Raw genomic sequence first — 115,343 nt, 5'->3', positions numbered from 1 at the left:
GCTTGAGAATACTCTTTAAAAGCCTTTACAATCGGCTCAAGATGAGAGTACTCTTTTAATAAGTCTCTAAACTTATTTTGATCAGAGGTAATCTCTACATCACTTAATAAGGCATTAACTTCCTCATGCCTTTCTATCAATCTTTGCAATTTTGCTTTAATAGAATCTTTCATTTATTTTTCCATATTTAAACCAAACATACGTTTCATACATACAAGACAGTCATTTCTACCCTGCTTAGAAGCTTCTTTCATTCCTACAACAGGGTAGTGTAAAACTTTCTTTTTAATTTCATAGGCAAATCTTTTAATTATCTCTTCGGCATCTTTACCATTTTTCATTTTAGCTAAGCTTTTCTCTAGTGATAGGTCAACCAAGCCATCAGCCTTTTGAAAAAGTTCTTTAATCGCGCTATTTGAGATAATAGCTTTTTCTTTTTCAAGATATTCCTCAAGAGATTTTACAATAATTTTTTGAGCTTTAGAGCTCTCATGTTTTCTTTTATCTTTGTTATCTTCAATAACTGCATTAATATCATCAACACAATAATAGACATTTTGCTCTAACTCACCTAATTTAGGATCTAAAGCTTGTGGTATTGATATATCAATAAAAACTCTAGGTTTATCACCAACATCTTTGCGTGTAACAATATATTCCGAAACATTCACTGCAGCAATTATAATGTCAGCTTTTTTGATCAATTGCGGTAGTTCTGATAAGTAATGAGCACTAGCATTTCTAAAAGCAGAAGTAATCTTGTGTGCTTTCTCGATAGTACGGTTTGCTAACATTATCTGCTTAGGAGCAAGCGCTGTAACATGACGAAACAAAAGTTCTCCTGTTTGACCAGCACCAATGATAAGGACATTTTTGCTAGAAATATTATCTAGTTGTCTTTTAGCCAAAGTGATTGCTGAGAATGCAACTGAAACGGGACAATGACCAATTCTAGTTTCACTGCGTACTCTTTTAGCAGTTGCAAAAACTTTCTGAAAAACCCTATCTAGTTCTTTACCGATAGCATGATTTTTTTTACTAAGAGTGTAAGAGTCTTTAACTTGTCCTAATATTTGTGGTTCACCTAAAACCATTGATTCTAAACCACAAGCTAATTTCATAAGGTGCATGATTACTTCTGTACCTTGTCTTAGCTTAAAATAATCTTTTATTTTGTAATTAGGATTTTTAACATAGCCTTGCCACCATACCAAAACATCATCGACAACTCTTAGATCAGATATTTCAAGGTACACTTCGGTGCGATTACAAGTAGATAAGATTACAGCATGTACAGCACCATCTATAGCAAGTATTGACCTATACAACATAGATACATCTAAACCAGAGAGTGCAAACTCACTACGAACTTCTATCGGAGACTTTTTATAATCAATTGCTAAAGATATTAATGCCATATTCAAATATTATTAAATGTAATAAAATAAACTAACCTAGAAAAACAAAAGCATATTTTAACACAAAAGACTAAGACATTACATTCTAATCTGATTAATAAAATTACAACGTTGGTAACTTTTATGTTAAGATGTTATATGTTTACTAGAAACTCAATAAATTTGTAGACGTCACTAATATGAAAAACTTATCCAAGAAACAAAATCAAGTTCTGTATACGATAGCTGGAATAATCATATTTGTAATAATTTGCGCGATAATTTTGCAGTTTTACAACTCTAGCAATGATAAAAAAATGCTCGAGGCAGCAACAATGTATCAAAAGGCGCTAATAGCTAATGAAAATCCAAAATCACATCTTGAGACAAAAATCTCCAAATTTGAGCAAGTAATTAACGACTATCCAAATACTAGCTTTGGTATATTCGCAAGTTGGCAACTAGCTAACCTATATACTACAACAACGAAACTAGATACAAAAAACTTCAATATAAATGTTACTAATCTACCAAAAACTATTGCAGTACTACAACAAAGTATAGAAAATAACCATAAAGATAGCCTTAGCGATATTAGCAAAGTAAAGCTTGCTCGACTATACATCTTAGCAAATCAACCTGATCAAGCTATTAAAACGCTTCAAAATATCAAATCTTTTAAAGAAAATGCCTATCCTTTGATGTTATTAGGACAAGCATATAGAGAGAAAAAAGATAAAACAAAATCCATTGAAACTTGGCAAAAAGCTTTACAAGATCTTAATAGTTCTGGTCAATTTAAACAGATTATTAGTCAACTTATAAACAATACTAACTAGTTATGAAAAAACTATTATTTATTACGGCTCCTTTGCTGTTGTCTGTATTAGCAACTAGTTGTTCTAAGAGTAATGTCCCACCTCCTACGCCATTAGTTGAGAAACCTCCTAAAGAAACTTATGTAAAAGTTATATGGAAGAGAAAAACAGGAAATGGTAATGGTGGATTAGCAAATTACAATGTTGCTCCTGCTTATGCAAATAATACTATATTTGTCCCTAACCAAAATGGTATGGCATACGGTTTAGCAATTACTAATGGCAAAATAATCTGGAAAAATGATACTGGTACAAGTCTATCAGCACAACCAAATACTATAGCAAACGCTGTTATTTTTGGCTCTATAAAAGGAACATTGACTGCTATAGATGGTAAAGATGGCCAAACTCTATGGCGTACAGATGCTCCAAGCAGTATTTTTTCCCAGCCAACAATTTACGATAATTCAATTTATTTACAAACTCATGATGGCTCAGTTTCAGCATTTGATGCAAGAAATGGTTCTAAAGAATGGAGTGTTTCAAATAACATTCCTGAGATTACATTACCTAGTAACTCATCACCTATAGTTCTTAATGATACCGTAATGGTTGGTAATGCTTTTGGTGCAGTTTTAGGCTTTACTATAAAAAGTGGTGATAGAACCATCAATATACTGATAGCGATTTCTCACGGCTCATCACCTGCTGATAAAATGGTAGACATCATCACCGCTAACCCAATGTTGTATGATCACTATCTTATTTTTACCGCTTACCAAGGAGCTATAGTTGCTTTAGATAAAGATAATGGTAAAATGCTTTGGGCTAAAAAAGCCTCTATTATCAATAATATGGCAATTAACAATGGGGTTATTTTTACTACTCAAGATAATAGTGAGCTAAAAGCTTATGATATACAAACTGGTGATACTGTCTGGACTCAAGATATTCTAAAATGGCGTAAAATAACTGCGCCAGTTTATTATAAAGGCTTAATAGTTGTTGCTGACTACCAAGGTTATCTACACTTTTTTAACTCATTAAATGGTGAGTATCTTGGCATATACAAGTTAACTCCTAAAAGTGATATTTTTGATTATGGTATTTCCGGACAGTTAGTCCCAACCGAGAAAGGAATTGTTATTGAAGCTGATAATGGAACTACATACTTAGTTGATGCTTATAGTGATAAAGTTATCTATGATAGTATACTAAGTAATTATCAGGTTGACAAAGGTAATAGTGTTGCGCAAATTTATCCACTTAAGCAAGACAAACATGCTAAAGCAACAAGTGCTGTAGCAGCTAAAACTACACAAACAACAGAAACTAAACCAAAAGGTATCAATGCTACTATAATAATTGGTGATTTTAGTAAAGGTAAACCTAGCTAATGTATAAAGGCATCAGACCATCAATATTTATCTTAATCCTCATGGTATCTCTAGGACCATTTGGCGATACTATTTATGCTCCAGCCTTACCTGAGCTAAAAACAATTTTAGGTACCGACTATCCCCATGTACAACTTACTATCACTTCATATTTACTTGGCTACTCGATTAGTCAGCTATTATATGGACCATTTTCTGATAGGTTTGGTCGCAAACCTGTAATGTTAGTAGGATCGTGCTTTTTCATAATTAGTTCAATAATATGTATATTAAGTAATCATATCAATACTTTGATATATGCTAGAATGATACAAGGCTTTGGCGCTGCAGCTGGTGGTGTTATTGCTACAGTTGCCGTCAAAGATGCTTTCAAAGTTAAAGAGCAAGGTGCAGTATTTGCTATTATGAATATAGCTTTTGCTCTAGCCCCAGCATTTGGTGCAGTACTTGGAGTATTTATTAGTTCTAAAGCGATTTTTTGGATATTGCTAGTTGCAGCTAGTCTATTATTCATAAAAGTAGCAATATTTTTTCCAGAAACAATCAGAGAAAAAAACTTTGAGGCTTTAATTTTTAAGTCCTTTTTAAAAAACTACTTTTTACTTTTCAAAGATCATCAATTTTTCTTTGCTACTTTTGTTTTAGGAATAAATATCAGTGTGATATACGCATGTTTAGTCACAGCTCCAGATGTATTTGTCAATATTCTCAAACTTGATAAATCTAACTTTTTATACTTACTAACAATAATGGTTACAGCTGTTGTACTAGGATCTCTTGTTTGCTCAAAACTAAGCCATCTAATTGCATACAAACATCTTGTAAATTTCGGTATGTTTTGTACTTTAATTTCAGGAACACTATGTATCTACGCATTCAAAAAACTAACAGGCTTAGAATTATCGATAGCATTAACTGCAATATTATCACTGACATTTATAAGTATCTCATTTAGTGTGCCTTCACTAACACCTATTGCACTAGAAAACTTCACTACCACAGCAGGTGCTGCCTCATCTGTAATGGGCTTTATGCAAATGGGTATAGCCTCAATAACAACAGCAATTATGAGTCAGATCAGCTTAGGTAGTGAGTTTATGCTATCTTTTGCATTTGTGATATTACCACTTATTGGTCTAACGATATTTTTACCTTATAGTTGCTACTTCCTCAAGAAATAAAGCTTTAACGCTCAGCTAAGCTTAGGATTAAAATGATTATATGATAAAATCTAGATTAAATAATATAATTTCACCTATCTAAAAATTGTCAATGCAAAACTATAATGCCAAATCTATTGAAGTTCTTACTGGTTTAGACCCTGTCAAGAAAAGACCAGGAATGTATACTAATATAGAAAATCCAAATCATCTAATCCAAGAAATTATTGATAATAGTGTTGATGAAGTCCTTGCTGGATTTGCTAGCAAAATAAATATCACTTTATATGATGACAACAGTATCGAAGTAGCAGATGATGGTCGTGGTATGCCTGTAGATATTCATCCTGAGCATAAAATGTCTGGTATTGAACTTATTATGACTAAGCTCCATTCTGGCGGTAAATTTAGTAACACAAACTATACTCATTCTGGTGGTCTTCATGGGGTTGGAGTATCGGTTGTTAATGCTTTATCAACTAGACTTGAAGCAGAGATTAAAAGAGATGGTAATGTTTATCATATAGTCTTTGAAGATGGTTTTAAAACCAAAGATTTAGAAATTATTGATAGTGTTGGTAAGAAAAATACTGGTACAAAAATTAGATTTTGGCCAAACAAAAAATATTTTAATGATATCAAAGTCAATTTTAAAGCCCTTAAGAACCTGTTTGAAGCAAAAGCGATACTTTGCAAAGCTCTTACAATAAAATATTCAAATGAAGTAAAAAAAGAGAAGTTTATATGGCATTTTGAGGCTGGACTTAAAGGCTATCTTGATCATAAATTAGCTGGTGAAACACTCCCAGCTGAACCATTTATGATTGATAACTTTTCAAAAGGTGACTCTTATTTAGATGCGGTATTTTGCTGGTATAAAGATCCTACTGAAAGTAGCAAAAATAGCTATGTAAACCTAATTCCAACACCTCAAGATGGTACACATGTTATTGGTCTTAAAAATGGTGTTTACGATGCGATTAAGGCATATATTGAGAAAAACTCGCTTAGCGTAAAAAATATCAAAATTACTGCTAATGACTCTTTTGCTCAGCTAAACTATGTAATATCTGTAAAAATTACAAATCCTCAATTTGCTGGTCAAACCAAAGAGAAACTTTCTAATAAAGATGTTACTACTTTTGTCGCTACTGCTGTTAGAGATTTACTGACTATATGGCTAAACCAGAATCCTGATGAAGCGCGTCAAATTGTTGAAAATGTTAGCAAAGTTGCACAAAAGAGAATTAACGCAGACAAAAAAACTACGCGTAAACGCATAATGAATACTTCTATTCGTTTACCAGGTAAGCTTACCGACTGTATTAGCTCTGATATTAATTCAACTGAACTTTTTATTGTTGAGGGAGATTCAGCTGGAGGCTCAGCAAAACAAGCTCGTGATAAAAACTTTCAGGCTGTATTACCTCTTAAAGGTAAGATTCTTAATAGTTGGGAACTAGATGCTGATACTATAATGAACTCTCAAGAAATTCATAACATCGCTACAGCAATTGGTGTTGATCCTGATAGTGATAACATTTCCGGTCTGAGATACAATAAAATATGCATTCTCGCAGATGCCGACTCTGATGGATTACATATAGCGACACTACTGTGTGCAATGTTCTTAAAACATTTTAGAAAACTTATTGAGTATGGCCATATTTATATAGCTCAACCTCCTTTGTTTAGAATTGATATTGGTAAAAGCACTTTCTATGCTCTTGATGAAAATGAAAAAGAAACTATCTTAGCTCAAAATTCCAAACTAACAGGCAAGATAAATATCATGCGTTTTAAAGGTCTTGGTGAGATGAACCCTACGCAACTGCGTGAATCAGCAATGGATGTATCATCAAGAAGACTTTTACAACTTACTATATCTGATGTATACGATGATGCTGAAATGTTAGATATGCTTTTGGCTAAAAAAAGAGCGAAAGATCGCCGTGATTGGCTTGAGAACTATGGTGATAGAGCCGAAATCGAATAATAAGCTCTTTTACTTACGTTTAAATCAAAATAATATTATTATTTTTATTATCAATTTATACTAAATTCTTACCACATAATCTTAGTCCACTCAAAACACTTACCTGGATCAGTTTTTCTCTGTGGCGCAATATTTTGATGACCGGTAATATTTACTAATCTTGGATATGCCTTTCTAAGATCTTTTAGCAGTCCATTCAAACTAAGATATTGTTGCTCAGTATAAACTGTTTTATCAGTACCCTGTAGCTCAATCCCTACGGAAAAGTCATTACATCCTTGTCTACCTTGAAATTCGCTTATCCCTGCATGCCATGCTATATTATTAACTGAAACGAACTGCACAATTTCACCATCGCGTTTTATATAGAAATGAGCAGAAACCTCAACACCTTTAAGGCTTGCAAAACTTGGGTGCAAACTACAATCTAATTGATTGGTAAATAATTTCTCAACATTGCCATTATCGTATTGTCTTTCAGGTAGACTTATACAATGTATCACAACTAGGCTAATATCATTTTTATTAGCTCGTTGATTAAAGTTCTGACTCTTAATACATTTAGCTTTTTTATACCAGCCTTGATTAAACATTTTAGTTTTTGGAATTTAGTTATGATAATATTACATTTTATCAATTAATCTGGTGATTTTGAACAAATTTAAATATAAATTGCTTTGACTGTAAACTCACAAAAAAGACTGCTATATATAGATTTTTAACGCTGATAATTGTAATCCTAAGCTATAATTTGTTGGATATAAAAGTTACAACACTAGTAACATGCCAGTGATTTCTTTGGCACTGAAATTAGTACAGTAGCAGCTTTGACTTCTAAGATTTTTTCTCCTAAAATCTAGACTGTTATTACAGCTATAGTCACAGTAATTTGTACCTACAAATATATAACAAAAAAACCGTCACAAAAGTTATATGTAATGTCGTTATCATTGATAATGACTATTATAATTACAACTATCCTTAAAGTTATACTTGTCAGATATAGACTGGAAGTGCTGTTGTTTGATAAAATCACTATGGCTTTCACTTTTTTCCTTTTAAAAGGCTTATAACTCTATGACATATGGTCATACCGCATTAACCTTTGCTGGATTATTAGGAATAGCTAACTTTTTTGAGAAAAGATACATAACTTTAATAGCTATACATAATTAGCTGTTTAGTTGCAGTGGATAGGATTATTATTTTATTTCCAATGTTATCATTGTTGCATATGTAGGAATATTTACATATTTATGGTCTAAGGCATTTGTTGAGAGTAGATAAAGTTTACCACTCTCTACTCTAGGTAATCTTTAAAATAAGTCAAAGCTTTACGATAAACTTCCTGTTTGAAATACACAACATGATTGATTGGATACCAATAACTTACCCAACGCCAATTATCAAATTCAGGTGAATCATTAACATCTAAATCAATGTTACTTTCAGGGCTTTTTAACCTTAATAGAAACCATTTTTGTTTTTGACCAATACATACAGGTTCTCTAGTTCTAACTAATGAGTCTGGAATATTATATTTATACCAATCTCGTGTTGAGGCAATTACTTCAACATCTTGAGGACGCAATCCAATCTCTTCATGTAGCTCACGATACATTGCCTGTAAAGGTGTTTCTCCACCAGCTACACCACCTTGAGGAAACTGCCAGGATGTTCGGTTTCTTCTCTGCCCCCAAAACACTCTATTTTGCTTATTAAGCAAAACTATCGCTATATTTGCTCGATACCCACTTTTATCTATCATTATTCAAAAAAAATTTCTTCTACCTAGTTATTTATTCTAAACTAATTCCTCTTGGTTTTATATTGCATTTATAAAAGATAATAAAAAAATACCTAAAAGTTGTATTTTGCGAAGAGGATCGGCTATTATGAGCTTAAATAATTAGTTAGCAAAAATTAGCGATAATGAAAGAATTAATAAGAGATTTACGAAATTTACTAAATCAACGTACCTATAGCATCGTTGTGCTATCTTCTCTGTTTATTGTTATTTATGCCTACTTCATTTTATCTTGGAGTATTGGTATGGATACGGAACTTGCGACCTATGGATTAGGTAATAGTGAATTATTTATATCCATTACATATCTAGTACTTTCTTTTAGGCAGGCCTATCTTAGCAATCATAACTTATGTTTTAGAGCAAGTTGCTATTCCATATTTTACTTTACAATAATAAGTATGTCATTACTATTTGTATCTGGAATTGCTTGGATTGTTATTCTCACTAAGAAAAAATTCTCTATAGTCGAAACCTTGACTTCTTGTTGTTTTTACCTTATCTCACCTATTATATATATTTTAGTTTAATTTTGTTAATTAAGCATTGGTATTGGTATTATATATTACTTCTCACTTATACTTAAATCATAACTATGAAAAACTTAAAAACTACCTAGTATCTATAACTTATTTATTTCTATCTATTGGAATATATCAGTCATTTATAATACTTTTTGCTGAGGGAGTTATTTTTTTACTGATTCTAGACCAACTTAACAATATAAGACCTAACTTAAAAGACATTACAGATATTTTAATAAAAATTTTATTTGTCCCTTTAGCTGCACTTATCGGCTATTTTTTAATATCCAAATTAACCTCTATATATTTATTGGTTAATCTCATTATTTAGCTAATGTTTACGGAAGCTGCCATAGTGATAGCTTTTCCCAAATTATAAAACAACTAGCACTTTACTTTGCTAATATTTCCTTCTTAATTTCACATATGTATTAGCATGGCTATTACCTATATACTTTCTTAAGAAGTTTTCTTTCATTGTAGTACTAGCCTTATTAGGGTTGTTTAGCATTACCATTTGCTTTTGTGGTATTTTTGAGTGCGCCAATACCAATAAGAATACTATTTCCAATACCTCTAAGTATTGCGATAGCTATGTTATTAATCTTTAGAGTATCCTTCTAAAAAGAAGATATTTATTGGTCTTAGTTTTGCAATTTTAGCTGCTATATTTTGGTGGCTTGAAAGTGTTATTATAAAATACTGCTCAATGTTAAGTAGCAATAAATACTTTATTTTTTTATGTAAGATCTCAATAATAATAATTTTCCTACCTTTTACTTGGGCGATAATTCATAGTGTTAATATGTTCATTTTACTTCTAACTTTAATTATAGGTATCATTGGCTATATAGCTGATTTATCATAGATGAAAGCCTTTAAGCATTCAAATGTCACGCTAATAATGTCTCTAAATATTATATATACTATTTGGGGACCATTGTTTTCATTGTTACTACTTGATCAAAATATTAATATAACGATTATGATAATTTGCGCTATTTTAATATTTTTAGGTATTTTTTAATTTTTAAATCAAAATCAGTATACTAAAATCGTGAATTTTCACCATATAAATAGTTTGGTAATTGTAGAGTATTTAGTGTATAACCACCTACTAGATCTGATGACTGATCACCTATAGAAACAAGTATTTTATATCCTAGTGACTCTATATACGCTCTTCTCTCAGCCTTAAAATTCTTAAAATCTTTAGAATTGTATTCCTCAATATCCTCTGGAAATACAAACACATCTTCAAAATCTACATAGCCAGCATTTCGCAAAGCCTGTTTTGTATATTCCAAATATTCAGCAAAACGAGCACTTATAAAAAATACTTTAAGACTCCTATCAAGATAATAATGATAGAAATCTAGTGTTGATTTTATCGGCATCACTTTTGTACTTGAAGTTAATTGATGCCAGATACTATGATTCTCATCTTGTGGAAAACCAGCTTGTTTAAATGGATAATAATTATTTAGAGCTGTCTCATCTATATCAAGAATTATAGCACAATCTTTTAATTGAACACGCGCCTCTATTATTTGCTTAGCTTTTTCAAGAATACTTCTTACTTCATCTTCATGAACTTGACTCTCATAATAAGAAATAACTTGCTCTTTAGTCATATAGTTTATTTTAGACCTAGTTCCTTTAGTCTTTCATTAAGAAAGATCTCTGCTCTTGGATATTTATCAGAGAGATAAACATCTGATTTAGGATGTATAAAGCATGGTGTTGAAATTCTATCAAGATTTTCCTTTTCATCTTCAGGCTTAACAACTCTATGCTTAGTAGCTATGTATTCTCCATTTGTCATTTCTTGAAGCATATCACCAATATTAATAATTATAGACTCACTATCACAAGGTACATCATACCATTGGTTGTTAAATGGAGATAATACTTGTAAACCTGGTGAAGATGCTATTGGCAACAGTGTGATAAGATTAATATCCTCATGTGCAGCTGCTCTAACTGCACCTGGTTCTTCATCTCCTTGTATAGCTGGATAGTGTAATATCCTAAGTAAAGTATTTTCATAAGATGCTGTATCTCTCAGTCTTTGTCGTAACTTGTTTGCTACTGCAGGATCCATGTGATCATCAATCCACTGTAACAGCGTTTCACCAAGCTTCATCATTTTCTCAAACATCTCTCTAGCAGCACTACTGACTTCTGTTGGATATCTACTATTTGGAAAATATAAATGATAAAAATGTTTAATGTCTTTTACAGTTGCGCCCTTAGCAACTTCTGAGACATCTTTAGGAAAATAGCCATCTTGATTCTCAACATTAAAGATATACTTATCAACAACGCCTGATTTGAAGAACTCTTGCCACTCTTTATAAACTGTTTGAATTAGGTTCCAATCAATAGGATGAGTTCTAAGAACTGCAAAACCAGTTTCTTTTAAAGATCTAGTAAACAATTCAGCTGCATCATCTGCATAATAATCAACACTAAGGATATTCATTACCACTCCATTATTTTTAATAAAAAAATTTGCGCCAATTATAGCAACTATTTCGTATTGTTGCATTAGCTAGATTTATTAATCACTGCTAGTTTATATAGGCATTAAGCTTAAAAAAGTAAAATACTTGTAGCAAAGTCAGCCTCTTGGGTGATGCTTTTGATAAATCTCTTGTAGACGATTTTGAGATATATGTGTATAAATAGTTGTTGTTGAAACATTACTATGACCAAGTAATAACTGTACCGATCTCAAATCAGCACCATGATTTAGCAAATGGGTAGCAAATGCGTGTCTTAGGGTATGAGGTGAAATATCAGTACTTATATCTGCAATAAACGCATAATTTTTGATACGGTGCCAAAATGACTGTCGCGTTATCCTTTTTGCATGTTTACTGATAAAAACCGCTTTCTCTTTGAAATTTTTAGATAAACTTAAGCGAGCTTCATTTAAATATTTTTGCAAATACTCCAGTGCATACTCACCTATTGGTACTATGCGCTCTTTTGATCCCTTACCCATTACTTGAATTACACCAATATTAATATCTATATCATCTATATTCAACCACACTAATTCGCTTACACGCAAACCGGTAGTGTACATCAGCTCAAGCATTGCTTTATCGCGAATACCAACATCCTTTGTCATATCAGGGACTTGAAGCAATCTCTCAACATCAGTTTCTGTCATATCTTTAGGCAATTTCTTAGATAATTTTGGTAATGTCAACTTAGCTGTAGGGTTGTTACCAGTTTGACCAGTTGAGACAAGCCAAGCATAGAATTTACGTAATGTCGATATCATTCGAGCATTAGAACGACTACTATAACTATTTTTTGAACGATATGAAATAAAAGCATATAGCTGCTCAAAATCTAAACTAATCAAATCAATTTTTGCAAAATAATTTTGTAAAAATTTAAGATCAGTACGATAAGATGAGATAGTATTTTGGCTTAAGCCATGCTCAAGCCAAAGATTATCAAGAAAAGCATCAACAGCTGAAGCCACTTTTTAACAATCCTAGAATTATACTTTTTCTTTAATTCTAGCAGCTTTACCAGTAAGGCCTCTCATGTAGTAAAGCTTAGCTCTACGCACATCTGCTCTCTTCTCTACGATGATACTATCTATTAATGGTGAATGTGTTTGAAAAGTTCTTTCAACACCCATGCCTGAAGATATCTTTCTTACTGTGAAAGCAGAGTGAAGACCTCTATTTCTTTTTTTAAGAACGAAACCTTTGAAAGCCTGAATTCTTTGCTTATCACCTTCTTTAATCCATAAATTAACAGTGATAGAATCACCTGGATTAAATTCTGGAAGATCAGTTCTTAATTGTGACTTTTCTACTAACTCAACAAATTTATTTTTCATTATTTTTCTCCTTTTGTGCTTACCTTATCTATTTTATAATCATTTATAATTTGCTTATCTTCTGCAGATAGGCATAGGCACTCTATTAAATCTTTACGACGCTCATAAGTTCTTATTAACTTTTGCTTACGCCTCCATTTAGCTATTTCTTTATGATTACCAGATAACAAAACATCAGGTACCGTTTTACCATTTGGCAAAACAGCTGGCTTTGTATAGTGTGGATAGTCCAAAAGACCATCATAAAAGGAATCTCCTATAACAGATTCTTTATTGCCCAACATTTCTGGTAATAGCCTAATTAGGCCATCCATAACTAGCATAGCAGGTAGCTCACCACCACTTAATACAAAATCGCCTACAGAAATTTCTTCATCAACATAATCTTGTATTAGGCGCTCATCAACTCCTTCATACCTTCCACAAAGCAGTATTAATGAATCATATTTCAAAAGCTCAAGGGCCTTTTTATGATTAAATACACCACCCTGAGGTGATAAGTATACTACTTTTGCACTACAACCTAAAGTATTTTTTGCATCTTCGATCGCGGCTGACAAAGGCTCATACTTCATTACCATCCCAGCACCACCACCAAAACTAGTATCATCTACTGTTGCATACCTATCTGTAGTATAGTTACGCGGATTAAAGCAGCTAATCGATACTTTAGAGTCTCTTAAAGCTCTAGCTGTAATCCCAAAATCATTTATTGCCCTAAACATTTCTGGAAATATTGATATTATTCCGAATTTCATTTTAATTACATTAAACTCAACAAAATTAACTCAACTAATTGTAGTTTTTAGAAAGCATAAATACAAATGTTTGTTTCTAATAAAGGCTCGACCACTACATTACTCCCTTTTGTTAAGATTTTTTTAAATGAATTTTTCTTATATGAAAGCAGATAATTGATCTATCAGAATATAATATTTTATAGCCTAATGCAGCATAACATACTTGTCACTACGCAAATATTTTTGGCAATTTTGAAACTAGTAATCATATTCCCAATCAACTACTATCTTCTTTAAATTAAGATTTTCACTAACAATATATTGCTTAACATAAGGAATCAGATATTCACTACCATCTTCCTTACACACCAAAACTTCATTAGCGCCAGTTTCGATAATATCTACTACAACACCAAATGAATCATTGTTAGTATTTTTGACACTACAACCAATTAGATCTTTAAAATATGCTTCATCTTCAGCTAGTTTTGGTAACGCTTGCTGTGGCACACCAATCAGTGAGTTTACACACCTCTTAGCAGTCTCAGCATCATTGATGTTGGCAAGTTTAATATAAATTTTATCAGCCCTTTTTAGCACACTTTCGCCTTTGAGATGTTGCCAAACACTAGTTGCAGGTAATTGAATATACCAATCGCCATAGTTTAGAAGTGTTTCTATTGAATTTGCCAAAGGATATAAATTAAGCTCACCATCAAGCTTATAAGTAGCACCAATTTTGGCTATTTCCACAAAATTCTGTGACATAGGAGATAAAATTTTATTAAGGAGTAATATTGTATTAAGCAGTTTTTTTAACTTCTTTGATTAGGCTAGCTACTCTATCAGAAGGTTTCGCGCCTTTTGCTAGCCAAGCTTCAGCTTTAGCAACATCAAGTTTTAACCTCTCTTCACCACCTTTAGCTAAAGGATTAAAGAAACCTAATTTCTCGATAAATCTACCATCTCTTGGACTTCTTTTATCAGCAACTACGATTCTATAGAAAGGACGCTTTTTAGCTCCACCACGAGCCATACGAATTACTACCATTTATTATTCTCCGATTTTGTATTTTAATTTTTTAATTACTAATATCTCACTAGCTAAGCTTAGCAGCCATCAACTTAGTAAAAAATTCTGCAAAAATTTACTAGCAATACTTTAAAGTCTCTTAGCTAAAATGTCAATAGTTGACTTGATATAAACATAAACTATATAATAGAGCAAGTCGCTGTATTTAACAAACAACTTGCTTGCGACATTAAATAAATAAGCTAAAGCGTTTTTACCAAATTTTTGCCTAAAAAATTTTCTAGAAGCCTTTCAGCTAAACTAAAAGGAGCACAAAATGTCAAAAAATTATTTATTTACTTCTGAGTCTGTATCAGAAGGACATCCAGATAAACTAGCTGATCAAATATCAGATGCAATTTTAGATGAGATTCTAAAACAAGATAAAAATGCTCGTGTAGCATGTGAAACTTTAGTAAAAACTGGTATGGTGTTAGTTGCTGGCGAAATTACAACATCTGCTTGGGTAGATATTGAAGAACTAGTAAGAAATGTTATTACAGAAATAGGATATAATAATGCCAGCAAAGGTATCGATGGTAGAACTTGCTCTGTAATTAATGCTATTGGTAAGCAGTCTAGAGATATTGCTCAAGGCGTAGATCGTGGTTCCCTAGAAGATCTTGGTGCTGGTGACCAAGGTTTGATGTTTGGCTTTGCTACAAATGAAACACCAACATTAATGCCATCAGCCATTTACTATTCTCACTTATTGATGAGAAAACAAGCGGAACTTAGAAAAACTGCTAAATTAGCATGGTTACGCCCTGATGCAAAAGCTCAAGTAACTCTAGCATATGAGGATGATAAACCTAAATTTATTGATACGATAGTATTATCAACTCAACATGATGAGTCAATCTCTCAAAAAGAACTACATGATGCTGTGATTGAGGAAATCATTAAGGAAGTTATCCCAGCTGAGCTAATTACTAAAGATACTAAATATCATGTCAATCCAACTGGTGTATTTCTAATTGGTGGGCCACAGGGTGATTGCGGTCTTACAGGGAGAAAAATTATTGTCGATACTTATGGTGGTGCTGCTCATCATGGTGGTGGTGCTTTCTCTGGTAAAGATCCTTCGAAAGTTGATCGTTCAGGCGCTTATATGGGTAGATATATGGCTAAAAACATCGTAGCAGCTGGTCTAGCTGACAAGTGTGAAGTACAAGTAGCATATGCGATTGGTATAGCAAAACCAGTTTCTCTAATGGTTAATACTTTTGGTACTGGTAAAATTACTGATACTCAAATAGAAAATCTCGTGGCTAAGGTTTTTGATCTTAGAGTCGGTAAAATTATCGAAAATCTCGATTTATCAAGACCAATTTATCGCAAGACTTCTAACTATGGTCACTTTGGGCGCGAATTACCAGAGTTTAGTTGGGAAAAAATCGATAAGGCTGACATTCTTAAATTAGCAGCTAAAATATAAGCGTATTGTGCTCTAAGTCTTTAACACTATTAACTATTTTAGCCACTTTTAGATAATTCATCATTTTATTTGTTCTTACTAACAACTACACATTTACTGCAAAACTTATTAATTTAGGAGTATTCGAATGGTTGAACTATGTAAAGTACTCCATCTACTTTTTTGATTGAATTAATTAAACAAACATAATTAAACCATACCCTTACAAGATTATTTATTTAATATTGCAAGAGCATTGAGTAATCCAATAAGCTTAGCAACTACCTTTATAACTTATTAGCTTAGAATCTCTAAGAATAAAAAGTAATTTTTTATAGTGATTAATTTGATACGTTTGAAAAACGTATGAGAATGATATTTATGCAATAGTACTAGATTTATTGTATTTTTTCTTAGCCTGGATAAACTCAATTTTTAAATCTTTATATTTTGATTTAATCTCTTTAATATCAGCTTTAGACAATACATTATCTTTCTTAGCTTTCAAATATTCTTGCTTAGTGTTGTACATATTTTTAACATTTGTAACAAGCTTAGTATACTTCTCTTCAATACCAAAATGAAAAGTCTTATTTTTCTTAGTTAATGCTTCTTCTAACTTAACTTTTGCTTTAGCAATTTCAATTAAATGCTTAGGTGTTGTCTTAAGATCATAACACCAGCCTATCTTAGCCAAACCAGCAATAAACCACTTAGATGGATCTAAATCAAACCATCTAATACCATTTCTATAATCACCAGCAAAGGCATGATGGTAATTATGGTAACCTTCACCACCTGTTACGATAGCTGTAATCCAACTATCTCTAGCTGTATTTTTTGTAGAGTAAGGTCTTTTACCGATAGTATGTGCTAGAGAATTGATACAAAAAGTCGCATGATGGACTAATATAACTCTAAGAAAACCACCTAGAAGCAAGAAACCTAGGGCACTGTGCCAAGCAGCTGTAAGCGTATGACCACTTAAAAAACTAAATATAAATCCTACTAGTGCAGGTAAACCAAAACACAATAAAATCGCTAAAACAGTATAATAATTATGCTGGAATACTAGTGCTTTATCTTTTAGAAGATCATTTACACCTCTGATTTCTTGAACATCAGGGCTACTATGTCTTAGTAGCCAACCAAAATGAGAAAACCAGAAGCCACGTGTAGCAGCATATGGATCTTTGTCAAGATCATCAACATCTTTATGATGTTTTCTGTGATCTGAAGCCCACTGAATTACACTATTTTGTAGTGATGCAGTACCAAAAACTAAAAGTATATAGCTGACAATCTTATTAGCCTTATAAGTCTTATGTGACCATAATCTATGATATCCCATTGTGATACCAATACCTGTCAGTGCATAAAAAACGACTAAGCAAACATAGTCAGAAGTCGTAAAACCATAAGTCATAACATACCAAGGTACTGCTATCAAAGTAAATAGCGGAAGGATTAATAGCCCGAAAACACTTTTCCAGACTATACTACCTTTTTTTTCTATGGTTTGGTGTATTATTTGATTATTATTCATTTGGAACCTTTGTAACCCTTTTTGAATTGATCCACTCTGGTGTGGATGTGGAAAATTTACTACAACTTTAATGATAGCACAACGAGGATTTTTTTGATAGTACTTTAATACAAAGGCTGGATTGACGACCTTGCTTTGACATTAATCTCTAAATTAGTGTCCTTAAAACCATTTACATATCTATATGCTCCTACCAGAGCGATCATTGCACCATTATCTGTGCAATATTTCATTGGCGGAAAAAATATTTGATAGCCTTTATTTCTAGCTAATAGATCTAGTCGTTGCCGCAATAGTTTATTTGCACTGACTCCACCTGAAATAACCAATCTTGTATTTTTGGTTTTTTGTAGCGCTTTAGCACATTTAAAGACTAATACATCTATAGCAGCATCTTGGAAAGCATAGCATAGGTTAGCCTTATTCTCTAATGACTGATCTTGCTCATCATACCATGTATTTAGAACTGCAGTCTTTAAACCACTAAAACTAAAATCTAGATTAGGCTTATTTTTCATTGGCCTTGGTAATCTATACTTACCCTTATCAATAGCTTGGTCAGCTAAATTTGCCACCTCAACTCCACCAGGGTAACCTATACCTAAAAGCTTAGCTGTTTTATCAAATGCTTCACCTGCAGCATCATCAATTGATTCACCTAATAAACTATATTTACCAAAATCTTTTACTTCAACTAGCTGTGTATGACTTCCAGAAACTATTAAAGCTACAAAAGGATATTCTATATCACTATTTTGATCTAATAATGGTGATAGTAGATGACCCTCTAGATGATGTACCGCAATTGTATCAATACCTTGGATTAAACCTAATGTTTTAGCAAATGTAGCACCTACCATCAAAGCTCCAACTAAACCAGGCATCGCAGTATATGCTATACAACTAATATCTTCAAAGCTAAAATTTGTTTCTTTGAACATCTTTTTAGCTAAAGCATTAAGCTTAGCAATATGCTCACGTGAGGCAAGCTCAGGAACAACACCACCGTAGTTCTTATGTAACTTGACTTGACTATATAAAGCATCCACTATCAACTTTTTTGTCGAATAATCATATATCGCTAAACCTGTTTCATCACAGGAGCTTTCAATACCAAGTACTAGCATTATTTCTTAGCAGTCCCCACACCACCATTAGTTTTAGTAATCTGAATAAACTTAGTTATGAAAGAGCCAACAACCAAGCCAATAATAAATGAGATTGATAACAAGAGCATTAATGGTAAAGTGGTATTACCAAAAATATAATCAAAGCTAACAGTATCCGTATTTAATATAGATAATAATACAATTAATATGATTGCTATACCAAATAATAACTGCCAAAATAATTTTTTAATCGCACTAAACATTAGCTACATTCTTATAATATATCATATAGGCACTATTATAATTGAAAATATTTGAATAATAAAATTTTATTTGAATTGAAAAATTGAAAAATAATCAAAGATTAGAAGTCTAAAGACTCAAGAGCATTTCTTAATGACTCTTCAATATCTTCATTAATATCCTTATCTTCTTTTCCAGATTGAGTACTCTCAAAAGAAATTTCTTCAGGATTAAAAGATAATAAATCAGTAAACATCATATTATCCTCAACTCCTAACTCTTCACGCATTTTTTCAATTTTAGCTGACTCTTTTCTTACTGCTAGACCAGTACCTGTTGGTATTAATCTACCGATAAGAACGTTTTCTTTAAGTCCTCTTAAATTATCAACCTGCGAATTTATCGAAGCCTCAGTAAGTACTCTTGTTGTTTCTTGGAAAGAAGCAGCTGACAAGAATGACTCAGTAGATAAAGAAGAGCGTGTAATACCCATTAGTACAAGCTCATACTCGACTACTTTTTTACCTTGCTTACGCAGTTTATCATTCTCTTCAAGAATTCTTACTAGTTCAACATTCTCTTCTTTGACAAATTTACTATCATCCTCATTAAGAATTACAGCTTTTCTCAACATTTGTCTTACAATTGTCTCAATATGTTTATCATTGATCACAACACCCTGCATACGATATACAGACTGTGCTTCAATAAGGATATAATCAGCAAATTCCTCAAGCCCTCTGTACTTAAGAAGATTATGTGGGTCAGTAGGTCCATCAGCTAAAACATCACCCATAGAAACTTGTTCACCATCAAAGACTACTAAGTGACGAGATTTAGGCAGTAATATTTCTTCAACAATATGGCCATTCTTATCTATAATCTCAATTCTCTGTTTCTCTTTAGTGTCTCTATTTCCAAGCCTAACCACACCATCACATGGAGAAAGTATAGCAGCATCCTTAGGGCGTCTAGCCTCGAAAAGCTCAGCAACACGTGGAAGGCCCCCAGTAATATCTTTATTCTTAGAACCTTCTAGAGGGATCTTAGCCACGACATCACCAACTGCGAGATTAGAGTCATCAGCAACGTTTAACACCACACCAACTGCTAAAGGTATTGATTTAAGCTCATTACCTTTTTCATCAACAACTTTAACTACTGGCTTTAAGTTCTTAGATGTTGTTCTTTGTGATATAGAAGTTATTTCAATAGTTTGCTGGCCAGTTAGATCATCATAAGTATGCTTAGATGTTATACCATCTATGACATCTTCAAGAACAACTTTACCAGCCACATCAGTGATTAATGGCTGAGCATGCGGATCCCATGTAGCAATCACATCACCAATTTCAACAGCTTTACCACTCGCTAAAGGAACAGTTGCGCCCATAGGGATCTTATGCTGTTCCCTTACTCTACCCATAGTATCAGAAACGATAATCTCACCTGCACGTGATATAACAATTTCTTGACCTTCTTTATTGGTTACAGTTCTAATATTCTTAAACTTAATCTTACCAGCAGTCTTAACTTTAATGTCAGAAACTGTAATACCTAAAGAAGCAGCACCACCTGTATGGAATGTTCTCATTGTTAACTGTGTTCCTGGTTCACCAATTGATTGTGCTGCAATCACACCAACAGATTCACCAACATTAACTTGTCTCTCACGAGCTAGATCACGACCATAACACTTAGCACATAATCCTCTACGCGTTTTACAAGTTATTGGAGATCTGATCTTGATCATATCAATGCCATTATCATCAAGCAACTTAACAAGATTTTCATCTAATAGAGTACCTGCTTCGAGTAACACAACACTTTTTTCAGTAACAACATCTGCCGCTAAAGTTCTTCCTAAAGTTCGCTCTGCTAGAGGAACTTTAACTTCACCATCCTCAACAATAGCTGAGAACATTAGACCATCATCAGTACAACAATCTTCTTCAATAACAACTAAATCTTGAGCAACATCAACTAATCTACGAGTTAGATAACCTGCGTTAGCTGTCTTAAGAGCTGTATCAGCTAGACCTTTACGCGCACCGTGCGTAGATGTAAAGTACTGCAATACTGACAGACCTTCTCTAAAGTTTGCCGTAATTGCAGTCTCAATCATCGTACCATCTGGTTTTGCCATTAGACCACGCATACCCGCAAGCTGTCTCATCTGATTATAAGAACCTCTTGCACCTGATTTAGTCATCATATATACAGAGTTAAATGACTCAATTTCTTTTTTCTCGCCATTCACTATAAGAGTGGCTTTAGATATCGCATCCATCATCGAAGCTCCAACCTCATCAGAAGTTTTACTCCAAATATTGATAATATTGTTATATCTCTCATTTTCAGTAATTAATGAAGATTGATACTGTTCAGTAATGTGTTTAATCTCTTTTTCTGCTTCTTCAATTTTAGCTTCTTTGTTATTAGGGATAGTCATATCATCAACACCAACAGATACACCTGATAATGTTGAATATTTAAAACCTGCATACATCAATTTATCAGCTAAAACTACCGTGGCCTTCCCACCTAAGACTCTAAATGCTTGGTTGATAATTTTAGAAATTTCTTTCTTAATTAACACTTTATTTAGTAAAGAGAAAGATAGACCTTCAGGTAGTATTTTTAGTAAAAGTGCTCTACCAACAGTAGTAGTAACTACACCTCTTTCATTATATGTATTACCTTTAGTATCAAATACTTGTCTATATATTCTTAGCTTTATCTTAGCATGGATATCTATAGTGCCTGAGTTATAGGCTCTACTTACATCCTCATAACTAGAGAATAATTTACCTTCACCACGCGCACCTTCTTTCTCTCTAGTGATATAGTATAGACCTAATACAATATCCTGAGTAGGAGTAATAATCGGTTGACCAGATGCAGGCGATAATATGTTATTTGTTGACATCATTAATACTCTAGCTTCTAGTTGTGACTCAACCGTTAACGGTACGTGTACAGCCATTTGGTCACCATCAAAGTCAGCATTAAATGCCGCACAAACTAATGGGTGTAACTGTATAGCCTTACCTTCAATAAGCTTGGGTTCAAACGCTTGAATACCTAGTCTATGTAATGTAGGAGCACGGTTTAATAACACTGGGTGCTCATTAATTACAGTCTCGAGAATATCCCATACTACTGCCCCTTCTAGCTCAACCATTCTCTTAGCTTGCTTGATAGTAGTTGCATGACCACCTAATCTTAGCTTAGAGTATACAAATGGCTTAAATAACTCCAGTGCCATCTTCTTAGGTAAACCACACTCATGTAGCCTAAGCGATGGACCTACTGTAATCACCGAACGACCAGAGTAGTCAACACGCTTACCTAATAAGTTTTGACGGAAACGCCCTTGCTTACCTTTAATCATGTCAGCTAATGATTTAAGTGGTCTCTTGTTAGAACCTGTTACTGCTCTACCACGTCTACCATTATCTAATAAAACATCAACTGCTTCTTGTAACATTCTCTTTTCATTTCTAACAATGATATCAGGAGCATTTAGGTCCAATAGCTTTTTAAGCCTATTATTTCTATTGATTACTCGACGATATAAATCATTAAGATCAGAAGTTGCAAACCTACCACCTTCAATCGGCACCAATGGTCTTAAATCTGGTGGTAGTACAGGTAATACAGTCATAACCATCCACTCAGGTTTATTACCAGAAGCTTGGAAAGTCTCAAGAAGTCTTAATCTCTTGATAGCCTTTTCTTTCTTAGCTGTAGATTTACTCTCTTCATACTCAGCTTGAAGTAATTCAATCTCTGACTCAATATCAGTATTCGCTAATAAATCTCTTATAGCTTCGGCGCCCATCGATGCTTCAAACTCATAGCCATAGTTTTCTAATGCTTCAGTATACTCTTCATCTGTAAGAAGTTGTTTTTTTTCTAATGGAGTTAAACCAGAGTCAGTCACTATATACGACTCAAAGTATAAAACCTTTTCAACGTTCTTTAATGGCATATCTAAGAATAAACCTATTCTAGAAGGTAAAGACTTTAGATACCAAATATGCACAACAGGACATACTAAATCAATATGTCCCATTCTTTCCCTTCTTACTTTAGCTTGCTCCACTTCAACACCACAGCGCTCACATACTACGCCACGGTGCTTAAGTCTCTTGTATTTACCACATAAGCACTCATAGTCTTTTATCGGTCCAAATATCTTAGCACAGAATAATCCATCTCTCTCAGGCTTAAATGTTCTATAGTTTATAGTTTCTGGTTTTTTAACTTCACCATGAGACCACGAACGAATAACCTCAGGAGATGCTAGAGATATTTTAATAATATCAAACTTTTTACTATTGTAATTTTGATGTAGGATACCGTTACTCACAGGTAATTCTCCTATACTTTTATTTTAATAACAAAAAAATAAGTAGCTTTAATTAAGATGCTTATTCTTCCTCAGATGAATAGTCAAAATCCATATCTATACCCAATGCTCTAACTTCATTCCTTAAAACATTGAATGATTCTGGAACATCAACATTCATAGTTAATTTACCATCAACTATATTCTTATACATTTTAGATCTACCTGCTATGTCATCTGACTTAACTGTTAACATCTCTCTTAATGTATAAGCAGCACCATACGCTTGTAATGCCCAAACTTCCATCTCACCAAATCTTTGTCCACCAAACTGTGCCTTACCACCTAATGGTTGCTGTGTAACTAAACTATATGAACCAGTCGACCTAGCATGCATCTTATCATCTACTAAGTGATCTAGTTTTAGCATATACATATAACCAACTGTTACATGTCTATCAAAAAGCTTACCAGTACGACCATCAAAAAGCTTCATCTGGCCATTAGTTGCAAAACCACCTATTTTCAGTAGAGATTTGATGTCTTCTTCTTTAGCCCCATCAAATACTGGCGTAGCAATAGGTACACCACTTTTTAGGTTTTCACAAAGAGTTAGTATCTCTTCATAATTTAAAGCCTCAAGATTAACTTTCTTATCACCAACACTATTATATACTTCTTCTAAAGTCTTTCTTAGCTCAGCTGCTTTTCTAGTTTTATCAAGAGCTTTTTCGATCTTTTTACCCAATCCGTAAGAAGCTAAACCTAAGTGTGCCTCTAAAATCTGTCCAATATTCATACGCGATGGAATACCTAAAGGATTTAGACAAACATCGACAGGAGTACCATCTTCCATATACGGCATATCTTCAACAGGTAGTACACGCGAAACCACGCCTTTGTTACCGTGACGACCAGCCATCTTATCACCAGGTTGGATACGCTTTTTAATCGCAACAAAAACTTTAACAGTCTTAAGCACACCTGGAGATAATTCATTACTTTGAGTAATAGATTTTTTCTTAGCTTCAAATCTAGCATCTATAGCAATTCTAGCTTCTTCATAATATTCTCTAGCATTTTGAACTTTCTCTTCAAGCTTCTCATCTTCAAAAGAGATTTCTAACCACTTAGCAAATGGTAACTTCTCTAAGAACTCTTTAGTAAGAATAGCACCTTTTTTAAGACCTTTTGCTTTTTGGATTCTTGCACCAACAACATCTTGCTCAATTGATGATTTAACTACAGATTCAATTACTATAAACTCCTCATCAAAGTCCTTACGAGCTTTATCGATTAGTTCTTTTTCAATCTTAAGAGCTCGCTTACTCTTGCCACCTTTGTCATTCTCAAATACTTGAACATTAATCACCGTACCAGAAGTACCACTTGGCATTCTTAATGAACTATCAGTAACATTTGATGCTTTTTCATTAAAGATTGCTCTAAGTAGTCTCTCTTCAGGAGTTAATTGCTGTTCTGCTTTTGGTGTAATTTTTGCCACTAAAATATCACCAGCTTCGACATTAGCTCCAATATAGACAATACCTGATTCGTCAAGTTTTGCCAAACTAGATTCGCTAACATTTGGAATATCTGCAGTTATCTCTTCAGGACCAAGCTTAGTATCACGAGCCACACATGTGAACTCTTCAATATGGATACTAGTATACTTATCATCTTTTACTATTCTTTCAGATAGTAAGATTGAATCCTCAAAGTTATAACCATTCCATGGCATGAAAGCAACCATCAAGTTATGTCCTAAAGACAACTCACCAAAATCAGTTGCAAAGCCATCAGCTAAAATATCACCAGCTTCTACTTTATCACCAACATTTACTATTGGACGCTGGTTAATACAAGTATTTTTATTTGAGCGTTTAAATTTAGTTAGACTATAAATGTCGACTAAACTACTAGTTTGTGATTTTTCAGTATCTACCTTAATAACGATTCTATTAGAATCAACCTCAGCCACTTCACCAGCATTTCTTGCGATAATACAGTTACCAGAGTCTCTAGCAACAATTTTCTCCATACCAGTACCTATTAAAGGCTTCTCAGATTTAAGAGTTGGTACTGCTTGACGTTGCATGTTTGCACCCATCAATACCCTGTTAGCATCATCATGCTCAAGGAAAGGAATAAGCGCTACAGCCGCTGAAACCATCTGCTTTGCAGAAACATCCATATACTGAACTCTACTTGACTCAGTAAATATCGCCTCACCACCAGAACGACATTGAATAAGGTCTTCAACGAAGTGGTTATTTTCATCAAGCTTGGTAGATGCTTGTGCAATTACATAATTATCTTCATCTATAGCAGATAAGTACTCAATTTCATTTGTAACTCTACCGTTAATAACTTTCCGATATGGCGCTTCTAAGAAACCATAATCATTAACACGAGCATAACTTGCTAACGAGTTAATTAAACCAATATTTGGGCCTTCTGGAGTCTCAATTGGACATAACCTACCATAATGTGTTGCGTGAACGTCACGTACCTCAAAACCTGCTCTATCACGTGATAAACCACCTGGACCTAATGCAGATATTCTTCTTTTATGTGTTACTTCTGATAATGGGTTATCTTGATCCATGAATTGCGATAAAGCACCAGAAGTAAAGAATTCTTTAATTGCTGCTGTAATTGGCTTAGAGTTAACGATATCTTTTGGCATAAGCTTATCTTTATGCACTAAAGACATACTTTCACGAATACCCTTTTCAACACGATAAAGTCCTATTCTAAACTGGTTCTCAACCATCTCACCAACAGAACGTACACGTCTATTGCCTAAGTGATCGATATCATCAACTTTACCTTTACCATCACGGATATTTATAAGCTCTTCAATTACGCCAATAATATCACTATTTTCTAAAGTATAGATATCCTTAGATACTTTATCTGAACCTAATCTGGCATTTAATTTCATTCTACCAATATCAGAAAGGCTATATCTACTTTCGATAAAGAATAAACCTTTAAATAAAGCTTTAACTGAAGCTGCTGCAGGAGGATCACCTGGTCGTAAGACTTTATATATTTCAACAAGAGCCTCATCAGTATTTCTTGTAAGATCATATTTTAGAGTATCAGATATATATCTGCCTCTTTCTGTGGTTATAAAATCAATAACCTCAAGTTCAATCATACCAATCTCTACGCATGTTTCTAATAAACTTTCTGTGACATCATCATTTGCATAAGCTATAACTTCACTAGTAGCTTCATTAATGATATCTTTTGCCACTCTAAGTGTGCTTACTAGATCAAAATCAATTGCAACAGAGTCAACACCAGTATCTTTGATTTTCTTAACATCTCTTGAAGTTAATTTCTTATTCTTTTTAACAATAACATTGTCTTGAGCATCAACGATGTCAAATTTAAGTAGCTCACCCTTCATATTTAAAAGGTTATCAAGTTTAAGAGCAAAACCTTTATTGTTAAAGGTAATTGTCTTACTATCGGAGAAGTTCTCTAATATTTGCTCTTGAGTATAACCAAGAGCTTTTAAAATAACAGTAGCGCAGAATTTTCTTTTTCTGTCAATCCTAGCACATATAATACCTTTTGAGTCAAATTCAAAATCAAGCCACGAACCTCTATATGGAATAATACGTGCTGAAAATGCTCCTTCCTCAGAGTCATCCTTACTAAAGAACATTCCTGGTGATCTATGCAACTGAGAAACTACCACCCTTTCTGTTCCATTAATGATAAAAGTACCATTAGTTGTCATCAGCGGAATATCGCCCATGTATACATACTCTTCTCTAATATCTTCGACAATTTTCTCATTTGGAAGAGCATCCTTATTATATACAACCAATCTTAACTTCACATTTAATTGTGCATCATAGGTAGCACCACGAACCTGACATTCAATTTCATCGAAAGTAGGCTCACCAATTTGATAATCAACATAGTGAAGTTCATATTGACCATTTTTACTCTCAACAGGGAAAGACTGTTTTAAAACTAGTTCAAGTCCAGAGTGAATTCTTCCCTTTGCTACGTCTGCAGTCAAGAATTTTTTGTATGACTCTGTTTGAATAAAAAGTAAATATGGTACATCTAAGATATGAGGAAGAACCCCAAACTCTTTACGAATTCTTTTTTTCTCAGCGTATGAGTAAGACATCAAAAACATCCCTAAGATTTTGTTTACACAAAATAAAAAGCAAATATGACTATATTTGCACCAATATCTATGTATCTTTCAATACTAGAAAGACTAGGGGCCAAAACTGACCACTAGTCATAAATTTCTAAAAGCTATAGTTTAGAATTTTATTATTTAAGCTCAACTTTAGCGCCAGCTTCTTCAAGTTGCTTTTTAAGAGCTTCCGCTTCTTCTTTAGAAGCAGCTTCTTTAACTGTGAAAGGAGTACCTTCTACAGCATCTTTAGCTTCTTTAAGGCCTAGACCTGTTACGCTTCTTACTGCTTTAATAGCAGCAATTTTGTTTGAACCACCGTCAACTAAAACAACGTCAAATTCAGTTTTTTCTTCAGCAACTTCAGCTGGATCAGCAACTGGACCATCAGCAACAGCAACAGCAGCTGCAGCAGAAACACCAAACTTATCTTCTATCATTTTAACTAATTCACATACATCCATAACGCTCATTTCAGCAACAGCATTTAAGATATCTTCTTTTGTTATAGCCATTTTATAACTCCTATTTATTTAACAATTAATTCTTTCAGCTTTCTAATAAGCCAGTGTAATTATTTACTATCTCCAACAGCAGCAAATACTCGTACCGCCTGAGATGGAATCTCATTAAGAGTACGAACAAACTTAGTAACTGGTGCTTGCATAACATTAAGTAATGTAGCAAGTGCCTCTTCCCTAGTAGGAAGCTTAGCAAAGTCATCTAACTTTTCAGGACCAAACAGTTCACCAGACATGACTAAATTCTTAACTTCAAAAGCATTATGATCTTTTTGGAAGTTTTTAAATAGCTTAGCTGCTGCACCTGGCTCATACATAGAAAGAGCAAGAACAAGAGGACCTTTAAGAGCATCAGCAAGACACTCCAATTCAGTTCCTTTAATTGCTAAACGTGCTAAGTTGTTACGCACAACTCTTAAATAAACTCCAGACTCACGAGCTTGCTTTCTTAATGAAGTCATTTCATTAACAGTCAAACCACGGTAGTCTGCTACTGCTGCAGACAATGCTGAGGACACTTGTTCAGCAACTTCAGCAACAATTGCTTTTTTATCCTCTATTCTAAGTGCCATATCGACTCCTTATTTATATTGTCCACACTTTATTTAATTAACACGATATTTAGACCAAAAAAGGTTGCCAACATCGTCTGCGTAGGATAATTATTAAGCCAAGCAAGCTTAGCTCCTACGGTCTTTGATCGTTGCATTTACATACAACCCAAAGAAATTGTAAAGCAGCATTTTATATGTTCAAATCTAAAAAGTCAACATTTATTCCCGGACCCATTGTACTAGATACAGAAACTTTTTTCAGATAAACACCTTTAGATACTGCTGGCTTAGCTTTTTTTAGATCAGTTAATAACTGCTCTAAGTTTTGCTTAAGTGCATCACTAGTAAAGTTAACTTTTCCGATTGTAGTATGAATTATACCAGCCTTATCAACTCTATATCTAACCTGGCCTGCTTTAGCATCAGTTACAGCCTTAGCAACATCCATAGTTACAGTACCAACCTTAGGATTTGGCATAAGGCCTTTAGGACCAAGAATTTGGCCTAGTTGTCCAACCACTCTCATAGAATCTGGAGAAGCAATTACAACATCAAAATTCATATTACCCTTTTTAATTTCATCAGCTAAATCTTCCATACCAACAACATCAGCACCCGCCACTTTTGCTGCATCAGCTGCAGGACCTTTTGCAAAAACTGCTACTCTAACAGTTTTACCAGTTCCATTAGGAAGAACTGAAGCTCCTCTTACAACCTGATCAGATTTACGTGGATCTACACCAAGAGCTACAGATACATCTATAGACTCAACAAACTTAACAGAAGAAACTTCTCTTAAAAGATAAAAAGCTTCTGATACTGGATACTTTTTCTCAGCATTAATTTTTGCTGAGATTTCTTTCATTCTTTTTGAAACTTTAGCCATCATTAAACCCCTTCTACTTTTACGCCCATACTACGAGCAGAACCAGCAATAATTCTTACAGCAGCATCTAAATCAGCAGCTGTTAGATCAGGATCTTTAACTTTTGCAATCTCTTCTAATTGCGCACGAGTTATAGTACCAACCAACTCTTTAGAAGGTTTTGATGAACCTGATTTTACATTAATTGCTTTCTTAATTAAGTAAGAAGCAGGTGATGTCTTCATTTCAAATATAAAACTACGATCACTATATACAGATATTTCTACCGGTATCGGCATACCTGGCTCCATACCTTGTGTCTTAGCATTAAACTCCTTACAGAATCCCATAATATTCACACCGTGCTGACCCAACGTTGGTCCAATTGGTGGACTTGGGTTAGCCTTTCCTGCTGCAACTTGCAACTTAATAATAGTTTCTATTTTCTTCTTAGCCATTTTTTCTCCAAATTTAGGTTAATAGCACTTATAAACCAATATAAGCTCCCCAATATCTTAACTTAATACTAAAACTCTTTTTCAACTTGTGAAAATTCAAGCTCAACAGGTGTAGATCTACCAAAAATAGACACTGCAATCCTTAATCTTGACTTCTCATAGTTAACTTCTTCAATAACACCAGTAAAGTCGTTAAATGGTCCTTCTAGAACTCGCACGACCTCACCAACATGATAAGTTTTTCTTAATCTTGGTTCTATAGTAGATTTACTTCCTTCGACAAATTCAAGTATTCTTTCTACCTCTAGTTTACTCAAAGGTATTGGCTTACCCTTAGAACCAATCACTGTTAAAACACGTGGAACTGATTTAACAAGGTTCCAAGCATCAGTAGTTAGATCTACCTCAATCAAAATATAACCTGGGAAATATTTTCTTTCACTCTTACGCTTTTGACCACCTTTCATCTCAACCACATTTTCAGTAGGAACAAGAATCCTACCAAAGTTATTTTTCAATCCAGCTATTTCTATATTTTCTTCAAGCTGAGTTTTCACTCTCTTTTCGTAACCTGAGTGCACCTGCACAACGTACCAAAGCATATTTTATATCCCTTTATTAACTCAGAAAATACTGAATAAAATTTTCAAATATAACACCAAATAAAGATATTATCAGTGCAAAAATCATTACCACAACTATCACCATCACAGAGATAGTCATTGTCTCCTTACGTGTAGGCCACACAACTTTTGCCAACTCAAGTCTTGAAGCTTGGAAAAATGCCCAGAAACTACGTCCCTGGTTTGTAAACCTAGCCACAACAACAGCAAGTAGTACAACAATCACTGCTAAAGATGTATTATAAGTACTATAACTATCACCTAAAACATCCGAATACATTGTAGCAGCAACACCTAAAACAATGATTGTCACCACAGCCAACCATAACATTAAATTGTTAGATTTAGAGATTTTCTTAACTTCAGTGGTCTTTATAGCTCCACTTATCCATACTTTGTTATTATTAAAACCTTGATTCTTTTTCACAAAACAATCCTTCAAAAAAGTAACTTTATACACAGGGAAATTATAAATGTAGCCTATAAAATAACATACAGAGAATATAATATCAAGAAAATAAAAAAGGCAGTGCTGCAAAAATTACAACACTGCCTTAATTATGTGGCAGGCCAGGAGGGACTCGAACCCCCAACTTGCGGTTTTGGAGACCGCTGCTCTACCAGTTGAACTACTGACCTAAATACTAGTAACTATCAATTACTCAATAATTCTAGTAACAACACCAGCACCTACTGTTCTACCACCCTCACGGATTGCGAACCGTAAACCTTCGTCCATCGCGATTGGATTGATTAGAGTAATAGTCATCTTAACGTTATCACCAGGCATAACCATTTCTACACCCTCTGGAAGCTCAACTGCTCCAGTAATGTCTGTAGTACGGAAGTAGAACTGAGGTCTATACCCTTTGAAGAAAGGAGTATGTCTACCACCTTCTTCTTTAGATAATACATAAACTTCAGCTTCAAACTTAGTATGTGGTTTAATTGAACCTGGCTTACATAATACTTGTCCTCGCTCAACGTCATCTCTCTTAAGACCACGAACTAGGATACCAACGTTATCACCAGCTTCCCCTCTATCTAGAAGTTTACGGAACATTTCAACACCAGTTACAGTAGTTTTTTGAGTTGGGCGGATACCAACAACTTCAACTTCATCACCAACGTTTATAACACCACGCTCAATACGACCTGTTACAACAGTACCACGACCAGATATTGAGAATACATCTTCAATTGGAAGAATGAATGGCTTCTCAGTATCACGCTCTGGAGCTGGTATATAGTCATCCATAGCTTGAACTAGCTCAACAATCTTCTCAACATATTGCTCTTCACCTTCAATAGCTTTAAGTGCAGAACCCATAACTACTGGAGTATCGTCACCAAGGAACTCGTACTGATCAAGAAGCTCACGAACTTCCATCTCAACTAATTCTAATAACTCTTCGTCATCTACCATGTCACACTTGTTTAAGAAAACAACGATCTTAGGTACACCAACTTGACGAGAAAGTAGTATGTGCTCACGAGTTTGAGGCATAGGACCATCAGCAGCAGAACATACAAGAATAGCTCCATCCATCTGAGCAGCTCCAGTAATCATATTCTTGACATAGTCAGCGTGACCTGGACAGTCAACATGAGCATAGTGTCTATTAGAAGACTCATACTCAACATGAGAAGTATTGATAGTAATACCACGCGCTTTTTCTTCTGGTGCACTATCGATCTCATCAAAGTTACGTGCTGAACCACCGTTTTTCTCAGCCATAACTTTTGTAATAGCTGCAGTAAGAGTAGTCTTACCATGGTCAACGTGACCGATTGTACCTACGTTTACGTGCGGCTTCGAACGCTCAAATTTTTCTTTAGTCATTTTTTACTCCATTTTTTTCAACAAAAAACAAAAAACTTTAAATATGGTGCTCACAACCAGACTTGAACTGGTGACCTCTCCCTTACCAAGGGAGTGCTCTACCACCTGAGCCATGCGAGCTTATATATTTTATAAAATAGTTTAAGGTGGAGCGGGTGATGGGAATCGAACCCACGCTATCGGCTTGGAAGGCCGGAGTTCTACCATTGAACTACACCCGCATGGTGGAGGGAGCAGGATTCGAACCTGCGAAGGCTGAGCCGTCAGATTTACAGTCTGATCCCTTTGGCCGCTCGGGAATCCCTCCCCTAAAACTTTTAGGTAACTATAAAGTTTATTTGACTAAAAATCAAGCTTTTTTACACTTATTGTTTACCTTTCGCATATATACAATAGTGTTTTATAAAAAAACTATTCTTATCCTACTATGCCTAAATATAAATAAAACTATTGATAATTTTTTGCTCTAGTCATTACAACATAAAGGATCTGATTTCTTTCACTGATATTTGTATTTAACTGAATATCCTTTAAAGTAGTACAAATACCTTATTATCGTTGAACCTTGTGCCTTATGCGCTGTAACAGCAAAACCATAATCAAGATCCTTTTTAATAAATTGTTCTTAGATCTAGGTCTACCATTACGGTAGCTATTAAATATCAATCAACAATAGGTTATTTTTACGAAATTCGTAATATGTATTCAATAATTTATCAGATCTTGCAATTGCCAATAAGTTATCATGTATTTCTGCATAGCCATGCAAATTAGTTTCATCTTGAGAATCTATCACAAAAATATATTTCTCATTGAAAACTTTAAATATTTTTGCTTTTTCTAAAATACTCACTGTATAACCATATAATCCATTTGTGTTCTTTTGCCTTTCAGATACATCCACCACTTTATAATCTATACAGTTATTTATCAGAAAAACTTCTTTTGAATTAGCTTTTATCGCTCGATAATCTGTTAATATATTATCTTTTTCAATAAGTCTTACATCCTCACCAAACACCAAATCTCTGATGATCCGATTTGATTGCATCATAGTTTTTTACGCCAAGCTATCAATTTAGCATAATTCGGATCAGTTTTTGCGTAACTAGAACCAAATGCTTCGGTTAATTTCTCACGGAACTCTTGGTTTGAATTTACAAAAAGTATTCCCCTGCTGCTTTACTTAAGAGTTTGCTTTTAAATTAAAAATTCTGGTAATTCATTATTGATTTGGTGAAGTTGTTAGCTTAATGGTGCTAATGGATTATCACTTTTGCCTGACGCATCAACTTTGTTAGATCATAGCTATTTTTAAGCTCAAAGAGCGCTGCATTTACCATACTTGCTTCATCTATGACAACAAGATTATAGTTTCAGATAGTCGCTTTTTTTGATCTGTCCAAACACTGGATCATTTGGATTAAAATCTTCTAAATTTATCTGGTTGCAAACCTAACAACGAGTGAATAGTATAGCCTTGTGTAGCTATTACTTGGGATATAATAGCATTGGCTTTACGTGTAGGGGCAGATACTATAGCTTTTAGGATATTCATTGAGAATTTTTTTTAACACAGTAGTTTTGCTAGTACCAGTAAAACCTGATAACAAAAAATAACAATCTTCACTTTTGAGAAATTCATTTATTTGAGTTACCGCTTCTAATTGTTGCTGGTTGAGAACTATCTTTTGACCATTAGGTAAATAGAGTTTCTCTGAAGAAAGAAGCTTTTTTGCGTTTATTTATCTGCTTGAGTAAACCTAGTAATTACTTTAGACATAACAATACTATTTGAAATTACAATTTCATTACCATCGTTATCATCAAGCTTAGTATATAAAAAACCTATTGATTTAACAGTACCTTCGACACCACCCAAATCGACTTTTTCACCAACTTCAAAAGGCTTACTAAATATCAACATGATACCAGAGGCAATAGCATTATAAGACGTCTTTAGTGACATTGAGATACCAAAAACTATACCCGTTAGAACGCCTGTAACAGGGGATATCGGCACACCCAACTTCGCCAAAACAATCACAACCACAAGCACTAAAAATATTGTATAAACTAGACTAGCTAAAAATTGTGATACTGTTTTGTCATATTCTTTCAACAAGTTATACACAAAAGACTTTATATGTTTAGATATCCAGAGACCGACAACCAAAATAACAACAACAACCAAAAGGTTAACAAAAAAATGAACTACCATTAATTACCTTATCAAACATCTTTATTTTCCTTATATATCCTTTTTGCTCTAGTGAGCATATACACCGATATGATACTTAAGACTATAGATATAATCGCAAACAATAACTCTTCAAATATTATATCATATTGATCATGAGCTACTATTGCATGAAATATAAGTAAAATATTTTCTATTATAAATAAAGCCATACTTACAGCAAACGCAGATAAACATATGGCAAATCTATATAAAAAAGCTGAGATAGCAAACAAAAATAACAAAGGATAAATAACTATCTGTAATGCATCTATAAAAAACTGATGAAGCTCTTCAACACAACCTAAATTATATCTTATCGTTAAAATATAAATGGAAGCAAAAACAAGAAAAGTTGCAAATAAAATAGCTGTATTTTTACTTACAAAGGTATTAGCAAAATCAACATACCTTCTTCTTGAAAATAACAGTCCACAAACTGTTATAAAAGCAGCTCCAGAAATAAAACCATCATATGAAAAAGTATTTTCCAGATAGATACGATTAATAACATAACCATAACTATAACTATAACTATAACCACCTAAGATAAATAAAAATATTGAAAAACAAATCCAAAAAGCAATATCCCAAGGCTTTTTCCTAGCAAAAATATAACTTAGAATCACGCAACATAAGAATAAAATAAAAGAAATAAACAACCTCAGAACATCATCTGCAAGTAGCGGTATAAAAGTTATTTCACACATTACTCTAAAAAACCCCTCTGCCTTTAGTAATAGATAAAAAGCTGTAGCAATTACACTTCCACACATAGGGCCAACTACTGGTATCCAAGCATAACTCCATTGTGAAGAACCTTTTCCTTTTATTGGCATAATAGCATAAAATAGTCTTGCACCAAAATTTCTAGCTGGATTGATTGCATAGCCTGTAGTTCCACCTAAAGACATACCAATTACAACAACCACAAATGCCACGGGAATACCTCCTAAAGCTCCCATATAAATTGGATAGGCTGTAATTATATTATGATTACCAACCTGAACAACAACCCCATGCATAGTCAAAATAGCTAAAACTAGAACAAATGTTCCTATTACTTCACTGGCAAAATTTGCTGGAAAATGCTTAATTGCCGGTGATGTACAGCAAGTTGCTAGTTTTAGCTCAGGATTATCAGTAGCTGAATAATGTGGGTAATACATAATCCAAACTAATAGTTGACCAAGCATAGCTCCTATAATATGGCTTATGATAAATGGTAACACCTAAGCCCATGAAAACTTACCCGCAAGAGCTAGAGCTAATGTCACAGCAGGATTAATATGCGCACCACTAATAGGTCTAGCAACTAACACACCGATAAAAACAGCAAGACCCCCAAGCAAATGTAATAACTATCCAGCCACCATTATGTGCTTTTGTCTTATTCAAAACTACACCAGCAACAACACCGTTACCCAAAAGGATAAGTAACATTGTGCCTATTACTTCTGCAATACATGCTGTTAACATAAACTTCCTCTACTTATACAACTCTTCAACATTAAAGTTTTTAGAAAACTCTATGAAACTTTCAATTTCCTGGTTTTGCCAAGCTTGATCTTTACCAAGCTCTTTTGCCATAAGCCTAGCTACTATTGGCGCGGCATCAATACTTGTTTTGATATCAAAAAATGCTGCTCTAGTTCGACGCGCAAGGACATCTTCAACAGTTTTAGCTTTTTCATGTCTAACGTGATATATAACTTCTGCTTGATAGTATGGCAAACCTCTAGCTAAAAGTTCAAAATTATTAAGCTCATTTTGAATATTTTTGATATCTTTAGCATTTTTGCCATAAACTTTTAGTGGATAACTTTCTTTAGGTTCAATAGCGTCGATAAGTAATTGATCTGATGTTTTTGAGGTTTTTAGTGCAATTTTCTTAGTTTCAATATAATCAAGAGTATCTTGACCCATTCTTCTAAAAATAGTCCACTTACCTCCAACAACCGTAATTAAGCCATCTTTTGACTCAACAATTTCATGCTTACGCGATATTTTCGCAGAATTTTTAGCTTTTCTTGGAGTTACTAAAGGACGCTGACCACAGTAAACTGATTTAATATCTGCAATAGTTGCTTTGTCTTTAGCATATTGGTTGAAAGTCTCTAATATAAAGTCTATCTCCGATTTATCAGCTTTCGGCTCAAGACTTGGTGTTTCTTTTTTAATATCAGTAGTACCAACTATTAGGTGATTATGCCATGGCAAGATAAACAATACGCGACCATCCTCAGTCTCAGGTATCAAAATCGCATGTTCAGTTGGAAACTTATCCCTAGCAAAAACAATATGGGTTCCCTGTGCGACAGAAACATAGTTATGTGCATCTTGCTGATTTGCCAGACTTATAGTTTTATCACTAAATGTACCTGTAGCATTGATTATATGTTTAGCTGTGAATTCTTTGTACTCACCGTTTAAAACATCAATAACCTTAACAGTATCTAATTTTGAATTAGTTGAGCTATATATTTTTTCAACTTGATGATAATTAAGCGCTGTACTACCATTTGCCTCAAAAGTTTTCATCAAAGAGATCAAAAGGCGAGTATCATCAAACTGCCCATCGTAGTAAACTAAGCTTTTTTTTAGTTTTGCGGCATCTATATTAGGGAGCTCTTTAAGCGTTTGTTGTTTATTTAGATTATAACTTTTGCCAATCTTATATTTACCTGATAAAAACTCATAAAGCTTAACACCAATAGTATATTTAATAGTCTCAAAATAGCTACGTGTTGGAATAAGATAAGATTGTTTATGTGTCAGATGTGGCGCATTATGTAAAAAAGAGAATCTCTCTTCAAGACCTTCTTTAACTAAAGCAAAGTCAAAATTCTCTAAATATCTTAAACCACCATGAATCAGTTTTGTTGACTTCGAAGAGGTTCCTTTACCAAAATCACTCGCTTCTAAAATCAGAGTTTGGTAACCTCGAGAAACTGCCTCAATAGCACAACCAAAGCCAGTTGCGCCACCACCAATTATTATAATATCGTAATTATTGTGCATTTTTTATTCTACCCATGCTTTACTTCTTTCTACTGCCTTCTTCCAACCTTTATAGTCATGAGCAACAGTTTGAGAGTCTTTCTGCGGCTCAAAAACTTTTTCAGTTGTAAGAATAGATTTCAACTCCTGTTTGTCTTTCCAAAAACCTATTGCTAAACCAGCTAGGAAAACAGCTCCTAAACCAGTGATTTCATTTATTTTTGGTTTTGAGATTTCAGACTGCAAAATATCAGATTGAAACTGCATTAGGAAGTTATTTTGTACCGCACCACCATCAACACGCAAACCAGCAAGGTTAAGTCCTGTATCCTTTTTCATACATTCTAAAACATCTTTTGCCTGATATGCTATAGCCTCTAATGCTGCACGTATAATATGCTCACGCCTTGTATCACGAGTAATACCCACTATAGTGGCACGAGCATACATATCCCAATATGGTGTACCCAAGCCAACAAATGCAGGCACTAAATATACACCATTTGTGGAATTAATCTTAGTAGCGTAGTACTCACTATCCTCAGCAGAACGTATCAGCCCTAAACCATCACGAATCCACTGAATAACAGCTCCAGCTATAAAGACACTACCCTCTAAAGCATAAGTTGGCTTACCATTTTCTGCCCATGCAATAGTTGTCAAAAGCCCAGCATCAGAAAATACTGGCTTATCACCAACATTCATTAGCGCAAAACAACCAGTACCATAAGTATTTTTTGCCATACCTTTTTCAAAACAGCAATGACCAAATAATGCCGCATGCTGATCTCCCGCAACACCTGCAATAGGAATCTCAGCACCACCTAAAGTATGACTATCTGTAACCCCAAAAACCTCACTTGAGTTTTTAACCTGCGGCAACATTGATTTAGGAATATCTAAGTAATCAAGAATTTTTTTATCCCATTTTAAGGTGTTAATATTAAATAGCATTGTGCGCGAGGCATTACTATAGTCTGTTGCATGCACTTTGCCGCGAGTTAAATTCCAAATCAACCAAGTATCTATAGTGCCCATTAGCAATTTCCCAGCATTTGCTTTTTCTCTAGCACCCTCAACATTATCTAAAATCCATTTTACTTTAGTGCCCGAAAAATATGCATCAACAACTAGGCCGGTATTTTCTTTGATATATTTGACAAATTCAGGATCTTGCTTGATTTCATCACAAATACTCGAAGTACGACGACATTGCCATACTATGGCATTATAGATAGGGTCGCCTGTTTCTTTTTCCCAAACCACAACTGTTTCACGCTGATTTGTGATACCTATCGCCGCAATTTGATCTGGCTTGATACGACCAAATTCCAGTGCTTCACGCATTACACCACTTTGAGTTCCCCATATTTCCATAGCATCATGTTCTACCCAACCACTTTTAGGATATATTTGTGTAAATTCTTTTTGAGCAATCTTTTTTATATTACCTTTTTTATCAAAAATAATTGCTCGTGAACTTGTTGTACCTTGATCTACAGCTAAGATGAAATCTTTTGACATAATAGATGTTCCTTTTTTAAAAATTAATACAAATTGTATATCGTTAAAGAATATTTTAGTTTTTTTTCTCTTTAATAAAAAGAGATAAAATTATTGATAGTAACATTAATACTGGCAAAATGAATAAAGCATACTTAAATGCTATAAGCTGCTCAAAGCCGTAACTCTCTAGTAGAGATACAATAAAACCAACAAACGGCTGTAACACAGCACCACTAAGCGGGATAAAAAAATTTACAGCTGCGATACCTGTTGCGATATATAATGGGCTTATATGCATACGCAAAATCGTGAAGTTAAGCACATGCACAGCTTGCATACCGCCCCATAATATACATAGTATGCACATTATTATTGGATTAACATGCATATATATAATCACAATAACTATACACAACCCTAAGATTGAAGCTAAAGTAAGTAAAGATTTTTGCTTATTTAAAAGTGTCGCGATAACTCCCCAAAGTGGACTAAATATAGCAATACCAATAAATATCATTGATGAAGCAAGACCTGCATAATGTACCGAATATCCATCTAAATTTAAAAATCTATAACTCCATAAATCAGCAAAAATAGCCGTTGTCCCATAAATAGTAAAACAGAAGAAACCATTTAACAGAATCTGTTTGATTTTAAATACAATCGGAATATCTTCTATCTTTGTATGTGTATCTGCTAACTCATCAGTATCTTTTTGATTATGTGGTTCAACTGCTGGTATAAAGAATATCACATTTAAAAATAGCAAGATTGAAACGACTAATATCGCTGACATAATCACTTGGATACTAAAATGATTTGCCAAAATAACTAATGGTAAACCTGTTAAGGTACCCGCAACATACATTAGCATTTGCGTAGCACTGGTAAATAATGGAAATGTTCTTTTTGGTAACCATATTGCAATAGATTTCAATGCCGATAAAAATGCAAAACCACCACCAACACCGGCTAAAACTCTATATACAATTAGATACTCTTGCGATGTCGCTCTTGTAGCAATAAAAACACCAATAGAAAATAGCAAAGTACTTACTAGCATAATCTTTTTTACACCAAATTTGTCAATCAAAATTCCTGCTGGAAGTTGAGACGCTACATAAGCCCAATAAAATACTGAACTTAGTACACTGATTTGCTCGGGACTAAGGTTATATGGTGCAATCGAGAAATCGTTATATAAAGAGTTTCCTGATGCTCTAATGATAAATTCTAGAGCATAAAAGAATGCACATATAAACCATATAATAAAACCAGCTTTAGTAACTTTTTGCATAGAGTAACTGAAAATGTGTTTTAATATTTCAAAATTATGCTCCAAAAGCCCTTATATGTAAATATAAATAATTTCTTAGCTACCAACTAATCAATTAGTTATAAATAACCTTAATCATCAATCAATTATACAATCCTAAAAGTTTATTTATCTATACTAGAAATTCCACTCAAATCCAGTCTTTACTAATGTCGAATTACGATATTGTGCACCATTAAAGCCAGTAAACATATCAGTATTGTCAGCCATTTCACCTGTGAGATTATACTGTCCTTCAACCAATAAACCAAAGTTACTTGAAACATTATATTTAGCACCTGTACGTCCACTTGCAAAAGCAGCTATTCTAGAACCAGGATCATAAGCCGAATTTATATTATTCAACTGATATGGATTTGCTCCTAAAACTGTTCCACCATAAAGCTCAAGTTTATCATTCCATAACTTTTTAACTAATTTTATTTCTTGGGTATAAAACTTTGTATCTTTGAGATCGCCCATTGATCCTTGCGCTATCAGACTAGTTGAGCTTGTATATGCATCAAAAACAAGCGAATCATTGATATTAATAGCACTACCTGATATTCTATCTGAGAATTCTGAGGTATTTTCCCTATCAATAACTTCATTACCTCTTTCGTTACTTGGACGATAAAAGAAATTATTAGCAGTGATATAATATATACCAGTTCGAGGGTTAAAGTTGTTATCTGCATAAACACTCGAGAAACCAACTAAAAAAATACAACCCCAAACAAATTTCATACACACCTCTCTGAAATTACTATTTAAGTATATCATAATAAATATCAAGTATGGCTTTGAAGAAAGCCTTAGTTATATAAAAAACTATGCTTTTAGTGCATGAATTCAATTCACTATATGTCTTAATAAATATTATTAACTAATTTTTTAAAAGAGCCTTCGGATATAGTAAATATCCATATTTAAAGTTTTCTTAACAAAGTTACTATTCTCCTCATAATGTAACGCCTGATCAATTGTTGATAAAACATTGCTCTCTTCACCAGTACATATGTTAGGCCATTTTTCTCCAGGGAAAGTATAACCTCGCTGATATTTTCCTCCAATTTCCGAACATGTTTTCTCTGAAATAGTTATATACTATAACTTTATCAACTGCTTTTTCTTTTTTAATTGTTAAATATTTTCATAAGCATTAAGTATCCTAGTATTTATAGGATTTTTTCCATATTATCTATATCTGATAAGTTGTATTCCTTTAAATTCATCTTTTTTCACATACTCAACATTAACATATATCATGCCTAGCTGTCTAATAGCATCTGCATTTCCTTTAACTTGCAGATTTTTGAAAATACTCAAACACTTCTTTTTTAGATTTTTGAACGCCTTGACCATTAATTTATATAGAAGTGCTATAAGAAACTCTCCAACAGAACCCCCCTGCTGCGCTAAAGATGAACATTTCTGAAAAGCTTCTTGAAAGTTTTGCTGTCTAATCTCCTTTTGGCACTCTGCTTGTTCATATGTATCTTTAACAGTAACAAAATTAGAATATTATATAATGGTAACAAAAAGCATAAGATTAAAGGTGCTTTTTCATAATAAATAATTTTTTATAGTCATAAAAATATTATACTCAATTCATAAGTATTTATACTATTAAAAAAGTTAATTAGACAATCTTTTTCTAAAACGATAAATTAAGTTATAGAAATTATTCACTTATACTTAATATGCAAAAATTTAAACTTTTGTTGATTCTAGTTGTTGGTATTAGCTTTTACTGCTACGAATTCTTTCTAAGGACCCTAACAGGTGTATATCAAGAACATATAGTTTAGCATTTTCATCTATCAACACATATATAGGATTTTCTTTCTTAGTATCAAGCTATAACATTACTTATCATTTTAATGCAAATCTCCGCTGGAGTACTACTTGATAAATTTGGTAGTAAAAAGTACTTATTAGTGCTACTTTATTGTGTGGTATTATTGGTAATGTAATTTTTGTCTCAGGTGTCTATGAGTTAGATCTATTTGGTAGACTCTTAGTAGGATTAGGTTCATTATTTGCTTTTATTGGTGTACTAAAACTAACTTTAGAAAACTTTGAGTTAAAGTATTTTCCGATTATCACAAGTTTAGTAATATCTTTGGGCACCCAGCAGCATTCTCACAAAACATTAGCGTTATAATTTCTCATTATGATACTTCTTAGATAAATATTTTTATCTACTCTGGAGTTATAGTCTATACCTTTAGCGATACTATTTCAGATTATCATCCCACAGGAAAATACTCTGCAACATTAATGCTAAAATTTAGTGAAATTCTCAGTAAAGACAAACAACTAATCAAAAATAGTTGAATCTGGAAAATGCGATTTGGGCTGGATTACTCTATACGCCAACAGCTATATTAACATCACAATACGGTGTACTATATTTTAAACATATATTATGGTTTTGATAGTATCTACTCAACAACCATAATAACTGATATTTTTGTTGGGTAAATTATTTTTTCGCCAATTATGACTTATCTTTGTAATAAATTCAACGATAAAAAAATTATTGCTATTTCAAAAATTGGTATTTTGTTAGTATCAATATTGAATAAATGCACAAATGTTAAAAAAATTATGCAATAATCATAGCTTTTTTATTTGGCACATTTTCTGTCTCACAAGTTTTAGTTTGGTATTACTTTAATAAAATATGTCTACCAAGCTTTGCTGCTGTAGGTATTGCTATTACAAATATACTAATAACTTTAGTTATAGAGATTAGTCAACTTGGTGCTGGTTTAGCTATTAATAGTGGCGATCATTTTAATGTCCAAGCAAATACAAGTATAACTTCAGTATTTGTTGTTGTTTTAACTTTAGCGTTTATCGTTATGAAAAATATGGTCAAAAATATTAAATCTTAACTAAGTTTGCGATATCTGCTAACAGTATTTTCTGACCAACATCTACGCCAAAATCTACAGTATAAAACTCTTTTGTCCCTTGTGCTTGCGCTTTTATAAATACTCCTTTGCCAAAAACTTTATGAAATACTTTATCACCTGGTTTAAAGCTATTAGTAGTGTTATTTGATTTAAGAAAATCAAAAGGCGACATTCCAAAATTTGCTTTTTGTTTAGTTTTAGGCTTAGCTGCTGTAAATTCTAGTTTACCTTGATTAAGATGCTGAGAGTCTATCTCTGCAACAAAGCGTGACTTAACCTGCAAACTACTACGACCAAATATATTGCGTACTTGTGCATGACTTATAGTTAAGGCTTTCATAGCTCTTGTTATTGCCACATAAAAAAGACGGCGCTCTTCAGCGAGTTTATCCTGTATTTTTTTAGAGTTTGTATTATCAAATACTTCTTCAGAGTTAACAATTGAACTTGGTGGAAAGACACCTTCTTCTGCAGCAACTAAAAACACATAACGAAACTCTAAACCTTTTGACGCATGAATAGTCATTAACTGAACACTATCTGTAGTCTCATCCGCTTGCATTTCACCGGCTTCTAAAACAGTAAATGATAAAAAATCTTGTAGTATATCAGTATTATCATCAAGTAATTCTATTTGAGGCTCAAAATCTTTAGCAGCACTTATTAATTCTTTTAAGTTATCAATCTTTTGGCGATCCTTTTCACTATTTTTCTCTTGATAAGATACTAAAAGCCCACTTTGATTTATTACTAATTCTAAGAGTTTATCTAAGCTGTATTGACTTATTTGTGCAGAAATATCATTAATTAATTCAATAAACTTTAAAAGCAAACTTGCTGTTTTTTTGGTTACAAGCTCTTTTTGGATAATATCTAAAGTAGCTTGCCAATATGGCAATAAATTAATTTGCGCATAATTTCTAATTGTCTCTAATGTCTTATTACCAATTCCACGCGTTGGTGTATTAATAATTCTCTCAAATGCCAAATTATCACTATTAGTAATAGCTAACCTTAGGTATGCTAAAGCATCCTTAATCTCAGCTCTATCAAAAAATCTAAAACCTCCATAAATCCTATATGGAATACTTGAGTAAATACAACTCTCCTCTAGGACACGAGATAAATAATTTGAACGATATAAAATAGCTATATCGCTATAATCAACACCCTCATTATGCAGCTGGCGAATTTTATCTATAATATATTTTGCTTCATCACGCTCATTAACAGCACAATAAAGCTCTACCTTTTCGCCATCTTCAGCTACTGACCACAGCTTCTTTGACATTCTATTATCATTATTTTTGATTACTGAATTAGCTACTTTTAGGATATTTTTCGTTGAACGATAGTTTTGCTCTAGTTTTATAATCTCAACATTTTTGAGATCTTTTACATAGTTATAGATATTATCCACGACAGCACCACGCCAACCATATATTGACTGATCATCGTCTCCAACTGCCATCATATAGTTATTATCAGTTACAAGTAGCTTTAGCCACATGTATTGAACATGGTTAGTGTCCTGAAACTCATCGATCAAAATATATTTAAATTTGTTTTGATAATATTCTCTAAGCTTTTGATTAAGAGAAAAAAGCTCGTAAAGATGTAAAAGCAAGTCTGCAAAGTCCAAAGCATTATCTAGCTGAAGTCTCTCTTCATAAGCAGTATAAATATGACTAAAATTAGCATCATATTGCTTAGCAAGCTTATTACTGCGGATAGCTTTATCTTTTTGTTTGTTGATAAAATTCTGCAATAATTTAGGCGGATATTTTTTATCATCAAGCTCTAGGCTATTAATTACTTTTTTGATCAACTGTGCTTGCTCATCTTGATCAAGTATCCTAAAGTTTTTATCCAAGCCAAGTTCATGGGCATGTTTACGCAACAATCTATGTGCGATACCATGAAAAGTACCTATCCACATACCAAATGTAGAAATCCCCAGCATCTTTTCAACGCGCTGTTGGATCTCCTTTGCTGCTTTATTGGTAAATGTTACAGCAAGAATATTCTCAATAGATACGCCTTTATCACGACAAAGATATGCTATGCGTGATGTCAAAACCTTTGTTTTACCACTACCAGCACCAGCGAGAATCAAAGCATTACAATCATCTAGTAGTGTTGCTTTTTGCTGCTCTAGATTTAATCCCAAGACAAAGTCATAATTAGACATTAGAAATTTATATTTTATATAACTTAGATAAACAATATTTTAACAAAAAATATTCAGATAGTGCTAAGTTTTAGAAATTAGTTTGTAGTGTTAATCATTAGAATTAAACAACGCACTAGTGAAATCCCTAGCATTAAAGACTTGTAGGTCATCAATTTTTTCACCTACGCCTATAAATCTAAGTGGTAAACCAAGTTTTTTAGCGATTGAAAATACAGCACCGCCTTTTGCTGTGCCATCAAGCTTAGTAATTGTTATACCAGTCAGGTTGACAATTTGATTAAATGCCTCTGCTTGGCTTAACGTATTGCCCCCAGTTGTTGCATCAACAACAAGCATAATTTCATGTGGTGCTGTCTCATCAGTTTTTTTGATAACTTTGACGATTTTTTTAAGCTCCTGCATAAGATTATCTTTATTGTGTAATCTACCTGCTGTATCAGCAATCACAACATCTATTCCTTTTGATTTAGCTGAGCTTATAGCATCATAGATAACCGAAGCACTATCTGCTCCTTCATATTGATAAACAACTCGAGTACTATTTCTATTACCCCACTCGCGAAGCTGCTCGACTGCAGCAGCTCTAAAAGTATCACCAGCAGCTAAAATTACTGATTTGCCCTGTGATTGTAGTTTCTTTGTGAGTTTACCTATTGTTGTTGTTTTACCAACACCATTAACCCCTACAACTAATATCACAAAAGGTGTTTTTTGTGTATCAACTTGTAGTAGTTTCTCACAAGGTAAAATTATTTCTGTGAGTTTTTCTTGGATTATTTCATTAAGCTTATCAGCTGTTTGTAACTCATTTCTAGCAACCTTATCGCGCAAATACGCAACTATCCCATTGGTTGCTTCAACACCCACATCTGCTGTCAATAGTTGCATCTCAATATCTTCTAAAAGCTCTTCATCGACAATTTTTTGGCCCATGAGTATATTACTTAAGCCCCTACCAAACTTATTTGCTGTTTTTGATAGACCAGCTTGAAGTCGGGAAAATAATCCTTTTTTATTCTCTTGTTCTTGTACTCTTTCTATAGATGAGTCAATTTTTGTATTCTTTTTTTTCTTGAAAAACATCTTTATCTCTAAAAAATTTAATTAAGCAAATAATCACTCAAAATATTTATCTCTAAGTTTAGCAATTTTTTGATGTAATGGATCAAACATGCTGACAATATTTTTAGACTTAATAAAATGAACCTCGCCTTCAAAAGCTATTTCATCACCTACAAGAGCATAGACTTCTAAAAGCTTATAGCGTAAATCAATATTATTTGGATCTTTTTCTAATAAATCCTGGATCGTGATACTAGCCTCAACATACTTTTCACTATCTAAGAATTGTTCAATAAGTTCATTTATGTATTGTAGCTCTTGCTCTGCTTGCTGCTGTGAATCTATTTCTTCAACTTTAGTATCACCGTCTGTAGGGTTGATAAGTGTGTCATCTGTATTTGTCTCAAAAACCACACCTTTCTCAGTTTTGACAATAATATTTTTATCTCTTTCAGCAAATAAATCTTGTTCATTCTGAGAAGATCGCTCAAAAGCATCTTCAAATTCTTGATGTGATTGAGTTTCTTCATCAATAGCAGTTGTATGTGATCTAAATGTTTTTGCAGTTCCAAAGAAATCAAATTCTTCTTGTGGGCTATTATTAGCCTTATCAGATCTATAGAACTCATTATCCGAAACAACTGGAGATATTCGCGACATCAGATGATCTCTTTTCTTTTTTGATATAAGCTCAAGTTCTTGCTCTTTTCTTGAACTTCTAGTTTCCCAAAATCTTTTGCCAACAATAACAACTACAGCTAATATTATGACATAAATAATAAATCTAAATAATGATCCCCAAACATTCGAATATTGTGTTAAGTGTTGCTCATAAGAAGCTGTTTCTTGAATATTATCCGAGCTTATTTGAGTATCTAGGTTACTTTTATAAGTCTCTGGAGCACTATTATAATCAGTAGGGATTAGTACCGGAACTTTATCTTGACTTACTAAACTTGGAGTTGAACTATCATAAGCATCATTAGTAACTGCTGTATTCTCACCAAGATTAGCACCAGATGAACTAGGTTGTTGCGATGTTGCATCGCTGCTAGATTGTTGATATGAGCTTTGAATTATCTGACTTCTCATCAGTGTTAAACCATCCTCAACCTCAGCCTTTGTAGTTGGAATAGCAAGCTTATCACCAATTTTTATCCTATTATCAATAATCCCTAGTATCTCAGATTTATTAATACCTTTAATAGCATCTGTTAGATCAGATGTACTTACACCTGTTACTACGTGATTTTTTGCAATTTTGTATAGATAATCATTTGACTTAACAGTATATATTTCCATCGAGAAAACTGGACTTACCATCGCTAATGCAAACCCAGCTACAAAAACCTTACTGATACCTTTTAACATTTAGCACCCTAATAAATTATAAACAAAGACTAAAAAATTATAGCATATTTTCCTAGTTAAAATATATGACTCTAGTGCTCTCTTGTTGCACTAAATATGATATCTGGATTTTTTTCTTGTGCTAGTTGTAAATTAACTCCAGTTGGCGCAAGATATGTAAGGTATCCAGCTCCATCATAAGCTAAATTACCTCATACTTTTTCTTAAAATCATTAAGCTTCTTCTCGTCACTACAAAAAACCCAACGCGCTAAAGTAACGTTAACTCTCTCATACGAACAATTGACATTATACTCTGATGCCAAACGCTGTGCAACCACATCAAACTGCAAAACACCAACAACCCCAAGTACCAAATCATTAGATATAAAAGGTTTGAAAACTTGTGTAGCCCCTTCTTCTGATAACTGCACTAAACCTTTTTGTAATGCTTTTATCTTTAATAGATCATTTAATTTAACTCTTTTAAAAATCTCAGGAGCAAAATTTGGTATCCCTTTGAATTTTAGTTTTTCTCCTTGAGTAAAGCTATCGCCAATCTGGATACTACCATGATTATGTAAACCAATAATATCTCCAGCATAACCCTCTTCAACTTATTCTCTTTCACCTGCCATGAAAGTTAATGCTTTTGAGATTTGCATCAGCTTGTCTGTTCTTTCATGAAAGATTTTCATACCCTTTTCATACTTACCAGAACAAATTCTAAAAAATGCAATTCTATCGCAATGTTTTTCATCCATATTCGCCTGTATCTTAAATACAAAACCAGTCAGCTTTTGCTCATCAGCGGCGACAACTCTTTGATCAGCTTCGCGGTGTTGTGGTGCTGGAGCGTATCTTATAAAACCATCCATCATTTCTTTGACACCAAAGTTACTTAGTGCAGTACCAAAATATACTGGCGTGAGATTGCCCTCTAAAAATTCCTGCTCATCAAATTCATGACTTGCGCCACGCACTAAATCAATTTCCATCTCAAGATCTTCATAGAGATCTATGCCTATTGCATCCTTAGCATTTGCTAAACCTTTGATCTTCTTATATGGATATATCTCATGACCATGACCTGTTTCAAATATAGTAACTTCATTATTATACAAATCATAAACCCTTTTGAAATATTTACCCATACCAATTGGCCAATTCATCGGTGCACATTTTATCTTAAGGATATTCTCAACTTCATCTAAAAGCTCAAGAGGATTATGAGTATCTCGATCAAATTTATTCATAAAAGTTACAATTGGAGTATCTCTTAAACGACAAACATTCATCAGCTTAATAGTCCTATCTTCGACACCATTAACTGCATCAACAACCATTAGTGCTGAATCTACTGCAGTAAGTGTTCTATAAGTATCTTCGGAGAAATCCTCATGCCCTGGAGTATCAAGTAAATTTATAATATACCCATTATATGGAAATTGCATCACCGAGGTTGTGATTGAAATTCCTCTTTGTTTCTCTATTTCCATCCAATCAGATGTCGCATTTATACCGCTTTTTTTTGGCTTTAACAGTACCTGCTGTTTTGATAGCATTACCAAAAAGTAACATTTTCTCTGTAATCGTTGTTTTACCCGCATCTGGGTGAGAAATAATTGCAAAGGTCCTACGCTTAACAATTTGTTGTAGATATTCACTCATAATAATTCTTTCTAGCTATTTGAAGATAATATTTAATGAAAAGAAGTTTACTAAAAATAGATTAATTTTGAAAATTAAAATGCTTATCCAATGACAGATATATTTGCTTTTCAACTTCTTGGATAGGCTGTGCAGCATTAATTTCAATAGCATTATCTGATTCTTTGACAATATCTTTGAAAACTTTACGGGTTCTATTGAAAAATTCTAGTCCAGTTTTTTCGATCCTATCAGGACTACCAACTTTTTGAGCTCTTTGTAATCCTAATATCGGATCAATATCAAGATAGATTACTAAATCTGGCTCACAATCATTAAGGAAATTATCATTTAAAGCTTTAATCTTGCTTAATTCAACTCCACGACCACCACCTTGATAAGCCATACTTGACCAGTAAAATCTATCTGAGACTACATTAATACCCTTTTCTAAAGCTGGTGCAATAAGGTTTCTATAATGCTGTATTCTTCCAGCATAAATCATTAACAGCTCACTATCTGAATGAATTTTTTCATCATACTTATTATGTAGAACCAGGTTTCTTAACTCTTCAGCTATTTTAGTTCCACCTGGTTCACGAGTATAAATTACTGCTAGTTTATTCTGTTCTAAATATTTCCTAACAAAGCTAATAGCTGTACTTTTACCAGCACCATCAAGGCCTTCTATTACAATAAATTTACTTTGCATTTTCTTCGCTTGCTAAACAATAAATCCTACAACACATGCAGATAGTATACTAACTAAAACTGCACCATAGAGGATTTTTAGACTAAATCTTGCAACTTTAATTGATGCCTTTTTGTTTAAAGCTTGTACTGCTCCAACTATAATGCCTATTGAACTAAAATTGGCAAACGATACTAAAAACACTGAAACAACTGCCTTTGTATGTTCTGAAAGCTCTTGTGAATTTTTAGCTAATTCTTGCATTGCGACAAATTCATTAGTAACAATCTTTGTTCCCATTATTTGACTTGATAAAAATATCTCATTACCATGAATATTTAAAACCCATGCGATTGGATAAAAAATATAACCAAGAATTTGTCTAAAGGTAATACCTAATATTTCTTGGAAAATACCATCAACAAGATTTAATAGCGCAATAAAACCTATAAGCATTGCACAAACTATTACTGCTATTTTAAAACCATCTAAAATATATTCAGACAGCATTTCAAAAAAGCTCTGTCTGCCTGTTTCATAATCAGCATGCAGAGTATCATAGTTTAAACTAGGATCTTTATCATATGGATTTATTATATGTAAAACAAAAAATGTACTTAGCATGTTTAACACAATAGCTGTGCATACATATTTAGGTTCGATTATAGACATATATGAACCTGCTATTGCCAATGATACAGTCGACATTGCCGTTGCAGCCATTGTATATAATACATTTGCTGGCAAATGACCAATTATTTTTTTGTAAATAAGAAAATTCTCTTGTTGTCCAACAGTCAGAGAGCTTACCGCATTAAAAGACTCAAGCTTACCCATTCCTGTGATTTTAGTTAGAATAAAACCAACTCCTCTAATAATAATATATAGTATTCTAAAGTATTGGAGTACACCTATTATTCCAGATATAAGCACTATTGGCATTCCAACATTGAAAAAGAAAACAAAACCATTTTTACTAGTATCAGCGAGGCTACCAAAAACAAATGCAGTACCTTCTTGAGCATGTTGTAATATCTTATCAAATCCAGTAGATATAAGAGCAACAAGCTTTATCCCTTCACTAGATTGTAATATAAAAAAACAAACTAATAACTGAAAAAATAAAATAATAAATAAATGCTTATATTTGATTTTTTTTCTATCGCTACTCCAAATAAAAGATAGTATAAAGACTGTCACCAATCCTAATAAAAAATATAAACTCTTTATAAACACATCTACCTTCCTAAATATCTATAAAATAAAATCCACAATGTTAGCGGATAAAAAGCTCACTAAAACTGCACCATAGAGAATTTTTAAACTAAATATTGCAACCTTAACCAATGCTTCTTTGTTCAAAGCTTGAATAGCACCAATAATAATTCCTATAGATGAAAAATTTGCAAACGATACTAAAAATACTGATACAACTGCTTGTATGCTGAGAAAGCTGTGTAGAATCCTTAGCTAACTCTTGCATTGCGACAAATTCATTTGTGACAATCTTTGTTCCCATTCTTTGACTTGATAAAAATATCTCATTACCTTGAATATTTAAAATCCACGCAACCAGATAAAAAATATAACCAAGAATATCTTGTAATGATATCCCTACGAAACTTGAGAAAATACCATCAGATAAATTAAGAAAAGCAATATACCCCATTATCATAACACATACAATGATAGCAACACAGACATAGCTTGGATCTATTATTGTCATATATGCTGCTGCAGTACCTATCAAAATAGTTAATATAGCTGTTGTATATAAAACATTCGAAGGTAAGTAATTAATTATCTTTTTGTAGTATAGAAAATTCTCAGACTGACCAACACTTAATGAACTTACAGCATTAAATGATTCCAGTTTGCCCATACCTGTTATTTTGGATAAGATACTCCATATAGCAACCACAATAAACTGAATACCCTTAAATATTGCAAAATCCCTATCACTGCCGACATTACTACAATCGGCATAGCAGCATTAAAAAAGAATATAAACTCTTTTGTATTAGCTAAATTACCAAAAAAGAATGACACGCCAATACGCGTACTATCAAGTAATATCTCAAAGCATCTATTAACATAATTAATAATATTGATACCTATTGAAGTACTTAGCGTAAATTTAGCTAAGATAAGCTGAACTATTAGGATAATTATAAGGTTTTTATATCTAATATTTTTACGATTATTACTCCAAACATAAGCTAAAAAATAAATAATTATAAGGCCTAGTATAAAATATAGCGATTTAATAACCATCTATTTGCTCTTTTTGCTCGTTAAGCAAGTTATCTAAAAGACCACTTACACCAAACCTAAATGTTTGCGGGTTGACAAAATTATTAGAGAGTATACTAGCAGCTAATTCAATATACGCAACCGCTTGAGAATAATTTCTTATCCCACCAGATGCTTTAAAACCAATTTTTTTTGCGCTATTTTTGATTGTTTCAAGTATTATCTCTGCAGCTGCTAATGTTGCACCCTCGAAGGTTTTACCTGTCGATGTTTTGATAAAATCTGCTCCAGCATCTATGACATCTTGGCAAACTTTTGTAATCATTTTTTGTAACTTAAGCTCTCCAGACTCAATTATTACTTTAAGAGTTTTATCCTTACAAAGTTTTTTAACTTCAACCATCATTTGACAAGACTTCTCAGAAAAACCTTGATTAAGGTACTCTTTGTAGTCTATAACTAAATCTATCTCATCAGCTTCTAAAGACAAAGCTTGTTTGACTTCTGAAATCACATCCTCTATGGTGTTATCTCCATTTGGAAAATTAACTACAGTCGCAACTTTAAAATTATTACCTAGCTGTTTTTTTACTACAGGAATAAATTGTTTATAAACACAGATTGCCGCAACTTCACCAAGAGAATTTCTCTCTTTAGTACAAAGATTAACGATATCTACTTGTGTATCATTATCTCCAAGTTGTGTTAAGTCTATCAAGGATACTATTTTTTGCTTAGTTATCATAACTGGCTCCAAAGATTGATTTACCATACTCTAGAAGTTCAATACCCATAAAGTCAGCTATAGTTTGTCCAATATCTGCAAAAGTATCTCTTGCCCCGATAAATTCAGCCTTGATATTTTTACCCCAAAGTAAAAATGGCACACTCTCTCTAGTATGATCTGAACCTGGAGCAGTTGGATCACAACCATGATCAGCTGTTAAAACAACAATAGTATCATCATCTAGTTTAGCATCTAAATCAGGTATTCTTGAATCTAGGTATTCTAGTGCTTTTCCATATCCTTTTGGATCTCTACGATGACCAAAACTTGAGTCTAAATCAACAAAATTTGTAAATACTAATGTATTTTGTTTTGCTAAAGTATATTCGTGTATAGTCTTATTAAATAACTCTTCTAGCCCTGTTGCCTTAACTTTCTTAGTAATACCTTGATTTGCGTAAATATCAGCAATCTTACCGATTGAGATAACTTCCCCACCTGCTCTAACTAACTTATCTAACAAGGTTGGTGCTGGAGGTAAGATTGAAAAATCTCTACGATTACCAGTACGCATATACTCATCAGCTGATTCACCAATAAATGGCCGAGCGATAACTCTACCAACCTTCATATCCATTTCATCAAGGACTTCTCTAGCTACTTGGCAAATTTTCAAAAGTTTATCTAAACCATAATAATCCTCGTGGGCAGCAACCTGAAAAACACTATCAGCAGATGTGTAAATAATTGGTTTTTTGGTAACACAGCTTTCACAGCCATGCTCTTTTAGAACCTCAGTACCAGAAGCATGCCCTGCATCAATAAAGCTATCTGTAATACCAGCTCTCTCGACCCATTTATCAATAAATTCTTTGTCAAAACAACTTTGATCTTGTTTTTTTGTAAAGTAATACCAATCAAACATAACTGGCACTCCAGCAATTTCCCAGTGACCACTTGGAGTATCCTTACCTTTACTTACTTGAGCACAATAACCATATTTTGTATTTTCAGCTTGCCCCGATTCTGCAATATCTTGACTAAACTCCTTGCATCTATTATATTCTGCCGCTTTTTTAAGACCTTTTTTTGATAAATTTGGCAGACTAATACTCATGCCATTGTTAGTAAAGTAATCAACAATATGACCTAAAGTATCAGCACCTTCATCACCAAAATCAGCTGCATCAGGAGCTTGCCCAATACCAAATGAATCAAACAGTAAAATAACAGCTTTTTTATTTTTTAACATACTATATAAATACCTTTTTTATTATTCTATAAAAATGTAATTCTAATTCCACGTAATATCAAATCAGTAGAAATCTAATCAAATATTATACCTTCTTCTTTAAATAATCCAATAAAACCACCTGTAGCTATAGTATAAGCAGAACTACCGAACTCTTTAATACTTCTCCTTTTAATGCGTCTAGATGACCATAATATAACCCTAAACTGATATTTGTTTTAGTATCATAACCAATAGCAACCTCTAGCTTAACAACAGTCACAGATGATAATTGCGAAACACCTTGACACAAAGCATTTAAAGAGACTTTGACTCCTGGCATAGTTGAGCCACTCAAATATTTTTTTACCCTTAATTACTAAACCAAAGTTAGTTGCTGTACCTAAATCTATTATCAACAAATCTTTGTTAGGATGATCAGCTATCTCACCAATACAACTAGCTATCTTATCAGCGCTAACTTGATGTGCTTCAACGGCAGACATATCTAAATTTGTAGTATCCATACTTATAAAAAATGGCTTAATATTAAAATAGTTGATAACAGCTGATCCAAGAGAATAATTTAAGTGTGGTACTACCAAAGATATCGCGCAGCCATCAATTTTACTTAAATTTACCGAATTTTCCCTTAGTGTTTGTCGAAGAAATACACCCATCTGATCAGAGGTTGAGTCTACAGATGAAGTTGCATATCTAATCTGAGAAACTATTTTCCCACACTCAAATACACCAATATGTATATGAGAATTACCCACATTCATTACTAATAACATAAAATATCCTATACTTAATGGGCTTGGTCCCAGCTCTCACCAGCATCAACATTTACTTCTAAAGGCACGTTAAGCTTTACAACTGCTTCCATTATAGCTTTTATCTTCTCAGTGATCTCTTCAAGCTTAGTTTTTTTAACTTCAAAAACAAGCTCATCATGAACCTGTATCACCATCTTAACTTCGCTATTATACTTCTGTAAAATCATCGTGTTAACATCTATCATTGCTTTTTTGATAATATCTGCAGCTGTGCCCTGCATTGGTGCATTAATTGCTGCCCGCTCTGTTGCATTACGCTGCATTATATTTTTTGAGTTAATTTCTGGTAAGTATAATCTTCTTCCTAGTATGGTTTCAACATAGCCATTTTGCTTAGCAAATTCTTTTGCTGTAGCCATATACTCTTTGACACTTGGATAGCGATTAAAGTAGATATCAATATATTCTTGTGCCTCAGCTCGAGATATTTCTAACTGTTTAGCTAGACCAAAGGCACTCATACCATAGATAAGACCAAAGTTTATTGCTTTAGCTCTTCTTCTTTGCTCACTGCTAACCTCATCTAGACCAATACCTAAAACCTCAGCAGCCGTTGCACTATGGATATCTAAGTCTTGATTAAAAGCTTTGAGGAGATTTTTATCTTTTGATAGATGTGCCATGATTCTAAGCTCAATTTGCGAATAATCTGCAGCGACTATACAGTAACCATCCTCAGCTATAAAAGCTTCTCTAATTTTACGCCCTTCAGGACTTTTTATAGGGATATTTTGTAAATTAGGATCCGAAGAAGATAATCTACCTGTTACCGTACCTGTTTGATTATATGAAGTATGTACACGACCATTTGCATCTAACATCTTAGGTAGCTTATCTGTATATGTATTTTTAAGTTTTGATAAATGACGATATTTCATTATCAAAGCTGCAATTTCATAGTCTTCAGCTAGTTGAACTAGCACCTCTTCAGAAGTCGATACTTGGCCCTTTGCTGTTTTTTTAACTGGAGGAAGTCCTAGCTTCTCAAAAAGAATCTCTCTTAATTGTACTGGTGAAGATAGATTAAATTCTTGCCCAGCAAGATTATAACATTTGTTTTCAAGCTCTTTAATAGATGTTGCAAGGCTAGTACTTTGCTGTGTAAGCTTAGCAGCATCTATCTTGACACCTGCTTTCTCCATTTGATTAAGAATGATAGTCAAAGGCATCTCAGTCTCACAATAAAGTTTATAAAGAACTTCATCTTGCTTTAATAAAGCTTTAAAATGATTAAAAAGCCTAAAAGTAATATCAGCATCTTCAGCAGCATACTTAGCAACTATCTCGATATCTATCTGATCCAAAGTTTGTTGTTGTTTACCAGTACCAGCTATCGCAGTATAAGCGATTGGCTCTATGCCAAGATGTTCTTTAGAAAGGCTATCCATATCATGCTTACCACTACTTTTTAGCACATACGCCATAATCATCGTATCATCGACTTGACCGTTTATCTCAACCGCATATTTTGCTAGAACTTTTTCATCAAATTTAAAGTTATGCGCAACTTTTGCTTTCTTGGAATCTACAAATATTGGTTTTAGCTTATCTAGAACGAAACCTATCTCTAGTTGCTGTGGCACACCTAAGTATCTATGTTGTAATGGAATATAAAAAGCTCGCCCCTCTTTTACACAAAAAGATAAACCCACCAAGTTCGCTTCATAAGTATTTAAAGAATCAGTCTCAGTATCAAAAGCAAAGCTACTAGACTCGTCTAATTCTGCAATTAGATCCTCAAGCTGGTGTTGTGTGGTAACAATAATATATTCAATAGTGATATCGGCAGCTTGCACTTGACTTAATACTATATTAGTATCACTGTTATCTAAATCTTTTAGTAAAGATTTAAACTCATATCTTGTATAAGCTTCAATAAGATATGCTTTATCAGCTGCTTTACATTTTAAATCATCTACAGTTAAATCAAGCTCAAGATCACATTTAATTGTTGCCAACTGATAAGATAGCTTGAGCAAATCAATATTCTTGCGTAAGTTTTCACCAACTTTACCTTTAATTTGCTGCTGATTTGCGATTATACCATCAATATTTTGATAGTCTTGTAACCATTTAACTGCAGTCTTAGGGCCAACTTTTGGAACACCTGGAATATTATCTGATGAATCACCCATTAAAGCTAAATAATCTATCATCTGATGTGGACTAATTTGATATCTTTGTAGCACTCCTGCAACATCTGTGGTGACATTTTTCATTGAGTCATATAAAACTATATTATCTGTAACTAGTTGAGCCATATCTTTATCACCAGTAGAGATGATGATTTGATAACCTTGTTTTTCAAGGTTTTGCGCTAAAGAGCCTATTACATCATCAGCCTCGACACCATCTTCGACAATAACAGGAAATCCCATCTTCTCTATAATTTGATGCAATGGTCGAATTTGAACTCTTAGCTCATCATCCATATCTTTACGGTGTGCTTTATATTGTGGATATAATTGATGACGAAAATTCTTACCCTTTGCATCAAAAACAACTGCAACATATTCCGTATCATAGATTATTGGCAATTTTTTGAGCATATTGATAACACCAATGGTTGCTCCCGTAGGCTCGCCTTGGCTATTAGTAAGATGTGGTAAAGCGTGATAGGCTCTAAAAAGGTATGAAGAGCCATCAACTAAAACAATTTTTTTCATATACCTTATTGTAATTTTTTATCATCTTAATAGTAATATATATGCCTTAGTATAGCAAATTCATTTGTTGTAATGCTGTTGTGACTTAGAGGATTTTTAAACATCAACATCTAAGGCTATATCCAAATACCACCAATTATCTTTAGCAAAAGTTTTACATTTAATAGCATCTTTGTATGTCATCACTACAGTTTTAGTATTATCAACATCCTCAAAATCACTCTGAGTAAATTTATGATGATCTTTAAAAACTTTCCTCGCTATTAGAGTTATTGCGTTATTTTCTAAAGTCTCAAAAAATTTTGTTGGATTACCAATCCCTGCTATAGCGATTACACTTTGATTACAAAAATTGGTCTTAGATACTTTTTCAGCCGTTAATAGATTAACAAATTCAGTAGCTACTACTTTTGCACAAGTTACATTTTTATAGTTTGCAAGTAACTGCTTATCTTTATCTGAGCAGTTACCTATAACTATAATCTGATCTACTTTTTTGAGTCTCTCAATTGGTTCTCTTAGTGGTCCAGCAGGTAAACACAACTTATTGCCAAACATTCTACTAGCATCTACAACTACTATTTCTTTATCTCGAGCTAATTTATAGTGTTGTAAACCATCATCAGATATAATTATATCGGTATCGGGAAAATTCTTTTCAATGTACTTGACAGCCTCAACTCTCTGGGGTGCAATAACTATTGGCACCTTTGCTTGTAAAGCATCAAACAACATCACAGGCTCATCGCCACATTGATTTACCAAAGTACTATTTGTTACCTCAAAAGGATAATTATCCGCCTTTGCACCATAACCACGACTGATTATAGCCGGTTTCCTACCTTGCGCTAAATACTGCTGAGCTAACATTCTAACCACTGGAGTTTTACCAGTACCACCAACAGAGATATTACCAACTACTATTATAGGAATTTTTGATTTATATTGATTGAATTGCTGTTTTATTTTACGTTTACTTGCAAATTTTGTAAAAACCAAAGATATTGGTCCTAGCAAATAACTAAGCAAACTTGGTTTTGATCTGTACCAAATTTTATCTATCATAAGTACTATTGGAGTCCTGATTGATATAGCCTCGTGTAAAGTCCGCCTTGCTCTAACAATTCTTTATGCTTACCACTTTCAACAACCTTACCACAATCCATCACGACAATCTTATCAGCATTTTCAACCGTACTAAGTCTATGTGCTATAACTATAGTAGTGCATGATTTAGTCAAACTTTCGAGAGCTTGTTGTACTACTCTCTCAGACTCATTATCAAGAGCACTAGTTGCTTCATCAAATATCAACACTGGAGCATTTTTTAATAAAGCTCGCGCGATTGATATTCTTTGACGCTGGCCTCCTGATAGTTTTAAACCATTATTACCTATACTAGTACGAATACCATCAGGCAATTCTTGGACAAACTCATATGCATTAGCTCTTTTTAACGCATCAATTACTTCTTGTTCAGAGACTTCTCTTGAAAGGCCAAAAGCTATATTATTATAAACTGTATCATCAAATAAATGAACATTCTGTGAAACCATTGATAAGTGCAACCTTAGGTTCTCTAAGGTTAATTTTCTTGTATCAAATCCATCAAGAAGAATCTCACCTTTCTGCTGAGTGTAAAATCTTGATATGATACTAGTCAAAGTAGTTTTACCACTTCCTGACTTACCAACAAACGCTACAGTCTGATCTGCTTTGATATCAATACTGACGCCACTAAGTACTTTATGATCACCAAATGCAAAACTTAGGTCTTTGATAATTACATTACCATCAACTTTACCTAGTTGTTCGTTACCAGTTTCCTTCTCTGCAGGGTAATCAAGAATATAAAATATATCTTCAGTTGCTGCTACAGCTTTTTGGATAACAACATTTACCTTAGTAAGGTTCTTAATCGGTTTTAAGATAGCTGCTGCAGCTGCAAAAAATGAAGCAAAAGAACCTGCTGTCAACCAAGATGAACCACCATCCTCATTAGTCCCAAATATAGCTATTGTAAATAACGAGAAAGCTAAAACTAAAGAAGCAATAATCTGTATTACTGGTGATGTTAGCGCATCTAAAGCTATCGTTCTAATTTGTTGTGAATATGTATAATCAAGATTTTTAAAGAATTTATTTTGTTGTTTTTGTTGGGCACCAAAAATTCTTATTTCTTTATAATTTCTAATCGTCTCTTCAGCTGTATGGGTAACATTACCCATCGATGATTGAGTATTTCTACTTAAAGATCTAAACTTTTTGTTAATAATAGATATAAACAAGCCCAAAAATGGCCCTATAACTATTAAAAATAATGATAATTGCCAACTTGAGATAAACATTACAATAATTAGACCAATAACAAAAGTTCCATCTTGAACAACTGTTATAATTGCAGTTGAGGTAGCCTCTGTAACCTGGTCAACATTGTATAGTAATCTTGAGATAATCTGTCCTGTTGAGTGCTTATCAAAGAAGCTAGCTGGTAGATCCATAAATCTCTTGTAGATATCTTTTCTAAACTTATAGACAACTTTCTGCCCCAAAGAACCTATAAAGTACTGTGATACAAATGAACCAATTGACCTGAGTGCTAATAAACCAACCATACCAACACCCATAAGCATTAGTATCGAAGCACTTTGTTTAGTAATACCACCACCAGGACTGAAACCATAATTTAAGATCGGATTAATCAGATATATCATTGAAGCATCAGCAGCTGAGAAAAATATACTTCCAATAGCAGCCAAAACCAGAAAATGCCATAAATGTTTAACTTGTAATAATAACCTTTTATAAAGAGTGCCTACTTTCTGCTTGTTGGACATTTCTCCACTCAGATTACTAGATCCTCGAGACTTAAGATCTATTTTATCAATCATATTAGCCATAAAAATTTATAAATTTGTTAAAAAGCGACACAAATAACAAATAATTATACACTTTTTTCTGCTAACATAAAGTAATCAGAGAGATGCTTAGTTTATTTAAGCAATGAAATTTTATTTAGTCGGCGGCGCTGTTAGAGATATGCTATTAGGCATAACACCTAAAGATAAAGATTGGGTAGTTGTTGGTACAACAGAAAGAGAAATGTTAGCAAATGGTTTTATAAAAATAACTGCTAACTTTCCAGTTTTTATACACCCACAAAGCAAACAAGAATACGCTTTAGCAAGGTCAGAAAAGAAAACTACCACAGGCTTTGAAGTCAATTTCTCAAAAGATATAACTCTCGAGGATGATCTTAAACGTAGAGATCTTACAATCAACTCGATAGCAATCGATAAAAACAATAACGTAATCGATCCTTTTGATGGTCAGATTGATCTCCAAAATAGGATTTTACGCCATACATCAGAAGCTTTTATTGAAGACCCACTCCGCGTAGTCAGGCTTGCGCGTTTTAAGACCCAACTTAGCAATTTCAACTTCTCAATAGCCCGAGAAACGCTTAAACTTACAAAAAAATTGCTTAGATCAGGCGAATTAAATCATTTAACGCGCGAAAGATTACACATAGAGCTTATCAAAGCTCTTAACAACCCTAATATATTTTTTGCTACCTTAGACCAATTAGAGGTATTGGAAATAATATTCCCAAACATTAGTAAAATTTTATCATCGATACCTAGTAGATGTTTTTTTGAAAATAACAGCTATCAAAGTTCTAATGTCGATGAAAAAATAACTCTTTGCCTACTTAAGATTCCCCAACAACAATTAGATGATGTTAGAAAGGAACTTTTATTGACAAATAAGCAGTACAAACTTTTAAAAGCAAGTAGCACTATCAACAAAATACTCGAAGATAAAACCATAACTGCTGAAGATACATTTCAACTAATCAAAAATGCAAATATTATACGTGACAAAAATTTATTTGAGATTAGTTTAAATGTCTACAAAAAATACCTAAGCATACGCAGTTTTAAGATTCCACCTAGGAATTATCAGCTATTACAAACCACTATCAATACGATTAATAGTATAAAAGTTCATGAGTTAGTAACAAAAACACCTAAAGATAAACTCAGAACCACTCTAGCTCAGCTATATACAGATATTATAAAAAAGCAATTAAAACTATGATACAATTACGAAAATTATTTTTATTTCTGTGAATATTGTAATGAAAAAATTAGGTATCTACATACTTATATTTAATACTTTAGTTTGCTTTATAGCTTTAGGTATAGTCATTTACACGGTTAGTATATTAGATTGGAAACCATGTCCTTTATGTCTAATTCAGCAATTATGTGTATTTTGTATTATGGTACTTAGTTTATTAGCATTAGCAGTAAAAAATTTCAAGAATTTTCCACAATAATACAACTAGTAACCATAATAGTATTAGTATTAGGTGCATATATTGCCGCGGATCAAGCTTATATGCAGTATTTCTTGACAGATATTAACAGCAATAATACCGCTTGTAGGGCCGTTAGCAATAAGTTTTTACTTGATGCTACCAAATCAATAACAGGAACAATCAATAGCTGTACTGGTATTTCTGAACAAATATCTGGCGTTAGTTTAGCTGTATATAGTTTTATATTTTTTATATCATTATTGGTCATAAATTGTGTAAACTTTTTAGTTAGAATATTAAGAAAATAAGTGGGATAAAACAGTGGATTTTAAGAAAACTTTTTTAGACATGAAAAAAAATCAACTCAAGCAAAAAGAACTATTCTATTTTTGTTATCACAACTAGTAATAGCTTGGCTTGTGCTTAGAAAACTTGGAATATCATTAGCAATCGTTTATTTCATCTTCCAAATTAACTATATTAAAATAAACTCCATAAACTCAAATATAAAAGAACAGCTTCTATTGCTATCGTAGTTGCAACACTAATACTTTTTGGTGGTATTTTTGGTTTTGCTGAGTTTATTCAAAGCATGATCAAAAAAGGCATGGCAGTATATGTACCACAGCCTGTTGTGACAACATCATCAGTAGTTGAAAAAACTGATTGGAAACAAGTCATTAACACTATTGGTGAAGATCAAGCAATTCAATCTACAGAAATATCTTCATAGTCTGGTGGTATTGTTAGCGAAATTCATTTCAAGGGTGGTCAAGAAGTTAAAAAAGGCGACTTATTTTAAAAACTAGATACCAGCCAACTTTAAAGCTAACCTTGAAGAAGTTTTATCAAAACTCAAACTAGCTAAAATAACAAAAGATCTTTATAACAAGCTTGTTAAGCAAAGAGCAACTTCAAAAGAATCTGCTGATAAAGCTAATGCTGATTATCTATCTGCATTAGCTCAAGTTGAAAACATAGAGTCCCAAATAGGCTTCAAAGAAGTTAGAACACCTTTTGGTGGTAAGATTGGTACTAGAAAGTATTAGTTTAGGACAATATTTCAATAATGGTAATAATGCTACCACACTTACTACAATCGACCTTATTTTTATTATATTCCAGGTACCTCAAAATAAATTAAGTATGATAAGTATTGACTATTAGATAAATTTCTACTCTGACTCATATCATATCCTGGTGAAACTTTTACAGGAAAGATAAGAGCAATCAACTCTTTTATTAATGACTCTAATAAGTCAATCACTGTTCAAACGACTTATGCAAATCCTCACCATAAGATTTGTAGTAGGAATGTTTTTAACAGTTCATGTTAACTTACCAGTTAGAAAAGATTCAATCGTGATACCTCGCAATGCTATTTCATATAGTCTTTTTAGCCAATCAGCGTTTACTTTAGAACCTAAAATTAAAGATGGTCACCCTGTAGAAGCATCTTATACATCTATTGAATGGCGGTATGAAACAGTCAATACCGATAAAATACTATACAAAGTATGACAAGCAAATATTGAAATACTTGAGACAAGAAATAACCTAGCTTTAGTTGAAGGTCTAGAACCAGGCACAACAATTGTTACCTCTGGACAAAATAAGTGTGTAAAGGTATGAGCTATCATAAATAATCGTGTAAAAATTGGCAACAACATATATCAGCAAGGAATTCAGTAATAAGTCTGATTGATCTTTTTACAGAAGACCTGTATTATCCCTTTCAATAAGTCTTATGATTATTGTTGTTAGGGTTGGTTAATTTTTTAAACTTAAGGTTAGATAGTATCCTTACATGGATAGTACAACAATTACAGTTACAACATCATACTCCTGGAGCAAATCCAGCAACTATTCAAGCGTTTGTCACTAAACCTTTAGAAGCTACGGTTGGCTCATCAAAGGGTATTGACTATATGACTTCTAAGTCTGCACTAGGAAACTAGTATGATTACTATATTATGTAAAACTTGGATACAACACAAATGATGTACTCTCAGAAGTAGTACAAAATGTTAACTCTGTACTCAATCAGCTACCTCAAGATGCATACTCCCTTGCTATTAAACTTAATCCTGCAGATAACTTTCCTTTTTTGATTTTGGCTTTTACTAGTAAAACCACGAATACCTCAGAGATATCTGCATATATAAACTCTGAGATGACTCCAAAACCACTTGCACAAGGTAGTTTATCAAAAATTAATGTATGAGGCAATATGCCATATGCAAGGCGTATTTATCCAAATAAGACTCGTATGGTCAGTGCGGTTAACACCAGCGGAATTAGCCACAGCTATTGGCTCAAATAGTTTACAGGTGGACAAATCCAAGGACTATACTCAAACTATACGCTAAACCCTGAGACCCGCATTACAGCTCAAGAGTATAGAAACCTAATTATCAAGAAAGTGATAATCAAATAGTTCGCCTTAGTGATGTAGCCAAAGTAGAACTAGACGCACAAACTATAACTCTTCGGTTTACTTTAATGGTAAAATACCATACTTGCCGGTGCTGTTATATCGCCTGAAAAAAATCCTTTCAACGTTGTCGATCGATTAGTCAGAGAGCTTCCAGATATCACAGCTTCTCTACCCAACGGTTTAAATGTTGATGTTGCTTATAATAGCACCTCATTTAGAGTTCAATTGATGAAGACATACACTTTTTGAAGCTGTAATAATCATATCTATGGTGATGTTACTATTCTTAGGCTCATTAAGAGCTATCATTGCACCAATAATCGCTATTCCTCTATTCATTATTAAGGGTCATTTTCCTTATGAGTATTATGGGATTCTTAATTAATCTACTTACCTATATTAGCAATGATTTTGGCTATAGGGCTAGTTGTTGATGATGTAATTGTTGTCCTAGAGAATATTTATCGTCATATTGAGGAAGGCATGGAATCTTTTGCTTCTACAATCAAAGGTACTCGAATATAATGGATAAAGGCATTAAATCTGAATTAGCTCCAAATGAAGATATGGGCTTTTTGGGAATTATGGGACAAGCACCTTTATCAGCAAACATCAACTATTTAGAAACTTTTGGTAAAAAATTAGCAAGTACACTTGATTATGTTCCAGACAGACAAAATAATTTCATTCTTAATGGTGTAATGGGTTCTAATATAATTTTTAGCGGCTTTATTATGAAGCCTTGGTATGAGCAAAAAGTATCACAACAACAAGCTGCAAATATTGCTCAAGCAAAAGTTACTGAATTACCTGGTATTCAAACATACACATACCAAATACCTGCTTTACCGGATATCCCACGTGGGGGAGCTCCACTATTTCTAGTTATACAAAACGTTAACAATTATGAAGCTATTGATGAGATTACTAATAAGATCATTGACAAAATGATGAAAAGTGACTTGTTTGTATTTGCTCAAAGTGACCTTAAGTTTGATAATCCTGTTGTTGATATTAATATCGATCGCGATAAAGCCGGAATTTTAGGCATTACAATGTCTCTGATATTGCTAAAACTCTCGGTTACTCGTATCCTGGAGGTTATATTAACTACTTCTTCTTAAAAGTATAATTTCCAAGTTATTCCACAATTAGCTAGGAATAAAATGCTTACTCAAGAACAACTTGGTAATATCTATATTCGTTCCGATGAGGTTAGTAATTTATTTGATTCTGAGGTGTCATTATCAGCTTTAGTAACTTTCAAAACAGAAGGACAGCCTCTTACTCTTAAATACTTTCCAACAGTTAAACGCATCGACAATTTCAGCTATTATGGCTCCTGGCATAACATAAGGACAAGCTATAGAGTATGTACAAAGTGTCGTTAGAAGCATGCTACAGAAGGCTTCTCATATAACTTCTCAGGCTCAGCGCGTCAATATATCGAAAATGGCAATACCATGATGGTCGCATTTGCTTTTGCGATTGTACTTATATTCTTGGCATTATCAGCACAGTTTGAAAGCTTTAGAGACTCATTGGTAATCATAGTTACTATTCCAATGGCAATTTCTGTGGCGTTGATTCCATTCTATGTTGGACAATATTTAGGAGCTGATTGGCCATTTTTAAATATATATACTCAGCTAGGGCTGGTTACTTTAATAAGGTTAATATCAAAGCAAGGTATCATGGTCGTTGAGTTTACCAACTACCTACAAAAACATGAAGGGATGAACAAATATGATACAATTGTTACATCATCTTCTCAACATCTAAGACCAATATTAATGACTGTATCAGCAATGGTAGTTGGTGTAATACCTCTTGTAACATCATCTGGAGTGGTACTATCAATAGAAACTGTATTGATGTAGTTATTTTCAAGTGGTCTAGTTATTGGTGCTATATTCTCATTATTCGTACTACTTGTGGTATATATGTATATAGCTAGTGATAAATCTAAATCAGTCAAAACTGATGCTGAACAATAAAAAATAATTGATCAAATAAATTAAACTACTACTCTAATTAACTATTTCTTAACTATAAAATATTAGATAAAAAACCAAAGCACAACTAATCTTACTACTTGGATAATTAATAATTCTCTGGTATTCTAATAGCGTTAATACATCAACCTAAAGCAAATTATAAATAAATCACATATCTTACTACTTGTATAATTAATAATTCTCTGGTATTATAATAGTGTTAATACATCAACCTAAAGCAAATTATGAATAAATCACATCTACCAAATACAAAAACCTTGGTCACTTTAGCTTGGATAATATGCCTAATTGCAACGCTTAATTATAGTTATGACTTTTTTATTCGTGCTGCTCCAAGCGTTATGGGTAATGATTTAATTAGCGATTTTGGAATCAGCCATACAGAATTAGGTATGCTATCATCGGCATACTTTGTATCTTATACAATAATGCAAATCCCAGCAGGAGTAATATTGGATAAATATAATCGTACATTCGTGATTAGTTTTGCTACTGTTTTTTGTGTGTTAGGAAATTATTTATTTTCAGCTACTAACTACTATGAAATAGCATTCACAGGTAGAATACTGATGGGAATAGGTTCTGCATTTGGCTTTATAGGAGCTGCAAAAATGGCTGGGATGTGGCTTCCGGAGAATTTTTTTTCCACGTTTATAGGTTTTGCAACAGTCGTTGGTATTCTGGGAGGTTTAGTGACGAATATAATACTTTCTAGCTTAGTTTCTGAGCTTGGCTGGAGAGAGGGTAATGCTGTATTTACATATATTGGTGTTGGTATATTATTGCTTATCATTACATTTATTCGCGATAATCCTAAACATGTTGTGAAATTTGCGCATTTAAGTGAAGCTAATTTTAAAGAAACTATAGTTAAAGTAATAAAAATCTTCTGTAATCTACAATTCTGGGCAGCAAGTATTATTGGCGCAGTACTGTTTATTCCAATTAATGTTTTAGGCTCTCTGTGGGGTGTAGGACTAATTCAAGCTAAATTTAGTCTAAGCCAAGAACTTGCATCACATTTTAATGGAGTGCTATTTATAGGAGCTGCTGTAGGCTTTACAATTGCTGCGATTATTGCTTCACTGACAAATAGATATCGCCTAATGCTAGTTTTAAGTATAGTCTCACTTGCTATCATTTTAGCTATTATACTTTATGTACCAATGAATTTATCGGTTTTTACTTTGTTTTATTTCTTACTTGGCGCTGCAGCTGGCCCTCAAGCTGTAACATTCGGAATAGCTAAAATAATCTCTCCAAAAGGAACTACGGGCTCGGCAACAGCAGGTGTAAATATGATAAACAACTTTGTACCAATTATTTTACTACCACTTGTTGGTTACATTCTTACACACTTTGGCACATTTATAGCAAACTCAACGACTATATATAGCATCACAAGTTATCAAAATGCTCTTAATATAGTAATAATATTTTTGTTAATATGCCTACCAATTGCTATGCTTATACCTAAGCAAATACAAGCTGATCTTAATCACTAATAAATATTTTAATCCTCTATATAATTCAAACTTTCAAGGTGTGGGTTTTAGTAACTCTGCTCGTTTAAGTAAAGGTATATTATAGTTCGCATCATCTGTTGTTGTTTTAGATAAAAGATCCTTAGGTATATCGATACACTCTGTCTCTAATTCACAAACAAGATAATGCGCTACTAAATGCTCGGTAAGAATATAAGGTTTATCATACTCCACCTCAACACCAATTTGTTGAAGTTCATAAGATAAAGATTCCAGTAATACTTTAGATGCAAATATATCATTGCGTGCATCTCCAGTAAAAAACTCCGTGATTCTTTTTTCACCATCTTTATGAGCATTCTTATATAACCGGATATACTCATTTAATGAATATAATGTTTCTATCACCACTTCATAGTATCTCTCTTGTACTACATTTGTAGGATAGCTAGACATTGTATGCAAATCTATTGAAATAGCATTATAGCTTTTCGCTACAGCTACGATATGACATAGTTTTTGCATATAATTCTTATATAGCTTGATAAGTACTTGTTTTAATTCTAGATGCTAATAATCATAATCGATAATATTTCTTAAACAATTAAGATATAATCTTCCAGCAGCTAATATTAAACGGGGAAAAGACGGTTCAGCAACTAAGGTATATAAGCCATATTCTGCATATAGTTTGGGCTATTGCATGATTAAGTGAGTGAGTACCAAAATCGTACTCTATCTCCAAGAAATTATTAAAATCATTCTTACTAAGTTTAACAAGCTGACCAATAGCAGGAAAATCAAACTCAACAAAACTCTTACCAAACTCGGCATGATGGCATGTGATAACCACATCAAACCTTAGATTTTCTTGAGTATAGAAATACAAAGCTGCACACTCATAGTATTTTGTATAAAAAGGTTGGTTATTTTATTCACAAGATTTAACAAAAATTATACTTCTTATAAAATTTATAATAATTACGTTTAATTATAACAATTATAAAACTAATAATAGAATTCAAAATTGGTTATAATTGTGCTAAGTATAAATATATTTTAGTTAAAACATGTTTTTCAAAAACAAAAAAGAAAGCTCTATACTAAGTTTTCTTGTTGTTTCGTTCGCAAGCTTTTTTGCAGTGTTTATGCTCGTTATCTCAATTTTTAGTTTCTATCAAATTAAGCACCAAAATGATTCACTCTTTGACTACCAACTAAAAACTGCTGCTGAAGTTATCGAGACTGTACTAAAAATATATCCTTTAGAAGATGATGAAAATACCACCCACATGATAATGAATAGAATCTCAAATTCTTTCTTAAATATAAAAAACTACAACAAAAGTATCGGTTTCATCGTATACGATCGCAAATACAAAAAGCTCTTACTAAAGACTTCTAATTTACCAAACTTTCATAAAAACTATGATGGAATAACTTCTACAACAGGATTTGAATGGGTATACACTGACGAGGATGATGGACAAAAAAATTGGTATACTTATACTCTAAAAACTGATAATGGTAACCTTATCATAGTTTTTGCTAACAACACTATTAAAGACAAAATATCACGCCAAATAATCTTTAAATTTGCTCTACTTTTAGCATCAACTTATATCGTACTTATTGGATTTATCTACTATATCTTAAAGACCTCACTTCATCCACTAGAACGTATAAATAAACGTGTTGCTAAAATAAATCCGCGTAAAAACGAAAAACTTAATGAAGATATTATACCATATGAGATAAGATCTATCGTTGATCAAATTAATTCTTTAATAGAAAAGTTTCATGAAACTCTTGAAAGAGAAAAGCGCTTTTCAGGTGATGCAGCTCATGAGCTTAAAACACCAATAGCTGGAGTCAAAACGCTTGTTGAAATAGCTCTAGCATCTAATGATATAGATGAAATCAAACAAAAGCTTGAACGGATCAAAAGCTCAACAAATAGATATTCTCATATTATTGACCAATTATTGACATTAAGTAGAATTCAACCCAATGAACAGATTACATTCGGCAAAAAACTTATGATAAATAAGGTTCTTGAGACTTTTATTGCCGAAAATGCTATCAAAGCTATAGAGAAGGATATTGAGATAGTCTTTTATCCATCACAACAGCATTTATATTGTTATAGTAATGACTACCTACTTGGGATACTATTTAAAAATCTAATTTCAAATGCTATCAAATATACTCCACATAATGGCCTTATTGAGATTAGCTCATATCAAGAAGAAAATAATATAGTCGTTGAAATAAAAGATAATGGAATTGGTGTACTTCAAGAAAATATTGAGCGTATTTTTGATAGGTTCTATCGTGAAACAGGCACTGGTGAAGAAGGCAGTGGCCTAGGTTTAGCAATTGTTGCAGAAATCGTTAGACTCCATAACGGTAAAATTTTTGCTCAAAACAATACTAACCAAAAAGGCTTAACTGTTACTGTTAAAATTCCTATCGATCATCGACATGAAGATTAAATATATCTTTCTAAAGCTTGCTGTTTTTGAATCTTCGAAAACAAATCCCAATGATTGTAATTTTGTTGGCTTGATATTTTGACTTGAAAGAAGCAATTCCTCACCGATTTGCCCAAACATAAGCTTTACTACAACATCAGGTATTTTGATAATACATTTTTTAGCTAGATATTTTCTTAAAAGCTCGATTAAGAACTTATGCTGAGCTACATTTGGTGCAGTTAAGTTAAATACTCCTTTACTGTCTTATTATCTATGATAAATTCAATAGCTCGTGATAAATCATACGCACTTACCCAACTCATATAGTTATGACCATCGCCAAACATAGTTAAAAAACCAAACTTAGCTGGTAGTGTCATTTTTTTCAAGCACTCTATCATTACCTATAACAACCCCAAAGCGTAAAAGTATAATGCTGTAAGTGAGAATCAACTAAGCATTTTTTCCACTGATCAACAACTTCTTGACCAAAATTAAGCTTATCATAACTTCTATCATGATTATCTTCATCTTGCGCTAGTTTAGAAAAGTGATAGTAACCAATTGCACTAGCATTTACTAACCAAATATCCTTATTACCTATCAGTTGTATAAGCTTATTTGTGGGTTCAATACGGCTTGATAATATTTTATTTTTAACTGCTCTATTCAAACGTTTTTGACCGATGTTGTAACCACATAAGTTTATGGCAATACATAATTAGCAATATTCTCTTGTGTCAAATGCTGCCATGTTATGAGATCTTTGTAGGCACCTGAACTTTGTTTTGCTGTCCTACTCAAGAGAGTTAACTCATTTCTACTACTTAGGTATTTAGACAGTTCTCTACCAACAAAGCCTGAGCCTCCTGCTACCAACACTTTTCCAAAAATTTTTATCTAATCCTTATTAAATAATATTAATATTGGTAAAAATAGCCTAAATAACATTACATTTCATTAATCTTACCGTAGTAATATTGAGAATAACTCTAAGATATGACAATCTTTACACAAAAAGGTTATTCAAGAATAAATTAGGTTCTCATATGTATTGGGTCGAGATTCTATCAAGAATACAATTTGCGTTCACTGTAAGTTTTCATATTTTGTTTCCAGCCTTTAGTATCGGATTATCAACATTCTTAATGATTTTTGAAGCTCTTTGGCTAATTACAAAAAATGATAGGTATTTAGCTATTGTTAAATTTTGGATAAAAGTATTTGCTTTGACATTTGGTATGGGAGTTGTCTCTGGGATTGTGATAGAATTCCAGTTTGGCGCCAACTGGGCAGGATTTGCCGGAAAAGTAGGTCCTGTACTTGGTTCATTGTTTACTTATGAGGTATTAACAGCATTCTTCATCGAAGCAGGTGTTTTAGGGATAATGATTTTTGGTTGGGGAAGAATTAACAAGTATATCCACTTCTCAGCTAACTTTATTATATTTGCTGGTGTTATACTCTCAGCTTTCTGGATATTATCAGCAAACTCTTGGATGCAAACTCCAGATGGTGTGAATTATATAAATGGTAAATTTGAAGTTTATAGTTGGTATCATGTTATATTTAATCCTTCAGTGATACCTAGGTATATCCATATGCTTATAGCAGCATATTTAAGTACTCTAATGGTAATCTTGGGAGTTAGCGCATACTATCTCGTCAAAGACAAATATCATGCTTTTGCTAAAACTTGTATTAAGTTTTCGGTAATCTCGATTTTGATACTAAGTATAAGTCAACTTATAATTGGTGATGATGTTGGTAGAGAAGTTCATAAACATCAACCACTAAAAACAGCCGCAATAGAAGGTGTTTGGGATACTCAAAAAGGTGCTCCTTTTGTAATCTTTGCTTACCCGAGTGAAGTACAAGAGAAGAACTTGTTTGCTATAGAAATCCCTAAACTAGCATCTTTGGTTAACACCCATGAAATTAATGGTGAGCTTATCGGCTTAAAATCTGTACCTGAGAAAGATAGACCTGTAGTCACTGTAGTTTTTTACAGCTTTAGAATAATGGTTGGTATAGGCATATTAATGATACTAATAGGCTTAGTTGGAACTTTATTGTTATCTAGAAAAAAACTAGAATCATCAAAATGGTTCCTAAAACTTTGTATATTAACTACACCTTTAGGATTTGTCGCAATTATTACCGGCTGGTTTACCGCTGAATTTGGTAGACAACCTTGGGTTGTATACAATATTCTTAGAACCCAATATTCAGTTAGTGACCTTAGTTTTTGGCAAGTTTTTGGCTCTCTCACTTCAATAATTATCGTTTACTTTATCATATTTGGATACTTTTACTTCAAGTATTTACTTAAAATTATTAATGGTGGACTAAGCACTGATGGAGAAGAAAGAATGCCTTACTCATATTTCCAATCAGTTGAAAAAAATACAGGCGAAGAGGAGTAGATTATGGATCTAGGATTAATTTGGCTAGCAATTATTGCTTTTGCTCTATTACTATATGTAATCTTGGATGGTTTTGCATTAGGAATGGGAGTATTATTTCCACTCTTAGATGACCACCAAAAAGATATAGTAACAAGTATCTTATTACCAACATGGGATGGCAATCAAACATGGCTAGTTTTTGCGCTAGCATGTTTCTATGGAATGTTTCCGATAGCTTTTGCATACATTTTCCCAAAGATTTATCTCTCGGCAATACTATTAGTAGTAATGATATTATTAAGAGGAATATGCTTTGAATTTAGATTAAAATCTTCACAAAGAGGTATAAAAAATTGGGATAAATTATTCTTTGTATCATCGTTTATAGCGACATTCCTTCAAGGCTATATAGTTGGTGAATTAATTGTTGGCTTTCCTCATGCTCACTTTTATAATATTGGTTTTTCTGCTGTCACAGGTATTACATTAGTATTTGGCTATAGTCTACTCGGCGCAACACGCTTAATTTTAAAGACTGAAGGAGAGTTATTTAACAAAGCTAAACAATTTGCTAAGATATACTGCCTTATTCTAGCTATTCTAATGCTAATAATCGGTGGGATGACTCCCTTATATATAAAACTACCTATAGATAACTTCTATAAAATGGCAATATTAATAGAATTATTTGTACTTACTATAATTAGCTTCTTACTCCTTATAAAAGTTATCGAAGCAAAAAATCATGCTCTACCATACTGGCTAGCAATAGTGATATTCATATTAACTTATATAAGTATGTTAACACTAATATTCCCATATGTTATTCCTTATCAAATAACATATACACAGGCCCAAGCTAGTGATACAACATTACTATTTACTTTAATCCCAGCAATTATAATGATTCCTTTATTATTGCTTTATACTAGCTACGCGTATTATATTTTCAGAGGAAAAACTAAAGAAAAATTAAGCTACTAAGCTTTCTATCTGATAACTATATATTTAGCTGCTTCTTCTGGTGTAATTGTCCCAGCCTTAAGAAGATTCTCAATACTTATGTTCCAATTGTTGCCATTCCTTTAGCTATACCAGTTTGTAGTGCAGTATAAATCTACGAAAGTTTGTTTTCTTTAATCATATTTCTAATAACAGTATTTTAAATAAGAACCTCATATGCTGCAACACGGCCACCACCCTTACGTTTAAGTAAGCCCTGTAATATACCAATTTGTAATGACTCAAGCTAACATATTGTGCACAAGCTCCTGTTCAGCAGGTGGAAATACAGATATAACCCTAGCTGACATTGTATGTAATGTCCCTAAAACCAAATTATCTGTTTCAGCTGTCTCTAGCACTAATATAATAGCTTCTAAATCATGCATCTCACCAACAAGGATACAATCAGGATCCTCCCTTAGTGCTGATTTTAGGGCTGCATTAAAGCTTCTTGTATCCATTTTAACCTCACGCTGATTAACTAGTGATCTTTGACTTGTATGGACAAATTCTACTGAATCCTCAATAGTTAAAATATATGAACCCACTTTTTGATTAATCTCATTGACTAATGCTGCCAAAGTACTACTCTTACCCGAACCTGTAGACCCTGCCACTAGGATCAAACCACCCTTTTTAGCTTAGACTTCTTTGAGAATTCTTAGTACACCAAACTGATCTAAAATTGGAATAGTATTTTACAAACGACAAAATACTACACCATAACCACGGTTATGAAAAAAGCATTTACCCTAAAGCTTGCATCATTATCTCTATCATCTATAGAAAAATCACATTCGTAGGTTTCTATCAGCTCATATTTTTGATCATCAGTCATGATTTCTAAAAGCATCTGTGAAATCATCTTATCATTTAGTACAGGTGATGATTCAATATTAATTAAATCACCATCTATCCTATATTTAGCCTTACAACAAGAGGATAAATGCAAATCAGAAGATTTTTTTCACACAAAGAGTTAATAATTTTCTTATCATATCAAGAATAGAACTTAAATTTAATAATGGTATTAGAACTTTACCCACTATTAAAGGATAAAAAAATAGACAATTAATGAATTCTTTAGATTTATTATTTAAATAGTTTCTTGAAAAAATTAGCGATCTTTGCAAATGGGCAAGATGTCTCAGAGGAAGCATCTATACTGCCACAACCAGTAGTTGTCGATTCGGCAGTCTTAGACTCTTTTTTACTCCCCATAATATCTTTAAGAACAGTTTGTAAAATACCTCCATTCTTTAAGTAGTCAACATCAACATCGGCATCTAGACGAGCTAAGGCCTCAAATGTTGTTGTGTGAGCAGTACCAGGATGAACTGCTTCAACTACTACTCTTTGACGTGGTTTAATGTTGTTTAGGTTCTTAATATTGAATATTTCCGAACCATCTAAACCTAAAGTCTTAGCATTCTGTCCATCAACATACTCAAGAGGTAATACACCCATACCAACTAAGTTAGATCTATGGATTCTTTCATAGCTCTCAGCGATAACTGCTTTAACACCTAATAGGAATGTACCTTTTGCAGCCCAATCACGTGAAGAACCAGTACCATATTCTTTACCAGCTAATATAACTAATGGAATACCTTTTTCTTTGTATTTCATAGCTGCATCAAATACATACTGTTGAGAACCATCAAGATGATACTTAGTAAAACCACCTTCAACATTATCTAAAAGTAAGTTACGGATACGGATATTAGCAAAAGTACCTCTCATCATAACTTCATGGTTTCCACGACGAGAACCATAAGAGTTAAAATCTTTCTTCTCAACACCATGCGATTTTAGGTATTGTCCAGCAGGATACTCTTCTGGAATAGCACCAGCAGGTGAAATATGGTCTGTAGTTACAGAATCACCTAACATTAGAAGAGTTCTAGCACCTTTGATATCTAAATCATCATTACCCTCTGCAAACTTCTCAAAGAAGTTAGGACATTGGATATAAGTAGAAGATTTATCAAACTCATAAAGCTTGCATTCTGAAGCTTTAAGTTTTTGCCAGTCCTCAGTACCATCAAGGACTGTTGCATAAGCTTTTTTGAACATGTCTGAGTTAATCACATCAGCTTGTATAGCAGCAATCTCTTCTGTATTTGGCCAAATATCTGCAAGGTAAACATCATTACCCTCTGTATCTTTACCGATAGCATCTTCAACTGGATCAAAATCAACAGTCCCAGCTAATGCATAAGCGACCACATGAATTGGTGATGCAAGGTAATTCGCTTTAACATGAGGGTTAATACGTCCTTCAAAATTACGATTACCAGAACTTACAGAAGCAACCACAAGATCAGCTTTATTTATAGCCTCAACTACAGGCTCATCAAGAGGACCAGAATTACCAATACAAGTAGTACAACCATAACCAACTAGGTTAAAACCTAAGTTTTCAAGCTCTGGCAACAAATTAGCCTTCTCAAGATATTGAGTCACGACTTGAGATCCAGGTGCTAACGATGTTTTAACATAAGGTTTAACTTTAAGTCCTTTTGCATTTGCTTTCTTAGCTAACAAACCAGCACCTAAAAGTAGTAATGGATTCGAAGTATTTGTACATGAAGTAATTGCAGCAATTGCAAGTGAACCATGAGTAATTCTTTCACCAATACCTTTTACTTCAGCTGATTTTTGTAACTGTTCTTGAGTTAAACCAAAACCATGTAATCCTTGCTCATGAACCAAAGCTTCTGCAAAAGCTTTCTTCATATCATGAAAGGCTACTCTATCTTGTGGACGCTTAGGACCAGCAAGGTTAGATTCGACTTCTGATAGATCTATTTTTACTGTACTAGAATATTCTGGTTCTTCAGCAGGATTCTCTCTAAATAATAATTGCTCTTTATACATTTTGCGTGCAGCATCTACTAGCTCACTACGGTTTGTATTGTTGAAGAAATATAACGTTACTTCATCAACTGGGAAGAAACCAATTGTTGCACCATATTCTGGAGCCATATTTGCTATAGTTGCTCTATCTGGTAAAGATAAGCTCTCTAACCCTTCGCCATAGTACTCAACAAACTTACCAACAACACCATGTTTTCTAAGTACTTCTGTAATCTTAAGTACAAGGTCAGTAGCTGTTATACCAGTTTTCAATTTTCCAGTAAGTTTCACACCAACAACATCAGGAAGAACCATATAATATGGTTGACCAAGCATTACAGCCTCAGCTTCAATGCCACCTACACCCCAACCTACTACACCAACACCATTGATCATAGTAGTGTGTGAATCTGTACCTACCAGAGTATCTGGATAAATTAAATCTTCACCATTGATGTTTTTAACTAAAGCGCCTTTTGCAAGATACTCTAAATTAACTTGGTGAATAATCCCCATACCAGGTGGTACAACTATGAAATCATCAAATGCTTTTTGGGCCCACTTAAGTAAGCTGTATCTCTCACCATTTCTTTCAAATTCTTTAGCTATGTTTTGAGCTAAAGCAGTTTTTGTTCCATAGAAATCGACCTGTATTGAGTGGTCAATTACCATAGCTGTATCTACAAGAGGATTAATTTTATCTGCATCGCCACCAGCATCTTTAATCGCCTTTCTCATCACAGCTAAATCAACTATTGCTGGAACACCTGTAAAATCTTGCATCACAACCCTAGCAGGCATATGTGGAATCTCAGGTCTTGAACTAGCATTAGCGTCCCATTCTAAAACCTTATGCATATCATCTTCTTTTACTTTATAACCATCTATATTTCTAAGTTGGTTTTCAAGTAATACTCTGATTGAATAAGGAAGACGTGTAACATCTTTACCAAACTCTTGAGAAAGTTTCTTTAAGCTATATAGAAAATACTTCTTTCCTTTATCCTCTATTTGCAGCTTAGTGATATTTTTAATATCAAACATGCTTTAACCTCCGTAGATACTAATTATTTTTTGCAAAACACGCATATATTTTAACCTGTTAATAGCTATTTGTATATAAAATAAAGAATTTCAAGTAGTTTGTTCTAATTTAGTAGTAGAAATATCAAGCTTGGCTTTTTTAAAAGGTGGACACCATAAATAACTAGTCTCTATAATCTTAGAAAACTTAAAAACACCATCGATGATACCATCACTGCAGCCAAGCATATTGCCCATTTGTAAATTAAAAGATCTAAAAGATGGTGCAAACCCTGAAAACATAAACCCACCATTTAGTTGATCATCTGACCATGGCATTGATTTTCTTAAGATTTGTGCTTCTGGCTCAAAATTTTCTTTTGCTGATCTTTAAACATGAGCGAAGTTTTTTAAATTCTCAAGTTGATGTGAATCATCCAAGGATCTACCAACACACTCTTCTTTTGCTGATTGACTAGCACTATTGAGCCAATCAAAGTCATGAAGCCACTGCTGTAACACCCAAAAACTAGAACCTTCTAATTCACCTTCAGAGATTATTGCTGCTGGTATGACTTCTGCACCTTTAGGGTTCTCAATAATAATCTCCAAGAGCTTTTTTAATAGCTAGTACCTTGTGAAATAATTCTCCTCTATCATCATTTCTTAACCAAAGAACCAAATCATAACCATCATCATCACACATTCTTGGATTATTAAATTTAATTCTTTTAAAGTTTTCATTCTCCGGTATTTTAAACATTTTTAGCAGATTATTGCCGAAGCCTGAGACTACACTTTTACCATCAACAAATCTTTGTAAAATTTTTAATCCAAACTTAGTATCAGTATTTTTTGATGTTAAACATCATATATAAAGCTGATGATGGCAAGTTTTCAACAATTCCTAGTTGATATTTAATTATTTCCACTTAACTTTTCCTTATAAAACTTTCTTTAATAGTTATAATATAAACAACTACGATAAAACTCCATAAACAATGCTAAAAAAACAACTTTCTTTATTTATTATTGTCGGTATCTTAGCTTCTATAACTAGCTTTATTATCGTTTGGATACTTGTTGAAGTAAATATTTTTAGACCGTTAGTTGCAAACTTTTTTGCTTTTTTAATTGCATTTAATGTTAGCTATTTTGGTCATCGATTTCTGACATTTTCGACAACTACCCAATCTCATAAAAAAGCTGCAACACAATTTTTTATAAATGTTACGATAGGTTTTGGGCTTAATGAATCAATTTATTATGTATTAATATATATCTTAAAAATACAATATCTACTAGCTTTATTCATAACTATGGCGCTAGTTGCCATATATACTTTTGTTGTAAGTAAATTTTTAATCTTTAAGGCATAAAATGTTTAAAATAAACAAACAAATTGGAATTTATATCCATTTTCCTTGGTGTGTGCGTAAATGCCCATACTGTGATTTTAACTCTCATCCGATAAGAGATAATAGCTATCTTTTAGAACAATATTATCAAAAACTTATAGCCGATTTTGATACTCATCTTGATGATTTACAAGCTAGAGAAGTTATAAGTATTTTCATTGGGGGAGGCACTCCTTCGCTTTTTAAAGCTGAGTATCTCGGTAAAGTGTTACAACATATAACTAAAAATGTAAAAATTAGTACTAGCTGCGAAATAACTTTAGAAATGAACCCAGGAACTGTAGAGAGAGGTACAATACTAAGTTATCAAAATATTGGTATTAATAGAATATCACTTGGGGTGCAAAGCTTTCAAGATGATAAATTAAAAATTTTGGGAAGAATTCATAGTTGCAAAAATGTTTATACCACTATTGATGAAATTAAAAACTCAAAAATCTCAAATTTTAATGTTGATATAATGCATGGGCTTCCGAACCAGAGCTTTGATGATGGTATCTTTGATATAACTCAAGCTATAGCAATGCAACCAATGCATATTTCTTGGTATCAGCTTACTATTGAGCCTAATACCTTATTTGCAGCAAAACCACCAAAACTCCCTGATGAAGAAATTCTCAAGAGTATTGAAATAGCCGGCAAAGAGTCTCTAGCACAGGCTGGTTTTAAGCAATATGAAGTTTCCGCTTTTGCCCAAAATGCTCTAAGATCTATTCATAATTCTAATTACTGGATGTTTGGCGATTATATAGGTATTGGCGCTGGAGCGCATAGCAAGATTACTGAACTTAAAACTAAACAAATCAAAAGAGTTTGGAAACATAGGCACCCTAAGATATATACTCAAACTAACAAATTTATCAAAGACTCAAATATAGTCACCAAAGATGAGATTATATATGAGTTTATGCTCAATGCCCTGAGATTAAAAAACGGCTTTAATCTTAGTAATTTTGAACAACAAACTTTTTTATCAAGAAGTACTATCAGCCAACAGTTACAACTAGGTATTGACAAGGGTCTCTTAAAGCTAAATCATAATCAAATTAAACCAACAACTAGAGGCTATTTGTTCCTAAATGATTGTATCAATCTTTTTAGCTAAAAATCATAACTTATTTGTGAAATTTTGTCACTAACTGCATCAACCAAAACTTCAACTTGTTGATTATTACTATCTAGGCACTCTACTTTGTATGCACCATTATAATACTCAACACTTGTAATAGTCTTTACATTTATCTTGACGAATACTGCTTATAGCCTGACTCATATTAATACTCTTTAACACTTTGTTTTGGTGCAGGTACTGTTGTTGCTGTAGCAGAATCAATATACAAATACTGCTCTTGACTATCTTTATTAGTAACTATTGCCTTTATACGTCATCATCATATTCAACTTTGTTGACCACTATAACCTTGTAAGTAGATATTACTAATAACTTTTGCTAGTAGTACTGTTGAATTTGGAATATCCTCAGCAAGCCCATTAGATGATACTGCAGTTACTCATAATACAAATGTAGAAATTAGTCCCGTTGCATTACTCATATATAACCTTCAAAATATAATCGTATTTTATATAATCAATCTAACATTAATTAGACTTTAATAATTACTATTACCTTAGCTATTTAATTAGAACAGTATTTATATATTCTTCTGTCTGCTTACGAAAAAACTTTACTAATTTAGTTTTATTTTCTAAATACTTTGAAACTATGACTGTCCGCTCATCAAGTAGAGTTTCCGTTGTGACGCCTTTTAAAGGTATGATATTTAGTTTTGATATTTCTTAACTAAACACCCAACGCCTAAACCTTTCTCAATAAGCTTAGTCTTGTAGATATCATCTTCAATAATATATCTTATATGTTTTAATGAAGAAGTTAATTGTTTACCATTGATAGTGATAGTTAAATTATAGTCACTACTATCTCTACAAATTATAAAAGGGACATTAATATATATTCTTTGGTTCGTTTTCTAGGTTATACTCAATATAAATAGCTTGGTTAACATAAATCTTTGATGGTATTGCTGTTCCATCAATATTTGCAGCAATAATCGAGCAGTCTTGATCTATTTTTTCCAAGTATTTAGAGGTTAATATTGTGACATCATAATTGCTTAACTGATAAAAATAATTATTTGCCTGATATAAAAAATAACTATCAAATGTAAAAGTATATTTACTACTTTCATGGACCTGATGTATCTTTGGAGAAATAAAGTCAATAAATGCGCGTGTCACAAAGATTCTAATATATTTAGGTTATCTATACCTTTATATTTGCTAGTGAGGATATTGTTTTCTAAATCTGTGTATAGCCTATGACAAAATGCATAACGTTTTTTACCATCTCTTGTTATCTATATTTTATTACTATTTGGTTGTAACAACTTAACTCCCAAGTATTTCTCTAATAATTCTAACTTATTTCTAACTGTATTTATCTCAACAGAATAGAGATTCTTGGCAGCAGTATATGAACCTAATTCAACCAAAGATATAAAATATCTTGTTCCTTCAATTACATTCTTATCAACTACTTCTTTAATAACTTTACTCATTTGTACTAGATAAGAAAAATTTATATATTATAAGTATAATATCAGCAAAAATATATTTGAAACATTATAATAACTTGGTGCACTGAGCGAGACTCGAACTCGCATATCCTATGGATACCACCCCCTCAAGATGGCGTGTTTACCAATTCCACCATCAGTGCAATAGAACTTACTTAGAAGTTGCTTTAGAGTTATCTGTTGTAGCAGCTTGAGAAACTTCTTTTTGGTACTGATCGTACTGACTAGCAATTGAGCTATCAGAACTAGCAGAACTTACATTTGCTGTTGTCGCTTTGCTTTTACCTAAGTACCCTAAAGTAAAGCAACACAAAAAAAATACTGCCGTAAAAAATACTGTCATCTTAAATAAGAATGAGGCAGCTCCTTTACTTCCAAAAACTGTATTTGATGCACCTGCACCAAAAGAGACGCCCATACTAGCGCCCTTACCTTGCTGGAGTAATACTAGTACTACAATCACGATAGCTGCGATAATATCAATAGTTAAAATTATTCCGTACATATCTTGTTTGCTTGATTTATTATTTCGTTAAACTCAGTAGCTTTTAAAGAAGCTCCACCAATTAAACCTCCATCAACATCTGGCAAGCTTAATATATCGCTAGCATTTTCAGCTTTTAGACTACCACCGTACACTATTTTTATGTTTTTAGCAAGACTTTCATCAACTTTAGCTAGCAATGAACGGATAAATTGATGTGTTTCTTGAATTTGTTCTAGCGATGCCACAACCCCTGTACCTATTGCCCAAACAGGTTCATATGCAATTACTACTTTTGCTAACTGCTCGACAGATAAATTCTCCAACATTAAGCTTAGTTGTGTTGCCAAAACTTGTTTGAGCCTACTGCTTTGTCTATCATCTAATGATTCTCCTATACACACCACCGGAGTTATATTTGTATCTATGACCTTGTTAAGCTTTTTAAAAACATCTTCATCAGACTCAGCAAATAGAGATCTTCTTTCAGAATGACCAATTAACAAATAATCACAACCGATATCTTCTAACATCTTACTAGATATTTCGCCAGTATAAGCACCATCATCATAAAAAGTAATATTTTGTAGACCAACACCTACTTTTTTAGGCAGTTGTGTAATTACTTCTTTAACATAAACACTTGATGGAAAAACAGCAACAGCTACTTTAAAAGTATCATATTTTGCTTGTGATATACCACTACACAGCTCTTTTATGCTTGTAGAGTCACCATTCATTTTCCAGTTACCCATTATTAATTTTTGCATATCTACACCAATCTTTGTTTTACCTTTTCAACCAAATACTCAGCTTCGCTCGTAGCAAGTCTCTTATCATCTGCCTCTACCATAACTCTTAAAACAGGTTCGGTTCCTGATGGTCTTAATAAAACTCTTCCTCTGTTACCTAAGCGCTTCTCAATATCATTAACATCGCTAGCAACCTTTTGTAAATCATAAGGTGTTACTTTTTTAGTCAATGGCACATTGATTAATATTTGTTGCATTAGCTCCCTCTGCAATTTAAACTCAGATACAGGCTTATCAGCTTGAGAGAAAACAGCTAAGAGTTGTATTGCTGTAAACAAACCATCCCCAGTAGTACCAAAGTTTAGGTTAATGACATGCCCAGATGATTCTCCACCGATTTTATAACCATACTTGACTAAATCTTCTAAAACATATCTGTCACCAACTTTTGAACGAATAAATGGAATTTTACTAGACTTATAATGGTTCTCATAACTCATATTTGTCATTTGTGTACCAACGATACCTTGAGTACCACCACAAATATCACTATATTGAGCAAGAATATTTAATATTCCATCACCATCAATTTCTTGACCATTTTCATCGACAATAATTATCCTATCTGCATCACCATCCAGAGAAATACCTAAATCAGCATTATACTGCTTAACAGCTTTTGTAATATTTGAAATACAAGTAGCGCCACATTCAACATTTATGTTTAAGCCATCAGGATTAGAAGCTATAGAAACATAATCTATTCCAAATTTATCAAGTAAAGCCTCAAAATTATGTGATGCTGCCCCATGAGCACAATCGACAACAATTTTACCTTTATAATTGACAAAATTAACAAAACGACTATAAATACTCTCGATATACTCATTTATAGCGTTTGTCAATACCTTATAGCTGCCAAACTTAAATTCTGGCTGATAGATAAAATCACTATCAATCTTAGCTTCAACCTCTTCTTCTAAAGCATCGTCTAACTTAAAACCATTAGAAGAAAATAACTTAATACCATTATCAGTAAATTTATTGTGCGATGCTGTAATTACAAAGCCAGCTGCAGCTTCATACTTAACAGTCATAAACGCTACCACAGGAGTTGGTACGACTCCTAAGTCTAGTACATCGATTCCCGCAGCATTTAAACCAGAAACTAAGGCAAATTTTAAGAATCCTCCTGAGCTACGTGTATCTTGACCAACAACCACAAATTTTGGATAATTCTTTTGATTTATTAACGAACCAACCGCATTACCTAATTTTTGTGTAAACTCTGCTGTTATTGTTGAGTTAGCAACTTCACCACGGATACCATCTGTTCCAAAATACTTTGCCATAATTTATCCTCTATACCATACTCTAATTCATACTTAACACTATAAGTTTCTCTTGGTAGCTTACCAGACTTTCTAACTGGCACAAATTCTAGACCTAATACTTCAACAAGGGCAACACCAAAAATAAAGCCTCTACTTTCTGTGCCAGCAACAACAGTTGGTTTAATACCTTTATTTTTTAACTCTTGTGCCATTGCCTCAACGGTTTTTCTCAGCCCTTGTGGATGTGCAAACAAAGGAGTAATATCTCGAAACATAATACCTGGTTTTGGAAAATCAGGCACAGCCGCAATCTTACTTTTAATAAAATCTAGGTTCATAGAAAAATACCTTTAGGATAATTTAAAAAATAATAACTAGACTTGAAGGAGAATTCTATTTGGATCTTCAATTAACTCTTTGATCATCTTCAAGAATCTAACTGAAGTGCTGCCATCGATGATTCTATGATCATAAGATAACGCTAAATACATAATTGGACGAATCTTAATCTCACCTTTAACTACTATAGGACGCTCAACAATATTATGCATACCTAAAATAGCACTTTGTGGTGAATTAATAATAGGAGTAGACAACATCGAACCATAAGTACCGCCATTTGTGATAGTAAATGTGCCCCCTTGCATATCTTCAAGACTTATTTTACCATCGCGCCCTTTAATTGCCTTGTCTAAAACATCAGCTTCTAGTTCAGCTAAAGATTTAGTATCGGTATCTCTCAATACGGGTACTACTAGTCCTCTATCGGTACCTACCGCAATACCAATATCAAAATAATTATGATAAACAATATCATCACCATCAATAGAAGCATTCACATCTGGGAATTTCTTAAGCGTTTCTGTTGCTGCCTTAATAAAGAAAGACATAAAACCAAGCTTAGTATCATGTTCTTTGACAAACATATCCTTATACTTATTTCTAAGCTCCATAACTGCACTCATATCTACTTCATTAAAAGTGGTTAATATTGCATTAGTATGTTGAACCTCAACTAATCTATTTGCTATAGTCTGGCGTAGACGAGTCATCTTAACTCTTTTTTCATATCTAGCACCTTGATTTACTAGTGTTGTATATTGTTGAGGTTTGTTTACTAAAGTAGCTGCTTTTTTAACATCCTCAGAAGTTATACGTCCTTTTTTACCTGTACCTTCGATATTAATAGCAGAATCTAAGCCACTTACATTAAAAGCCTTACGTGCTGAAGGTACTAGGTGTGGGTCATTATTTGCTTTAGAAACTTCTACTGCAGCTTCTAGTTTTGCCACAGCAGGAGTAGCTGCTCCCGTTGTAATCTTAGCAATAACCTCAGCAGATAGTACTGTATCTCCAGCCTGTTTTTTTATCCCTTTTAAAACACCACTAGCTGTTGCAGGTACTTCTAAAACAACTTTATCAGTCTCAATCTCTGCTAAGATATCACCCTCAGAAACAGTATCACCTTCTTCCTTATACCATTCAGAAACTGTGCCATCTGCTACAGACTCTGGGAACATAGGTACTTTTAATTCAACCATCTTTTACTCCTAGTAATAATTTAATTCTATATTTTCTAAAGCTCTGTTAATAATTTCTTCTTGTTGTTTTACATATAAAGCATGGTATCCAACTGCAGGTGTTGAAGATCTATCTCTTGCGACACATAGCAACTCTTGGTTTTTACCTATTAACTTCTCGATAAAAGGTCTAATATTATACCAAGCACCTTTGTTTTGAGGCTCTTCTTGTAACCATATTACTTTATTAGCATTGTTATATTTAGCAAATATTTCCGCAAGTTGCTGTTGTGGAAAAGGATACAACTCCTCTAATCTTACAACAGCTGTATCTTCATGCGTATCTTGTTTCTTAGCCATAAGATCATAATAAACCTTACCATTACATAGTATAAGTTTTTTAACTTTATTTTCTTTAGCATTTACATCATCAATTATTGCCTCAAATTTACCTTGAGAGAGCTCTTCTAATGAAGAGACTGCCATAGGATTTCTCAACAAACTCTTAGGTGTCATTACAATCAAAGGTTTTCTAAGCGGTCTAATAACTTGACGTCTTAATAGATGATAAATTTGCGCAGGTGTTGTAGGTGTACATACTTGCATATTATCATTAGCACAAGAGCTTAAAAATCTTTCTAATCTTGCAGATGAATGTTCTGCTCCTGCACCTTCTTGACCATGTGGCAAGAATAAAGTTAAACCTGATAGAATACCCCATTTTTCTTCTGCTGCAACAAGAAACTGATCAATTACAACTTGTGCTGTATTAACAAAATCTCCAAATTGAGCTTCCCATACGACTAGAGCATCAGGACTGTAACAGCTGTAACCATATTCAAAACCTAATACGCCATATTCTGAAAGAGTCGAGTCGATAACATCAAATCTCACATTTTCATTGATGTGTTTTAACGGTACATACTCTTTTAGCTGCGACTTAGTATTCATATTTTTGACCACAGCATGACGATGAGAAAAAGTCCCTCGACCACTATCTTCACCAGAAATTCTCACCGGATATCCGTCATTAAGTAATGTTGCATACGCAAGCGACTCAGCAAATCCCCAGTTTAGAGGAATTTCACTATTAGCCATTTTGATTCTATCAGTAACAGCTTTTTTGACTTGCATCTGTGCACTTATTTCTTCAGGTATTTTGCACATTTTTAAAGCCAATTCCTTAAGAGTTCTCTTTGGTATAGGTTTATAAGTGTATTTAGTTTCTTGTTTACCAAGGTAAGGAATCCAATCATAAACATTTAGCTTATCCTTGACTAGTTTTCTATCAAGAATATCAACTGTAACCTTACCACTATCTAATTTGCTACGGTAATTAGCATTCATGCGCGCAAAATAATCAGTATCAACCACAGCCTCTTTTATCAACTTGTCGCTATATAGTTTCAGTGTTGAAGGAAGTTTCTTAATCACTTCGTACATCTGTGGCTGTGTTCCTGATGGTTCATCAGTCTCATTATGCCCATTTCTACGGTAACACACTAAATCAATAACAACATCTTTGTTGAATTTCATACGATATTCTAGAGCAATATCTGTAACTTTAAGCACAGCTTCTGGATCATCTCCATTTACATGAAATATCAGCGCATCAACCATTTTAGCCACATCAGTAGAATAATTACTGCTTCTATTTACACCAAAAGCGCTACTTGTAGTGAAACCAACCTGATTGTTTACAACAATATGAATTGTTCCTCCTGTGCTATATGCTTCTGTAAGCGAGAAACCAAAGGTTTCCATTACTACGCCTTGGCCACAGAAAGCTGAATCACCATGTATCAATATTGGTAAAACTTTACTGTAAACATCATCATCTAGTTTGTCTTGAATTGCTTTAGCAGCACCTTCAACAACCGGGTCAACAGCCTCTAAATGCGATGGGTTAAATGCTAAGGCGATCTTAGCTTCTTTACCATCAGTGCTTCTATAGTTAGAATAACCCATATGATACTTCACATCACCAGATAAGCTTTTTTCGCTTTGTTTACCTTCAAACTCTTCAAATAAATCTTTAGGGTTTTTACCCAACACATTGACTAATACATTTAGGCGCCCTCTATGTGCCATACCCAACTGGATAAAGCGAGTTGAATGCCTAGAAACAGATTTTTCAATTATATGCTGTAAAGATGGAATTAGCGACTCACCACCTTCCAAGCCAAATCTTTTTTGACCTACATACTTTAGTGCAAGATATTTTTCTAAGCCTTCAGCAGCTACTAATTGTTGTAAAATCCATTTTTTGTTGTCATTAGAAATAGCATTAGTATCTTCTATTCTGTCTTGAAGCCAAAGTTTTTCTTCTTTGTTACCAATATATCCATACTCATAGCCAATATTAGATTCATAGATTGCCTTAGCTTTATTGATAACCTGTGGTAAAGGAACTGCTTTATTACCAGTAAAGCTTCCTAAATTAACCAACTCAGTTAGATCTTTTTCAGATAATCCATGTGCTGCTAACTCCAAATCTGAATCTCTTTCAAACCTTGTCAGTCTAAGTGGATCGATATTAGCTGATTTATAACCATAAGAACGGTAAGCTTTAACTAGAGCTTTAGCTTTTAGACTAATATTGCCTTCAGCACTTACAACTATGGTTACGTTAGCTGTATTAGTTTTATTTTTAGCCAAGTATTTAAACTCATCAACTAGTTTACGATGAACTGTATCTGTTGAGTTTGCTATAGAATCAAAAAAGGACATCCACTTAGGATCTATTCCATCATGGTTGCCAGTTATATAATCGTCATATATTGACTCAAGGTATTCTAGATTACCTCCAAAAAACTGAGTAGTCTCCAGCCATTGACTAAAATCCAGTTGTTTTTTTTTCATATAGATACCCAAATATCAGATTTTAATTTTTATACACTCTTCTTTAATAATGCTGATCTAATCTTACCTATTGCTTCTGTAGGGTTAAGGCCTTTTGGACATACAGAAACACAGTTCATAATAGTCCTACACCTAAACAGACTAAATGGATCTTTTAGATCTTCAAGTCTTTGCTCTGTAGCAGTATCTCTTGAATCTGCGATGAATCTGTAAGCTTGTAGCAATCCAGAAGGGCCTATAAACTTATCCGGATTCCACCAGAACGAAGGGCATGATGTAGTACAACAAGCACATAAAATACACTCATACAAACCATCAAGCTTAGCTCTATCCTCTGGCGATTGTAGTCTTTCCTTAATAGGTGGCTCATCACTGTTGATAAGATACGGCTTGACTTTCTCATAGTTCTTATAAAACTGTTTCATATCCACAATTAAATCTCTAATCACAGGTAATCCTGGTAGAGGATTAACTTTGATAGGTTGCTTCAACTCACCAACCGAAGTAATACAAGACAAACGGTTCTTACCATTGATATTCATACCATCAGAACCACAAACACCTTCACGGCAAGATCTTCTTAAAGCAAGGGAAGGATCCTGCTCTTTAATTAGTTCAAGAGCTGTTAGAACCTTAACATCTTGATTTTCTACTTCAACCGTGTACTCATCGTAATAAGGTTTTTTATCAACTTCTGGATTATATCTATAAATTTTAAATCTTACTTCCATTATATTAAATCCTTGTATTAGTACTTACGTTCTGATGGTTGAAAAGCTTTTACTTTAGTAGGAGACATGTTTACATCACGTAATGATGTTCTATCTTTATCTAGGAAGTATAGCGTATGCTTCATCCAATTCTTATCATCTCTTTCAGGATAATCAACTCTAGAGTGTGCTCCTCTAGACTCTTTTCGCTCTAAAGCAAGCTTTGCTGTAGCAACTGCTGTTAGCATCAAATTATCTAACTCTAGCGCTTCAATTCTCATCATATTAAAAACTCTCGAGCCATCCTCTAATATAGCATTATCAAGCCTTTCTCTAAGTTTAAATAACTTATCAAGCCCTTCTTTCATCGTACTTTCTTGTCTAAATACAGAGAAGTATTGTTGCATTATTTGCTGTAGCTCTTTTCTTAATTCAGAAATTTTTTCTTTACAACCTCTCTGCTCTGAAGTATCCCATTTTTTGATTCTAGCAGTAGCTTTCTCAATATTTTCTTGCGAAGTTTCTTTCATCACCATGCCTTCTTTTAGGCTCTGTTCAGCATGCATACCCGCAGCTCGACCAAACACAACTAAATCCAACAACGAGTTACTACCAAGTCTATTTGCGCCATGCACAGAAACAGAGGCACATTCACCAACAGCATATAAACCACCGATGATTTTATCTTGGCCATTCTCTTGGGTAATTACTTGGCCAAACTTATTGGTAGGGATACCCCCCATTTGATAGTGACATGTTGGCACTACTGGAATTGGCTTCTCAACAGGATCAATACCTACAAATGTTCTAGCAAGCTCTCGAACAGTAGGCAATCGCTCATCAATAACATCTTCACCAAGATGCGTCAGATCCAACCATACACAGTTTGAACCACCAAAGGTATCTCCACGCCCTTCCATAATTTCTTGTTGTGAAGCACGCGATACAACATCACGACAAGCAAGGTCTTTAGCATTTGGTGCATATCTTTCCATGAATCTCTCACCATCTTTATTACGCAGAATACCACCCTCACCACGACAACCTTCTGTAACTAGCACACCAGTGCCAGCTATACCAGTCGGATGGAATTGCCAAAACTCCATATCTTGTAGTGGCAGACCAGCTCTTAGCACAAGACCCATACCATCACCCGTATTGATATACGCATTAGTACTAGATTCATATATGCGTCCTGCACCACCTGTTGCAAGTATTGTAATTTTTGATTTTAGGAAAACAGTCTCTCCGGTTTCAATACAAAGAGCTATAACACCAGCAATGCTACCATCGTTTGCTTTAACTAAATCAACAGCAAACCATTCTGTATAGAAATCAGTTTTGTGCGCCAAATTACCTTGATAAAGCGTATGCAAAAGAGCATGACCAGTTCTATCAGATGCTGCACATGTTCTTTGAGCTTGATTAGCTGGATCATAATTCCTCGACATCCCACCAAAAGCACGTTGATATATCTTACCATCTTCTAGACGCGAAAAAGGCATACCCATATGCTCTAACTCAATAATAGACTGTGGTGCATGTTCACACATATACTCGATAGCATCTTGGTCACCAATATAATCGGAACCTTTAACAGTGTCATACATATGCCATCTCCAGTCATCTGATGGCAGATCATCTTCAAATTTGATATTACCAAGTGCCGCAGCAATACCACCCTGAGCAGCAACAGTATGTGATCTTGTTGGAAAAACTTTAGAAACAACAGCAGTTTTTAAACCTGACTGTGATAACTGAAAAGAAGCTCTTAAACCTGCACCACCAGCACCGATAACAATAGCGTCAAATTCTTGCGTAGCTCTACTCATAAAAACAACCTCTTAATAGAAAAATAAAACTGCAAATAACCAAAAAAAGCAGAATACATATACCAAAACAAAGCTCAGCATCACAAGCGCAGAAGCCCATGCACATTTAATATAATCACTACATATAATCCAGATACCTACCCAAGCATGAAAAAACATCGCCAAGTAAGCCATCAATGTAGCAACTCTAAAAAACATCCCATCAGTAAACAAGGCTCTCCAACTATCATAGTTAAGAGCTCCTATATGCGACAAGTACAAAGCTTCTACGATGAGATAGCCAAAGTATACAGCAATAATTACAGCTGTAACTCTTTGTACAAAAAAGTCTTTAATTCCAGAAGAAGTTAATGAAATTACAGCCATAAGTAGCATCCCCATAAAATAGCTGATAAAACACCCAAAATGATAACCAGTAACGATGTAAGTTTAGCGACTTTCATACTCTCACCGAAACCCATATCCATAATCATATGTCTAATACCTGCATAAAAATGATATGCTATCGATGATAAGAAAAGCCAGAAAAATACGCTAAACCAACTTTTAGTTAACAAGTCGACTGTTTGCTGATAGCCACCAGGCCCTGCAAGAGCATAGTTCATTCCAACTACACAAAGTGGTATTGCAATAATTAAAACCACTCCTGATATGCGATGCATAATTGAACTAATAGCTGTAATCGGGAAGTTATACGATTTTATTGATATCAAGTCAATGTTAGTAATTTTTTTCATGCTCGACATTCCTCCGAAGCAATTTTTGTAGAGAAGTAGATTAGATGTAACCAATGTTATTACAACACCTCTTAATGATATATTTTTGCTCAAACAAATTCAATAGTTAAGCGATTTTTTGATTTTAAATCTCACTAAAAGATAAACACAATAGTTCAATTAATCACTAACAATTATAACCCTAATTTAAGTATACAAGTTATGAGTTTTTTTATTTGCAAAACAAAGTTCTTTAGCTTATTATTGCCCTGAATGATACCTCATAGGTATTTTAGCTTTTAGCAAAAGGTATCTTTTATGCAAACCTTTGCATTATTATTTTAATCAACTCTTTACTTGGAGGCCATATATAATGAGTAAATACGCAACTCTTAAGTATGCAGATAAGAATATTGAAGTAGAATTACCAGTATATTCTCCTAGCTTAGGTAATGATTGCATAGATGTTTCATCATTGGTAAAATATGGAATTTTTACTTATGATCCTGGATTCATGTCTACAGCTGCATGCGAATCTAAAATCACATATATCGATGGTGGTAAAGGTATACTCTTACACAGAGGCTATCCAATCGAAGAATGGACTCAAAAGTCAAACTACAGAACTCTTTGCTATGCATTGATTTATGGAGAACTACCAAATGATGAACAAGTAAAAAGCTTTAGACAAGAAATTATTGCTAAAATGCCTGTGTGCGAGCATGTCAAAGCTGTAATAGCTGCAATGCCTAAGCATACTCATCCGATGTCAGGCTTAATAGCTGGTGTTAATGTCCTAGCTGCAGAATATGTCCATACGGAACAAAAAGAATCTCAAGATGAGGTTGCTAAAAATATCATAGCTAAAATTGCAACTATAGCAGCTATGGCTTATAGACATAATCAAGGTAAAAAATTCTTAGAATCTAAAATAGAATACGACTATGCTGAGAATTTCTTATATATGATGTTTGCTGAAGATGAGAGCTACAAGCCAGATGAGCTACATATCAAAGCGATGGACACAATATTTATGCTTCATGCTGATCACGAGCAAAATGCTTCAACATCAACAGTAAGATTATCAGGATCAACTGGCAATTCTCCTTACGCTGCGATTATCGCTGGTATTACTGCACTTTGGGGGCCTGCTCATGGTGGTGCTAATGAAGCTGTACTTAAAATGTTATCTGAAATTGGTAGCACTGAAAATATCGATAAGTATATTGCTAAAGCAAAAGATAAAGACAATCCATTTAGACTAATGGGCTTCGGACATAGAGTCTACAAAAACACTGATCCAAGAGCTACAGCAATGAAAAAGAACTGTGAAGAAATTCTTGCTAAACTTGGTTATAGTGACAACCCTCTTCTAACAGTAGCTAAAAAGTTAGAAGAAATTGCTTTACAAGATGAATTTTTTATTGAGAGAAAGCTTTTCCCTAATGTTGATTTTTATTCAGGAATCATTTTAAAAGCTATGGACATTCCAGAAGATATGTTTACAGCTATATTTGCTTTAGCAAGAACATCAGGATGGATATCTCAGTGGATCGAGATGGTTAATGATCCAGCACAAAAGATTGGTCGTCCAAGACAGTTATATACAGGTGCAACAAGCAGAATTTTCTAATTTTATTTCTCTACTTCATTTTTTATTTACTTTCTTAGCTATTTCAACTAGAATTTGAGTTTATGTAAAATCTGCCAGGTAACAAAATGAATAATTCTCCATCACTTATAGAGAAACTCACAGCTTCTTTAAAAGAAGCCAAAATGTTTACTATGCTAATATTAGGTTATGCATCAGGGTTTCCTCTTATGCTTACAGCCTCATCATTATTTTTGTGGTATAAAGATAATGGTATAGAAACTAGAGATATTGGTTTTTTAACTCTTATAGCGATCCCTTACACATTTAAGTATTTGTGGGCTCCTTTCTTGGATAAGGTAAAAATACCTAGATTGGGACGCAGAAAAGGCTGGATACTACTAACTCAAGTGCTTTTAGTTATACTAATTGCAATTATGAGTCGATTCTCACCAGTAAACTCACCCCTTATAATTGCTTTTATTGGTTTTCTAATATGCTTTGTATCAGCAACACAAGATATTGCTATAAACGCTTACCAAACAGAAGTTCTCCTAGAGCACGAAAGAGCGCTTGGAAATGCTATAGCAGTTATGGGTTATCGTATTGGTATGCTAGTAACGGGATCATTAGTTTTAATCATCGTAGATAGGCTTAACAACAACTGGAACCTTGCTTGGTTAATGATTACTCCATTTTTTATCATTTGCCCTCTTTATACTCTGCTAATTAAAGAAAGTCAGTATCAAGAGGCTCCTAAAAGCTTTAGGGATGCTTTTGTACTACCTTTTGTTGAGTTTTTTAAGCGTCAAGGTTTAAATACTGCGATAATTATAATAATTATTCTCATAAGCTATAAACTAGCTGATGCAATAGCATTTTCACTTAACTCAATCTTCTTTATCGACCTTGGATTTAGTAAAACTACTATTGCGGTTTCTTATAAGGTGTTATCTTTATTTGCATCGCTAGGTGGCTTAATTGTTGGAGGTCTGATTGCAAAACAGATTGGCATTTATAAAAGCTTCTTATACTTCAGTATTATTATGGCATGTGCAAATTTAACTTATGTATTATTAGCAATAGTTGGTAAAAATTATTATCTCATGCTAATTTCCGTAAGTGTAGAATATTTTTGTGGTGCAATGGGTACAGCAGTATTAGTAGCAATGATAATGAGTATTGTTAATGTAAAATTCTCAGCTACTCAATTCGCAATTCTAAGTTCAATAGACTCTTTAGCAAGGGTGTTTGTAGGACCTTTAGCTGGATATATTCAAGCACACTACAGATGGGAAGGATTGTTTATCTTCAGTTTTATAGTCGGAATGTTTATATCACTACTAATATTTATCTCTAGAACAAGAATAAAATTAATGGCAAACTTACACTAATTCTTATTTATTAACATTTATCAGAAAATAAAAGAGATAGATAGCATAAATATTATCCAAGGTAATAGCAGAATTATCAACACTATATATCTTAAATGTAGTCGATAATTACAAACCTGGAAACAACATAGCTACAGACACTATAGCTACTATTGATAAAACTCCGATTACAAAAGAGAATAAAGAAGTTTTATTTTTTAACTATTAAGGCAAATCCTAATCGGCAAACTGCTCAGAAACAAATTCCCAGTTTACGATATCCCATAACGCTTCAACATACTTAGGTCTAGCATTACGATAATCGATATAGTAAGCATGCTCCCAAACATCAAATGTTAATAATGGTTTTTTGTTCTCTGTTAACGGACAACCTGCATTACTTTTCGTTACAATTTCAAGCCTGCCGTCAGTATTTTTTACTAACCAAGCCCAACCAGAACCAAATGTTGCGATAGCTACTTTTGAGAATTGCTCTTTAAAATTTTCTACAGAACCACATGCCTCAATTAGCGATGCTTTTAGCTGACTAGAAGCCTCAGTTTTGTTAGGAGTCAAACAATTCCAATAAAAAGTATGATTAAAAACTTGAGCAGCATTATTAAATATACCACCAGAAGAAGTCTTTATGATTTCTTCTAGGTTTCTGCCAGCATGCTCAGTGCCCTCAACTAAATTATTCAGGTTAGTTACATATGTTTGATGATGTTTACCATAATGATATTCTATAGTTTCTTTTGATATTGTTGGCTCTAATGCGTCGACATCGTAAGGTAGTTTTGGTAATTCAAATTTCATTTGCTTACTCTCCTTGAATCAGTTGAATTAACTTTGTAGTATCTTCTTACTATACCCATATATTATAATATGCTATCATCTTTTAGGTAAAATTTCTAAACTTAGTTATTTAATTAAAATAAAAAAGGAAGCAAAATGTATACTCCAGAAGAACAAAAAGTAGTTGATCGAATTGAAAAACAATTAAAGAAAATGATATCATTTTATATATGAAAGGCTCACCAAACCTACCACAATGTGGTTTTTCTGCTCATGCAGCAACAGCAGTTAGATCATGTGGTAAGCCATTTGCTTTTGTGAACATTCTAGAAAATCCTGATATAAGAGCTGTTTTACCAAAATATGCTGACTGGTCAACATTCCCTCAACTTTGGATAAAAGGAGAACTGATAGGTGGCTGCGATATAATTATGGAAATGAATGAATCTGGCGAACTAAAAAAGCTAATTAATTCTGTAAAATAATGAAACATAAATATCTTTACTTACCATCTATTTTTGTCCAAGCATCTGCACCATACTTACCAGTTGGTTTATATGCTTCACTAGCGCATAAACTAGATTCAGGACCAATATTACAGCGGTATAGTTCTTGACCGACAGTAACTATAGTACCTGACTTATAGTCCTCTATACCATATGGATAAATATACTCAGCACCCTTGGGCTTAAACTGTTTAGCTTCATTTGTCAAGTGAGCAACATCATCAGTTATATCACTCCAAGCAAGATAACAACTTTTGCCTATAGGTCGGTATGATTTATCATTACATAACTCTTGCTTTTGACATTCAAACTTTCTATCACCAGCAATAACAATTTGTCCAACTTTATAATTTCCAATAAAATTTGGGTATTTGACTATTTCACCAGCAGCAAGTTTGCACTGTTTAGTTTTTGCCTTAGGCTTAGTGCTAATCTCATCCCAAGCAAGATAACCATATAGTCCATTTGGAATGTATCCTTTATCATTACAAAATTTGACTTCTAAATTAGACTTACACTTATATTTTTTACCTTGAAAATTTATGATAGTATCAGTATTATAAGAGCCAATTTTATCAGGATAATTTATAACCCCAGTCTCTATACTTTGCTGTTGTCCCTGTATTGATGGAATAACTTTATTTTGTTGTTTTATCTGATCTTTTATTTGTGACACTATAGGTGGTAAACTAACATCTAAAATTGCAGCTGTTGTACTCCAAGGCTTATGGCTATAGCCATTACCCAAATCACCGTTGTTAATATTAGTTGCATCAAAATCGATACTCCAAACTGCAAAACCTGCAAAAGATGCCTTATTTTCTTTCATCAAAGAGACTGTTTCTTTGATATCTTTTTCAGTTAATACATACATCATCCTACCATGAGTAGTACCCTTGGTTGCAGGAATCATTAAGACCAACTTATTAGCAGGAATATCCAAAGGTTTATCAATTTCATCATACTTTGGCATATTTACGTCATAGCCTACTTGCGTCGTCAAAGCCCAAGCAAGTGCTGCCAAGAACTTAGCATAACCATCAGCAGGAGTAATTTTTATATGCTCTGCATTTTTATCCTGATAAAAACTTAAAATTCCATCAGAAGGTTTATCAGCATATGTGTTAAGCCAAATATAATTTATTTTATTCGTACCAACGCTATCTAATAATTCAATGTAATTATAGTTGACATAAATATTATCTTTGTCATTTTTGGCTAATGGTGCAACTATATAGTGCCACTCAGGAGAAAAAGTTAACCAAAAACCACGGTTATTTTGTCTTAATGTTGTGGTTAATTTATTTATTTTATCAGCAGCTACCTTTACTGTTTTCTCATTCTTAGGTATATCAGAACTACTTAAGTCAAAATTTATGCCATTAAAACCAAACTCTTGAACGATTTTTATAAGGTCACTTAGATTTATCGTCTCCCAATCAACATGAGAATACTTACCACCAATAGAAATGATTGTATGTTTTCCTTTAGAATTCATATAAGCTATCAAAGCCTTTAGTTCTTTTGTAGAATATATTTTCTTTGAACTGCCATTCTCCTCATTAAAAGATAGTTCAAAACCTTTACTATTAGTGTAGGTTAGATATGCCGCTATAATGACATTATACTTACAAACATTAGGATTATAATCACAATACTCCTTATCTTTTGGCATTGATATGCTTATCGGAGTAGTATTTATCTGCTGACCAGAAATATTATAAGAGCTACTTTTGCCCCACAACGGTAAAACCCCAGCAACGACTGGACCCTCTATTTTATTATCTATTTCAACACAAGTATTCTTATAAATGCACTCACTAAACCCTTTTGCAAAGGCTCCAGCATTATGCGAAGAATCTCCATATAGATCAGCAGCATAATCTGTATTCAATGACCACCCGGCAACACCAGCAAACCTTGGTTTAAATTTTAGCTTCTCAAGTTGTGGTAATATTAATTTTACCGCTTGCTCAGTTGATAATGATTTTGTTGCGTTCCCCTGCGGATGATAAATAGTATTTGTTCCGCCAGAAACAGCATTTGTTGGCTCTGTTATCAAAATTTTTGTCTTAAGAGGAATATTGGCATTTTCAATAATCTTTGAATAGCTTTCAGAAATAAAACTTGGATCATACTCGGGAAATGCACCATATTCTTGTATAAACAGATAATCTATATTACCCTCATGAATAGCCTTGTCATAATCATTACTGACACCTGTCGTAACTAATTTATAATTGTTAACTTCAGGCTCAGCAGCAATTATTATTTTTGCAGCTATTTTTTTTATAGCTGCTGAAAGTTTGGCAATAAAGTCAGCTGATGTAAATTTTTTAATGCTATATACAATACCATCAAGATCATTTTTGTTTAAAAAACAAACTATATTATTAGCTAAAACTTTTATTTGTGTATCAGAAATATCATTACCAAAAATTTTTGGATCTAAAGTTCCTTGCTTAATTCCAGAATGGAAAGTGTTAGGACTCCCATCAACAGCCAATAATACTTCCATTCCTGCTTTTTTAGCATTACGAATTTTATCTATTATAGTCTGTGTAGAAGTTACAGAAGTAGTATAAAAACCTATATCATTATCATAAACTTCCCCATAAGCAACTATCATAACATTATAGCCATCTTTTTTGGCCTTTTGCATATCAACTCTTGTTGTCGAACCTGGAGTACGAATATCGAGGAATCATGCGATTATTCTGTTCGGTAATAATCTTTCAGAAACTTTAGAATCTGAGCCTAAATTAGCTAATGGTGTAGCCTTTAGCATTAACGGTAATGTTAAAGCAAATATTATAAGCTGTATAAAAAATTTTCTCATTTATCAAAAAAGGGTCAAAATATTATATTTTATGAATTATAAATAATTTTATCCTGATATCATAATAATAGCTCTAAATTTAAAGCATTTTAATTAATGAGTAATTATAAATTAATCCATTACCAATAGTTATTTTGATTTTCTTAGATTAGTTTGTTTGAATAGCCTATCATTTTGTATCAAAAAATATAGTCTTGATTCTGTTATTAGTGTGAATTATTATTCATCTTTTGAATAATACAGACCCTTTGAAGAGTTAAGTGCTTTAAGGCGGGCATCTGCCTCTTTTAGTCTTTTGTTAGCTGCTTCAATATCAAGCTTTGAAGCACCTGGATTTTTGAGAACTTCTTTTGCTCTTGCTCTTGCTTTCTCTGCTTCAGCCTGATTAAGGTTTTCAGCTCTCTCCATATCATCAACCATAATAGTTACACGAGTTGGAGTAACTTCTACTATGCCACCTGAAACATATAGTACATCAGTATACTGATCTTTTCTAACATTTACTACACCAGCTGGTAAAGTAGATAATAGTTCAGTATGACCGTATGCTATCCCCATTTCACCAGCAGAGCCACGCAGACGCACCATATCAGCTTCACCTTTAAAAACTGAACCTACAGGACTAACAACGTCAACTTTTAGATATTTTTTTGTCATATCAATAACCTATTATAATAGAGTTTTTGCTTTCTCGATAGCTTCTTGTATAGAACCAACCATATAGAAAGCTTGCTCTGGTAAATGATCATATTCACCGTTAACTATAGCCTTGAAACTTGCTACAGTATCCTTAAGTGATACGAATTTACCAGGATTACCAGTAAATACCTCTGCGACATGGAATGGCTGTGATAGAAATCTCTGAATCTTACGAGCCCTATCTACAATTTTCTTATCTTCATCAGATAATTCATCCATACCTAAAATAGCAATAATATCTTTCAACTCTTTGTATCTTTGAAGTACTTTCTGCACTGCACGAGCTGTTTCATAGTGTTCCTGGCCCACAACTAGTGGATCTAGCTGTCTAGAAGTTGAATCTAGAGGATTAACCGCAGGATAAATACCAAGCTCAGCAATCTGGCGTGATAATACAATTGTTGCATCTAAATGTGAGAAAGTCGTAGCTGGAGAAGGGTCTGTTAAGTCATCTGCTGGTACATATACAGCCTGAACAGAAGTAATAGATCCTGTCTTAGTGGATGTAATACGCTCTTGTAATGCACCCATCTCAGCAGCAAGTGTTGGCTGGTAACCTACAGCAGATGGCATGCGGCCTAATAGTGCTGATACTTCTGTACCTGCCAATGTATAACGATATATGTTATCAATAAACATCAAAACATCACGCTTTTCATCACGGAAACCTTCAGCGATAGTAAGACCACTAAGAGCTACTCTTAATCTGTTTCCGGGTGGCTCATTCATCTGACCATATACCAATGATACTTTATCTAGTACATTAGAATCTTTCATCTCATAGTAAAAATCATTACCCTCTCGAGTTCTCTCACCAACACCAGCAAACACTGAATAACCACTATGCTCTTTTGAAATATTATTGATAAGCTCCATCATTGTTACAGTTTTACCAACACCAGCACCACCAAATAGACCTACCTTACCACCTTTAGCAAATGGGCAGATAAGATCGACTACTTTAATACCTATTTCGAGTATTTCCGTACTTAATGCTAACTCATCATATGCAGGGGGAACTTGATGGATAGATCTTTTCTCAGTATATTCAATTGGCCCAGCCTCATCTATTGGCTCACCTAATATATTCATAATACGTCCAAGCGTGCCATGACCAACTGGAACAGAAATAGGTGCATTTGTATTTTTAACTTCCATACCGCGTCTAAGACCATCACTAGATCCCATAGCAATAGTACGAACTATGCCATCACCAATCTGTTGTTGTACCTCTAATATTAGACTAGTTTCTATCACATTTAATGCATCATATACTTTAGGTGTGTTATCTAGAGCAAACTCCACATCAATAACAGCACCAATCACTTGAATAATTTTACCTGTACTCATTTACCTCTCCTAAACTGCTGCCGCACCTGAACAAATTTCTGCAAGCTCTTGCGTAATCATAGCTTGTCTTACTTTATTGTAATCTAATTTCAACTGATCAATTATATCACTAGCATTATCAGTTGCATTTTTCATTGCCATCATACGAGCAGCTTGCTCACATGCTGCATTTTCTAATATCGCACCTCTAACTTGAGCTTCAATATATCTGATACATAGAGCATTTAAAACTTCTTCTATATCTCTTTCATAAATATAATCCCAATGACCTTTAAATGCTTTTTCTTTATTTACTTTTATTTCTTCTGCTGAGAAAATATCTTGAATAGGTAGCAATGTTTGTAATCTAGGTTTTTGTTTAATCGTGCTTACAAATTGGTTACTGCTCATATATAATCTATCAATCTCACCTGTAGTAAACTTATCTAGCATTACTTTAACTGCACCACCAATAGCTCTAATACTTCCTTTTTTTTCTTTATCGTTATAATGACCTGTTGCTACAATATTGACATCTTTTAATTTTGCAAAAAAATTTTCAGCTTTTGAACCAATCACACATACATCAATTCCAATCTTATCTTCGATATTGTTCTTAATATTTTTTAGAACATATTTAAAAAGGTTAATATTAAGACCATCACACAGACCTCTATCTGTAGATGCAACTATGTAACCGACTCTTTTTACCTCTCTATCAAACAAATAAGGATTAGGATAATCAATACTTGCAGCTGTGACATTTTTGATAATAGTGTTTGCGCTTTCAACATAAGGACGCACATTATTCATCTTAACAATTGCTCCTCTCATTTTACTAGCAGCAACTAATTCCATTGCACCGGTAATTTTTTGTGTGTTCTTAACACTCTGCACTTTGGAACGTATTTCTCTAGCATTAGACATCGTCTATACTCCTATTACCAAGCTTGATTTGCTTTACAGTCTTCAACAATAGTTTTTAACTTATTAGCAATCTCTGCATCATACTTACCTGTTTCATTAATTTCTGCAATTACATCAGCATACTTAGTTTCTGCTAGTGCATGTAAAGCTGATTCGAAAGGTATCACTTCTGAAACTTCTAAGCTGTCTAAGTAACCATTATCAGCGGTATAAAGTGACAATGCCATTAAAGCCACAGATAAAGTTGAGAATTGCTTTTGTTTTAGTAATTCTGTTACTCTTTGGCCTCTATTTAATTGTGCACGAGTTGCTTCATCCAAGTCCGATGCAAATTGTGAAAATGCTTCTAGTTCTCTATACTGTGCAAGTGCTAAACGGATACCACCACCAAGTTTTTTAATAATCTTAGTTTGTGCTGCACCACCGACACGTGAAACAGAGTTACCAGGGTTTATTGCAGGTCTTAAGCCAGAGTTAAATAAATCTGTCTCTAAGAATATCTGTCCATCAGTGATTGAAATAACATTCGTAGGAACGAATGCTGAGATATCACCAGCTTGTGTTTCAATGATTGGTAATGCTGTTAATGAGCCAGTTTTACCCTTAACTTCACCATTAGTAAATTTCTCTACATATTCTTCATTTACTCTAGCTGCTCTTTCTAGTAGTCTTGAGTGAAGGTAAAATACATCACCAGGATAAGCTTCACGTCCAGGCGGTCTTCTTAATAGTAATGAAATCTGTCTATAAGCCCATGCTTGCTTAGTCAAATCATCATAAACGATAAGTGCATCTTGACCGCGATCTCTAAAGTACTCACCCATAGAACATCCAGCATATGGTGCAATGTATTGTAATGCTGCAGAATCAGAAGCTGTAGCTGCAACAATAATCGTATGCTCCATTGCACCATGCTCTTCAAGCTGTCTTACAATATTTGCAATTGTAGATGCCTTCTGACCAATAGCAACGTAGATACATTTAATACCTGTACCCTTTTGGTTAATAATCGTATCAACAGCAATTGCAGTTTTACCAATCTGTCTATCACTAATGATAAGCTCCCTTTGACCTCTACCAATTGGTACCATCGAGTCAATTGACTTAATACCTGTTTGCAATGCTTGATCTACTGATTTTCTCCAAATAACACCAGGAGCAATTTTTTCGATAGGTGAAGTTAAATCAGTTGCCACCTCACCTTTACCATCGATAGGATTACCTAATGCATCGACAACTCTACCCAAAAGAGCTTCGCCAACTGGTACTTCTAAAATTCTGCCAGTACAGTATGCTTTATCACCTTCTTTGATATGCTCATATTCACCTAAAACTACAGCATCAACCGAGTCTGTATTTAAGTTGAGAGCTAGACCATACACATCTCCTGGTAGCTTAACCATTTCACCAACTGCGACATTATTCAATCCATAAATAGTAACAATACCATCAGCAACACTGACAATTGTACCTTCTGACTTTAGTTCAACTGAATTATCAAACTTCTCAATTCTTTGTTTTATTAAACCACTTATTTCTGATGGACTTAGTTGCATAAGCTCACTTCCTATAATTTATAATAACAAAATACTTTTTAATGTCTCTAAATGGCCAGATACTGAACTATCAATAACTGTATCTCCAACCTTGACCACTACTCCACCAACTATCGCTGGATCAATATTTATATGCATATCAATAGTGCAGCAAAATTTCCTCTCCAAACTAGCTTTCAAGCTATCCAAGATATTTTTATCTGTAGCATAAGCTAAAGTAACATTAGCCACTCTAATATTGTTATGGATATTTTTAATAGACTCAAATTGGTTTGCTATTTCTGGCATTATTGACAACTTTTTATTTTCAGCTATCAAAGCAAGAAAATTAAAAAAGCTTTCATCTAATTGTTTTTTTAGAGCATCTATAATCTCAATCTGAGATACAGTAGAACTAGATATAATTGCAGCCACAGAGCTATCTTTGATTAACTCAGAAAATGTTTGAATCAACTTAGACCATTGTTGTAGTAGGTTATGTTCATTTGCAAACTCAAATGCTGCTTTGGCATATGGCCTCGCAATTACACTTATATTTGTCATGTGTCTACCTTATTAAAAGTTATACTTTTTCTATAAAGTCTTCTAAAACTTTTCTACTAGCCTTTTCATCAACACTTACTGCTATGATTTTACTAGCAGCTGCCATAGCTAGACTAACAAGTTCTTGCTTAAGTTGCTCTTTTGCTTTAATCTTTTCTTGCTCTATTTCAGCAATAGCCATACTTTTGATCTTATCAGCAGCCGCAATAGCCTCCTCTTTTGCTTGCTCATCAACCTTATGAGCCCTTACATAAGCATTTTCAACTATTTCGGTTGCCTTAGCCTTAGCTTCACGCAAAATCTCTGCAGATTGTCTTTTAGAAACCTCTAGCCCTCTAGATGCTCTATCAGCAGATGCTAGACCTTCAGCAATCTTGTCTCTACGCTCTTTTAAAGCCTTACGTAGCGGGGGCCATACAAACTTCATTGTAAATCCAACAAAGATTGCAAATGTTATCATTTGCCCTATTAGAGTTATATTAATATCCATCTACTCATCCTTTAGATAATGAAACTTATGATTTTATTGTTTAATTACGCACCAATTACTTTCTGAGCTGTTTCAGCCAAGCCAGGAATTGCTAGAGGGTTTGCATAAAGAACTAAGAAACCAATTGCTATTGAGATAGCAGCGAATGCATCAACGAAAGCCGCAACAATAAACATACGACCAAGTAACATTCCACCTAACTCAGGTTGGCGCGCAACGCCTTCAAGATATTTACCACCTAAAACACCAAAACCTATTGCTGTTCCTAAAGCTGGTAATGATATCAGTAAAGCTACTGCAATTGCTGTCAAACCATTTAAGTTTCCTAAAACCTGTAAAGACATATCCATTTTTTATTTCTCCTGTTTTATTAAAGATTTATGTTTTAGATTAGTTTAAACTGAGTGAGCTTCCTGTGCCATATTTAAATAGACAACAGTTAGCATCATAAATACAAAAGCCTGTATTAAAACAATTAGAATATGGAATATTGCCCATATACCACCAAGAGTCCACTGAAACCACCATGGTAACAAAGCTATAAGGATAAATATAAGCTCTCCTGCAAAAATATTACCAAACAAACGCAGTGACAGTGAAACTGGCTTAACTATTTCATCAACCAGTCTAAAAAAGATATTTAAAGGAAGTAACCAAACACCAAAAGGTGAGCTTAACACTTCTTTAACTAGTCCAAAACCCTTTGCCTTAAGATTATAAAAAATTACTAGGAAGAAAACAGCTATTGACATAGCAAAAGTAACATTAAGATCAGCAGTAGGCACAACCCTGAAATAAGCTTCGTGGCTAGTAGTAAAGAAACTAATTATCCAACCAAAAAGATCAACAGGAAGTAAGTCCATTAAATTCATCAAAACCACCCAAACAAAGATAGTAAGTACCAACGGTGTAATAAAATCTCTTTTGTGATGGTAATTTTCAGCAACCATTCCATCCATCCATTCCCACACAGCTTCGATCATATTCTGAAATCTACCAGGAATATCCGAATTAGCCTTTCTAGCTGCTAAAAACATAACTAGTATAAATACAACTCCCAGTATAACACTCACCAATAATGAATCAACATTAAGCTGCCAAAAAGAACCTTGACCTAAGCTTACTTGCCAATGATGCAAGTGGTGCTGCACATATTCAGTAGCCACTTGAGAGCCCACTTCTGTATTTGCCATTTATTCATTCCACCAGTATGTATATTATCTATCTTTAATATGACCACTTAAATAAACCTACCTCCCTTTTTTGAACAAGATAGGCACAAAACACAAAGTTAATTGTAACAAAACTAAACCAAAAATGTAAGAAAATAATTTTGGTTTTATATAAATTGCTAACAATATCGTCAGCAGTGCTACAATGCTTAGTTTCAGATACTCGCTGAGATAAAATATTACTATTTCAACCCCCGGGCTTAACTGCTTATTTATAAATAGTCTGAAAAAAAACATAAAATTAGCTAAAAACATTGTTAATGATCCTATTAAAAATGAATTAACATAAATATAACCATAAAATACTAAAATAACAAAATAACCAACTAATGCCAAGATTAATTGAAGTAAGATAAATTTTTTGGTATCAATCCTAATATTTGTTAACATATATATCAGTCTCATCAATCAAAACGCCACCTTATCATACCAAAAAAGCCCATATTAGCAAAGAAAAACTTTAATGCTTGATTTATAGAACTTTGAACCATAAAATTAAATTTCACACTATCTTAACTAGTAGCATATGGAACAAAGGATATATAATATACGTGGTTATGCATGGATAATAATAATACTTAGCTCATTTTTATTATTTGACAAGTATGTAATGCAAGTATTTCCAAGTCTAATTACTGATGATATGATGTCTAGCTTTGGTACTAATACTACACAAACAGGAGCTTTAGGTTCAGCATTTTTTTGGTCTATCATTATATGCCAACTCTTTTTAGCTGGACCAATTATCGATAAATTTGGCTTTAGACTAATTAGCCCAATTTCAATCACAATTTCTGCCACTGGTGTTATATTATTTACTGTTGCAGCAAACTTAGGTAGTCTAAGTATAGCATACATAGCAAGGATAACCACTGGTTTAGGTGTATCCTTTGCTACTATATCCTATCTCAAAGCTGTCTCAGTGTGGTTTGAGCCACGCAAATTTGCTTTTGCTGCGAGTTTCCTTGCTACAGCAGCAATGATTGGTGCGCTATGTGCTCAAGCTCCACTAGCTTACCTGATAACACTCTGTGGTGATTGGAAAATAGCTATGCTACTATTCTCGGTAGCTAGCTTACTGATTGCTGTAGTTTACTATATTTTTGTGCGTGATTTTAATCCTAAACAACCAGAAGCTAGCTCGCCTAGTAATCAGCTAAAAACTCTCAGTACTCTTAAAGAAGTCATCAAAAATAAAAATAACTGGCTCTTAACATTTTACGTCGGCTTAAGCTTTACGGCAGTTGATGCTTTTGCTGGTTTCTGGGGTAATGCTTATTTCAGAGAAGCATATCATATCTCAAGAGAAGAAGCTGCTAGTATAATCTCGATGATTTTTATCGGTATGGCTATTGGATCGCCAATTATTGGCAAATTATCTGAAATCCTTGATAGTAGAAAAGGAGTGATGATATTCTTTCATATCATTGGTACTATAGCACTCAGCTTTGTTTTATTGACAAAAACAAGCGCTACAATATCAGCAATAATGTTGTTTATCTTTGGTCTATGTTTAGGAATCTATATGCTTTCATTTGCTATAGGAAACCGTATAAATCCTATAATAATAACAACTGTTGCTGCTTTCATAAATACAGGTGAACCAATTTTAGGTGCAATATTTGACCCACTTATAGGATATTTCCTAGATTGTTCATGGACTGGCAAGTACATAAATAAAACAGGGGAAATTATTTCTCAATATACTAGTTCTGCTGATATTAAGTACTTTGAATTAAACTCATACCATTTTGCATTTACAACTCTAGTTGCAAGTATGATCGCTTCGCTTGTAATATTGGTTATGATAAAAGATAATAAAGACTAATTCTACTCTTGCATAAATTTCTCAAATCTAGAATCTAAAGCCGCTTTTACTGATATTTGCTTGTTTTGCTTTTCATCGTAGAACTCTAACTTACCCGCATGCAATAATAGCTTATCAATTCCCTTGTCTAACAACAATTGATCTTTAGTAGCAAAGCCATATTTCTTATCTGCAACAATAGGATGACCAATCGCTTTTGTATGCACTCTAACTTGATGAGTTCTACCTGTTTCTAGTTTTATCTCAAGTAGACTAAAGCCTCCTTGTAAATGCCGAACTGATACAATCTTAGTTAAAGCCTGTTTTCCATCTTTACTATCAACTTTAACAACTCTTTGACCATCTTTAGTTTTAGTTCTTTTTAAAGGTAAATCTATTGTAGTGATTTTTTTATCCCAGTGGCCATGAACTATCGCATAATAAACCTTATTAACTTTGTGTTGCTTGAAGATATCAAAGAAATATACCAAAGAGCTATGTTTTTTTGCTAAAAGTACACACCCAGATGTTTCTTTATCAAGCCTATGCACTAAGTCTAAACGTCTAACTTTAGGCCGTAGCTGCCTTAGACGCTCAACTAATCCTGAATTAACTCCAGAGCCACCATGTACTGCCATGCCTGATGGTTTATCAACTATTATATAGTCATCATTCTCATAAAGAATACGCTGTTCCAAAAAATCCAGATGGGACTGTGAGACTTTTATTAGCTTAACACCTTCTTCTAAACTAAATGGTGGTACTCTGACAATATCTCCCGATCTTACACGTGATGTCTGCTTGACTCTTTTTTTATTTACACGTAGTTCACCTTTACGAATCCAACGATAAATTAAAGATTTAGGTAGCCGAGAAAATCTACTTAACATAAAGTTATCAATACGCTGGCCTATGATATCATCTGTAACTTCAATAAAATCAACCTTATTCATCTATAACTCCAAACTGTGAGTTCTGCATATCATTTAATCGGCTTATAGTCCGTTGAAACTCAAACTTAAGCCTTTCGCCATTATATAAGTCCTTAAAATCACAATTAGCAAGAATCACAACCTTTTTATTCTGATCATAAAACTCATCTATTAATGTAATAAAGCGTCTAGCCATATCTTCATTATGATAATCAAATCCAACTAGATTATAGATAAAAAGCTGTTCATATGTATCACAAATTTCTATATAATCATGAGTACTTCTACCATCACCACAAATAACCTTAAAGTCAAAACAAACATCTTTATGACTTAGCAATATTGTTGGAATATCCCTAGCTAAGACTCGTATACTAAGATCTTTATCAAAATAACTATTTCTAAGGAAGAATTTATAAAAGAAATTTTTACGATTATGCTCATTGTATGGATAGAGATAATTTAGATACGTAGTAGGCAAACGAAACCTGTAATCAACCCCAGAATCTAAATTTAGTACGTCAACATTTTTAAGTAAAATATCGATAGCAGGTAAGAACAATTCGCGTTGCAAACCATTCTTATAAAGTTTTTCTGGCTCTATATTTGAGGTTGCTACCAATACCACACCAAACTTAAATAACTCGGTAAAAATGCTGCCTAAGATCATAGTATCAGCAATATCTTCAACAAAGAATTCATCAAAACATATAACTTGTGTTTGTTTCGCCATGTCATAAGCAACTTTTGAAATTGGGTTTCCCCCCTGATATTTTCTCAGTTGCTCATGAATGTTTTTCATAAAATGTGAAAAGTGCTGCCTTTCTTTATTCTTTATTGTGAGGTTATTGTAAAAGATATCCATTATAAAGGTCTTACCACGACCTACACCACCCCACATATATAATCCTTTGATATAAGGATAAAAAGATTTGTTAAACAACCTCAACTTAGATTTTTTTTTGAATTGAGCTGATCTACTATTTGTTGCAACCGTCTAATAGCTTCAAGTTGCAAAGAATCCACTCTCAAGTCAAGTTCACGAATTCTTTGAAGATAAATATTTTCGAGTTTCATTTTTATTTAACTTCTTTATCTTTTACTAAAATTAGCAAGAAGAATGATATGATCACGCTAAATATAAGGATTAAAAAAGCATGGTGATAGGCACTTATATGAAAATATCTATGTGCTCCTTCTGAAGCTATAGTACTAATATGATTTTGAGCATCTATATACTGACCTGCCCATGTCAAATCTAGTAAATGACCTATTAATGGATCAAATAAAGCACCTAATAAAGGCTCACCAGTATTTATCAAGGCAGCTACTGTTGCAGCAACCACCACTGGATTTATACGATTCCCAATCGAAAAAGCTAGCATATATACACCTAAGCAAAAGCCAAAAATAAATAGTAAAACTCCAGATATTGTTGGTGTAAGCTTAAATTGTAGAACTACAGCTAGCGAAATTGTTGCGATAATATGAAAGACAACCATAATCCCAACTCTGTTATCAAATTTCTCTGAGAGCTTACCAATTATAGGTGAACCAATCGCAAGGCCCAAAAACATCATCGAAACAATATAGGATGCATCTTTTGCTGGGATACTATATAACTCTCTAAAATAGTTATTACCCCAAATTCCACCAAAAACGTCTATTGTGGTAAAAGTAAGACCTGTTAAAGTAAGATACCAATTATTTTTATTTAAAAGAACTTTCTTTATTCCAGCAAGTGTTACAGTATCACCTTTTGTTTGATTTGCATATAAAGCATCAGGATTATAGTCTCTGACTAAAGCTAAATATAAAAGTGCTATAACAATACTAAAACAAGCATAACTAATTAATGCTCTATGCCATGAACCTGTAAGCTCAATTAGATAAACTAGTGGCACTTGGCCTAGCAAAGCACCAATCATTGCTGCTGTCATCAGAAAGCTACACACAAAAGCAAACTTGCGTGGATCAAACCATACTGCAGCTGCTTTAATATAGCCAACTGTTGCAAATGAAGCTCCGATACCTATCATTAATCTTGAGATACACCCTAATGCAAAACTATGGATATCTGCAGATAACACAAATAATAATAACCCCACTGCAGACAATACTAATGAGAAAAAACTTACTTTTCTAAATCCTAACTTATCAATGATAGGCCCTGCAACAAAGAACTGACAAAACACTACAGGCCATAAAAACAGCGAGACTATTGTACTCATTTCAGTAGCATTTATTGAAAAGCTACTCATTAGCTCATTAGCAATCAAGCTAGGAGAAACATTCATTATATATTTATTAATTAGTAGAAATGAGCTTAACCCAACTACAATCCACGCATAACCTTTTATATTATGTAATTTCATATACCTCTATCTTTCTAAAAAATTAATTAAGTCATTAAAAGCAACTCGTTGTTGTTCTCTGTCTTGCTGAAGATATTTTATACTAGCAAAGCCATTATCTAACTCATCTTGTCTAATTATTATAGCAATTTTAGCCCCAGATTTATCAGCTTTCTTAAATTGTGATTTAAAGCTACCGAATTTTAGATCCATATCTATTTTAAGCTGAGGAAGCTCTTGGCGAATATTCTCAACTATAACTAGGGATCGATGAAGCTGATTACTGTCTAATACAAAAAATACACCACAAAGGTTGTCTTGTTGTTTAGGCAATTTACCTAAATCTTCTAATAATAGTAGTAAGCGCTCCATCCCTATAGCAAAACCTATAGCAGCTGTTTTCTGACCACCAAGGTTTTCTATTAAACTATCGTAACGACCACCTGCACAGATTGCGCTTTGCGAGCCAAGCTTGTCAGTAGTCCATTCAAAAACTAAGCCACTATAATAATCTAAACCTCTAACAAGATTTTGATTTATCTTATATACAATACCTAAAGCATCTAAATATTGGCAAGTTTGCTTAAATCTCAATCGCAAATCTTGATCTATAAAATCAATAAGTTTAGGTGCATTTGCTAAGATTTTTTGTGTCTTATCTATCTTAGAATCTAATATTCTTAGAGGGTTCTTATCCAACCTCTTTATAGAGTCTTCATCAAGCTCAGCATGATATGGTTTTAGGTATTCTAGTAGCGCTTGAATATACTCTTGTCTGTTAAGGCTCAAACCAAGGCTATTTAACTCTAAAGTTACATACTCAGAAATTCCAAGCTCTTTGAAAAGACTCCATGCAATAGTAATAATCTCTAAATCAATAGCTATATAGTCGAAACCATAAGCTTCGACTCCAAGCTGATAAAATTGTCTATAGCGACCTTTTTGTGGACGCTCATAGCGAAACATGGGACCACAATACCATAGCTTCTGTGTTTGACCTCGAGTAGCTAAATTATTTTCAATAATCATTCTGACACAACCAGCTGTTCCTTCTGGACGCAGCGTGAGACTATCACCATTACGATCCTGAAAATCATAAGTCTCTTTTAAAACTATATCAGAAGTTTCACCAACACTTCTATGAAACAGTTCACTTTTCTCAACAACAGGTAACCTTGTTTCACTATATTTATATCTATCAAGTATGAGTTTTATTTTTGATTCTAAGAATTGCCATTTATAACTATCTAGCGGCAGTACATCATTAAATCCGCGAATAATAGTAAGCTTACTCATAAGCTACCTACCTTAACTTCTCAGCTTTAGTTTCTTTATCGTTGTGTTTATAGTTTTCTTGTAAAGATTTATCATCTTGCTTGATGATTTTTGAATCAGCATTGAGTGCTTGTTGGATTTTTTCTTCCATTTGTATACCGTACTCAAGCGAAGTATCATAAATAAACTTAAGGTTTGGAACAATTCTTAGGCTTAATAACTTAGCTATAGATGATCTAAAGAAACCTTTTGATTTTTCAAATGCCTTGTCAATATATTCGGCATCTTCAACAGCAAAGCAGGTATAATATACTTTTGCATAAGATAGATCCTTAGAAAGATCAACCTCTATAATAGTGGCACTGGCTAACTTAGTGTCTTTTATTCTAGTACGCAGCAATAAAGATATAACTTTCTGGAGCTCATTTGCAACTCTTTGTACTCTACCATCTGCAGCCATAATTACAACTCCTTAGCAACCTCGATAACCTCAAACACCTCTATTTGATCACCTTCACGGACATCATTGTAGTTTTTAACACCAATACCACACTCTAAGCCTTTTTTAACTTCACTAGCATCATCTTTGAATCTCTTAAGCGACTCTAGTGTACCTTCGTAAATAACGACATTATTACGTAAAACACGGATAGGATTAGTACGCTTAACCACGCCCTCCACAACCATACATCCAGCAATTGAGCCGAATTTAGATGAACGATAAACTTCTCTAACCTCAGCAATACCAATAACTTGCTCTTTAATTTCTGGAGAAAGTAAACCAGACATCGCTTTTTTAACATCATCTATTAAATCATAAATAATGTTGTAATAACGGAATTCTACACCATCTGTTTCAGCAAGTTTTTTCGCAGCACTATCAGCACGGACATTAAAACCTATAACAACCGCCGTTGATGCCACAGCCAAAGTCACATCTGAAGATGTAATCGCTCCTATACCGCTTACAATTATATCAACCTTAACTTCATTAGTTGAAAGCTTAAGCAATGACTCTCTAATTGCCTCAACAGAACCCTGTACATCGCCTTTAAGGATAATTTTAAGTACCTGCTGTTCACCTTCTTTATCCATGTTATTAAACATGTTTGATAGTTTAAGTGCTTGTTCTTGAGCTATTTTAGCTTCTTTTTGTTTCTGTGAGCGCTGAGCTGCAAGTTCTTTTGCTTTCTTCTCATTTTCAATCACAACCATCTCATCACCGGCTGCTGGCACACCTGATAAACCAAGTATCTCAACAGGGGTAGCTGGACCAGCTGCTTTTATCTTTTTCCCAAGATCATTATGCATAGCCCTTACTCTACCATATTCAGTACCACATAAGATATTATCACCTTGCTTAAGGTTACCATTTTGTACAAGTACAGTTGCGACTGGACCACGACCTTTTTCTAGACGTGACTCAATTATGACACCTTCAGCTAAGCCCTCAGCAAATGCCTCTAACTCTAAAACTTCTGATTGTAAAAGTACTGCATCTAATAGATCGGTAACCCCTTCACCAGTCTTAGCAGAAACATTTACAAACATTACATCACCACCCCATGATTCTGGGATTACATCTCTTTGTGCAAGTTCACTAATCACCTTATCAGGATCAGCTTCTGGCTTATCAATTTTATTTACTGCAACAACAATTGGTACTCTTGCTGCTTTAGCGTGCTGAATTGCTTCTTCAGTTTGAGGCATAACACCATCATCAGCAGCAACAACTAAAATTACGATATCTGTACTCTTAGCACCACGCGCACGCATTGAAGTAAAAGCTTCATGTCCCGGAGTATCCAAGAATGTAATAGAACCTTTATCGGTTTTAACAGAATATGCTCCTATATGCTGTGTTATACTACCAGCCTCACCAGCAACTACTCGTGTTTTACGAATATAGTCTAGCAAAGATGTTTTACCATGATCAACATGTCCCATTATAGTTACAACCGGAGCTCGAGAAATCTTCTTATATAAGCTTCTATCAACTGTTGTTACCGCTTCTTCAAGAGCATTCTCATTGTGTAGAGTATATCTATGCCCCATCTCTTCAACAATCAAGATTGCTGTGTCTTGGTCTAGTGATTGGTTAATTGTCGCCATCACACCCATATTAAATAGCACTTTAACAATTTCAACACCTTTGACCGCCATTTTTTGTGCTAGTTCACTTACAGTAATACCTTCATGAATTTCTACAGTCCTAATCGTATTTTCAACTGGTTTTGTAAATTCTTGTTTTTTGACTTTTAGCGCTTTTAATTTACCTTTTTTAGCACCAAACTCATCAAATGACTCTATATCACCAGCAAGTTGTGAAAGCTGTCTCGGGTTAGCTTTTTTGAAACCTTTGCCTCCAGCTTTCCTTGCTTTAGATTTTTTCTCCTCTTCCTCACGCTTATACTTTGTATTAGTATTTGTAGCTTCAGAGAAAACTTTCTTAGCAGATTTCTTCTTAGGTTGTTTATTGTTAGTAGCTGGCTTTTCATCATTCTCGACAACAATTTCCTCAACCTTAATTTCTGGCATTGCAGTTATCTTAAAACCACTATCTTTTATCACTGTTCTTTTTATTTTATCTTGAACCTGTTCAACAACTTCGTTTTCAACAGTTTGCTCGATATTATCTTGCACCAACTCTAGCTCTTTCACAACTTTTATTGGCTGAGAAACTTGAACTACAGTTTTAAGTTCTTG

General features: G+C 33.5%; 87 protein-coding genes, 5 tRNA genes and 20 pseudogenes (2 of these 112 cut by a window edge). 27 read left to right on the top strand and 85 right to left on the bottom strand.

The window, feature by feature from the left end; genetic code table 11:
* A protein-coding gene (gene prfA, locus C9379_RS06410) for a peptide chain release factor 1 (protein ID WP_143385368.1) crosses the window boundary here: on the bottom strand, positions 1–173 show its 5' portion. 913 nt of this gene lie to the left of the window's left edge; the window shows 173 of its 1,086 coding nt (coding positions 1–173); the start codon lies at positions 171–173; the stop codon falls past the left edge of the window.
* On the bottom strand, positions 174–1,418 hold the full coding sequence (locus C9379_RS06405) for a glutamyl-tRNA reductase (RefSeq protein ID WP_143385366.1): 1,245 nt from the start codon (positions 1,416–1,418) through the stop codon (positions 174–176).
* A 179-nt stretch (positions 1,419–1,597) separates the two neighbouring features.
* Between C9379_RS06405 and C9379_RS06400 the strand changes: the two genes are divergently transcribed.
* The 4 genes from C9379_RS06400 (at position 1,598) to parE (ending at position 6,768) form a co-directional block, all read left to right on the top strand.
* A complete protein-coding gene (locus tag C9379_RS06400) occupies positions 1,598–2,236 on the top strand; it encodes a YfgM family protein (protein ID WP_143385364.1) in 639 nt (212 codons plus the stop codon).
* Positions 2,237–2,238: 2 nt separating this feature from the next.
* Positions 2,239–3,612: an outer membrane protein assembly factor BamB gene (locus C9379_RS06395; protein WP_143385363.1), complete on the top strand. Its 1,374-nt coding sequence runs from the start codon at positions 2,239–2,241 to the stop codon at positions 3,610–3,612.
* Complete coding sequence (locus C9379_RS06390) at positions 3,612–4,793, top strand: multidrug effflux MFS transporter (RefSeq protein WP_143385361.1); 1,182 nt, start codon at positions 3,612–3,614, stop codon at positions 4,791–4,793. The genes C9379_RS06395 and C9379_RS06390 overlap by 1 nt, the downstream gene beginning before the upstream one ends.
* A gap of 91 nt (positions 4,794–4,884) precedes the next feature.
* Entirely contained in the window at positions 4,885–6,768 is a 1,884-nt protein-coding gene (gene parE / locus C9379_RS06385; protein WP_143385360.1) for a DNA topoisomerase IV subunit B, read from the top strand.
* A gap of 68 nt (positions 6,769–6,836) precedes the next feature.
* On the opposite strand, the gene ampD is transcribed toward parE, so the two are convergent.
* Positions 6,837–7,361, bottom strand: a complete 525-nt coding sequence (gene ampD / locus C9379_RS06380; protein WP_143385359.1) for a 1,6-anhydro-N-acetylmuramyl-L-alanine amidase AmpD — start codon at positions 7,359–7,361, stop codon at positions 6,837–6,839.
* 74 nt (positions 7,362–7,435) lie between these two features.
* On the opposite strand from ampD, the pseudogene C9379_RS06375 reads away from it, so the two are divergent.
* A pseudogene (locus C9379_RS06375) lies at positions 7,436–8,055 on the top strand (phosphatase PAP2 family protein).
* A 13-nt stretch (positions 8,056–8,068) separates the two neighbouring features.
* Here C9379_RS06375 and C9379_RS06370 read toward each other — a convergent pair.
* Positions 8,069–8,536, bottom strand: a complete 468-nt coding sequence (locus tag C9379_RS06370; protein WP_143385358.1) for an RNA pyrophosphohydrolase — start codon at positions 8,534–8,536, stop codon at positions 8,069–8,071.
* A gap of 1,185 nt (positions 8,537–9,721) precedes the next feature.
* On the opposite strand from C9379_RS06370, the pseudogene C9379_RS06360 reads away from it, so the two are divergent.
* Positions 9,722–10,152 (top strand): annotated as a pseudogene (locus tag C9379_RS06360) (DMT family transporter); the annotation flags it as partial.
* Here the strand turns inward: C9379_RS06360 and C9379_RS06355 are convergent.
* From C9379_RS06355 to rpsP, 7 genes are all read right to left on the bottom strand, one after another.
* Positions 10,149–10,733, bottom strand: coding sequence for an HAD family acid phosphatase (locus C9379_RS06355; protein WP_143385356.1), 585 nt, complete (start codon positions 10,731–10,733; stop codon positions 10,149–10,151). The pseudogene C9379_RS06360 and the gene C9379_RS06355 overlap by 4 nt on opposite strands.
* Before the next feature lie 5 nt (positions 10,734–10,738).
* A complete protein-coding gene (locus C9379_RS06350; RefSeq protein ID WP_143385400.1) occupies positions 10,739–11,584 on the bottom strand; it encodes a 2OG-Fe(II) oxygenase family protein in 846 nt (281 codons plus the stop codon).
* 138 nt (positions 11,585–11,722) lie between these two features.
* Entirely contained in the window at positions 11,723–12,601 is an 879-nt protein-coding gene (xerD, locus tag C9379_RS06345; protein ID WP_143385355.1) for a site-specific tyrosine recombinase XerD, read from the bottom strand.
* An 18-nt stretch (positions 12,602–12,619) separates the two neighbouring features.
* Complete coding sequence (gene rplS, locus C9379_RS06340; protein ID WP_143385354.1) at positions 12,620–12,967, bottom strand: 50S ribosomal protein L19; 348 nt, start codon at positions 12,965–12,967, stop codon at positions 12,620–12,622.
* Positions 12,967–13,725: a tRNA (guanosine(37)-N1)-methyltransferase TrmD gene (gene trmD, locus C9379_RS06335; RefSeq protein ID WP_143385353.1), complete on the bottom strand. Its 759-nt coding sequence runs from the start codon at positions 13,723–13,725 to the stop codon at positions 12,967–12,969. The genes rplS and trmD overlap by 1 nt, the downstream gene beginning before the upstream one ends.
* Before the next feature lie 240 nt (positions 13,726–13,965).
* Entirely contained in the window at positions 13,966–14,475 is a 510-nt protein-coding gene (gene rimM / locus C9379_RS06330) for a ribosome maturation factor RimM (protein WP_143385351.1), read from the bottom strand.
* 34 nt (positions 14,476–14,509) lie between these two features.
* Positions 14,510–14,758, bottom strand: coding sequence for a 30S ribosomal protein S16 (gene rpsP, locus C9379_RS06325; RefSeq protein ID WP_143385350.1), 249 nt, complete (start codon positions 14,756–14,758; stop codon positions 14,510–14,512).
* 298 nt (positions 14,759–15,056) lie between these two features.
* On the opposite strand from rpsP, the gene metK reads away from it, so the two are divergent.
* Positions 15,057–16,217 (top strand): methionine adenosyltransferase, encoded by a 1,161-nt coding sequence (gene metK / locus C9379_RS06320; RefSeq protein WP_143385349.1) that lies wholly within the window; start codon positions 15,057–15,059, stop codon positions 16,215–16,217.
* A gap of 358 nt (positions 16,218–16,575) precedes the next feature.
* On the opposite strand, the gene C9379_RS06315 is transcribed toward metK, so the two are convergent.
* The 24 genes and pseudogenes from C9379_RS06315 to C9379_RS06200 form a co-directional block, all read right to left on the bottom strand.
* Complete coding sequence (locus tag C9379_RS06315) at positions 16,576–17,742, bottom strand: acyl-CoA desaturase (protein ID WP_143385348.1); 1,167 nt, start codon at positions 17,740–17,742, stop codon at positions 16,576–16,578.
* Positions 17,743–17,846: 104 nt separating this feature from the next.
* Positions 17,847–18,869 (bottom strand): tRNA (adenosine(37)-N6)-threonylcarbamoyltransferase complex transferase subunit TsaD, encoded by a 1,023-nt coding sequence (gene tsaD / locus C9379_RS06310; RefSeq protein WP_143385347.1) that lies wholly within the window; start codon positions 18,867–18,869, stop codon positions 17,847–17,849.
* The gene (locus C9379_RS06305; RefSeq protein ID WP_143385346.1) at positions 18,869–19,114 is read right to left on the bottom strand and encodes a LapA family protein; all 246 of its coding nucleotides are present in this window, start codon (positions 19,112–19,114) and stop codon (positions 18,869–18,871) included. The genes tsaD and C9379_RS06305 overlap by 1 nt, the downstream gene beginning before the upstream one ends.
* 101 nt (positions 19,115–19,215) lie before the next feature.
* Positions 19,216–23,469: a DNA-directed RNA polymerase subunit beta' gene (gene rpoC, locus C9379_RS06300; RefSeq protein ID WP_143385345.1), complete on the bottom strand. Its 4,254-nt coding sequence runs from the start codon at positions 23,467–23,469 to the stop codon at positions 19,216–19,218.
* Positions 23,470–23,530: 61 nt separating this feature from the next.
* On the bottom strand, positions 23,531–27,607 hold the full coding sequence (rpoB, locus tag C9379_RS06295) for a DNA-directed RNA polymerase subunit beta (RefSeq protein WP_143385344.1): 4,077 nt from the start codon (positions 27,605–27,607) through the stop codon (positions 23,531–23,533).
* 152 nt (positions 27,608–27,759) lie between these two features.
* Positions 27,760–28,137 carry a 50S ribosomal protein L7/L12 gene (gene rplL, locus C9379_RS06290; protein WP_143385343.1) on the bottom strand — a complete coding sequence of 126 codons (378 nt, stop codon included), beginning with the start codon at positions 28,135–28,137 and terminating at the stop codon, positions 27,760–27,762.
* A gap of 59 nt (positions 28,138–28,196) precedes the next feature.
* Positions 28,197–28,715, bottom strand: a complete 519-nt coding sequence (gene rplJ / locus C9379_RS06285; RefSeq protein ID WP_343377559.1) for a 50S ribosomal protein L10 — start codon at positions 28,713–28,715, stop codon at positions 28,197–28,199.
* 172 nt (positions 28,716–28,887) lie between these two features.
* Positions 28,888–29,583: a 50S ribosomal protein L1 gene (gene rplA / locus C9379_RS06280; protein ID WP_143385399.1), complete on the bottom strand. Its 696-nt coding sequence runs from the start codon at positions 29,581–29,583 to the stop codon at positions 28,888–28,890.
* 2 nt (positions 29,584–29,585) lie between these two features.
* On the bottom strand, positions 29,586–30,020 hold the full coding sequence (gene rplK / locus C9379_RS06275) for a 50S ribosomal protein L11 (protein ID WP_143385341.1): 435 nt from the start codon (positions 30,018–30,020) through the stop codon (positions 29,586–29,588).
* A gap of 68 nt (positions 30,021–30,088) precedes the next feature.
* On the bottom strand, positions 30,089–30,622 hold the full coding sequence (gene nusG / locus C9379_RS06270; protein WP_143385340.1) for a transcription termination/antitermination protein NusG: 534 nt from the start codon (positions 30,620–30,622) through the stop codon (positions 30,089–30,091).
* Positions 30,623–30,638: 16 nt separating this feature from the next.
* The gene (gene secE, locus C9379_RS06265; protein WP_318263490.1) at positions 30,639–31,118 is read right to left on the bottom strand and encodes a preprotein translocase subunit SecE; all 480 of its coding nucleotides are present in this window, start codon (positions 31,116–31,118) and stop codon (positions 30,639–30,641) included.
* 88 nt (positions 31,119–31,206) lie between these two features.
* Positions 31,207–31,282, bottom strand: a tRNA-Trp gene (locus C9379_RS06260).
* A 19-nt stretch (positions 31,283–31,301) separates the two neighbouring features.
* Entirely contained in the window at positions 31,302–32,486 is a 1,185-nt protein-coding gene (tuf, locus tag C9379_RS06255; protein WP_143385338.1) for an elongation factor Tu, read from the bottom strand.
* Positions 32,487–32,530: 44 nt separating this feature from the next.
* Positions 32,531–32,606 (bottom strand) — tRNA-Thr (locus C9379_RS06250).
* 27 nt (positions 32,607–32,633) lie between these two features.
* Positions 32,634–32,707, bottom strand: a tRNA-Gly gene (locus C9379_RS06245).
* Position 32,708: 1 nt separating this feature from the next.
* Positions 32,709–32,793: transfer RNA gene (locus tag C9379_RS06240), tRNA-Tyr, on the bottom strand.
* Positions 32,794–32,886: 93 nt separating this feature from the next.
* Positions 32,887–34,231 (bottom strand): annotated as a pseudogene (locus tag C9379_RS06235) (AAA family ATPase).
* Positions 34,228–34,726, bottom strand: a pseudogene (locus C9379_RS06230) (mechanosensitive ion channel domain-containing protein). The pseudogenes C9379_RS06235 and C9379_RS06230 overlap by 4 nt, the downstream one beginning before the upstream one ends.
* Positions 34,719–35,435, bottom strand: coding sequence for a hypothetical protein (locus tag C9379_RS06225; protein ID WP_318263489.1), 717 nt, complete (start codon positions 35,433–35,435; stop codon positions 34,719–34,721). Before C9379_RS06225 ends, C9379_RS06230 begins: the two are co-directional and overlap by 8 nt.
* A 6-nt stretch (positions 35,436–35,441) precedes the next feature.
* Positions 35,442–36,204: pseudogene (locus tag C9379_RS06220) on the bottom strand (MIP/aquaporin family protein); the annotation flags it as partial.
* 9 nt (positions 36,205–36,213) lie between these two features.
* Complete coding sequence (locus C9379_RS06215) at positions 36,214–37,746, bottom strand: glycerol-3-phosphate dehydrogenase/oxidase (protein ID WP_143385337.1); 1,533 nt, start codon at positions 37,744–37,746, stop codon at positions 36,214–36,216.
* A 3-nt stretch (positions 37,747–37,749) separates the two neighbouring features.
* Positions 37,750–39,249 (bottom strand): glycerol kinase GlpK, encoded by a 1,500-nt coding sequence (gene glpK / locus C9379_RS06210; RefSeq protein ID WP_143385336.1) that lies wholly within the window; start codon positions 39,247–39,249, stop codon positions 37,750–37,752.
* A gap of 55 nt (positions 39,250–39,304) precedes the next feature.
* Positions 39,305–40,528: an MFS transporter gene (locus C9379_RS06205; RefSeq protein ID WP_143385335.1), complete on the bottom strand. Its 1,224-nt coding sequence runs from the start codon at positions 40,526–40,528 to the stop codon at positions 39,305–39,307.
* A gap of 156 nt (positions 40,529–40,684) precedes the next feature.
* Entirely contained in the window at positions 40,685–41,293 is a 609-nt protein-coding gene (locus C9379_RS06200) for a hypothetical protein (RefSeq protein ID WP_143385334.1), read from the bottom strand.
* Positions 41,294–42,249: 956 nt separating this feature from the next.
* Here C9379_RS06200 and C9379_RS06195 point away from each other — a divergent pair.
* Positions 42,250–43,449: pseudogene (locus C9379_RS06195) on the top strand (MFS transporter).
* Here the strand turns inward: C9379_RS06195 and C9379_RS06190 are convergent.
* From C9379_RS06190 to msbA, 13 genes and pseudogenes are all read right to left on the bottom strand, one after another.
* Positions 43,439–45,661 carry a UvrD-helicase domain-containing protein gene (locus tag C9379_RS06190; protein ID WP_143385333.1) on the bottom strand — a complete coding sequence of 741 codons (2,223 nt, stop codon included), beginning with the start codon at positions 45,659–45,661 and terminating at the stop codon, positions 43,439–43,441. The pseudogene C9379_RS06195 and the gene C9379_RS06190 overlap by 11 nt on opposite strands.
* A gap of 90 nt (positions 45,662–45,751) precedes the next feature.
* Positions 45,752–46,747 (bottom strand): signal recognition particle-docking protein FtsY, encoded by a 996-nt coding sequence (gene ftsY / locus C9379_RS06185; RefSeq protein WP_143385332.1) that lies wholly within the window; start codon positions 46,745–46,747, stop codon positions 45,752–45,754.
* 33 nt (positions 46,748–46,780) lie between these two features.
* Positions 46,781–48,097: a LysM peptidoglycan-binding domain-containing protein gene (locus C9379_RS06180; protein WP_143385331.1), complete on the bottom strand. Its 1,317-nt coding sequence runs from the start codon at positions 48,095–48,097 to the stop codon at positions 46,781–46,783.
* 71 nt (positions 48,098–48,168) lie between these two features.
* Positions 48,169–49,746: pseudogene (locus C9379_RS06175) on the bottom strand (peptide chain release factor 3).
* 61 nt (positions 49,747–49,807) lie between these two features.
* Positions 49,808–50,437 (bottom strand): dTMP kinase, encoded by a 630-nt coding sequence (gene tmk / locus C9379_RS06170; protein ID WP_143385330.1) that lies wholly within the window; start codon positions 50,435–50,437, stop codon positions 49,808–49,810.
* A gap of 12 nt (positions 50,438–50,449) precedes the next feature.
* A complete protein-coding gene (locus tag C9379_RS06165; RefSeq protein ID WP_143385329.1) occupies positions 50,450–51,652 on the bottom strand; it encodes a NupC/NupG family nucleoside CNT transporter in 1,203 nt (400 codons plus the stop codon).
* Positions 51,653–51,670: 18 nt separating this feature from the next.
* A pseudogene (locus tag C9379_RS06160) lies at positions 51,671–52,690 on the bottom strand (nucleoside transporter C-terminal domain-containing protein).
* Positions 52,680–53,441, bottom strand: a complete 762-nt coding sequence (gene deoC / locus C9379_RS06155; protein WP_143385328.1) for a deoxyribose-phosphate aldolase — start codon at positions 53,439–53,441, stop codon at positions 52,680–52,682. The pseudogene C9379_RS06160 and the gene deoC overlap by 11 nt, the downstream one beginning before the upstream one ends.
* Positions 53,404–54,648 carry a phosphopentomutase gene (locus C9379_RS06150; protein ID WP_143385327.1) on the bottom strand — a complete coding sequence of 415 codons (1,245 nt, stop codon included), beginning with the start codon at positions 54,646–54,648 and terminating at the stop codon, positions 53,404–53,406. The genes deoC and C9379_RS06150 overlap by 38 nt, the downstream gene beginning before the upstream one ends.
* Positions 54,649–54,674: 26 nt before the next feature.
* Positions 54,675–55,424: pseudogene (locus C9379_RS06145) on the bottom strand (type III pantothenate kinase).
* Positions 55,425–55,438: 14 nt separating this feature from the next.
* The gene (gene polA / locus C9379_RS06140) at positions 55,439–58,132 is read right to left on the bottom strand and encodes a DNA polymerase I (protein WP_143385326.1); all 2,694 of its coding nucleotides are present in this window, start codon (positions 58,130–58,132) and stop codon (positions 55,439–55,441) included.
* 96 nt (positions 58,133–58,228) lie between these two features.
* On the bottom strand, positions 58,229–59,197 hold the full coding sequence (lpxK, locus tag C9379_RS06135; RefSeq protein WP_143385325.1) for a tetraacyldisaccharide 4'-kinase: 969 nt from the start codon (positions 59,195–59,197) through the stop codon (positions 58,229–58,231).
* Between the two features lie 5 nt (positions 59,198–59,202).
* Positions 59,203–61,032 (bottom strand): lipid A export permease/ATP-binding protein MsbA, encoded by a 1,830-nt coding sequence (gene msbA, locus C9379_RS06130; protein ID WP_143385324.1) that lies wholly within the window; start codon positions 61,030–61,032, stop codon positions 59,203–59,205.
* 103 nt (positions 61,033–61,135) lie between these two features.
* Between msbA and C9379_RS06125 the strand changes: the two genes are divergently transcribed.
* The 4 genes and pseudogenes from C9379_RS06125 (at position 61,136) to C9379_RS06110 (ending at position 64,414) form a co-directional block, all read left to right on the top strand.
* On the top strand, positions 61,136–62,233 hold the full coding sequence (locus C9379_RS06125; protein WP_143385323.1) for a CCA tRNA nucleotidyltransferase: 1,098 nt from the start codon (positions 61,136–61,138) through the stop codon (positions 62,231–62,233).
* A 40-nt stretch (positions 62,234–62,273) separates the two neighbouring features.
* Positions 62,274–62,764, top strand: a pseudogene (locus tag C9379_RS06120) (disulfide bond formation protein B).
* A 13-nt stretch (positions 62,765–62,777) separates the two neighbouring features.
* Positions 62,778–64,148: pseudogene (locus C9379_RS06115) on the top strand (efflux RND transporter periplasmic adaptor subunit).
* A gap of 74 nt (positions 64,149–64,222) precedes the next feature.
* Positions 64,223–64,414, top strand: a complete 192-nt coding sequence (locus C9379_RS06110; RefSeq protein ID WP_343377558.1) for an efflux RND transporter permease subunit — start codon at positions 64,223–64,225, stop codon at positions 64,412–64,414.
* A gap of 94 nt (positions 64,415–64,508) precedes the next feature.
* Here C9379_RS06110 and C9379_RS06105 read toward each other — a convergent pair whose 3' ends face one another.
* Entirely contained in the window at positions 64,509–64,685 is a 177-nt protein-coding gene (locus tag C9379_RS06105; protein ID WP_318263476.1) for a hypothetical protein, read from the bottom strand.
* A gap of 476 nt (positions 64,686–65,161) precedes the next feature.
* On the opposite strand from C9379_RS06105, the gene C9379_RS08890 reads away from it, so the two are divergent.
* The 6 genes from C9379_RS08890 (at position 65,162) to C9379_RS06075 (ending at position 68,416) form a co-directional block, all read left to right on the top strand.
* Complete coding sequence (locus C9379_RS08890; protein WP_425536935.1) at positions 65,162–65,278, top strand: hypothetical protein; 117 nt, start codon at positions 65,162–65,164, stop codon at positions 65,276–65,278.
* A 26-nt stretch (positions 65,279–65,304) separates the two neighbouring features.
* Positions 65,305–65,418 carry an efflux RND transporter permease subunit gene (locus tag C9379_RS06095; protein ID WP_318263474.1) on the top strand — a complete coding sequence of 38 codons (114 nt, stop codon included), beginning with the start codon at positions 65,305–65,307 and terminating at the stop codon, positions 65,416–65,418.
* Positions 65,418–66,017, top strand: a complete 600-nt coding sequence (locus C9379_RS06090; protein ID WP_318263473.1) for an efflux RND transporter permease subunit — start codon at positions 65,418–65,420, stop codon at positions 66,015–66,017. The genes C9379_RS06095 and C9379_RS06090 overlap by 1 nt, the downstream gene beginning before the upstream one ends.
* Positions 66,018–66,059: 42 nt before the next feature.
* Positions 66,060–66,284: a hypothetical protein gene (locus C9379_RS06085; protein ID WP_343377557.1), complete on the top strand. Its 225-nt coding sequence runs from the start codon at positions 66,060–66,062 to the stop codon at positions 66,282–66,284.
* Between the two features lie 72 nt (positions 66,285–66,356).
* The gene (locus C9379_RS06080) at positions 66,357–66,773 is read left to right on the top strand and encodes an efflux RND transporter permease subunit (RefSeq protein ID WP_318263471.1); all 417 of its coding nucleotides are present in this window, start codon (positions 66,357–66,359) and stop codon (positions 66,771–66,773) included.
* Between the two features lie 362 nt (positions 66,774–67,135).
* Positions 67,136–68,416: an MFS transporter gene (locus tag C9379_RS06075; protein WP_143385322.1), complete on the top strand. Its 1,281-nt coding sequence runs from the start codon at positions 67,136–67,138 to the stop codon at positions 68,414–68,416.
* A 63-nt stretch (positions 68,417–68,479) separates the two neighbouring features.
* On the opposite strand, the pseudogene C9379_RS06070 reads toward C9379_RS06075, so the two are convergent.
* A pseudogene (locus tag C9379_RS06070) lies at positions 68,480–69,346 on the bottom strand (hypothetical protein); the annotation flags it as partial.
* Between the two features lie 119 nt (positions 69,347–69,465).
* Here C9379_RS06070 and C9379_RS06065 point away from each other — a divergent pair.
* A complete protein-coding gene (locus C9379_RS06065; protein ID WP_143385321.1) occupies positions 69,466–70,890 on the top strand; it encodes a sensor histidine kinase in 1,425 nt (474 codons plus the stop codon).
* Here the strand turns inward: C9379_RS06065 and C9379_RS06060 are convergent.
* Positions 70,887–71,766: pseudogene (locus C9379_RS06060) on the bottom strand (DUF1731 domain-containing protein). The gene C9379_RS06065 and the pseudogene C9379_RS06060 overlap by 4 nt on opposite strands.
* 155 nt (positions 71,767–71,921) lie before the next feature.
* On the opposite strand from C9379_RS06060, the gene C9379_RS06055 reads away from it, so the two are divergent.
* Together C9379_RS06055 and C9379_RS06050 are read left to right on the top strand one after the other, a co-directional pair.
* Positions 71,922–73,298 (top strand): cytochrome ubiquinol oxidase subunit I, encoded by a 1,377-nt coding sequence (locus C9379_RS06055; RefSeq protein WP_143385320.1) that lies wholly within the window; start codon positions 71,922–71,924, stop codon positions 73,296–73,298.
* Between the two features lie 3 nt (positions 73,299–73,301).
* Positions 73,302–74,264 (top strand): cytochrome d ubiquinol oxidase subunit II, encoded by a 963-nt coding sequence (locus tag C9379_RS06050; protein WP_143385319.1) that lies wholly within the window; start codon positions 73,302–73,304, stop codon positions 74,262–74,264.
* 5 nt (positions 74,265–74,269) lie between these two features.
* Here the strand turns inward: C9379_RS06050 and C9379_RS06045 are convergent.
* From C9379_RS06045 to C9379_RS06035, 3 genes and pseudogenes are all read right to left on the bottom strand, one after another.
* Positions 74,270–75,283 (bottom strand): annotated as a pseudogene (locus tag C9379_RS06045) (type IV pilus twitching motility protein PilT).
* 94 nt (positions 75,284–75,377) lie between these two features.
* Positions 75,378–78,188, bottom strand: a complete 2,811-nt coding sequence (gene acnA, locus C9379_RS06040) for an aconitate hydratase AcnA (RefSeq protein WP_343377556.1) — start codon at positions 78,186–78,188, stop codon at positions 75,378–75,380.
* A 90-nt stretch (positions 78,189–78,278) separates the two neighbouring features.
* Positions 78,279–79,099 (bottom strand): annotated as a pseudogene (locus C9379_RS06035) (Dyp-type peroxidase).
* Between the two features lie 69 nt (positions 79,100–79,168).
* On the opposite strand from C9379_RS06035, the gene C9379_RS06030 reads away from it, so the two are divergent.
* Together C9379_RS06030 and hemW are read left to right on the top strand one after the other, a co-directional pair.
* Positions 79,169–79,546: a GtrA family protein gene (locus C9379_RS06030; protein WP_143385317.1), complete on the top strand. Its 378-nt coding sequence runs from the start codon at positions 79,169–79,171 to the stop codon at positions 79,544–79,546.
* A gap of 1 nt (position 79,547) precedes the next feature.
* Positions 79,548–80,690 carry a radical SAM family heme chaperone HemW gene (gene hemW / locus C9379_RS06025; RefSeq protein WP_143385316.1) on the top strand — a complete coding sequence of 381 codons (1,143 nt, stop codon included), beginning with the start codon at positions 79,548–79,550 and terminating at the stop codon, positions 80,688–80,690.
* Here hemW and C9379_RS06020 read toward each other — a convergent pair.
* From C9379_RS06020 to sdhC, 14 genes and pseudogenes are all read right to left on the bottom strand, one after another.
* A pseudogene (locus tag C9379_RS06020) lies at positions 80,687–81,138 on the bottom strand (PepSY domain-containing protein). The gene hemW and the pseudogene C9379_RS06020 sit on opposite strands and share 4 nt — an antisense overlap.
* Positions 81,139–81,547: 409 nt before the next feature.
* The gene (locus C9379_RS06015) at positions 81,548–81,841 is read right to left on the bottom strand and encodes a hypothetical protein (protein ID WP_318263470.1); all 294 of its coding nucleotides are present in this window, start codon (positions 81,839–81,841) and stop codon (positions 81,548–81,550) included.
* 119 nt (positions 81,842–81,960) lie between these two features.
* The gene (locus tag C9379_RS06010; protein WP_318263469.1) at positions 81,961–82,161 is read right to left on the bottom strand and encodes a helix-turn-helix domain-containing protein; all 201 of its coding nucleotides are present in this window, start codon (positions 82,159–82,161) and stop codon (positions 81,961–81,963) included.
* Between the two features lie 75 nt (positions 82,162–82,236).
* A tRNA-Leu gene (locus C9379_RS06005) sits at positions 82,237–82,322 on the bottom strand.
* An 8-nt stretch (positions 82,323–82,330) separates the two neighbouring features.
* Entirely contained in the window at positions 82,331–82,684 is a 354-nt protein-coding gene (gene secG, locus C9379_RS06000) for a preprotein translocase subunit SecG (RefSeq protein ID WP_143385315.1), read from the bottom strand.
* A complete protein-coding gene (gene tpiA / locus C9379_RS05995; protein ID WP_143385314.1) occupies positions 82,672–83,433 on the bottom strand; it encodes a triose-phosphate isomerase in 762 nt (253 codons plus the stop codon). The genes secG and tpiA overlap by 13 nt, the downstream gene beginning before the upstream one ends.
* Before the next feature lie 2 nt (positions 83,434–83,435).
* Complete coding sequence (gene glmM / locus C9379_RS05990; protein WP_143385313.1) at positions 83,436–84,767, bottom strand: phosphoglucosamine mutase; 1,332 nt, start codon at positions 84,765–84,767, stop codon at positions 83,436–83,438.
* Between the two features lie 14 nt (positions 84,768–84,781).
* Positions 84,782–85,087: pseudogene (locus C9379_RS05985) on the bottom strand (adenine phosphoribosyltransferase); the annotation flags it as partial.
* 36 nt (positions 85,088–85,123) lie between these two features.
* Positions 85,124–86,290, bottom strand: a complete 1,167-nt coding sequence (gene odhB, locus C9379_RS05980) for a 2-oxoglutarate dehydrogenase complex dihydrolipoyllysine-residue succinyltransferase (RefSeq protein WP_343377555.1) — start codon at positions 86,288–86,290, stop codon at positions 85,124–85,126.
* 9 nt (positions 86,291–86,299) lie between these two features.
* Complete coding sequence (locus C9379_RS05975) at positions 86,300–89,131, bottom strand: 2-oxoglutarate dehydrogenase E1 component (RefSeq protein ID WP_143385403.1); 2,832 nt, start codon at positions 89,129–89,131, stop codon at positions 86,300–86,302.
* Positions 89,132–89,160: 29 nt separating this feature from the next.
* Entirely contained in the window at positions 89,161–89,862 is a 702-nt protein-coding gene (locus C9379_RS05970; protein WP_143385404.1) for a succinate dehydrogenase iron-sulfur subunit, read from the bottom strand.
* 17 nt (positions 89,863–89,879) lie between these two features.
* Positions 89,880–91,673, bottom strand: a complete 1,794-nt coding sequence (gene sdhA, locus C9379_RS05965; protein ID WP_143385405.1) for a succinate dehydrogenase flavoprotein subunit — start codon at positions 91,671–91,673, stop codon at positions 89,880–89,882.
* Positions 91,674–91,685: 12 nt separating this feature from the next.
* Positions 91,686–92,054, bottom strand: a complete 369-nt coding sequence (gene sdhD, locus C9379_RS05960; protein ID WP_143385406.1) for a succinate dehydrogenase, hydrophobic membrane anchor protein — start codon at positions 92,052–92,054, stop codon at positions 91,686–91,688.
* Entirely contained in the window at positions 92,030–92,503 is a 474-nt protein-coding gene (gene sdhC, locus C9379_RS05955; RefSeq protein WP_143385407.1) for a succinate dehydrogenase, cytochrome b556 subunit, read from the bottom strand. The genes sdhD and sdhC overlap by 25 nt, the downstream gene beginning before the upstream one ends.
* Before the next feature lie 259 nt (positions 92,504–92,762).
* Between sdhC and C9379_RS05950 the strand changes: the two genes are divergently transcribed.
* Both C9379_RS05950 and C9379_RS05945 read left to right on the top strand, forming a co-directional pair.
* Positions 92,763–94,022 (top strand): citrate synthase, encoded by a 1,260-nt coding sequence (locus tag C9379_RS05950; protein WP_143385408.1) that lies wholly within the window; start codon positions 92,763–92,765, stop codon positions 94,020–94,022.
* Between the two features lie 86 nt (positions 94,023–94,108).
* On the top strand, positions 94,109–95,374 hold the full coding sequence (locus tag C9379_RS05945) for an AmpG family muropeptide MFS transporter (RefSeq protein ID WP_143385409.1): 1,266 nt from the start codon (positions 94,109–94,111) through the stop codon (positions 95,372–95,374).
* A 216-nt stretch (positions 95,375–95,590) separates the two neighbouring features.
* Here the strand turns inward: C9379_RS05945 and C9379_RS05940 are convergent, their stop codons facing one another.
* Positions 95,591–96,169, bottom strand: coding sequence for a superoxide dismutase (locus C9379_RS05940; protein ID WP_143385410.1), 579 nt, complete (start codon positions 96,167–96,169; stop codon positions 95,591–95,593).
* Between the two features lie 135 nt (positions 96,170–96,304).
* Between C9379_RS05940 and grxD the strand changes: the two are divergent.
* Positions 96,305–96,633: pseudogene (gene grxD, locus C9379_RS05935) on the top strand (Grx4 family monothiol glutaredoxin).
* A 16-nt stretch (positions 96,634–96,649) separates the two neighbouring features.
* Here the strand turns inward: grxD and C9379_RS05930 are convergent.
* The 10 genes and pseudogenes from C9379_RS05930 to C9379_RS05885 form a co-directional block, all read right to left on the bottom strand.
* Positions 96,650–99,493, bottom strand: a pseudogene (locus tag C9379_RS05930) (glycoside hydrolase family 18 protein).
* A gap of 219 nt (positions 99,494–99,712) precedes the next feature.
* Positions 99,713–100,150: a F0F1 ATP synthase subunit epsilon gene (locus C9379_RS05925; protein WP_143385411.1), complete on the bottom strand. Its 438-nt coding sequence runs from the start codon at positions 100,148–100,150 to the stop codon at positions 99,713–99,715.
* Positions 100,151–100,162: 12 nt separating this feature from the next.
* A complete protein-coding gene (gene atpD / locus C9379_RS05920) occupies positions 100,163–101,542 on the bottom strand; it encodes a F0F1 ATP synthase subunit beta (protein WP_143385412.1) in 1,380 nt (459 codons plus the stop codon).
* 9 nt (positions 101,543–101,551) lie between these two features.
* A complete protein-coding gene (locus C9379_RS05915; RefSeq protein ID WP_143385413.1) occupies positions 101,552–102,448 on the bottom strand; it encodes a F0F1 ATP synthase subunit gamma in 897 nt (298 codons plus the stop codon).
* A 14-nt stretch (positions 102,449–102,462) separates the two neighbouring features.
* Positions 102,463–104,004: a F0F1 ATP synthase subunit alpha gene (atpA, locus tag C9379_RS05910; RefSeq protein WP_143385414.1), complete on the bottom strand. Its 1,542-nt coding sequence runs from the start codon at positions 104,002–104,004 to the stop codon at positions 102,463–102,465.
* An 18-nt stretch (positions 104,005–104,022) separates the two neighbouring features.
* Entirely contained in the window at positions 104,023–104,547 is a 525-nt protein-coding gene (locus tag C9379_RS05905; protein ID WP_143385415.1) for a F0F1 ATP synthase subunit delta, read from the bottom strand.
* Positions 104,548–104,566: 19 nt separating this feature from the next.
* Positions 104,567–105,037 carry a F0F1 ATP synthase subunit B gene (locus C9379_RS05900; protein WP_143385416.1) on the bottom strand — a complete coding sequence of 157 codons (471 nt, stop codon included), beginning with the start codon at positions 105,035–105,037 and terminating at the stop codon, positions 104,567–104,569.
* Positions 105,038–105,081: 44 nt separating this feature from the next.
* Complete coding sequence (locus C9379_RS05895) at positions 105,082–105,387, bottom strand: F0F1 ATP synthase subunit B (RefSeq protein ID WP_143385417.1); 306 nt, start codon at positions 105,385–105,387, stop codon at positions 105,082–105,084.
* A gap of 45 nt (positions 105,388–105,432) precedes the next feature.
* The gene (gene atpB / locus C9379_RS05890; protein WP_143385418.1) at positions 105,433–106,230 is read right to left on the bottom strand and encodes a F0F1 ATP synthase subunit A; all 798 of its coding nucleotides are present in this window, start codon (positions 106,228–106,230) and stop codon (positions 105,433–105,435) included.
* 57 nt (positions 106,231–106,287) lie between these two features.
* Positions 106,288–106,659 (bottom strand): ATP synthase subunit I, encoded by a 372-nt coding sequence (locus C9379_RS05885; RefSeq protein ID WP_143385419.1) that lies wholly within the window; start codon positions 106,657–106,659, stop codon positions 106,288–106,290.
* 136 nt (positions 106,660–106,795) lie between these two features.
* On the opposite strand from C9379_RS05885, the gene C9379_RS05880 reads away from it, so the two are divergent.
* Positions 106,796–108,097: an MFS transporter gene (locus C9379_RS05880; RefSeq protein ID WP_343377554.1), complete on the top strand. Its 1,302-nt coding sequence runs from the start codon at positions 106,796–106,798 to the stop codon at positions 108,095–108,097.
* Between the two features lie 2 nt (positions 108,098–108,099).
* On the opposite strand, the gene C9379_RS05875 is transcribed toward C9379_RS05880, so the two are convergent.
* The 6 genes and pseudogenes from C9379_RS05875 to infB form a co-directional block, all read right to left on the bottom strand.
* Positions 108,100–109,029 (bottom strand): RluA family pseudouridine synthase, encoded by a 930-nt coding sequence (locus C9379_RS05875; RefSeq protein ID WP_143385421.1) that lies wholly within the window; start codon positions 109,027–109,029, stop codon positions 108,100–108,102.
* A pseudogene (gene zapE / locus C9379_RS05870) lies at positions 109,022–110,085 on the bottom strand (cell division protein ZapE). The gene C9379_RS05875 and the pseudogene zapE overlap by 8 nt, the downstream one beginning before the upstream one ends.
* A 2-nt stretch (positions 110,086–110,087) precedes the next feature.
* Positions 110,088–111,383, bottom strand: coding sequence for an MFS transporter (locus tag C9379_RS05865; protein WP_143385422.1), 1,296 nt, complete (start codon positions 111,381–111,383; stop codon positions 110,088–110,090).
* Between the two features lie 6 nt (positions 111,384–111,389).
* Positions 111,390–112,658 carry a histidine--tRNA ligase gene (gene hisS / locus C9379_RS05860; protein WP_143385423.1) on the bottom strand — a complete coding sequence of 423 codons (1,269 nt, stop codon included), beginning with the start codon at positions 112,656–112,658 and terminating at the stop codon, positions 111,390–111,392.
* A 7-nt stretch (positions 112,659–112,665) separates the two neighbouring features.
* Entirely contained in the window at positions 112,666–113,097 is a 432-nt protein-coding gene (rbfA, locus tag C9379_RS05855; RefSeq protein ID WP_143385424.1) for a 30S ribosome-binding factor RbfA, read from the bottom strand.
* Positions 113,098–113,099: 2 nt separating this feature from the next.
* A protein-coding gene (gene infB / locus C9379_RS05850) for a translation initiation factor IF-2 (RefSeq protein WP_143385425.1) crosses the window boundary here: on the bottom strand, positions 113,100–115,343 show its 3' portion. 294 nt of this gene lie beyond the right edge of the window; 2,244 of the gene's 2,538 nt are visible here — the last part of the coding sequence; its start codon lies off the right edge, out of view; its stop codon occupies positions 113,100–113,102.

This window comes from Francisella-like endosymbiont (genome assembly GCF_003069505.1).
GTDB lineage: Bacteria > Pseudomonadota > Gammaproteobacteria > Francisellales > Francisellaceae > Francisella.
This window is presented reverse-complemented; position numbering and strand designations above follow the sequence as displayed.

Excerpts from the sequence above, each read along its gene's own strand:
- tmk (WP_143385330.1), bottom strand. The coding sequence starts at position 50,437 with ATGCAAAGTAAATTTATTGTAATAGAAGGCCTTGATGGTGCTGGTAAA.
- C9379_RS06180 (WP_143385331.1), bottom strand. The coding sequence starts at position 48,097 with ATGTTAAAAGGTATCAGTAAGGTTTTTGTAGCTGGGTTTGCATTAGCG.
- lpxK (WP_143385325.1), bottom strand. The coding sequence starts at position 59,197 with ATGATAGATAAAATTTGGTACAGATCAAAACCAAGTTTGCTTAGTTAT.
- rplA (WP_143385399.1), bottom strand. The coding sequence starts at position 29,583 with ATGGCTAAAGTTTCAAAAAGAATGAAAGAAATCTCAGCAAAAATTAAT.
- C9379_RS06065 (WP_143385321.1), top strand. The coding sequence starts at position 69,466 with ATGTTTTTCAAAAACAAAAAAGAAAGCTCTATACTAAGTTTTCTTGTT.
- rpsP (WP_143385350.1), bottom strand. The coding sequence starts at position 14,758 with ATGGTAGTAATTCGTATGGCTCGTGGTGGAGCTAAAAAGCGTCCTTTC.
- ampD (WP_143385359.1), bottom strand. The coding sequence starts at position 7,361 with ATGTTTAATCAAGGCTGGTATAAAAAAGCTAAATGTATTAAGAGTCAG.
- C9379_RS06205 (WP_143385335.1), bottom strand. The coding sequence starts at position 40,528 with ATGCAAAAAGTTACTAAAGCTGGTTTTATTATATGGTTTATATGTGCA.
- C9379_RS06395 (WP_143385363.1), top strand. The coding sequence starts at position 2,239 with ATGAAAAAACTATTATTTATTACGGCTCCTTTGCTGTTGTCTGTATTA.
- hisS (WP_143385423.1), bottom strand. The coding sequence starts at position 112,658 with ATGAGTAAGCTTACTATTATTCGCGGATTTAATGATGTACTGCCGCTA.
- C9379_RS05940 (WP_143385410.1), bottom strand. The coding sequence starts at position 96,169 with ATGAAATTTGAATTACCAAAACTACCTTACGATGTCGACGCATTAGAG.
- atpA (WP_143385414.1), bottom strand. The coding sequence starts at position 104,004 with ATGCAACTAAGTCCATCAGAAATAAGTGGTTTAATAAAACAAAGAATT.
- atpD (WP_143385412.1), bottom strand. The coding sequence starts at position 101,542 with ATGAGTACAGGTAAAATTATTCAAGTGATTGGTGCTGTTATTGATGTG.
- msbA (WP_143385324.1), bottom strand. The coding sequence starts at position 61,032 with ATGGCTAATATGATTGATAAAATAGATCTTAAGTCTCGAGGATCTAGT.
- sdhA (WP_143385405.1), bottom strand. The coding sequence starts at position 91,673 with ATGAGTAGAGCTACGCAAGAATTTGACGCTATTGTTATCGGTGCTGGT.
- rplL (WP_143385343.1), bottom strand. The coding sequence starts at position 28,137 with ATGGCTATAACAAAAGAAGATATCTTAAATGCTGTTGCTGAAATGAGC.
- C9379_RS06405 (WP_143385366.1), bottom strand. The coding sequence starts at position 1,418 with ATGGCATTAATATCTTTAGCAATTGATTATAAAAAGTCTCCGATAGAA.
- C9379_RS06305 (WP_143385346.1), bottom strand. The coding sequence starts at position 19,114 with ATGTTTAGTGCGATTAAAAAATTATTTTGGCAGTTATTATTTGGTATA.
- C9379_RS06010 (WP_318263469.1), bottom strand. The coding sequence starts at position 82,161 with ATGAGTAAAGTTATTAAAGAAGTAGTTGATAAGAATGTAATTGAAGGA.
- C9379_RS06125 (WP_143385323.1), top strand. The coding sequence starts at position 61,136 with ATGAAATTTTATTTAGTCGGCGGCGCTGTTAGAGATATGCTATTAGGC.
- odhB (WP_343377555.1), bottom strand. The coding sequence starts at position 86,290 with ATGGTTGAATTAAAAGTACCTATGTTCCCAGAGTCTGTAGCAGATGGC.
- hemW (WP_143385316.1), top strand. The coding sequence starts at position 79,548 with ATGTTTAAAATAAACAAACAAATTGGAATTTATATCCATTTTCCTTGG.
- C9379_RS06080 (WP_318263471.1), top strand. The coding sequence starts at position 66,357 with ATGATGGTCGCATTTGCTTTTGCGATTGTACTTATATTCTTGGCATTA.
- tuf (WP_143385338.1), bottom strand. The coding sequence starts at position 32,486 with ATGACTAAAGAAAAATTTGAGCGTTCGAAGCCGCACGTAAACGTAGGT.
- tpiA (WP_143385314.1), bottom strand. The coding sequence starts at position 83,433 with ATGCAAAAATTAATAATGGGTAACTGGAAAATGAATGGTGACTCTACA.
- tsaD (WP_143385347.1), bottom strand. The coding sequence starts at position 18,869 with ATGCTAGTACTTGGTATTGAAAGCTCCTGTGATGAAACAGGTTTAGCG.
- C9379_RS06085 (WP_343377557.1), top strand. The coding sequence starts at position 66,060 with ATGCTTACTCAAGAACAACTTGGTAATATCTATATTCGTTCCGATGAG.
- polA (WP_143385326.1), bottom strand. The coding sequence starts at position 58,132 with ATGAAAAAAATTGTTTTAGTTGATGGCTCTTCATACCTTTTTAGAGCC.
- rpoB (WP_143385344.1), bottom strand. The coding sequence starts at position 27,607 with ATGTCTTACTCATACGCTGAGAAAAAAAGAATTCGTAAAGAGTTTGGG.
- C9379_RS08890 (WP_425536935.1), top strand. The coding sequence starts at position 65,162 with ATGGTGATGTTACTATTCTTAGGCTCATTAAGAGCTATCATTGCACCA.
- C9379_RS05905 (WP_143385415.1), bottom strand. The coding sequence starts at position 104,547 with ATGACAAATATAAGTGTAATTGCGAGGCCATATGCCAAAGCAGCATTT.
- metK (WP_143385349.1), top strand. The coding sequence starts at position 15,057 with ATGTCAAAAAATTATTTATTTACTTCTGAGTCTGTATCAGAAGGACAT.
- ftsY (WP_143385332.1), bottom strand. The coding sequence starts at position 46,747 with ATGTTTTTCAAGAAAAAAAAGAATACAAAAATTGACTCATCTATAGAA.
- glpK (WP_143385336.1), bottom strand. The coding sequence starts at position 39,249 with ATGTCAAAAGATTTCATCTTAGCTGTAGATCAAGGTACAACAAGTTCA.
- C9379_RS05945 (WP_143385409.1), top strand. The coding sequence starts at position 94,109 with ATGAATAATTCTCCATCACTTATAGAGAAACTCACAGCTTCTTTAAAA.
- C9379_RS06215 (WP_143385337.1), bottom strand. The coding sequence starts at position 37,746 with ATGCACAATAATTACGATATTATAATAATTGGTGGTGGCGCAACTGGC.
- glmM (WP_143385313.1), bottom strand. The coding sequence starts at position 84,767 with ATGGCAAAGTATTTTGGAACAGATGGTATCCGTGGTGAAGTTGCTAAC.
- acnA (WP_343377556.1), bottom strand. The coding sequence starts at position 78,188 with ATGTTTGATATTAAAAATATCACTAAGCTGCAAATAGAGGATAAAGGA.
- C9379_RS06055 (WP_143385320.1), top strand. The coding sequence starts at position 71,922 with ATGTATTGGGTCGAGATTCTATCAAGAATACAATTTGCGTTCACTGTA.
- C9379_RS05880 (WP_343377554.1), top strand. The coding sequence starts at position 106,796 with ATGGAACAAAGGATATATAATATACGTGGTTATGCATGGATAATAATA.
- C9379_RS06075 (WP_143385322.1), top strand. The coding sequence starts at position 67,136 with ATGAATAAATCACATCTACCAAATACAAAAACCTTGGTCACTTTAGCT.
- C9379_RS06350 (WP_143385400.1), bottom strand. The coding sequence starts at position 11,584 with ATGAATATCCTTAGTGTTGATTATTATGCAGATGATGCAGCTGAATTG.
- C9379_RS06400 (WP_143385364.1), top strand. The coding sequence starts at position 1,598 with ATGAAAAACTTATCCAAGAAACAAAATCAAGTTCTGTATACGATAGCT.
- C9379_RS05975 (WP_143385403.1), bottom strand. The coding sequence starts at position 89,131 with ATGAAAAAAAAACAACTGGATTTTAGTCAATGGCTGGAGACTACTCAG.
- C9379_RS05865 (WP_143385422.1), bottom strand. The coding sequence starts at position 111,383 with ATGAAATTACATAATATAAAAGGTTATGCGTGGATTGTAGTTGGGTTA.
- C9379_RS06190 (WP_143385333.1), bottom strand. The coding sequence starts at position 45,661 with ATGTCTAATTATGACTTTGTCTTGGGATTAAATCTAGAGCAGCAAAAA.
- rbfA (WP_143385424.1), bottom strand. The coding sequence starts at position 113,097 with ATGGCTGCAGATGGTAGAGTACAAAGAGTTGCAAATGAGCTCCAGAAA.
- trmD (WP_143385353.1), bottom strand. The coding sequence starts at position 13,725 with ATGAAATTCGGAATAATATCAATATTTCCAGAAATGTTTAGGGCAATA.
- C9379_RS06050 (WP_143385319.1), top strand. The coding sequence starts at position 73,302 with ATGGATCTAGGATTAATTTGGCTAGCAATTATTGCTTTTGCTCTATTA.
- deoC (WP_143385328.1), bottom strand. The coding sequence starts at position 53,441 with ATGGTAAATCAATCTTTGGAGCCAGTTATGATAACTAAGCAAAAAATA.
- rplJ (WP_343377559.1), bottom strand. The coding sequence starts at position 28,715 with ATGGCACTTAGAATAGAGGATAAAAAAGCAATTGTTGCTGAAGTTGCT.
- C9379_RS05925 (WP_143385411.1), bottom strand. The coding sequence starts at position 100,150 with ATGACAAAAAAATATCTAAAAGTTGACGTTGTTAGTCCTGTAGGTTCA.
- C9379_RS06030 (WP_143385317.1), top strand. The coding sequence starts at position 79,169 with ATGCTAAAAAAACAACTTTCTTTATTTATTATTGTCGGTATCTTAGCT.
- C9379_RS06355 (WP_143385356.1), bottom strand. The coding sequence starts at position 10,733 with ATGACTAAAGAGCAAGTTATTTCTTATTATGAGAGTCAAGTTCATGAA.
- C9379_RS05950 (WP_143385408.1), top strand. The coding sequence starts at position 92,763 with ATGAGTAAATACGCAACTCTTAAGTATGCAGATAAGAATATTGAAGTA.
- C9379_RS06390 (WP_143385361.1), top strand. The coding sequence starts at position 3,612 with ATGTATAAAGGCATCAGACCATCAATATTTATCTTAATCCTCATGGTA.
- sdhD (WP_143385406.1), bottom strand. The coding sequence starts at position 92,054 with ATGGGGATGCTACTTATGGCTGTAATTTCATTAACTTCTTCTGGAATT.
- parE (WP_143385360.1), top strand. The coding sequence starts at position 4,885 with ATGCAAAACTATAATGCCAAATCTATTGAAGTTCTTACTGGTTTAGAC.
- C9379_RS05970 (WP_143385404.1), bottom strand. The coding sequence starts at position 89,862 with ATGGAAGTAAGATTTAAAATTTATAGATATAATCCAGAAGTTGATAAA.
- C9379_RS06315 (WP_143385348.1), bottom strand. The coding sequence starts at position 17,742 with ATGAATAATAATCAAATAATACACCAAACCATAGAAAAAAAAGGTAGT.
- C9379_RS05915 (WP_143385413.1), bottom strand. The coding sequence starts at position 102,448 with ATGTCTAATGCTAGAGAAATACGTTCCAAAGTGCAGAGTGTTAAGAAC.
- C9379_RS06150 (WP_143385327.1), bottom strand. The coding sequence starts at position 54,648 with ATGTTAAAAAATAAAAAAGCTGTTATTTTACTGTTTGATTCATTTGGT.
- C9379_RS06225 (WP_318263489.1), bottom strand. The coding sequence starts at position 35,435 with ATGTGTGAAATAACTTTTATACCGCTACTTGCAGATGATGTTCTGAGG.
- C9379_RS05895 (WP_143385417.1), bottom strand. The coding sequence starts at position 105,387 with ATGGATATGTCTTTACAGGTTTTAGGAAACTTAAATGGTTTGACAGCA.
- C9379_RS05900 (WP_143385416.1), bottom strand. The coding sequence starts at position 105,037 with ATGGATATTAATATAACTCTAATAGGGCAAATGATAACATTTGCAATC.
- secG (WP_143385315.1), bottom strand. The coding sequence starts at position 82,684 with ATGTACGGAATAATTTTAACTATTGATATTATCGCAGCTATCGTGATT.
- rplK (WP_143385341.1), bottom strand. The coding sequence starts at position 30,020 with ATGGCTAAGAAGAAAATAGAAACTATTATTAAGTTGCAAGTTGCAGCA.
- C9379_RS05885 (WP_143385419.1), bottom strand. The coding sequence starts at position 106,659 with ATGTTAACAAATATTAGGATTGATACCAAAAAATTTATCTTACTTCAA.
- nusG (WP_143385340.1), bottom strand. The coding sequence starts at position 30,622 with ATGCTTTGGTACGTTGTGCAGGTGCACTCAGGTTACGAAAAGAGAGTG.
- rplS (WP_143385354.1), bottom strand. The coding sequence starts at position 12,967 with ATGAAAAATAAATTTGTTGAGTTAGTAGAAAAGTCACAATTAAGAACT.
- C9379_RS06200 (WP_143385334.1), bottom strand. The coding sequence starts at position 41,293 with ATGAAATTTGTTTGGGGTTGTATTTTTTTAGTTGGTTTCTCGAGTGTT.
- C9379_RS06370 (WP_143385358.1), bottom strand. The coding sequence starts at position 8,536 with ATGATAGATAAAAGTGGGTATCGAGCAAATATAGCGATAGTTTTGCTT.
- rimM (WP_143385351.1), bottom strand. The coding sequence starts at position 14,475 with ATGTCACAGAATTTTGTGGAAATAGCCAAAATTGGTGCTACTTATAAG.
- atpB (WP_143385418.1), bottom strand. The coding sequence starts at position 106,230 with ATGGCAAATACAGAAGTGGGCTCTCAAGTGGCTACTGAATATGTGCAG.
- C9379_RS06090 (WP_318263473.1), top strand. The coding sequence starts at position 65,418 with ATGGATAAAGGCATTAAATCTGAATTAGCTCCAAATGAAGATATGGGC.
- C9379_RS05875 (WP_143385421.1), bottom strand. The coding sequence starts at position 109,029 with ATGAATAAGGTTGATTTTATTGAAGTTACAGATGATATCATAGGCCAG.